An 84444-nucleotide genomic window follows, 5' to 3' on the forward strand; every position below is an offset into this window, starting at 1 on the left:
CACGGCGATGACTCTCGAACGCACCAGTTCTTAACCCAGGCCACGTAATATGCGATCGATATATTCAGCAAGCCCTACATAATTTCCAAGCCTTACCTAGCAAGCCTTCATGATAAATTTAAGTTAACGCCAGCACACTAAGTACGGAAGAGGCGAGAATCCATAAAATAAATTAGTGATAAAGTTTCCAGCATTCTCGCGCAATTTCCCAATCCTCCTGCGTGTGAATGACTAAAACTCTCGCCGCTGAATCCAGTGCCGCAATATCTTGATCGATCGGTGACTGTTGATTTTTATCCCCATCCAATTTCAACCCGATAAATCCAAAAGCTTCGCAAGCAGCAGCCCGCACAACAGCAGAATTTTCCCCAACTCCCGCCGTAAAAATTAAAGCATCCAACCCTCCCAAACTCGCCAGCATCGCCCCAATTCCCGCGCGCAAGCGGTGAATGTAAATATCCAAAGCAAGTTGAGCTCTCTCATTACCTTGGGCGATCGCATCTCCAATCTGCCGCATATCGCTAGACACCCCTGAAATCCCTTTTAAACCCGAATTTCGATTGAGAATACCATCAAGTTTCTCAGCAGTAAAATCGGATTGTTTTAACAGATGAATGAGAATGCCTGGATCGATCGAACCCGATCGACTTCCCATCATCAAACCTTCCACAGGCGTAAATCCCATCGTCGTGTCAACACTCCAGCCACCGCGAATGGCTGTCAAAGAACATCCGTTGCCCAAATGACAGCTAATCAACCGCAAGTCTGCCAAATCTTTACCCAGAATGTCGGCAGCCCTACGCGCGCAATATTGATGGCTAATCCCGTGAAAACCGTAGCGCCGAATCCCATTTTCCAGCCATTCATACGGGCCGGGATAAACAAAGGCTGCGGGCGGCAATTGTGCGTGAAAAGCTGTATCAAATACTGCTACTTGTGGCACATTTTCGAGGATCTTTTCAATCGCTTCGATACCTTCGAGGTTAACCGGATTGTGGACAGGGGCAAAAACAGATAAACGGGCGATCGCCTTTTTAACATCCGGCGAAATTAACGTACTTTGCTGATAATCTTCCCCGCCATGTACGACGCGGTGGCCGACAATATCAATCTCTTTTAAATCGTTAATTGTTTGAGTTCTTCCCCTCCCAAGACTCTCCAGCATTCGAGAAATAGCATCTTTGCGAGAGTCTGAGGAAAACTCCTCTTCAAGTTGATCGCCTTTTGCTGTTTTGACTTTCAACTCTGCTATACCCTGCTGGTGAGTCCAATCAATTTGAGCTGACCAGAGGGGGTCCAAAGGTCGATCGGGCAGGACATCGTTTAACTCGTAAAGACAGCTCTTTTGACTGCTAGAACCCGCATTTAACACCAGTATTTTCATGCTTTATTATGTCCTGTTGATTCGTTCTTTCGATCGCTAGGCGATTGAAATCGCGTTTTGTCAAACTTTCGTCCCAGCAGAGGGGGATTAAAAAATCTTGAGACTCAGGGAAAATTATTAAGAAAAATGTCGAAAAATTAACTGTTAATGCAATCTGTAGCTAACAGTTGCATTTTTTTGATATATCTTCTAGGCAGATTTTCATTTACTAAAGTTTAAGGAGCCGATCGATGTTTACACCAATTTTACTTGCCACTGTCGCCAGAACCGTAGAGTGGAACCCCACAATCGGTTTGATTATGATTCTTTGCAATATTTTAGCTATTGCGATCGGCAGATCGACCATCCAAAAGCCTCACACAGGCCCAGCCGCGCCCTCATCGGGTTTGGTCGGCGGCTTGAGTTTGGGTGCACTTGTGGGAAGTCTCTGCTTCGGTCATATTTTGGGAACGGGTACAATTTTAGGATTGTCTTACATCGGTGCGATTTAGTTTCACACTGTAGGGTGCGCCCCCGCACCTTACCCGCAATTTCAAGTACCAGGTAAATTGCGGAGAGTCTCATCCATGTACGATCGATCGCCCAAAACCTCCAGCAGCGGCCCACGCACGTCAAACTTAACAATACTGACAGAAGCTGCTAAAGCGCCAATGCGGTAGCGATAACGTCCCAAATCAATCCCCAACAGACTGCACAGAATAATTCTAATAGTCGCCTTGTGCGAGACAACCAAAACATTACCGCTCTTGTACTTTTCCTGGATTTCTGCGATAACTAAGGACGATCGGCTAGCAATTTCCACGGAAGTTTCGCCGCCATTCGTCGGTGCATTCCAAGCAGGTTCAGTCAGCCAGTTAATATAATCTTCTTCGTAGTCTTTTTTGACCTCTTCTACTGTTTTGCCTTCCCACTCACCGTACTTAATTTCCTTAAGTCCGTCGCGAAGCTGCATTTCAATTCCCACAGCATCGCACAAAGGTTTTGCAGTAGCAATTGTGCGTTTCATCGGACTGACATAAACAGCATTCCAAAGCAATTTTGCGTAAGCGGCGCCAAACTGTTCTGCCATTTGAGAACCTTCGGGCGTTAATTCTGGATCGATATGGCCGCAGAAACTGCCAGCCTTACTGTAAGTCGTTTCACCGTGTCGTACAAAGTAGATTTTTAAGCTCATGAGTTAATTGTGTGTGAATTTTACTATGTTAGCAAAAGAGTTTAAAAAACTCCTTCAAATCATCGAGAACAGGATGATTCCAATCCCAAATATCTTTTTTGCGTTCCATAACATAATCAAACCCAGACATAGTGCATTTTCGGCCAGCTTGTTGCTGTTCGTTATCTGAGCAAGTATCATACCTGAGATAGATGCTCACCCAGAATTTATCAAAACCTTTCTGGTTAATTTGCTGTCCCTGGCCTTCTATGCAAGTTTTCCAGCTATTCAAACAATCAGCATGAGGTGATTCTCTAGCCTTTATTGCCTTTAAAAGCGTTTCCAGTTCGCCTTTACCTCCAACATTTGTAAAGTAACAAGCCAATTTTGCATTTGTTCCATTATCGGCACAAATATCGATAAAGTGTTTAGTGCTTGACAAGCTTTCAGCTTCAAACACTTCTTTTATACATTTATCTACGAATTTCAGCCGTTCTTGCTCTGAACAATTATCAATATCGATAATAATTCCAATCTTTTCGATACCTTTTTTGTCAATGTTTGCTTCTAAAGCTTTAAAAGCTTTGATTAACTCTGTTTCGCTCAACCCTTCCAAACTTTTATAATCATCTATATAAATAGGTGATGCTACCTGGATATCGCAGTTGAGTTTCTTAACCATTGCCTGCATAAAAATCTTATCATTTTTACTTTCTACTATGACAATATTACTCACCTCTCACTCCTTCTTGATGCTCAATGGCATAACTAAGAGTTTCCAAATCGCGCCGAATTCCGATTATTTGATTTGTTTTGAGTTTCCTTGCTAGTTCAAAATATGCGCTGCTGCATTTCTGATTGGGTTCTAAACCAACATCAGCAAATGCTTGAAGCATCTCTAAACTGTGAGTTGTAGCAAAAATCTGCGTATCCAATTCAACCGCCAACCGAAATAAGAATCTCCAAAATTCCCGCTGACTTGTATAGTGTATACCATTTTCTATCTCATCGATTAGCAAGATTTTATGTTTGTTGTTGACCAGTTTAAGGATAATTTCTGCAACTCTGTTAATGGCATCTCCAAACAATGATAAAGGCAAACGCTTTTCACCTTTTCTTCTCAAGTAGAGCGTGGGTTCCCCAATCAAAAAACTCTCTACTGATTCTATTGAAGAGTCTAGAACTTGAAAAGCTTTCAAAACTTCCCTATATTTGTCATCCAAACGCGCGAGGTCAAATAGTTCCATAAGATCTGTCCCCGAAGACCTCATACAAGAGGGAATAAAAGGCGGTTCGTTAACATTAGGACGCTTCCCAAACCAGTATTGTCTTGATGAAGTAGCTATTACAACGGACTGAACACTTTCTTGATTATCTCGATTTGACTTAATATTTAGGACTAACAAATCATCTTTATCCTTCAAGAAGGACTCTCTTAATCTTTCTACATTTTGGTCATCGAAAATATTGTTCACATTTCCCGATTCATCTAAGCACATTTCTATTTTATGTATGACGTTACTCTCATCTTTTCCGTGAATTACTATAGCTGCGTCTTTGTTCTGGGAATAAAAAAAGTTTTCCCATCCCCTCTTAAATCTGGATTGTATTAATTCAATCGGTTCTATCGATTCAATCGGTTCTATCGGTTCTATAGATTCTAAGGATTCCCTTCTCAGCGTTTTTAATGCAAATATACTTCTACCGTCCGGATCTTTATAGAGAAAAATTGCTTCTAGCAAGGCTGTCTTGCCGGCATTGTTTTTACCGCCGATTAAATTTACTCTTTCAAAACCAGAAATTTTGATTTGCTCAAAGCACCTAAAATTTTGGATTTCTATTTCTTTAAGCATGACCAATCCCTTGTGGATATCTAAATCCTGAATTACGGCAGATTTATTCTCAAACAAATGGAATCCCGTAGGGACACGGCACTGCCGTGTCCTAATCCACGATCCTGTGCCGGACACGGCATTGCCGTGTCCCTACCCAGAATATCGCTAGCCCGGTGCACCCGATCGCACGGTTTGTTCTGCAGTCGCCCCCGGATCAGTCGTTTCCTGCGGCGGTTCCGGCGAAACCGGGCCCGCGTGCGGCCACTTCCAGTCGCGGATTTCCGGCATATCATCGCCGTGCTTGGTGATATACTGCGTGTGCTCGATCAGCTTGTCACGGATGGCTTGTTTGCCGTAAGCTGCTACAGAACTCAGTTTCGGAACGCGATCGAGTACATCTCCAACTAAATGGAATCGATCGAGGTCATTAACCACCACCATATCAAACGGCGTCGTAGTCGTACCCTCTTCCTTGTAACCCCGAACGTGAATATTCGAGTGATTCGTCCGGCGGTAAGCCAATCGGTGAATCAGCCAAGGATAGCCGTGAAAAGCAAAAATCACCGGCTTATCTTTCGTGAACAAAGCATCAAAATCCTTGTCAGACAAACCGTGAGGATGTTCTGTCGAAGGCTGAAGAGTCATCAAATCCACCACATTAACCACCCGCACTTTTAAATCCGGATAATCTCGGCGGAGAATGTCAACAGCAGCCAAAGTTTCCAGCGTCGGAACATCACCCGCGCAAGCCATCACCACATCCGGTTCGCCACCTTTATCATTGCTGGCCCACTCCCAAATACCGATGCCGGCGGTACAGTGTTTAATTGCAGCATCCATATCCAAATACTGCAATGCCGGCTGCTTCCCTGCAATAATCACGTTGACATAGTGGCGGCTGCGGAGACAGTGATCCGTTACAGACAGCAAAGTGTTCGCATCCGGCGGCAAATAAACCCGCACAACCTCCGCTTTCTTGTTAATTACGTGGTCGATAAAACCCGGGTCTTGGTGAGAAAAACCGTTGTGGTCTTGCCGCCAAACGTGAGAAGTTAGCAGGTAGTTGAGAGAGGCGATCGGTCGGCGCCAAGGAATATCGTTAGTAGTTTTCAACCACTTGGCGTGTTGGTTGAACATCGAATCGATAATGTGAATAAACGCTTCGTAACAAGAGAAAAAGCCGTGGCGTCCCGTCAGCAAATAGCCTTCCAGCCATCCCTGACATAGATGTTCGCTGAGGACTTCCATCACCCGGCCGTCGGGGGAGATGTGGTCGTCTTCGGGCAAAATTTCCCCCGCCCACACCCGGTTCGTCACTTCAAACACCGGATCGAGGCGGTTTGAGGCCGTCTCGTCAGGCCCGACAATGCGGAAATTCGCGTTTTCCTGATTCAGTGTCATCACCTCTCGCAGGAAGCGGCCGCAAACGCGGGTTGCTTCTCCCATTACAGTGCCCGGTTTTTGCACGTCAACGGCAAAGTCTTCAAATTCCGGCATTTTCAAGTCTCGCAGCAGCAGGCCGCCGTTAGCGTGGGGATTTGCCCCCATCCGTCGAGATCCCTTGGGTGCGAGTTCCGCCAATTCGGGAATTAACTTGCCATTTTCGTCGAAAAGTTCTTCCGGCTTGTAGCTTTTCATCCAATCTTCCAGGAGTTGGACGTGTCCCGGCTTAGAAGCCATTTCCGAAAGTGGAACTTGGTGCGATCGCCAATAATCCTCAGTTTTCTTACCGTCAACATCCTTCGGCCCCGTCCAGCCTTTGGGAGTTTTCATCACAATCATCGGCCACTGGGGACGGCCCGAATAGCCCTCCGTCCGGGCTTTTTCCTGAATCGCCTTAATTTCGCCGATCGCGGTATCGAGAGTTGCAGCCATCAACTGGTGCATGGTTTCCGGGTCTGAACCTTCCACCCAATAAGGTTTGTAGCCGTAACCTACCATCAAACTTTCCAATTCCTCTTGCGGAATGCGGGCCAACAGCGTTGGATTGGCAATTTTGTAGCCGTTCAAGTGCAGAATCGGCAACACGGCCCCGTCCCGAACCGGGTTGAGAAACTTGTTAGAGTGCCAGCTAGCAGCCAGCGGGCCGGTTTCCGCTTCCCCGTCGCCGACAACGGCCGCCACAATCAAATCGGGATTGTCGAAGGCCGCCCCGTAAGCGTGGACGAGGGCGTAGCCGAGTTCGCCGCCTTCGTGAATCGAACCGGGGGTTTCCGGGGCGACGTGGCTGGGGATACCGCCGGGAAAGGAGAACTGTTTGAACAGCCCTTTGATACCCTCTTCATCTTGGGAAATGTTCGAGTAATATTCGGTATAAGTGCCTTCGAGATAGGTGTTGGCGACCAAGCCCGGCCCGCCGTGTCCGGGGCCTGCGATGTAGATAGCGTTTAAGTCTTGGGCTTTGATCAGGCGGTTGAGGTGAACGTAGATGAAGTTGAGGCCTGGAGTGGTGCCCCAATGTCCGAGGAGTCTGGGTTTGACGTGTTCGAGTTTGAGTGGTTCTTTGAGTAGGGGGTTGTCGAGGAGATAGATTTGTCCGACGGATAGGTAGTTTGCCGCGCGCCAGTAGGCGTTCATTTTGTGTAGTTCTGAGTCTGAAAGCGGCTTTAATTGCGGAATCTCGGTTGTTCCTAGCATCATCGGCGATTGACTCCTGAGTTTTGGTTGTTTTGTAAAGTGCGATCGAGAAGTGCGATCGATATTAATTTGTTATTTGTGACATTTTGTCTTTAAACTCGATGTCTTCCACGCAAACTCTTGAATTCTAGCTCGTTTATGTTTACATTAAAGTTTAAATCAATGTTAATTTCTGGCTAAATCTCGCACAATTCTGAGGAAAAAAAGGCGTAAAATTGCGGGGTTCAAGGAATTCAGCAATAGAAAATAGGATTTACACAAAAGTTTTTGTAGGGTGTGCACTGCACACTGATCCGTAGTATATGTTGGGAGTGGTGGGATGTGTTGTGGAAGTCCAGAAAAGATATTTCTTAAGGTAGATGCCAGAATTAATTATAATAAATCCGAACTCAAATTTAGTTGAGGCAGGGCGATCGTCTGCTGACTCCTTTTCTGCTAAAGTTTTGTATGTTCGTCATATCAAAGTTCTCGTTAGTTTAGCTTGTGGACTTACTTAAATCATACTCATCTTGAATATTCTTGATTCGGAAACTAGCATTAAAGTTTTTCTTAAACTGACTTTGTAGCTGTTGTATACTTGTTGTCTGTTTTGGCACTCGTGTAGATACGACAAAACATAGCTTCTTAATCTTTTGGGGATTTTCCGAAAGTAATTTAATAGTTGATTCTATTTGTTTAACCGCCTGTGCAATATCGCTTCCTTTCAACTCTACATATATTTCTACTGCATCAGAAGGAATGAGTGCGTAGTCGCAACGCAAAGTCTCATTGTCACTAATAACGCAGCCATCAACCTTAATTTTTAATATTTCGTCTTGATTCGGGTTGAGGAACGTTATTTTACTTTTGTTTTCCTGCAAGACAATCTTGGTGTCCGATCTACGTTCCTCACACTCTGGAAGAATTTCTTTCATATACGATTCAAACTAAGTTGAGAAGTTGATCGAATTCAATAGCTAGTTCATCAGAAACAGAATCAATCACTCGCGCATCAATCAACCCAGTATCAGGACACACAATACTATTGCATTTTCCATCGCTCAAAACATAGGCTGAGAGATCGGAAACCTCTAAGGATTTGTATCTAGATACAATCTTTTCTAGTTGATGTTGTATATCTTCGCTGGACTCTTCATAAAGAAGCCCAGCCTGGAGCAGATTATTAAGTGCTGTCAGGACATAAGGACTATGGGTAGTTATAAAGAATTGAAGTTGCTCTTTGCGAGAATTAAAGACAGTAGCGATCAATTCAATAATATTACGCTGTGCACTTGGAAATAAATGCGCTTCCGGCTCCTCAATATACACTGTCTGACCGACAGGAGGGGAAGCTAGTAAAGGTAGTGCAGCTAGCATAATTGTCAGAGGCAATGTTTCCTGTTGACCGGAAGATGAGTTCGCAATACTAATACGTCTTCCATCTGCCACCTCCAGAAAATCTTTGCCTTTTTCCTGTATATGCTTACCACATAAAGACTGCTCTATTAGCCTGTTTATTTCCTCTAGTATATCTTTTGTATATTTATCTTCAGGAGCAATTTTATATTGTATACGCAAATTTTTTATCCCTTCGTATGTTGAGCCAAACGATCTTAGAAATGGATCTAAGGTATTATTGCTTGACATAATAGAAAAAATATTGCTCTGAATATTAGAGAAAAATGAGCGGCCAGCAGGAATAAAAAGCTGATTGAAGGCTGCCTCTCGACCAATGGACCTGCCTAAACTTTCTACTAAGTGATCTTTTAAAATTTTTTGGCTAAAAAGTGAACTATAAATAATATCAAAACTAGGAGCTATTTCCGAGCTTTTCTCTCTTCCTTTTTTTAGCAAATTGCGTAGGTCTGCCAATTCTTTCTTGAAAAAATCTGAATAGCTGAGGGAAATTCTACCTTTGGTATCCTGTTTTCTACTAACTTCTATAAAAACATTGGAAATTTCATACCTGATGAAAAAATCTTGTTTTCCCCAAGAATCAGGAGGAAAATATTCCTCAAACGTCTTGGAATAGTTTGAATCTAGATTGCGTTTTGTCTGCTCATTATTTACAACCGATAAAATTTCCCATACAAAGTTCTTAAAATAAAATAGAAGTTTAGCGCAAACACTTTTACCGCTGGCTTGAGGGCCAATAAGTATATTTATTCGCTTGATTTCAATCTCCAAATCCTTGATGCCAGCAAAGTTTCTAACTATTAATTTTTCAGCCATAATTGAAATCAAGTATGGTAAGGGATTGTATCATCTTAACATACCAATTTAATTTTTATGGTTAAAGTGGTCACTTTTGTGTTAATAAACCGAATTAGTCACCCTAGGAAAAACCTCAAACAACTCTGATTAATATCAAGATGGATTTCTACGATTTGTACCAATATACTTTTGGATTACCGCAGTTTTTTGGTGAAAGTCGATCGCCCATATCGCCTTTCTGGTCGCTGAGGAGATTTTAGACCAACGTGCGGTTATGGATAGGGAAAGGAATTACCGAAACCCTAAAATAATACCATTTTTACAAAGTTTGGCTAGAAAATAAGTGTTGAGTTTGTTTACATCGGCTCTCGATCGCACAGGTGCGGATCTGTGAGATTGTCGATATGCTGCGTTAGGGATTGTTCATGGCGGCGCACCCTACGACTACTTAGCCGATCACCACCAAGTAAACTCAAGCAACCTCAACCCGAAAATCACTGCATCGGTTTGATTGCTGGCTAGATGCCATCGCGCATATTTCCCGCTGAAAAAACCTAGGAGGCGACTAAAACAGGACACTGTGAAATCCGGCAAACATTGGACACAGTTGGCTGGTGGGTAACGACTCGCAGTTCGTGAGGATAGCGGGGACGCGGGTCATTTTCTAACCAGATGGGCGGTACCATCATCACTTCATAGTAAGCGATCGTATGCAAAACCCCTGGCTGGGACTTCAACTCTACTGTTAAGCCCGCTCTGTACTCAAATGCTTCTTCCCAGTCTAGGTTTCCATTCATATCCATATTCATATCCATATCGATCGCGCCTCTTAATCTTGTTTCTTTTGTCCATTGTAGAGCGGTACATAAAAGATTGGGTACTTTCTGTTGCTTATGATACAATTTTTAACCTTATATGTTCGATCCATGACAATTCAAAAGAGAGGAGCAATTGTCAATAAGTAAATAGGATGATTTTGCCGATGGGTAACAAGTAAGCTAAAAAGCTAGGCTTGACAAGAGTTGGAATTGATATGTCTCAAAAAAAATAGGGGCGGGCGAACCACGAAGACGCTGATGGCACAAAGGAAGAGAAGAGAATTTTAAAGACTTCAGTCCTTACTACCAACCTATTTTTGCCATGTTGTCTAGTGTTTTATAAATAAAGAAACCCGGTTTTTTTAATAAACCGGGTTTCTGGATGAGTAAAAACTAAACTAATTTCAGTTGGTTTTCTTCTTAGTCGCTGTCGCAGTCGCCGTCTTCTTAGCAGTAGTTTTCTTTGCTGTTGTCGCAGTTTCCGACTTTGCCGCAGTCGTTTTCTTCACGGCAGTCTCCGTCTTTTTAGCAGTCGTTTTCTTCGCCGCAGTCTTCTTCGTTGCAGTCTCAGACTTCGCCGCAGTCTTAGTTGACTTCTTCGACTTGCTGCTAGATTTTCCGCCGCCCGCTGCTTCCTTCGCTGCTAACAAATCCAGTGCTTTTTGTAAGGTGAAATTCTCCACAGATTCATCCTTAGCCAAAGAAGCATTGATATCGCCGTGTTTGACGTAGGGCCCATAACGGCCGTCGTAAACATTGATAAGTTCTCCCGATTCTGGATGGGCGCCCAATTCCTTCAAAGGTGTAGCTGTTTTGCTGCTGCCGCGGGCGGCTTTCGGCTGCGCCAACATTTCCAATGCCCGATCGAGCATTATAGTCAAAACATCATCAGGCGGTTTGATCGATCGATAATCTTTCCCCACCTTACCCTGGTCATGCACCACATAAGGCCCGTACATCCCCAAATTAGCTTGCACCTTCGCCCCCGTCTCCGGGTGAGTGCCCAACAAGCGGGGTAAAGTCAACAAACTCACCGCCATATCCAGCGTCACCTTATCCTTATCCGTCCCCTTCGGTAAAGAAGCCCGCTTCGGTTTCTTGTTCGTTTCCGAAATATCCCCTAACTGAACGTATGGCCCATAACTGCCAATCAGCACATAAATCGGTTCCCCGGTTTCCGGGTGAAGACCCAATTTTTCCGGGCCTTCCGTTTTTTGCTTTAACAGAAACTCCACTTGTTCCGGGTCTAAATCGGCCGGCGTCAAATCTTGGGGAATCGATGCTTTTACCAAGCCTTCTTCGCTTTCAGATTCCAGATATGCGCCGAATTTGCCGATGCACACTTTGGCGGATATATTCTCCAATACCACAGTTCGGGCAACTTTGGCATCGATTTGATTTTCCTGTTCTTTGACTTGAGTTGCCAGCCCAGTTTCCCCTCGATAAAACTTGTCCAAATACGGCAGCCATTTAGCTTCGCCGGTGGCAATTTCATCGAGGGTTTGTTCCATTCGGGAAGTAAAACCGGTGTCTACTAAATCGGGAAAATGTGTTTCCAATAAAGTCGTGACGGCGAAAGCGGTGAATGTGGGAATTAGGGCGTTAGCTATTAATTTCGCATATCCCCGATCGACAATTGTACCGATAATACTCGCGTAGGTACTCGGACGGCCCACACCTTCGCTTTCGAGCATTTTGACCAGAGAAGCTTCCGTGTAGCGGGCGGGAGGTTGAGTTTCGTGGCCAACTGCCCCTAAATCCTTACAATTAGGTTTATCCCCCACCTTCAGCGCCGGCAAAATCACCTCTTGGTCTTCCAACGCCGCATTCGGATCGTCGGAACCTTCCACGTATGCCCGCAAAAAGCCCGGAAAATCAATGCGTTTGCCGCTGGAACGGAAACCGGCATCTTCTACTTGAGTTTGTACCGTGACGTGAGTTTGGCGGGAATCGGCCATTTGAGAAGCCACAGTCCGCTTCCAAATCAAATCATAGAGGCGGAAATCAATCCCATCTAATCCCGTTTGCTGGGGAGTCCGAAAAGTGCTACCGGCGGGACGGATAGCTTCGTGGGCTTCCTGGGCACCTTTGCTTTTCGTCGTATATTTGCGCGGTTGGGGGCTGAGGTATTCGCTGCCGTAAAGTTCTTGCACGCAACTGCGCGCCGCTGCGATCGCCTGTTCGGATAAATGCACCGAATCCGTCCGCATATAGGTGATAAAACCGCGTTCGTACAGACTTTGGGCAATTCGCATGGTTTCCCGCGCACCCAGCCGCAGCTTGCGGTTAGCTTCCTGCTGCAAAGTCGAGGTCGTAAACGGCGGCGAGGGTTTGCGGGTGACTGGCCGTTCTTCGAGATTGGTGACAGTCCAAGGTTTGTTTTGAATGCGTGAGAGTAAGGCCCGCGCCTGTTCTTCGTTCAGCAAAAGTACGCGGCGGCCTGCGATAATTTGCCCGGTATTTTCATCAAAATCGCTGCCGTTTGCAACTTTTACATTGCCGACTGTCACGAGTTTGGCATCAAAGGAAATTTTGCCCTTTTCCAAAAGGGCTTTTAAATCCCAGTAACTACCTTGGCGGAAGGCGCGGCGTTCCCGTTCCCGGCGCACCAACAGGCGTACAGCGACTGACTGCACTCTACCGGCGGACAAACCCCAAGCAATTTTTTTCCACAGTAGCGGAGAGAGTGTGTAACCGACGAGTCTGTCGAGAATTCGGCGAGTTTCTTGGGCTTGTACTACTCGATTGTCGATATCCCGGCAGTGAGTTAAAGCGTCGCGGATAGCTTCGCGGGTGATTTCGTGAAACACCATCCGCTTGATGGGAACTTTGGGTTTGAGGATTTGCAGCAAATGCCAGGAAATGCTTTCGCCTTCCCGGTCTTCGTCAGTGGCTAGAATCAGTTCTGTGGCGTCTTTGAGGGCGTCTTTGAGTTCTTTAACAATTTTCTTTTTATCTTTCGGGATGACGTAGAGGGGTTCAAAGTCTGCTTCCACGTTTACGCCCAGTTGCGCCCATTTTTCTCCTTTAACGGCTTCTGGTATTTCTTCGGCGGAGGATGGTAGGTCGCGGACATGGCCCATCGATGCCTCTACACGGTAGGTGGAGGGCAGGAAGTTGCGGATGGTGCGGGCTTTGGTCGGAGATTCGACGATGACTAAGGTTGACATGGCATCTTTTAAATATGGATGGCAGCGCAGCTAGAGGGTCTAAGTTAGAGAGTGTAGGTTAGATGTCAAGACTTCTTTCAATTTTGGGCGATTATTTTCAAACTACCTTAATTTTTAAGTTATTGCCGATCGGGTGGCAGGTGACAAGCTGATGGGATTTTACTGCTTTCGGGGCAGAGGCTGCGAATCGCGTCTCTACAAGATGCACTGGATGATGACCTGACTCTAGCAGAATTGTCGGTAACTGGATGTTGAGACTGCCGGATGCCGGCTGATGGTTCCTCAATCTAGTTGTAACTTGAAGCTTGGGGAAGGTTGGGGCGATCGATTGCGCGATTTTAGATTTTAGATTTTAGATTTTAGATTGGGAAAGATTGACTGAGTAGAGGTTTGGGACTATCGATTGCGCGATTTTAGATTTTAGATTTTAGATTTTAGATTGGGAAAGATTGACTGAGTAGAGGTTTGATACTTTGGTACAGTACGCTATGCAGCATAAGCGTGGCGATCGCAAAAAAAGCAATCACAGAGGATTAAAATTAATTGAGCGATTGATTCTCTGAACAATGCTATGACATTTGAATTCGACCATCTTTTCATCCTTACTGATATTGGTGCTTCCGAAGCTAATGGTTTATCATCTTTCGGTTTAGTGGAGGGTGGATCTCGCATTCATCGCGGACAAGGTACAACCAATCGCTGTTTCTTTTTCCATAACGCAATGTTGGAATTGTTATGGATTCACGATCCAGAAGAGGCGAAGTCTGAACCAATTCATCTGACTCGTCTTTGGGAGCGATCGACAAATCGGAATAATGGTGCGTGTCCGTTTGGCATCTGTTTGCGTCCAGCCAAAGGTTCTGAGGACACAGTTGCATTTTCTAGTTGGGCATATCGTCCACCTTATTTACCTGAAACGATGAGTATCGCGGTGGGTACAAATAGTGAGGTTTTGACTGAGCCCATGCTTTTCCAAATTCCCTTTGGTAAACGTCCAGATCAATACTCTACTGATAAGTCACAGCCTTTGGAGCATGGTGTTGGTTGGCGCGAAATTACTCGCGTAGAATTAGTCAGTCCTGCTGCCAATAATCCGTCACCTGAACTTCAAGCAGTGCTTGAGACAAATCAGGTCAACTTACGGATAGGAACCGAGTATTTTGTGGAGCTTGGTTTTGATGGAGAAGTGCAGGGACAACAGGTAGATTTCCGACCGGGCTTGCCGCTTATTATCAGTTGGTAATCTAAAGCCGTAAAACAATTAATAATATGGCTTCAGTATCGAACGAGCTGCGATCGTTCGTACAGAACGCGGACTGACAAGTTCAAACAGATTAAAGGCAATTGAGAACTTTCCAGGTTTACTGAGTAAACTAGAGATATACTAACCCCCAATTTATTGAGGACTGGAAAATGGAGACAATTACTGACCTGCCGGGGTATCGCATAACAGAACAACTCTATGCAGGCTCTCGCACTCTAGTGTATCGGGGTGTTCGGGAGAGCGATCGCACTCCAGTCGTCATCAAACTGCTGCGAAACGAATACCCAAGCTTCAGCGAACTACTGCAATTCCGCAACCAATATACCATTGCCAAAAATCTCCACCTCCCCAGTATTGTTAAGCCACTCGATTTAGCGCCTTACAAAAACGCCTATGCTTTGATAATGGAGGACTGTGGAGGAGTTTCCCTCTGTAGTTATCTCAAGGCAGCAACCGATCAAAACCAACCCTGTAAATCTTTATCTTTAGAAAACTGTCTACACCTAGCCTTGCAACTAGCAGATATTCTCCACTCTCTCTACCAAAACCGAGTTATTCATAAAGATATCAAACCCGCCAATATCCTGATTCATCCCGAAACTAAACAAATTAAACTGATTGACTTTAGCATCGCCTCCCTGCTGCCGAGAGAAACCCAAGAAATCCATAATCCCAACATCCTTGAAGGAACCTTAGCTTATCTCTCCCCAGAACAGACAGGAAGAATGAATCGAGGTATTGACTATCGGAGTGACTTTTATTCCCTGGGTGTGACCTTCTATGAATTGTTGACAAGACAGTTACCCTTCGAGTCAGACGACCCTATGGAGTTAGTGCATTGTCATCTAGCCAAAGAGCCGATTCCGGTGTACGAAATCGCTCTCGACGTTCCCCTAATTTTATCCCAAATAGTCAGTAAATTGATGGCGAAGAATGCAGAAAATCGCTATCAGACTGCATTAGGACTTAAGCACGATTTAGAGATTTGTCTTGCTCAATTACAAAAAACAGGTAACATTGATATCTTTGCATTGGGAACGCGGGATATTACAGACCGTTTCCTCATCCCAGAAAAGCTCTACGGCAGAGAAATTGAAGTTGATAATTTATTAGCTGCTTTTGAAAGAGTCAGTAGGGGCAGCACGGAAATGATGCTGGTGGCAGGTTTTTCGGGCATTGGTAAAACGGCAGTCGTGAATGAAGTTCATAAACCGATAGTTCGTCAGCGCGGTTATTTTATTAAAGGCAAATACGACCAATTTCAGCGCAACATTCCTTTCAGTGCTTTTGTGCAAGCATTTCGAGATTTGATGGGGCAATTATTGAGCGAATCGGATGCTAAAATTGAGCAGTGGAAGACTAAAATCCTGGTAGCATTGGGCGACAACGGACAAGTTATTATTGAAGTCATTCCCGAACTAGAACGGATTATCGGACAACAACCCCCTGCTCCAGAATTATCAGGGATAGCTGCTCAAAATCTGTTCAATTTACTATTCCAAAAATTTATATCTGTCTTTACCACAAAAGAGCATCCCTTAGTGATGTTTCTGGATGACTTACAATGGGCGGATTCGGCATCTTTAAAATTGATGCAGTTGCTCATAGGTGAATCCCAGTCCAGTCACCTGCTACTAATTGGAGCGTATCGAGACAATGAAGTTTCCGCTGCCCATCCCTTGATGTTGACCCTAGATGAAGTCACTAAAACAGGGGCAACGGTCAATACCATCACACTTGCACCTCTGGCTCGAACCAGTTTGAATCAATTAGTAGCAGATACGCTGACTTGTTCTCCTAAATTAGCAGAACCGCTGACGGAATTGGTGTATCAGAAGACAAAAGGCAACCCATTTTTTGCGACGCAGTTTCTCAAGGCCTTGCATCAAGATGAATTGATTATTTTCGATATCAAAGCAGGCTATTGGCAGTGCGATATCAGCAAAATTACAGAAGCAGCCCTCACGGATGATGTGGTTGAATTCATGGCGCAGCAGTTACAGAAATTACCCGTGGAAACTCAGGAGGTTTTAAAATTAGCCGCTTGCATTGGCAATCAGTTCGATCTGACAACATTAGCAATTGTTTCCCAAATATCGGAGACTGAAACGGCAACGGCTTTATGGAAAACTTTACAGGAAAGTTTGGTTTTACCTCAGAGTGAGATTTATAAATTTTATGTAGGGGAAGAAGACAATATCGATCGAGCTACTACTCAAACGGTTGCCTATCGTTTTTTGCACGATCGCGTCCAGCAAGCTGCTTATTCTTTAATTGCCACAGACCAAAAACAGGCAACTCACCTGAAAATCGGGCAATTGTTGCTCCAAAATACTCCGATTCAAGAACGGGAAGAGCAGATTTTTGCCATTGTCAACCAATTGAATATAGGATTGGAGTTAATTTCTCAACCAGCGGAACTCGAAGAACTAGCGCGGTTGAACTTGATGGCAGGCCGGAAAGCCAAAGCATCCACAGCCTATGCCGCAGCCGTGAAATACCTAAGTACGGCGATGGATTTGCTCTCAGGCGAGAGCTGGCAAACTCAGTACGATTTGACTTTAGAAATCGTTGTGGAAGCGGCAGAGACCCAATATCTCAACACCAATTTCGGGGCCGCAAATACCTTAGTTGAAATGGTGTTGCAGCACGGGAAAACGCTGCTCCATCGTATCCCCGCTTATGAAATTAAGATCCTACTTCACATGGCGCAACACCAATTGAACGATGCCATTGATACGGGTTTGCACGCATTGGAACTACTGGGCTACCCAGTTAACCTGACCGAGCAGGAATTTTTAGTGGAATTGCCCGCTGTAGAATGCCTGGAAGACTACCCCACCATGACTGACCCCGCACAACTAGCAGCCATGCGGATTCTTAAAGTCAGCTTTGCTCCTGTTCTAGCAGGCAGACCGCAAATTCTGCTGCCAGTAATCGTCAGACAAGTGAAACTTTGTGTAGAAGGCGGTCACTCTCCTTTGGCATCAGCAACCTATGCTTGGTATGGCACGCTCTTATGCGGCCCTTTGGGCAACATTGATATCGGATATCAAGCAGGGCGGCTGGCACTGCAACTGCTCAAACACTTTGAAACCAGGGAACACAAAGTTGTTACCTATAATATGTTTTACACCTTCGTCCACCATTGGAAGGAGCCTTTACGAGAAAGTTTATCTCCTCTTGCCGAGGGGGTACAGATTGGTCTAGAAAGCGGGAATTACGAATATACAGGTTACTGCATCACCAACTATTGTTTCTACATATTCCTGGCGGGACAAAATCTAGAAACAGTTGAAAGCGAACACAAAAAATACCATGAATTGTTGCTGTATTTGAAATGTGAACACTCTATTTCTATATCACAAATTTGGTATCAATTATTGTTTAATTTGTTAGGAAAAGCAGTCAATCCGCTCAAGTTAATTGGTGAGAGATTTGACGAATCTACCATGTTATCGCAACTCCTAGAGCATAACGATCTCATTGCTCTGTTCCATGCTTTTTTAGCAAATACAATTCTGTTTTATTTGCTCGAAGACTTCGAGGAAGCAGTGGAGAGTGCAGCTAAGGCAGCTATTTACTATAACGTTGGGTCAGAAAATTTCGTCGCTTTGCACTTCTACCAATCCCTAGCACTGCTGGCGAACTACCCCAACGTCAGTTTGGAAGAGCGATCGCACTACCTAAGTCAGGTTGATGCCAATCAGGAAAAAATGCAGCTTTGGATGCAGCACGCTCCGATGAACTATGAGCATAAATATTATCTGGTGGCAGCGGAAAAACATCGAGTTTTCAATCAAAAAAAAGAAGCCCTAGAATTCTATGATCTCGCGATCGTAGGAGCCAAAGAAAACAAATACCTTCAAGAAGAAGCGATCGCCAACGAACTAGCTGCCAAGTTCTACCTGGACTGGGGCAAAGAAAAAGTAGCCGCCAGCTATATGCAGGAAGCATATTACTGTTATGCCCGTTGGGGAGCTAAAGCCAAGGTTCGACACTTAGAAGAAAGATATCCGCAGTTACTTCAAAGCATTGCGAAGCGAGAGACTGTATCTATAAACAGCACCCAGCCGATCACTTCAACCACAATGACCGATACAAGCATACTAGATTTGGCGACAGTGATGAAAGCCTCGCAAGTGCTTGCTGGGGAAATTGTTCTCAACAACTTACTAGCAAAATTACTAAAAATTGTCTTAGAAAATGCAGGCGCAAGTTCTGGCTTTCTCATCTTAGATAGAGGAAGTGAGCTGTGGATAGAAGCAGGGGGGACACTTGAGTCAGACCAAGTATTTGTGCCTCAACCTGTGTCGGTTCAAAACAGCTTATTAGTCCCACTTTCCATAATTAATTATGTTGCCAGAACTCAACAAGATGTCGTTCTGGATGACGCGCGTATATCTGAAAACTTTCTCAAGGATTCTTACATTAAATTGCATCAACCTAAGTCCGTTTTGTGTGCTACTATTCAAGGGCAAGGTCAACTTATCGGTCTTGTTTACTTAGAAAATAATTTAACTACAAGCGCGTTTACTCCCAACCGTTTGTCATTAGTCAGAATGTTGTGTTCCCTAGCGGCAATTTCTCTTAAAAATGCCCAACTCTATGACCAATTAGGGGAATACTCGCGAACGCTGGAACGTAAGGTTATAGAAAGAACCCAAGAATTGCAACAGGAAATGGCTATCAGAACGCAGGCAGAAATAGCGTTGGGCCAGTCTGAGGAAAAGTTTTCTAAAGCCTTTCGTTCCAGTCCTAACCCGATCGCGATCGCCAGGTTAGCAGATGGACGCTACATCGAAGTGAACGACAGTTTCCTCAGCACTTTTAGTTACTCTCGCGAACAGGTAATTGGTTTTACAGCAATTGAGTTGAATCTTTGGGTTAATTTAGAAGAACGTGACAGATACAGACAACTATTGCAAGAATCAGGAGTGCTTCGCAATCACGAATTAGATTGTCGTACTTCATCAGGCGAGGTGAGGAAGATGCTGGTATCATCAGATATTATTGAGCTAGGTGGAGAAGCGTGTATTCTCTTAGTCACTAACGACATCACCGAGCGTCAAAGGGTAGAAGAAGCGCTCAAAGAAAGCGAGGGGAAATATCGCGATTTAGTTGAAACATCGCAGGATATGATTTGGTCAGTTGATGCTGAAGGGCGTTATACCTTCGTCAACGCTGCTGTCAAACATATTTTTGGCTACTGCCCTGAAGAAATGATAGGGCGAAAATTCACTGATTTCAAACCACCTGAACAACTTCCCAAAGATAATGAGATATTCCAACGTATGCTGAAAGGAGAGTCCGTCTTTCAGTATGAAACTATACAATTAGCTAAAGACAGCAGACCTATCAATCTCCAGGCAAATGCAATTGTGCAGCAGGATTCCAAGGGAAATATTCTAGGGATAACTGGCACAGCAAGCGATATTACGGAAAGTAAAAAAGCAGAGGCAGCCTTACAACAAGCCAAAGAAGTAGCAGATGCGGCTAACAAGGCTAAAAGCGAATTTTTATCAAAAATGAGTCACGAACTGCGAACTCCCCTCAATGCAATTCTCGGCTTTACCCAAGTGCTGGGCCGCGACTCATCCCTTTCTCACATACAGCAGGAACAGATCGGCATCATTAGTCGCTCTGGCGAGCATTTGCTGACCCTGATTAATGATGTGCTGGAAATGTCCAAAATTGAGGCTGGTCAGATTACCTTAAATCCTACTAGCTTTGACCTGTATTATTTGCTTACTTCTCTCGAAGAAATGCTCAAACTCAAAGCAGATTCAAAAGGTTTAGCACTTAGTTTACACATCAATCCTAATATTCCTCAGTATGTAAAAACTGACGAAAGTAAATTGCGTCAAGTCTTGATTAATCTGCTAGGAAATGCGATAAAATTTACGACCAAGGGAATTGTGGCACTTCGGGTTGCAGCAATTAGTGCGACACACAAGTCGGCAACAGAGAACGAACCACGGACTATTACGTTTGAAGTGGAAGACACTGGCCACGGCATTGCTCCTACTGAGGTAGATTCTCTATTTGAGGCTTTTGTACAAACTGACGCGGGTCGGAAATCTCAAGAAGGAACCGGCTTGGGTTTACCCATCAGCCGACAATTCGTACAACTGATGGGAGGAGACATTACCGTCAGCAGTACCTTGAATCGAGGAACGATTTTTAGTTTTAATATCCAAATTAGCTCGCCTGACATGGCTGAAATTCAACCTCGACAATCAAGAAAACGGGTAATTGGTTTAGAACCCAACCAAACCCCATATCGCATCTTGGTAGTTGATGATAAATGGGAAAGTCGTTTGCTATTGGTTAATCTTCTCGAACCGCTTGGCTTGGAGGTGCGCGAAGCAGTAAATGGTGAAGAAGCTATTAGAATCTGGGAAACTTGGAAGCCTCACCTAATTTGGATGGATATGCAAATGCCTGTGATAGACGGGTATGAGGCCACCAGACAAATTAAAGCCAAGGTTCAAGAGGAGGCTACCCCGATTGTTGCGTTGACCGCTAGCGCTTTTGAGGAAGAGCGAGCCATTGTTTTAGCATCAGGCTGTGATGATTTTGTGAGCAAGCCTTTCCGAGAAGAAGTTATTTTTGCGAAAATGGCTGAACATTTAGGGGTACAGTATATTTATGAAGATTTACCGAACTTTACATTATCTCAGCTTGAGGGTCAAGACTTGAGTGTAAAAGCAGGGGAAACAACTGAAAATTTAAGGACAACTTTGGCGACACTCCCTGCGGAGTGGGTGACACAGTTACATCAAGCAGCTATCGATGCTGATGCAGAGCTAATTTTAAATTTGGTTGCCGCAATCCCTGAATCCGATCCTTCTTCGGCGCAGGTATTGACCGATTGGATTAATAACTTTCGTTTTGATAAAATTACGACCTTAACAGAAAAATTTATCCCATGAACAGCCAGCAATTAGACTCTCATGTTGCCAATCTTTTAGTGGTTGACGATACCCCCGACAACCTGCGTCTTTTATCCACTATGTTGAGCGACAAAGGATATAAAGTTCGGGGCGTAATAAACGGCGAAATGGCATTAAAAGCAGCACGTTCTACCCCACCCGATTTGATTTTGCTCGACATCACGATGCCCCAGATGAATGGCTACGAAGTTTGTGAACACCTAAAAGCGGATTGCAGAACTTCGGGTATTCCAGTTATTTTCTTGAGCGCCCTAGATCAAGTGTTGGATAAAGTCACAGCCTTTGCTGTTGGAGGAGTAGATTACATCACCAAGCCATTTCATTTAGAAGAAGTTTTAGCTCGTGTCGAAAATCAACTAACTCTTCAGCGTTTGCAAAAAAAATTGCACGAGCAAAATGCGCGATTGCAGGAGTCCGAGGCTAAGGAACGAGAGAAATCCCAACAACTAAAGCAGGCTCTACAACAGTTACAAAATGCACAAGCTCAACTCATCCAAAGTGAGAAAATGTCAAGTTTGGGGAATGTCGTAGCGGGGGTAGCTCACGAAATTAACAATCCGATTAGCTTCATTAAAGGGAACCTCTCTCCGGTAACGGAGTACACTCAAGATTTGCTGAAGCTGGTGCAACTCTACGCAGAAGATTTCCCCAATCCCACAGCAACTATCCAGGAACAACTGGAGGCGATGGATATCACTTTTGTGAGCAATGACTTGCCGAAGTTAATTGCTTCTATGAGAATAGGAGCTGACCGAATCGGAGAAATAGTGCAATCGCTGCGGAATTTTTCCCGACTTGATGAATCTGACTTGAAAGCGGTGGATATCCATGAAGGACTTGAGAGTACGCTGATGATTTTGCAGCATCGGCTGCAAGATGAAGCAGATCAAACGATAATTAAAGTGGTAAAAGAGTATGAGGATCTGCCCAAGATAGAATGCTACGCTGGGCGAATGAATCAGGTTTTTATAAACGTCCTGACTAATGCGATTGAGGCGTTGCAATCCCAAAAAAGTTGGGCAAATGATTTAGATAATAGCAGCCCAATCCCTACTATTACTATTTGCACGAAGTTACTCTCCGACTTTCAAGTGGGTATTTATATTACTGATAATGGACCGGGCATAACCGAAGAGGTTAAACCACGCATATTTGACCCCTTTTTTACAACGAAGGAAGTGGGCAAAGGAAAGGGTTTGGGGTTATCGATTAGCTATACTATTGTAGTGGGCGAGCACGGCGGGCAACTGCGTTGTCTTTCGGTACCGGCTCAAGGGGCGACATTAGCCATCGAAATTCCGGTTCACCCTCTAAAAAACGTTTTTATAAATAAAATTTGCCCGCCTTATAAGTCCCACTAAAATAAAAGTAGTCAAAAAGGGTTTAAAATTACGAATCGTGTTTATTTATGAGTCAGTTTCTTTGCAATTTTTACACAACTTTCTATTAATCACAAGTTAATACTCTTAGTCACAGAGTCGGCAACCTATTCCGGCAACGCTCCTTAAATTACCAACCGTCGCGGACTTGTTTTTTTCCGTAGCTTATGCACGCACTCTCAAACCCCAAATAATGATAAATTTCAACCCTCATTTTTTGTCGCCCAAAACCCTAGCAATTATTTGTGCAATTGCTACGTTTGTTGTCCTTGCTAGCAAAGTCTTTGCCACAACAATCAATTATGCACCGCCATTTAAAGAAACTAGCTTTTACAGTACGACGATATCTGCTAATAACGATTTAGCTGACATTTATTATCCTAAACCATCCGATATTAATTCCGGTAATTACTCTTTCCCCATTGTACTTTTATTGCAAGGTGCGCTTGTAGATAAATCATTTTATTCAGATTACGCTAGCCACGTGGCGCGGTACGGCTTTGTGGTAGTCGTTCCGAACCATTTGCGCCCTTCGCCCTTCAATCCCAGTTCACCCCCTAATTTGGCGCCGGAAACTTCGCAAATGGCGGCGGTTTTGTCGCAAATGGCGATCGAAAACACAAACCCCACATCTCCGATTGCGTCTGTTATCGATACGCAGCGCCTGGGTTTATTAGGTCATTCTTTTGGTGGTGCAGTGGGGTTATCAGTGATTGCTAACAAATGTCTCCCAGAATTGTATTTGTGTCAAGAGCCATTTACGCGCCCGAAAGAACTCTTAGCGGGTGCATTTTTTGGAGCTAACTTGCGGAATCCTATTGCTAATGAATTTGTACCCATCGCTAATGATGGCATTGCAGTGGCGTTGATTCAAGGCGATATCGATGGTGTCGCCCTGCCCGATCGAGCTCAAAGCACCTTTGACCAAATTCAAACACCACCCAAAGCTTTGATTACTGTTAGGGGTGCCAATCACTTCGGTATTACCAATGTTAATAACCCCGCTGGTGCGATGCCCGATCGCAATACTGCTACCTTAGAGCGAGCCGTGGGTATTGAAACGATCGCCCGTTGGAGCGCGCTATTTTTGCGGGCAAATATGCTTAAAGATCGATCGGCATTTGATTATATTTACTCTCAAGGTGAGGCCCTCGATCCGAATGCCCGTGTTACCACCGTTGCAGTTCCAAAACCATCTTCTAAGTAGCTCCACCTCAAAAAACGTAAGATAGATTAAAGCTCATATAGCACTACTAAATTAGTCGTAAATTTTTTACCCCACCCCAACTCTCCCCCAACCCGCGGGGAGGGACTAAGAAATTCACAAATGATGCGAGGATTGCTATAGCTCTCTGAATAATAAGCTTTGAAATCCCCTTTTACTTTACCTATAGATTTTAGTTCAAAAGATTTAATCTTATACCTTTGAATCGTTTTTGAGCAAATTTTTTGATTTTTTTTTACTCGATATCTGCCTTCTGAGCTTTTTCGTTAATCACAGGTTTTGGTTCCTTTAAGTTGGCTTTCATGCGATAGTGTACTTGCTTATGTAATGTTTGATATTTGACTGAGACTTGATAGTTCTCTTCTACCCATTGACCAATTTCTTTATAAGTCTTAAAATCACAGGACTCTTCACTTAATTTTTCTGATATTCCGGCTATTACCGCTGAAGGAATTACTCGGGGTCTACCAGTTGCTTGCCGTATTTCCAACAGTTCTGACAGACCTCCAGCAATATATTGTTTTAACCATCTATGTACAGTAATTCTATGTACACCTAGACGTTTAGCTACCTCTGTAAGGCTTTGACTCGCTCCTGTTTTTAACCAATAAAGTGCCTGAATTTTTTGTTTATTAGGTAGAGTTTGCTGCTCGGACAGAATTATTTTTAACTTGTCTGCTGTTAAATCTATTCTTTGTTTGTAGTTTACTTTCATAAAATATTTCTCAAAGTTTCAGCTTCATTGTAGCAGTTCTTTTTGGGAAATGATATTATTAACTAAATTTCCCTTTGCAGTAACGTCAGCCTGCCGCTTAAAGACTAGCAAAGTAATATCATCAAACACTTTCTGCTTACCGATATGTTGCCGTACATCTACAATCACCGCATCCTTAACTTCTGCAGCAGACTTGTGCCAATTTTGACTAATTACTTCACACAGTTGCTTAATTCCATACTGCTTTTTGCCGATGTTATAGGCTTCTGGAATGCCATCAGTATATAGCACCACGCCATCTCCAGGTTCTAGCTCAATCAGGATGTGACTGATGAAGTTTGCGATATCATCATCTAAAGCGATCGGGAAACCTAAATCCATCGTGTCGATGCGCTCAACCTCTCCATTTTTTCGCACCACTAGCGTTTCTTCATGCTGACCGCTGATGCTGATCCGTCCTTCGGAATAGTTCAAAATCGCCAGCGTCAGACTTTTCTCAGAATTCATGCGCTGCACGTTTTTGTAGAGGGTACGGTTGAGTACATCCAGGAATCGAACGGGGTCTAGTTCACGAATCTCTTGCAGGGTGCGAACTGAGGTTTGCGCCATCAGCATCAGAATGCCACTTTCCAGGCCATGTCCGGTGACATCACCGATCGCCAGTGTGACAACACCATTGATCTGTAGCACGTCGTAGTAGTCGCCTCCTACTTCATCGGCGGGTTCCATGTATCCGGCGATATCTAGTCCGTCAATTTCCAGTTCCTCAGAGTTGGGCAAAATCATTTGCTGGATGTGACGCGCCACATTCAATTCTGCACCTAAGCGGAGGTTGTCTACTTTGAGTTTTTCGTTGAGTGTAATGATTTCCTGATTAGCATTAGCGAGTTCTGCTGTTCGTTCTTTCACTTTGTCTTCGAGGGTTTCAAAGGATTCTTGGATTTGCCTCGCCATGCTGTTGAACGATCGCGCCAGCAGACCGATTTCGTCTGCCGATCGCATCTTCACACGCATATCTAAGTTACCCGCTGTAAACTGGGCAACGGCTTCGGTGAGGTAAATCACAGGCTTGGTCAATAGTTGTGCGATCGCCAAAGCGAGGATAGTTACAATTGTGGTGATGATTGCTAATAAAATAAGTGCATCGCGTATTTGTTTTTCTACAGGTGCTAGGGCAACGGCAATGGGCTGTGCGAAAAGAACTGACCAAGGTTTATATTTCAGGTGGGCGATCGCTAAGAGACTCAACTCATTATTACCCGTAGTTGCCAATCGTGTGGTTATATAGGGCTGTTTAGTGTCTAATGCTTGCTTGAGGTCGGGCAAATTGATTGCAAGTTCTTTGGTTAGAGTCTTAGGCAAACGCCCTTCGCGTTGCAGTTTCGCTACAACATAGGGTGACAAAGGCACAATCGATTTGAAAAGGAGTTCAGGTGTAGTGCTATGTGCCAGATGAATATAGTGCTCATCTAAAAGAACTGCTAACGATTTCGCACCTGCGCGTTCAGTTTCCCGAGTCACCAACTGCTGGACAGATGTGGCATTGTATGTCACCCGCAATACCCCCAATATATTGCCCTTCGCATCGCGAACAGGACTGCTAAAGAAGAACGTCACGAGGTTGGGAATTGTCGGCGATTTCCTAATACTAGAAACAAAAGATAGTTGAGTTTTGAGCGGTTCTTGGAAGTAATCTTGACCGGATTCATCTCGTCCAACATCCCGTGTATTGGTATCGAGTACATTCCGTCCCTTTAAGTTGAGCAAGGCATAGGAGATAATATTAAGCATATCTTTGCGACTGAGCCTGGTTAAGGTTTCAGTCGCTAACATCTCTTGGGGACTACCCTTTCGCCGTTCTGGAGGTAGGCCCAGATAGGCGGCAAAACCTGGTAAAATCGCTTCTACACGCACGGCATTGATATTCCCATCGATAAACCCATCTATTCTGTGAGCGGTTTCGTTAGCCGCCGCCGATAGGGCTTGTCGTGCGTTGTCGGTCAATGCCTTTTCAGTTGTCTGCTTGTTGATAAATGCTAACTGCAGCAACGGAATTAAAGCAACGAGGAGAAACGACACGATTAACTTTGTACGAATGCTTTTTACAAAATAGCGCTTCATGGTTTCAGACTAGGAGGGGGGGTTAAGAAAGAAGAATTGAACAAGGTTTCTAGATTGGGAAGGCGCGTCACATTGCCAGCACGAATAAAAAAGTCCGCATATTTTTTTGCGGTTTTGTAGATATAATTAGGACTGTCTGATTGAAAAAACTTTTGATTTTCTGCAAGGTCACTGAGGTCTATTCCCTCGAAAGAGATTGTATTGCTGGGAATATTTAACGCTTTGCTCACGATCGCGTTTCCTTCGGGAATATGTGCTTCCCAATATGACAAGGCTTGAAACCAGCCTCGCACAAAGGCGCGAATATCTTCCGGGCGATCGCGTATCGCCTCACCCCGAAACGAGATCAAATCCAAAATTAAGCCTGGGGTTTGTTTACTTGTAAACAGGATATGCGCCCCTAATTTTAATGATTCAGAAAGATGCGGTTCCCAAGTGTGCCCTGCTTGGATAGCATTGTTTTGTAAACGCTGGGGAACTTCTAAACCATCAACTTTAACCAGGCTAACATCATCGCTCGTCAGCTTAGAGATCTTCAACATCTCAGTAACGAAGACTTCGCTAAAGCCGCCTAGATTTGCACCAAGCTTTTTTCCTTTCAAGTTAAGAATTGTTTTAATGTTTGATTGCGCGACAACCACATCTGCACCTGTCGATTCATCCACAACCATCACAGCTTGGATATCAGGATTTGTGGCACTCAAGATCATAAAATCGCCCAAGGTTAATCCGATCCCATCATACTTCCCTGCACTGAAATCTGCTTGTTGAAATTGTAAGTAGTCTACATAGCTGAGTTCCACGTCTATCCCTTGCGCTTTGAAGAATCCTTTCTCTTGAGCAATGATGCCAGGTCTATGGCCAACAAAAGAGATAAAACTTACTTTCAGGGGAGGACGTTTTACTTTTAGAGATTCCGGAGAATGACAAGCAAGCAGCAGCCAGCAGGTAATAATAATAAAGATGCTTTTGAAAAAGGAGTGCTTCATGGTTTCAGACTAGGAGGGGGGGCTAAGAAAGAAGAATTGAACAAGGTTTCTAGATTGGGAAGGCGGATCACATTGCCAGCGCGAATAAAAAAGTCCGCATATTTTTGTGCGGTTTTGTAGATATAATTAGGACTCTCTGATTGAAAGAAGTTTTGATTTTCTGCAAAGTCAGTGAGGTCTATTCCCTCGAAAGAGATTGTCTTGCGGGGAATATTGAACGCTTTGCTCGCGATCTGGTTTCCTTCGGGAATATGTGCTTCCCAATAGGACAAGCCTTGAAAACAGCCTCGCACAAAGGCGCGAATATCTTCCGGGCGATCGCGTATCACCTCACCCCGAAACGCGATCAAATCCAAAATTAAGCCTGGAGTTTGTTTGCTTGTAAACAGGATATGCGCCCCTAATTTTAATGCTTCAGAAAGATGCGGTTCCCAAGTGTGTCCTGCTTGGATAGCATTGTTGTGTAAGCGATTGGGAACTTCTAAAGCCTCGACTTTAACCAGCCTAACATCATCGCTCGTCAGTTGAGAGGTTTTCAACATCTCAGTAACGAAAACCTCGCTAAAGCTGCCTAGATTTGCACCAAGCTTTTTTCCTTTCAAGTTAGAGATTGTTTTAATCTCCGATTGTGCGACAACCACATCTGCACCTGTCGATTCATCCAAAACCATCACAGCTTGGATATCAGGATTGGTGGCGCTCAATATCACCAAATCCCCCAAGGTCAATCCGATCCCGTCATACTTCCCTGCACTGAAATCCGCGTCTTGCAATTGTGAGTAGTCTACATACCTCAGTTCCACGTCTATCCCTTGCGCTTTGAAGAATCCTTTTTCTTGAGCAATGATCAGAGGTGTATAGCTAACAAAAGGGACAAAAGATACTTTTAGGGGAGGACGTTTTACTTTTAAAGGTTGCGAAGAATGACAAGCAAACAGCAGCCAACAGCTAATAATAAATATACAGATGTAATTGAGTAGTTTAGACATACTAGCTAGAGCATTCCTGGTGTAGAAAAGGCGACTGATATTTTCTGGAACCCGATCGACCTAAGTGCATCCTCCGCAATCGCCACTAAACTTGTTCCGGCGGCTATATCTAGAACAAGCTTGCCCGATCGTACTTTTGCCAATTTTAATAACCGACTTGCAGCCTGTTTGTGAAATTCATTCTCGTAGTCGGGGCGGTTGTTGAAGCCCTTGGAAGTCTGCCGTTTGTAGGCACTTAGCGAGTCAGTCATGCCAAATTACGGGTTTAACTTTCTACATTGTGGCAGTTATGGTCGATCGCGACGATAGCCGCAGGTGAGATCAGCCGGCAATCTCTACAATGCCAGCAAATGTAAGCAAAATCGCTACCGAGTATCCACTCCCCGGCAACAAACACCCGCTCAACTGGGATCGCGAAGCTGTAATCCGCTACAATCTGTGTTTGGTAAAGAATTTTTACAAGTTCACAGCCCATTACAGCCTTTGCGGCTTGTACTACCCAACCTGCCTGAAAATATGGATTTTGCTACTCTTGCTGCCCAGCTAAATGCTGGAACTATCTTGCCAGAGGGAATTGTCATCATCACCCTCTTGGTGGTTCTCGTCGGCGATTTAATCGTAGGCCGCAGTTCCTCGGGTTGGACTCCCTACGCTGCCGTTGCGGGTTTGCTGGCCGCCGTCGCTGCCTTGTGTTTGCAGTGGGATAACACGGATACCATCTCGTTTCTGGGCGGTTTTAACAGCGATGCCTTGAGTTTAGTGTTTCGCGGCATTATCGCTTTGACTGCGGCTGTCACTATTTTGATATCCGTCCGCTATGTACTGCAAACTGGTACTGCTTTAGCGGAATTTATCGGCATTTTACTAACCGCTACTTTAGGGGGAATGTTCCTCAGCGGTGCTGATGAATTGGTGATGATTTTTATTTCGTTGGAAACTCTGAGTATCTCGTCTTATTTGCTGACGGGTTACACAAAACGCGACCCGCGTTCCAATGAAGCTGCTTTGAAATATTTGTTAATTGGGGCCTCTTCTTCGGCGGTGTTTCTCTACGGGATTTCGCTGCTGTATGGGTTGTCGGGCGGCGAAACTAAGTTAAGTGCGATCGCGGCTAACCTTTCTACTGTGAATGAAGGTCAATCTCTCGGTTTGGTGATTGCTTTGGTTTTTGCGATCGCCGGAATCGCCTTCAAAATCTCTGCGGTTCCCTTCCACCAGTGGACTCCTGACGTTTACGAAGGTTCTCCTACACCCGTTGTTGCCTTTCTTTCTGTCGGTTCCAAAGCAGCAGGTTTTGCCCTAGCAATCCGCTTGTTAACAACTGCTTTCCCCGCACTTATCGAACAGTGGCACTTCGTGTTCACGGCCTTAGCTATTCTCAGCATGGTGTTGGGAAATGTGGTTGCCCTCGCCCAGACTAGCATGAAGCGGCTTTTGGCTTATTCGTCGATCGCCCAAGCCGGTTTTGTGATGCTGGGTTTGATTGCAGGAACAGAAGCCGGTTACTCCAGCATGATATTTTATCTGTTGGTTTACCTGTTTATGAACTTGGGTGCTTTCGCCTGCATCATCCTGTTCTCGCTGCGGACTGGAACCGACCAAATTAGCGAATACTCAGGTTTGTACCAAAAAGACCCGCTGTTAACTTTAGCCTTAAGTATTTGCCTGCTTTCTCTCGGGGGAATTCCGCCCCTGGCTGGATTTTTCGGCAAAATCTATCTGTTCTGGGCCGGCTGGCAAGCTGGACTTTACGGCTTAGTTATCCTGGGATTAATTACCAGTGTAGTTTCGATTTACTACTACATCCGCGTTGTCAAGATGATGGTAGTAAAAGAACCTCAAGAAATGTCAGACGCGGTAAAAAATTATCCCGAAGTTCGCTGGAACCTTCAGGGAATGCGGCCTTTGCAAGTCAGCGTTGTACTCACTTTGGTTGCAACAACATTGGCGGGAATTCTGTCTAACCCTTTGTTTAATTTGGCTAATGATGCTGTTACCAAAACTCCCATGTTGCAGTCGGCACTGAGTCATGTACAACCTGTTGTGGGTGCGAAAATAGAATCGAATTTGGTGTCTCGCCGGGATTAATTCTTCCTGGTTGTGAAATAGTGGAAAACGCCTGACTCTGTGAAGTTGGGCGTTTCTTTTTTGTTGTGATATACTGTTAATTATGATTTTTAACCGCAGATGTAGGCAGATTAATGCAGATAAAAGTTAGTACAGAGGCACCAATGTTAGTACAAACTAAGGAAAAGTTTTATACTCCAGATGAGTACCGGGAGTTAGAGGAAAATGCTGAGTTTAGAAATGAATACCGTGATGGAGAAATTGTAAAAATGACGGGTGGTAGTATTAATCACAGCCAGATAATCGGTAATATTTATGCGTTCTTAAAATCGGCTTTGCGGGGAAAGAATGCCAGACCATTTATGAGCGATTTGCGGTTGTGGATTCCTCGGTATCGACGCGGGACTTATCCAGATGTGATGGTAGTTGAAGGAGAATTAGTTTGCACAGAGGGACGGAAAGATGAAATACTCAATCCTGCGCTGATTGTGGAAGTGCTTTATAAGTCTACCAAGGATTTCGCTCGGGAGGATAAGTTTCGGTTTTATAGATCGATCCCTGAATTCCGTGAATATGTGTTAGTCAATCAATCTGAGTTTTTAGTGGCACAATATATTAAAACAGAATCAAATGAATGGTTGTTTCGGGAATATGAGGGAGAATCAGCAATAGTTTCCTTCGCTTCAGTGGAATTGCAAATGTCGATGCTCGATATTTATGAGCTGGTTGTATTTGAAAGCCAGGAAACGGAAGTGCAGCAGTAAAATTAATGCTAGGGGGTGATGCAATGTCTAGCTGGGTAACAGTAAAACAATAATAATTTGGTTGGTGGTGAGGACTTTAGTCTTCTAATTTTTATGAGGGAAGATATGGATAACTACCGAATTGTCGAAACTTTGACGGACAGCCAGGTTTCCGACTTGATGGATTTATACAAAAACGAGTTTTGGAGCAACAAGCGGAAGCGGGAAGATGTCCTGAAAATGCTGGCGGCGACTGATGTTATCATTGGTTTGGTCGATGAGAGCGATCGACTAATTGGCATTACTCGCGTCATTACCGATTTCGTATACAGAGCCATGATTTTTGATGTCATTATCAAGCCGACACACAGAAAGATGGGACTGGGTGCAAAGTTGATGGATGCAGTTTTAAATCATCCAGAATTGCAAACTGTCGAGAACTTTGCTCTTAACTGTTTGCCGAACATGATGCCGTTTTACGAGCGTTGGGGTTTCACGGATGATGTGGGCGAAATGAAGTTGATGCGGCGAACAACAGGCTGAACTTAGCTCCTTGAAAGCCCCAACTTTTCTCGAATTACATCTTCTTTGAAACCTACTAAAACAGCAGTTCCATCTTTAACGAAAAGAGGACGTTTCAACAGCATCGCATCCTTAGCAAAAGCCTCCACCCACTGTTCGCTAGTCCAATTTTTCTTGTCATCGCCCAAAGCCCGGTAAGATTGACCGGAAGTATTTCGCATGGGTTGAAAGCCCAAAGCAGCTACCCAGCTTTGAATTGTTTCGCGAGTCGGTGGCTGTTCTTTTGTGTTAATGAACTCGTAATTAACCTCGCTATCTTTGAGCCACTGGAAAGCTTTTTTGCAGGTGCCGCAGTTCGGGATTCCGTAAACTTGAATTGACATAATAATGATTGTTGATTGTTGACTGCTGGCTGCTGACTGCTGACTGTTGGCTAATAACAACTGACAACTGACAACTGACTAATGACTACTGACTAATCTAGCTTGTTGAACCCATTTTTGCACGCGATCGACTGAAGGAGTCAAGTCATTGCGCTGCATTGTCGCTACGTGCAGCCTTAAAACTTGTTGGTGTAATCTCTCCACGGGCATTTGAGCCAATTGAGCCGGCGAAGCAACGCCGGCGTGAAGTAACAGCCCGCAATACTGACACCCTACACTTGGAATTAGAGCCAAATTTGCCATCGCTACCCATTTATTAACAGATTGAATGTTAATGTGTAATTGGTTGGCTAGCAGCACTTTCGCCGCCTGCGTTTTCGTCATGCGAATTAGTTGTCCGGTTGTGGTGATGCTGCACTCTTCCAGTTGAGATTGGTTTTCCTTGCTCAATCCCGGTAAATGTCCGATCGGCCAGTCGCGTAGTTGCACAGAAGTTTGAGGAGCTTTATGAGAAATTTTCATGTTTTTTCAGTGAACTTTACTTATACTTTAAAGTCTCATATATCAAACAGTCAATAGAGGCGATCGCTCACGTCGGCCAATCAACAAAAACCAGACCCAGGAATTTGACTAATTGCGGGTGTTGTGATCTTTCTGCTAATTGCCTGCCAAGTAGCACCTTCAGCCTGTTTTCCTGCCTGTGGCTCAGGCTTACTGCTTAACCAAATCATCCCGGCGATGACGACAAAGACTATAAAAAACACAGCCTATAAATGCTAGCAAAAAAGAAGTTCTAGATGAGATTTTTCTCAAAAATGGCTGCCAACTTGGCAGTCAGAATTTTAGTGCTTTAATGCTGAGAATGAAAAAACTTGTGGCTGACTGCAAACCCAACTCAAAATTATAGGTTTTTACCCATGAAAATTACACAAGGTGATGATTTGTTAACTAATACTCTACACCAACGGCGCCAAAAACTGGCTAGTTTAATTAATTTTCCGGTAATTCTCTGGTCGGGGTGCAGAATTCCTCGCAATTATCCGGCACTTACTTATCCCTTTCGTGCCAGCAGTCACTTTCTATATTTTGCTGGTTTGCCCTTAGAAAATGCTGCCATTCGCTTAGAATCGGGCAAATTAGAACTGTTCTTAGATGACGCCCCTGCTAGCAGCACCCTTTGGCACGGAGAAATGCCAAAAAGAGCAGAAATTGCCGAACTAATTGGGGCTGATGCTGCTTTCCCAATGGCAGAATTGAAAGCGCGATCCTCTTCGAGGGCTCCGCTAACGACAAATGCAGCAACGATCGCCGTTCAGGATTCTTGGACTCAGTTGCAACAGTCTCAAATTCTTGATCGCCCTCTGGTACCGCCCAACTCGCCAACCGGAATCGACCTAGAATTAACTCAGGCGATCGTATCTCTGCGCCTGAGCCACGATGCAGGCAGTTTGGCCGAATTGCGTCAAGCTGCGGCTGTTACTGTAGAAGCTCACAAAGCGGGGATTGCTGCAACTCGAAATGCTCAAATTGAAGCAGGGGTGCGCGCTGCAATGGAAAGTGTCATCATCTCACAAAACATGACCTATGCCTATCCCAGTATAGTTACAGTACATGGGGAAGTTCTGCACAGTGAACATTATCACAATTCCCTACAAACCGGAGATTTGTTGTTAGCAGATGTTGGTGCGGAAACATCAACGGGATGGGCGGCTGATGTGACTCGCACTTGGCCGGTGTCTGGAAAGTTTTCAGCGACTCAAAGAGCGATTTATGATGTAGTTTTGGCAGCCCACGATGCTTGTATTGATAAAGTTAGTCCGGGGGTGGAATATCAAGACATTCACCTGTTAGCTGCTCGGATTATGGCGGAAGGATTAGTTGATTTAGGTATTTTGCGGGGCAATGTTGAGGATTTGGTAGAAATGGATGCTCACGCGCTATTTTTTGTACACGGTATCGGACATTTAATCGGTTTGGATGTTCACGATATGGAAGATTTAGGAGATTTGGCTGGCTATGAAGAAGGAAGAACGAGAAGCAGTCGGTTTGGGTTGGGGTTTTTGCGGCTGAATCGAGTTTTGCGTCCGGGAATGCTGGTATCGATCGAACCGGGATTTTATCAAGTTCCGGCCATCTTGAATAACCCAGAAAACCGCGCCAAATATCAAGGTTTCGTAAACTGGGACGAGTTGGAAAAATTTGCCGATGTGCGGGGGATACGCATAGAAGATGATATACTTGTCATCAATGAGGGTAGAGAACTATTGACAGGGAAATTGCCCACAAAAGCTCCGGAGATTGAGGAGTTAGTTGCGGTAAACACGTAAGTAGAGCCGAGTTCGATCGCACATACGCAGTTCCATCAGGTGTGAAAAAAGATAAAAATGAATAAAGGTTGGCCAAGAAATCTTTCGATATTAGTTAAAAAAGTGGTCTCGCAAGTCAGAAAATTCGCCGCACTAATACTTCCACGCATTGTTCGCAAACCTATATCCTCGCCGCCGCCGCCGATGCAAGCTGCACCTTTGCCCAGCAACGAAGAAGAGAGGCTAGAAGCACTTCACCGCTACAACATTCTCGATACAGAGGCCGAAGCAGCTTTTGATGACTTAACAGCTTTAGCATCCTATATTTGCGGCACTCCTATTGCTTTAGTAAGCTTAATAGATTCTAACCGACAGTGGTTTAAATCAAAAGTTGGTCTGGAAGCACCCCAAACTCCCAGAGAGTCAGCTTTTTGCGCCCACGCTATTTTAAATCCCAACGAATTGCTAGTTGTACCCAATGCTCTAGATGACGATCGCTTTGTCGGCAATCCGCTAGTGACTTCCGATCCCAATATTCGGTTTTATGCTGGAGCCCCGCTAGTAACTCCTGACGGTTATCCGATCGGCACTTTGTGCGCGATAGATACAGTTCCTCGTAATCTCAGCCCACAACAGCTAGAAGCGCTGCGGACTTTAGGGCGGCAAATTATTCACCAAATGGAGTTGCGAATAAATCTGACTAAATTAAAACGCGCACAGATCAGGAACCAACAAGTAGAAGCAAAACTCCGTTCTACAGACGAGCAAATTGTCAATTTTTTAGAAGGAATGAGCGATGCTTTTTTTGCTTTCGACACCCAGTGGCGATTTACTTACATCAATTATAAAGCAGCACAATTTTTGCAGCGATCCCCGGAAGAACTTTATGGGAAAAATTTTTGGGAAGAGTTTCCACACTTAGTGAATACTGAGTTTTATAAAGAATATCATGGAGCTGTAGCCAAACAAGTTGGAGTGGCTTTTGAACAATATTATCGTCCCTTAAAAGTGTGGGTGGAAGTCCGGGTTTTTCCTTCTCACGACGGCATTTCTGTGTTTTTTCACGACATAACCAAGCGCAGACAGATGGAAGCTGCACTCAAGAAAGAACAGAACAAAACTGAAAGGTTACTGCTAAATATTTTGCCCGAACCGATCGCCCACAGGTTGAAGTATAAACCGGGGGTAATTGCAGACAAGTTTGAAAAAGCAACAATTCTTTTTGCTGACTTGGTGAATTTTACCCAAATTTCTACTACCATGTCCGCCACTAAATTAGTATACTTATTGAATGAAATTTTCTCAGTTTTTGACCAACTGAGTGAGAAGCACGGCTTAGAAAAAATCAAGACGATCGGGGATGCTTACATGGTAGCAGCCGGTATTCCCATTGAACGTCCAGACCACGCAGAGGCGATCGCCGAAATGGCGCTGGATATGCTAGCAGCAATTAAGGAATTAAATGTGAAGCTAGACGCGAAATTTGACCTTCGCATCGGGATTAATAGCGGCCCGGTGGTAGCGGGGGTAATCGGCACTAAAAAATTCATTTACGATTTGTGGGGAAATGCCGTGAATACAGCTAGCCGCATGGAATCTCACGGCATAACAGGTCGCATTCAAGTCAGCCACTATACTTATGAGTTACTGCAGGATAAATATGAATTTGAAGATCGTGGCGAGATCGAGATTAAAGGTAAAGGCCAAATGCACACTTATTTCCTGATGGGGAGAAAAACAGCAAGCGATCTCAAAATTGCAGAGTAAATAAAACTAAGACTTGAAAGTACCTGATTGTTGAGGGAAACTCCGGAGGCGGCGATTAATCGCCTCTTCGGCGCGATCGCCCTGTGGCAAAACGGCTGCTGCAGATCAACCAAATAAGATTATGCTATAGACAGAGATATCCGAGCAATCCTAGGCGCGGTACTCGACGTTATAAAAATACTAAGTTGAAGTCGTCGGAGCCTTTAATAATGGTTCAATTTCATATTCAAACCGATAGCGATATTCCAGCATCCACCCAACTATTCAATCAAATCAGGTTTGCGATCGCCTCGCGACAATTTCCGCCCGGACACCGCTTGCCCAGCACCAGACAGCTAGCCATGCAGACGGGTTTGCACCGCAACACGATCAGCAAAGTATACCGCCAGCTCGAAAATACCGGACTCGTAGAAGCCCAAGCAGGATCGGGTATTTACGTCCGTGCTCAAGGCAACGAACACGGCAACAAACTCAAATCTCCGATCCTCGAAGAATATCCCCTTGCCAACAAAATAGTGCAAGGAAGTATCGATCAACTGCTGGGACAGGGCTGTACGCTCAACCAAGCGAGGGAATTATTTTTGGCCGAAATTGACTGGCGGCTCAGGTGCAGCGCCCGCGTGGTCGTCACAGCCCCCACAGAAGACATCGGCGTGGGTGAACTGATGGCGAAAGAACTCGAACAAGCTCTTCGCATTCCCATACAGTTAGTGCCGATGGAACAGCTAGGTACTTTTTTGGATCAAATTTCTTCGGGAACTGTGATCACGAGTCGATATTTTATCGGAGAAGCAGAATCGATTTCGGCACCGCGTTCGGTGCGAGTTATTCCCGTAGACATCTACGACTACAGCCAGGAAATCCAGTTAGTGGGGGGTTTGCCGAAAGATAGTTATTTAGGCCTCGTCAGCCTAAGTCCGGGAATGCTGCGATCGACCGAAGTCATCATCCACAGCCTCCGGGGAGAGGATTTGCTGGTAATGACGGCCTTGGTGTCAGACGAGTACAAGATTAACTCGATCGTGCGATCGGCCAGAACAATTTTTTGCGACCAACCGAGTTTTGCTACAGTAAAAGCTGCCATCAATGCGGCTAGAGAAGATATTATTCGTCCCCCGCAACTGATATGCTCCGAAAATTACATCGGCTCTAAGTCGATTAATTTACTCAAGCGCGAGTTGGGCTTGGGATGACGAAGGAAGAAGGAAGAAGGAAGAGGGAAGAAGGAAGAAGGAAGAAGGAAGAGGGAAGAAGGAAGAAGGAAGAAGGAAGAGGGAAGAAGGAAGAAGGAAGAACAACAATTCAACTTTTTTAAGTTACCAATCCCAATGCCCGAATCCCAATGCCCAATGCCCCATGCCCGAATCCCAAGGCCCAATGCCCAATGCCCAATGCCCAATTACCGATTACCAATTACCCATGAGGATTATTCATGACAATTGAAATCCAACCTTCAATTAATGTTAAAACCGCGATCGAAAGCCGCCGGGCCGCCCGCAGCTTCAAACCCGATCCGATTCCCCCAGCAATATTGGCAGAGATTTTGCGATTGGGAGTGCGATCGCCCTCCGGTTACAACTTGCAGCCTTGGCGGTTTATTGTACTTCAAGACCCAGCCAGCAAAGAAAAATTAAAAGCTTGCGCCTTCGATCAGCGCCAAGTGGTAGAAGCCCCAACAGTATTAATCTGTTGTGGCGATCGGCGCGCTGCGGGGCCCGAAAACACCGAAGCCGTCATCGAATTGGGCAAAGCCACAGGGGCAATGAATGACAATTTAGCCGGTTATATGCGACAAGCAATCCCGCAATTGTTCGAGAACCGTCCCTGCTTCGAGTCCCTAGAAACTTGGACAAACAGACATACAATGCTTGCAGTGGCTCACTTAATGATTGCAGCTAAAAGTTTTGGGGTTGACAGTTGTCCGATGGAAGGTTTTGTCAGCGCTAAGGTGAAAGAAGCCTTTCAAATTCCCGAAGAAGTAGATGTTTGCTGTTTGCTGCCGCTTGGTTATGCAGGGGAACCTTTCAAACAATATGCCGGACGTTTTGAGGTGACTCAAGTTTATTACAGCGAAAGTTATGGACAGGCATTGCAAATTGAGATTTGAGAGTTAAGATTTTGAGAGTTAAGATTTGAGAGCTGAGAGTTGAAGGAGTCGGTACAAGTTCAAACCAATCGGAAATACCGACAATTTCGCAATCCGAAATCTAAAATCTAAAATTTCAAGTGGTGATATCAGACAGAGGAAAAAATATGACAATAGCAACGCGACAAAGCAACGCACAAATTCTAGAAGTAAAATTGCAGCAACACTTGCAAGCAGCCGGATTTAAAAACTTACCGCTTTATATTAGTTGCGATTTTCGAGATGAATCTTTAACGGTTGTGGGAGAACACCCCCGCAGTTTAGTTCTCAAAGCCAAACCGACTTTTGCGGTGCTAGAAGCAGCAATTCTTGAAATAGAACCAGAATCTATTCAACAGATTGGACTTTGCCTGAAAATTACCGGGCAAAAACAGCCTTATGCTTTCCATTCTTTTACTATGCACAACCCTGTTTTGTCAAGACCCAAAACAGTGCAGTTGTTCAAAAAAACAGAGAATATCTCGCCAGCAGAAACCGGGATAGTCTTAACAGAAAATGCGACCCCGATGGGGGATGTAGAGGAGGAGATACCGTTAGAAACGGATGAGAAAGATGCGTGGGATGAAGAATATTTCCCCAATGTGTCTGAGAGTTCCAGCAATTCCGATCCGATCGCCTTTAGAGTAGCTGCAATCCCGGCAGATATTGGAGACAATCCCTTCAATCCGCTGGATATGGAAGCGGTAACAGTTACCCAAAAACCCAAGCATTCACCGTTTGCGATGCTGGCTGCTGCAGGAATCATCAGCATGGCGGCGCTAGTTTTGGCAGGCGGTTATTACCTGCTGAGCCGCCCCTGCGTCCTCGGAGGATGTCCTGCTTTAGCTAATGCCAAACAGTTGAGCGAGAATTCGACGAAGACGCTGAAAACGTCAAAAGTTGCCAACACCCCCCAAGAAGCGCAGCGACAGTTAAAACAGGCGATCGCCCTTTTAGAACCGATTCCCTCCTGGTCAATTCATCGCGGTGAAGCTCAAAGCGCTCTGGAAAGCTACCGTTCGCAAAATCAGAATTTAAACTCTGTGATCGATGCAGCGCGCCTCGCAAAGTCAGCAGCCCAGAAAACCCAAAATCCCCCTTATTCTGCCGATAACGGGCAGGAAGCGCAAGCTCTGTGGCAAAGTGCGATCGCCGAACTCGGAGAAATCCCCCCAGACAGCCCAGTTTATCCGTTTGCTCAGAGAAAGACAAAAGAATACGGGAAGAATGTAGCAACTGGAAATCGGCAGTTAAGTACAGAGAAAAAAGCCGAAAAAACGCTGCTCGCTGCCAAAAGTACAGCCCAAATAGCAGAAGCTCGCGAAGCAGTAGCTCACACAGCCGAGACTTGGACTCAAGTGCAATCAGGTTGGGAAGAAGCCCTCGAAACCCTATCAGCAATTCCCACGAGCACGACATCTTACCAACAAGCTAAACTGCTTGTTCCCAAATACGAAACCAAACTTTCAGACGCTCGCGAGCGCAAAAATGTCGAAGGAATTTCGGAAAATGCGTATACTCAAGCTGTGACTTTAGCAGCGGAAGCTCAAATTTTCGAGGGCAAAAACGCCTGGTTTAAAGCATCTGAATACTGGCGAAGAGCTTTGAGTTACGCGGAGCAAGTGCCTGCAGCAACTGCATATTCTCAGAAGGCCCAACCGCTGATCGCTTCCTACAAAACTTCCTTGCAGCAAGCAGAAGTAAGGTTGCAGGAAGAAAGAAACCTGCAAAAAGCCCGCACGGATTTAGATAGAACTTGCAAAGGCAACCCCAAGATTTGCGACTATACTGTTAGCAAAGGTTTGATTGCGGTGCAGATGACTCCAGGTTACGTGCAGAAACTGCAACAAACTTTTATCCAAGCAAACAACAACAATGCTGTGAAGACTCGCCAAGCTGTAGAAAAGCACGTTCAAACATTGCAAAAAGCTTTGGAGGCGATCGCCGAAAACGCCCAAATCCCGATGCAGGTGTACGATGGCGAAGGCAAGCGGATTGCGAGTCACGAACCGAAGTAGTTGTAGGGTGGGTGAGGGCGAAAAATCTGTCAGAGCGATCGAAATATTTACACTCACGCACCCCCAGCAATTTCATTCGCAGTCAATCCAGCTTGAAAAACTTGTTGCGTCTTCAAATTCAACTCTGGAAAAGCTGGCGACTCAATCCTATCATTTCCCCGAAACAAACTCACCTCATACTCGCCGTCAACCAACTGATAAATCGAAATAGTTGGTTGTTTGGGATTGCCAATAAACCTGCGGCCGCCCAAACCGAGATAATCCACAATCCAGTATTCAGGAATCCCGATTAGTTCGTATTCGCCTACTTTTTTGATGTAGTCATCTTGCCAATTCGTGTTAACTACTTCAATAACCAGCGGAATTGATGCACCTTGAGTCACAGTGGAGAACTTTTCCCAAAGAAGTTCTGATGCTAAATTTGGGCGATTTAAGATCAGAATATCGGGCGAATAAGCCGATTCGTTTTCTGGCGGCTTAACTAATGCTTGTTTTGGGATTAGGTACGGAAGGTTTAGCCTGACAAATTCAAGAGTTAATTTCGAGGCTAAGAAACCGATAACTTCTTCATGTTTTCCCGGTGGCTGGGCTATTTCAATAATCCCTCCCTTGTGCAGTTCGTAACGTCGGTTTTCGGGTTTCCATTCCGCAAATTTTTCAAAGGTTACTGGTTGAGTTGGAGTTTCAATCATGGCTATTTCTTCTTAGTTATGGCCGGGCCGGCGAGACGCCCAACCCTACTCCCCACAATAAAATTCAGTCTTTGTGGAACAGGCAAAATGCCTGTTCATAAAAATAGTGCCCAACGTAAGTTCCTACCTACATCATATTACCAATTATCAATGCCCAATTATCAATGCCCAATGATCAATGCCCAATTACCATTTTATCAATTGTGCATCTTGATTAAAAAACTTCCGGGACAATCCCTCAGTCAACAGCAGGGTTGCGATTAAAGTTGCTAGCGCTAAGACAAACATAATCAAAATTTGGTAAGATGCTGCATCAAGAGGACTGACACCGCTCAGCATTTGACCTGTCATCATTCCCGGTAATGTCACGATTCCTACGACGGTCATTGTGTTTAAAGTCGGGATTAATCCAGCTTTGATCGCATCTTTGCGGTATTGTTTTACTGCTTGCTGTGGCGTCGAACCTAAACTTAAATGGGTTTCTATTTCTAACTGGCTGCTATTAACTGTACTGACAAGTCTTTCGCCGGCGATCGCCCCGGAGTTCATGGCATTGCCCAAAATCATGCCCGCTAAAGGAATCAGGTATTGCGGTTCGTACCAAGGGTCAGGTTGCAAAATTAGCAAGTTTGTATAGGCGAGAGTCAAGGCCGTACTGATAAAAATTGAACCCCAAACTAAGGGCAGTAAGTTCTTGATTTTTTTGCTGATGCGGTTGCTGGCAACCATGCTAGCTGTTGTCAGCATGATTGCTAAAACTGCTAAAACCAGCCAAGGATTCTTCCCCTCCGGGTCAAATACGACTGCGAGCACGTACCCGACTAAGATTAGCTGGATCAGCGTGCGCCCCGCCGCGATCGCGATCGCCCCCTCCAGCCCCAATCCCTGCCACGCCGAAAGCCCGATCGCGATCGCCACCATCCCCAAAGCCCAACCCAAATCTGTAAAATCTAGCAGAATTAACACCGGCCCACCCTTTCGATAATGTGATTGTTTGCCTGTCCAAATATAAGATATTGCAATAAAGGTTTCTGAGAAACAGTTTTGCTGCAAGAATTTGCTTTGATAATGCTTGAAATTTATGGTGTGAAGAGTGAATAATGTTCCCCCCCTCGACTTAACCCGCCAATACGCGCAGATTGGCGACGAGATCACCGCTGCAGTGCAAAAAGTGCTTGCCTCTGGTGGCTATGTAGGCGGCCCGGCCGTGAAGAGTTTTGAACGAGAGTTCGCCGACTACATCGACGTTTCCGAGTGCGTTGGCTGCAACTCCGGCACCGATGCCCTGATTTTGGCTTTGCGTGCTCTCAAAATTGGCCCCGGCGATGAAGTCATTACCACTCCTTTTACCTTTTTTGCTTCGGCTGAGACAATTAGCGCCGTCGGTGCGACTCCAGTATTTGTCGATATTGACAGCGGGACTTTTAATCTGGATGTCGAGCTCCTCGAAGCGGCAATTACCGACAAAACCAAGGCAATTATGCCCGTCCACATCTTCGGCCAACCGGTAGACATGACTCGGCTGATGGAAATTGCGACTCGACACAATTTAGCCGTAATTGAAGATTGCGCCCAATCTGTCGGGGCCGAGTGGCAGTCTCGAAAAGTCGGCAGCATCGGCCATGTCGGCTGCTTCAGTTTTTATCCAACCAAAAACTTAGGCGCTTGCGGTGACGGTGGCGCGGTGACGACAAACGATCCAGCCCTCGCAGCTTCGATGCGAGTGCTCAAAGAACACGGACAGTCTTCTAGATATTTCTACGAAGAAATCGGGTACAACAGCCGTTTAGATGCCCTGCAAGCGGTGATTCTCAGCATTAAATTGCGGTATCTCGACAGTTGGAACGCCCAGCGACGTTCGATCGCGACACTTTACACCGAATTTCTCTCCCGCGTGCCCGGAGTTGCCGTCCCCAAAGAATTGCCGGAAGCAAAAGGAGTTTGGAATCAATACACGATCCGGCTGACAAGTCCAGAAGACGCGCAAAATCCCTCTGGCGATTTTCGAGATTGGATGCGGGCTCAGTTGCAGGAAGCTGGCATCGGTTCGATGGTTTACTATCCGTTACCTTTGCACCTGCAACCTGTTTACAAATCTTTGGCCTATCAAGCAGGTCAATTGCCAAAGGCTGAGCAAGTTTGTCGCGAAGTCTTGTCTTTGCCGATGTTCCCGGAACTGTCGAGGGATCAACAAGAGCGGACGATTTATGGTCTGAAAGATTGCTTGGCAAAGGCCGATCGCATCCGGTAGCTTTGGCGCGATGGCATCAGCGAGGGAAATGCAGGAGGAGAAAAGAATTGCAGGGTTGCAGTGCTGTGAGAATGTGCAGCGGTCAGGGAGAGCTGTTAAGTATTTTGACCGATCACTTGTACTTTTATGTACTATATTTAATGAAAAGAAACAAATTTAGGCTAGCAATCCGCCTCGAACGGGTGCATTTTCCGCTCGCCTAAACCTTGCAATGCGATCGGTCAATGATGAAGAAGGAAGAAGGAAGAGGGAAGAGGGAAGAACGAAGAAGGAAGAACGAAGAACGAAGAATAAATAATATTTGAACTTTCGACTTCCAATCCCCGATGCCCGATGCCTGATGCCTAATGCCCGATGCCCGATGGCCGATGCCCAATTCTCAATTTAACCTGTAATTTTCAGAAGATAAGAGGAAAATAAACGAGTGCCTCAGTATCAATTCACTCAGGCTAGACGCTACGATCCACAAGCGATCGCTCATTATTACCGCAACCGTCCTTGGAAAGCAATTTGGCGCGCAATTACCGTTATTTGGTCTTTTGCGGGCTTTGTGCTGGGGATGCTGTGGGACAGTTGGCAGCACGAAGTCGCAGCACACCAGCCGGAACGGGCCACCCACCTGCGACAAATACTCACTCGCTTGGGCCCCACTTTCATTAAAGTCGGCCAAGCCCTTTCTACCAGACCGGATTTGATCCGCAAAGACTTTCTCGAAGAATTGATCAAACTTCAGGATCAATTGCCGCCGTTTGACTCGGTGCGCGCTTTCGAGATTATTGAAGCGCAACTCGATCGCAAAATTAGCGAAACTTACAGCGAAATCTCCCCCGAACCTGTGGCCGCGGCAAGTCTTGGTCAAGTCTACCGAGCTCGCCTCCTCACCGGGGAAGCAGTAGCAGTCAAGGTTCAGCGACCGAATTTGCTGCCCGTCTTGAGCCTGGATCTTTACTTAATGCGCTGGGCGGCTGGATGGTTGGGCCCGTTGCTGCCGCTGAATCTCGGTCACGACCTTTGTTTAATAGTCGATGAATTCGGTATCAAATTGTTCGAGGAAATTGATTATATCAATGAAGGCCGCAACGCCGAGAAATTTGCTACAAATTTTGCCGACGACCCGACAGTAAAAGTTCCGAGCATTTACTGGCGTTATACTTCAAATTGCGTTCTCACTCTCGAATGGATTGAGGGCATCAAGCTGACAGATATAGAACGTGTTAAAGCCGCAGGTTTGGATACCGATAGTTTAATTGAAGTCGGAGTCCGCAGCGGTTTGCGGCAGTTGCTGGAACACGGATTTTTTCACGCTGACCCTCATCCGGGAAATCTGTTTGCCTTAGCGGACGGCCGCATGGCTTACATTGATTTTGGGATGATGGATCAGATGGAAGAAACAACTAAAGAAACTTTGGTTGATTCTGTCGTTCATTTGATCAACAAAGATTACTTAGAGTTAGCCAAGGATTTTGTCAAACTTGGCTTTTTGACACCAGATACAGATATTATGCCGATCGTCCCGGCGTTGGAATCTGTACTGGGTGATATCGTCGGCGAAAAGGTGTCAGATTTTAACTTCAAGACGATTACAGACCAGTTTTCGGAGTTGATGTACGATTATCCTTTCCGAGTGCCGGCGAAATTTGCCTTAATTATTCGCTCTCTGGTGACAGAAGAAGGTTTGGCCCTGACGCTGAATCCGAATTTCAAGATAGTCGAAGTGGCGTATCCTTATGTAGCGCGGCGTTTGTTGAACGGAGAATCTCCGGCACTGCGGCGGCGTCTGATTGAGGTATTATTCAAAGATGGCAAATTCCAGTGGAACAGGTTAGAGGACATGATCGCGATCGCCCGATCCGATCGCAGTTTCGACCTGCTACCGACAGCACAACTAGGCTTGCAATTTTTGCTGTCCGAGGAAGGGTCGTTTTTGAGACGGCAGCTAATGTTAGCTTTGATTGAGGACGATCGACTCCACACCGAAGAAGTTCGCAGCCTGTGGAACTTAGTCAAGGAAGATTTGCAGCCCAGTCGCCTGTTCAACGTTGCTCTAGGCGCTTTGACGGAGTTTTCCACAGCAGGGGCAGCCGCGCTAACTCGATTTTAATTAGAAGGAAGAAGGAAGAAGGAAGAGGGAAGAAGGAAGAAGGAAGAAAAATAATTCTACTCTTCCCCATTCCCCATTCCCCATTCCCCATTCTCAATAATTCCCAACTCCGAATTTCCAATTTCCAATTACCCCAATTAAGGAATTATTCGTGTATTATTTTCCAGAACCTCCCTATTTTTTAATGTCGGCTGGATTACTAGCAGGTATGGCCTCCGGCGTAGCATTTGAAGCAACTCTCAAACAATCCGTACAACAATGGTCTAAAAATCGTTCTACTCGCACCTTGGCTAACCTGCCAAGGCTGCAATTGGTCATACCTTTTCTAGGAATGGCTGGCGGTATTTGCGTATTTTTAGCTTCGGGAATGGAGATTTTTGGCTTCCCAAAACTACTTTGTTATGCCCTAGCTTTGCCACTGACGGTACTCACGGGCTGGCTAGTTTGGACTCAGCTAGGTAAGCTTTTGATCGAGTTAGAACGCGGAGGTTCCCAAGCGCTGGATTTAGATTCTTTTGAACAATGAAACTTAACTATCAACCTTTTTTGTGAAAAGCAAAGGGGTTGATAGTTATCTAGGATTATCCTATTTGATGCTTTTTGAACCGCAGAGAACGCAGAGGAAGAGAAAGAAGAAGATGACAACTTAGGCAATAATTTGTGTAAAATTTTTAAAATCTAAAATCTAAAATCTAAAATCTAAAATCTAAAATCTAAAATCTAATGAGTATTTTAATTGTTACGGGTGCGGCGGGATTTATTGGCTCTAACTTAGTAGAAACTCTTTTAAATCGAGGGGAGACGGTGATCGGTGTTGATGAGTTCAACGATTATTACGATCCGGATCTCAAGCGCAAAAATATTGCACGATTTGAAAAGTATCCGGGTTTTGAATTGGTGGAAGGCGATATTTTGTCTCTAAATTGGCGATCGCTTTTATCAGATGTTAAGGTAATATTTCATCAGGCGGCGCAAGCAGGAGTTCGTGCTAGTTGGGGCGAGGGTTTTCGCAGCTATACCGAACGCAATATTAACAGCACTCAAGTATTGTTAGAAGCGGCGAAAGATGCGCCAAAATTGCAAAAGTTTGTGTATGCTTCTTCTTCTTCCATTTACGGCAATGCTGAATCTTTTCCCACGAATGAAAACGCTTGTCCCCAGCCTGTTTCTCCCTACGGAATTACGAAATTAGCCGGTGAACGTTTGTGCGGGCTTTATTACAAAAATTTTGGCCTTCCGACTACTTCGCTGCGCTATTTTACCGTTTACGGGCCGAGACAGCGCCCTGATATGGCTTTTCACAAGTTTTTTAAGTCGATTTTGTTTGACGAGGCGATTTCAATTTTCGGCGACGGATTGCAAACGCGGGATTTTACGTTTATCAGCGATTGCGTTGCTGCGAATTTAGCGGCGGCTGAGGTTCCAGAAGCTGCGGGGGAAGTTTTTAATATTGGTGGGGGAAGTCGGGTAGTTTTGAAAGAAGTTATTGATACAATAGAGAGAATTGTCGATCGACCTATTCGGATAGATTTTACCGAAGCTGCTAGGGGAGACGCGCGGCACACTAGCGCGGATGTGTCTAAAGCCCAGAAAATCTTAGGTTATCAGCCGCAGGTTGCTTTAGAAGAAGGATTAAGGCGCGAATGGGAGTGGATTCAGTCTTTGTACAGTTAAATCCTATCTATCCCAGAAATTCCGCAACTTAAATTGAACATTGTTAACTTTTTGAATTCCCCAACTTTTGAGATTTCTCTGCAAGCGAACCAATAAATTTGGAGGTGTGAGTTTTGGCTGTGTTTCCGGCGAATTCAAATAGCGGTAGTGCAGAAATACCTCTCGGTAAGGAATCTCAACATCTTCGCCAGCACACAATCGAGTAAATTTTGCAGCCGAAATACTCATGTAATGCAAGTAAGTCAGCCGCCGCCCTTTATCGTATAGAACATAATCTATCACATCAAATTGAGAAGACCAATGATTGCCCGTTACCTGTGCAGGTTGATGATAAGCAAAGTTATAAAAAGAGATGCTGCTACGGGCGACTAAATAGTTAAACAAAGGTTGGTCAGTTCCCCGCAAAGACAAAATTTCTGCTTCGCCTGAAGTTAATTTATCTAAAAGTTGGCTTGAGTTATTCCGATTTAAAATGCCTTTTTTTGAAGCAAACCAACCCGCACAAAAAATATGAGATTGCAGGTGGTCAAGATTAAAAATTTCTGCCAATTTTTGGGAGGATAAATCAAATATATAATTAAGGTCTGATTTGTATTGAAAATCGTTGGCTACCCAATCAAATTCATCAAGTTTTTGATAGATGTAATCTAGAGAACCCATCAACAGAGTGTCGCAGTCAAAATAGACAAATTTGTCAAAAGGGCCGTCAAAACAGCAAAATTTTCGGTGCATTCCCAAACAGTGAACTGGTTGCCAACCTTTAGCCTGCCAAACTTTTTGAGCCTTGCAGTGAGATGTCCAAGCTTGAGTCGCAAAGTCTTCCCAAAAATCGATGGAGTCGGTATTTTCAAAGAGGGTTACATTGTGCAGGCGGCAAATGTGCGATCGCACTTTTTTCAAGTTATCATCGTAGGGAATGATGCAAACACGAATATCTTTTGCCCCATTGACTTCGAGACTGTTCAATAAAGCGACTAAGTGGTCGAAAACAACATCGTTTGCTAGTAGATAAATGCCATCAGTCATCGGATTTTAGATTTTAGATTGAAGAATTCAACTCGTTACTATGCTCGTCTGGAAACCAGTTAATTTATTAGTCCACGTGGACTTGGTTTGTCTGCTTGCGTTGCTAAAGATTTCAATCGCCGTGTGAATACAAACAATATTATTTATCCATGCCAATATCGAAATATTTTTTGCACTAAATTTGGTTTTTTATCGACCTCATTGAGATAACGATAATGTTTCCAAAGTTTCCAATAAGGACTACCGGATTTAATTGGTATCCCAGCCCAGTGAACATATTTTAACCTTTTGCCTTTGTCATAAAGAACATAATCTATTTCGTGAAAATGCTTGGAACCCGCCCAGCTTCCAGGTTCGCTTGGTGAAGCTTTAACAAGATTGCAGCGTTTGGGAATAAGCTTAAGAATGATATAATTTAGTAGAGGTTGGTCTGTGACATTTTGAGTAAAGTCAAAATATTCTCGATGCTGCGAACATTCTCGCAAAATTTCATACATTTGCGCTTCTGTAATAGTTCCTTTTCGGGAGGCCCAAAAACCGCTGTTGAATACATCTTGAAGCTGTGAGTCGGTAAAGATATTCTGTTCTTTTACAGCGGGTGAAAATACATTTCGCAGTTTTTCGCTGAGGTGGTGATAGTCGCAGCAAAAAAAGTCTACTTCTGACAGTTTGTTTAAGTTGTGTGCGATGTCTTCAAAGACGATGATATCGGTATCGATGTACAGAAATTCGTCAAGGGGGCCAAACCAGGCGGCGAGTTTTCGCATTTTGTTGGGGAGGGCTAAAAAGTTGCGATCGAACATTTGGCCAATTTCTCTGGTAAACTGTTCCACAAACTCCAGATTTGGGAACAATTGCACCCCGTGGAGACTGCTGAGTGCGGCTGCGACTTGCTGATAATTGTCGTCGAAGGGAATCAGAAAAATTGGTACTTGACAATTATACAGACGTATGCTGTTTAAAAGGGCGATGGCACTTTCGATCACTTTATCATTCGCAACAATATAAATACCGCGATTCATACATTTATCCTCAACCTTCTCCATACCCTTTTTAACAAATTCGGCGCAGAAACCTCAGTATAAGACTTTGGCGGTTCCCGAAAAACCGGCCGCTTTTCCGGTTCGCGGAGATAGCGGTAATGCAGAAACAAATCGCGATAGGGAAACTCAATATTTTCGCCGAGGCACAATGCTTTAGTAATACTTGGAGGAATGCCAATATAATGAATATAGGTGAGTCTATTACCCTTATCGTAGAGAATTTTATCTCGTTCTTCAAAATGTTTTGAAGTCACCGCCGACCCGGTTTTTTCGCTATCTGGCAAATGATAAGCAAAATTATAAATCGGAATCCCAGACCGCATAAACATATAGTTTAAAACAGGTTGATCGCCGGTTTTGTAAAGAATTTCCGATTCTCCTTCCTTGAGCTTAGACAATAACCACTCTATTTTTTCCTGGTCAAACAAACCTCGCTTTGAACCGTAAAATCCCGAACAAAATATTTCTGATTTAAGTTGCTGCTGTTCAAAAACATTAAAGAGTTTTTCTGATTGAATATTATAAACCTTATCTGGATGATAAAATTGAAAATCGTAGACGACACAATCATAATCATTCAACTTTTGAAAAACCCTGTCTAGTGAATTCATTAATAATGTATCAGCATCCATATAGACAAAATTATCAAAGGGGTTGTCAAAGGCACAAAAACGCCGATGTCCACCATAAATTCTGTACTTACGGTTTATACTTTGAGGACTTGCTGCTTGCATGAATTTGTCCCATCGCTGAATTGATGCGCTATCTTCATAAATAAAGACGTTGGGACGGTTGACGATTGCAGCTTTGATTTGCTCTATCTGCTCGTCGAAAGGATAAATACAGACAGGAATATTTGAGCCTAAGATAACTTCAATACTGTTGAGCAAGGCAATTAGTTGGTCGTAAACTGTATCGTTGGCTAGCGTGCAAATTCCATTCATATCTCTAGTCTCGCGAAGGCGGACTTTGTTTGTGTCGTTGCGGTTTCAACCGCCGAATCATTTAAAGGCTAAAAGGATAGAAAAGGGCGAGCCCGGGTGACTACAGCAGAGAACCGAAAACCGGAGACTACGCCAAATCCACAGCTACGCGAAAACCGATCTTCCTGCGGCGACCGCCCGCCGAAAGCCAGTTACGATCGGCACTGCGACAATTGACCGCATAGTTGTCCCAGGAACCGCCACGCAGCATACGGTATTCAGATGTGCCCGTTTCCCAGCAACTTCCGTCAGTTGGTGCGCCGTTATAGTTTTCGTGCCACCTATCGCTGCACCATTCCCAAACATTGCCGTGCATTTCGTACAGTCCAAAGGCATTGGGGGGAAATCTCCCGACATTGGTTGTTTCTTTGCGGGAAAGTCCTTTGGGAGCGTTTGCGTAGGGGTAGTATCCGTGATAATTTACTAAATCCGGGGTAATGTTTTCTCCAAAATGAAATTCGGTTGTGGTTTTCGCACGACAGGCGTATTCCCATTCTGCTTCACTCAGGAGGCGATATTTTTTCCCGTTTTTTTGCGAGACTTTGGCACAGAATTCGACGGCATCATCCCAGGATACATTTTCTACACAACGTTTTTCACCTTTGAAACCCGATGGGTTGTTTCCCATTACTGCTTCCCACTGTGCTTGGGTTATGGGGTATTTGCCTGCAAAAAAAGCCGGTACCGTGACTAGATGGTGCGGAGTTTCGTAATCATATCGTCCTTGTTCACTGTTAGGCGAACCCATCATAAATGTGCCTCCGGGAATATAAACCATTTCCAGCACAACTCCATTCCCTAAGTCTTCGGCGAAGAAGTGAGCATAATAACGGCAGCGACTGTTTTCTTTTCCTTTAGCATTTACTGTGATCGCATCAAAGTCAAAAGTAGGAAAATATTTTTGTAACTGCTTTTTTATATTTGCTTCATCTCTATCCTTCAGCACCAAAAAGGCTGCCAACTTCACCTGTCGCAATTCATCTTGCAGTGCCCCAAGGATCAAATCTAAACCAACATCTCCATATCTGATTGCTTCAGACAGTGCAGCAATTTTCACCTCGACAATCGGTGAAGCCAAACGACTCTTAACACCGGGAATCCCGCCTAAAACAGCCGCAGCTAATGGCACTTGAGATTCACCGCCCTTGACGGCATCGTATTGTCTGGGTTGATTTGGGTTTTCTGTCATTGCGCTATTTCCTAAGATACAAACTTAGACAGCCAATTGAGCAAGTTTAATTCATGGAGAATGATTTGTCGGGCTTCGGCAATTTTATCCCTCGCTTCATGCCAATAATCCGCAGTAGCCACAACCTCTTTAATAAATTCTACTCCTTTCTCATCCAAACTCGGCAGCCGCAGAAAACTCCCCGCCGGCAACAACTTATCCGCCGCCGAACCGCCGTAATAAATTGGCAAACACCAAGCTAACAAAGCATCCCAAAGCTTCTCGCTGACATACCAATCGTTTTCGGCATAATTTTCAATAGCTAAGTTGTAATAGTATGGTGCCACGGCGTGCCATTTATTGTTCACAGTCCCGTTCCCGCGCGCCCAAGTTGGCAAGTTTCGTCCGTAAAGATCAAAATCCAATTCTTGCGATCGCAGCAATTTGATAAAGTCTAATCGGTGTCGGTGATTGGCGCTGCGGCTAACACCTGAAGTAATCCAAGAACAGGATTTAGTTTTCGGCGGCGCAGGCATTTCATCGAGTTCTCGAAACGAGTTAGAGTGATACCAAATCGCGGGCATATAATCGGGTTTGGGTGCGAAGTCGTCGGGCCCGGAAACGTAACCGCAATAAAGTTTGGCTTGTTCGTAGTTGGCTTTGGTAATTTCAATAACTTCTGGTAAGGGTGGCTCCCGGATCAGGTAAATTATGCGTTCCTTGGGGACACCGCGCAATTTTTCGTGAATGTCGTTTTCTTGGTTGTGATGCCTGTAGTGACGTATTTTATCGACCCAAGATTGCTTTTTGGGCGGTTGAGGAAAGTCGAATTGATACATGAGTAAAAAGTCGGGTTCTGGGTGGTTTGCGAGCATTTGAATGTTGCCCCATTTGCCGAAATTTTGGGGGGTTTGTTGCCACAGCCAGTCGCTTTGGTTCATGCCTGGGTAGGTGGTGATTGTGCCGATGATTTTTGGGTTCATATCTAATAATAAATCGGGTTTTTGCGTGTGGGCGGGGCGGGTTTATGAGATTATTAATTTTAGGCGATGATTGTTGGTAAAATCCACCCTTACGGATTTTTAAATTATCGGATATCGCACTTGGTCATTTACATAACCCATAATTTGCTGTATCCTATTTTCCCACGAAAATTGCTTGACAAAATCCATTGTTTCTGCATAGCCTTCGCTTTTCCTCGGATATTTAGTTAAACAATCTCGAATACTTTGCGCGAACTGGTGCGGGTTATCCGGTTCGCACCAAGTTGCTGCTATATTTCCCGATTTAAATTCCATTAAAGATGCAATCTCCGTCGCTACAATCGGAGTTCCCGATGCCATGTAATCAAAGAATTTTAAAGGAGATGTGAATGTCGCGGCCTCTGTCAAACAGTGCGGGTGAGTCAAAACATCGGCTGCTTGCAGCAAGCTAGCCAGTTGATTTTGAGGGAGGTAGCCGAGAAATTTAATGTTGTTAACTTGCTTGGATTTGGCTAACTGCTGGTAGGCTGTTACTTGGGATGGATCACCGCCCGCGATCGCAAATTGAACTCGTGGCAACTCCAGGGCCACATCTACTAGCATATCGACACCTTTAAACGGGTAAAGTCCGCCTGCATAAACTGCTAAATGCTGTCTGTCATCTTCTAATAATTGCTGTCGCCAATTCTGGGCGGCTTCTGTTTGTCTGGCCAGAAACAAATGATTGAAACCGTTGTGCAGGGTAATTACTTTTTCCGGCGGCATCCGATTCAAAATCATGCTGTCTCGCACTGTATCGGCAACAGTTACAGCAATTTGAAATAGAGAATTGCGGACAATTTCTGATTCAAATTGCTTGTTTTCATGGTGGTGCTGTTCGTAGATAGCGGGAATTCCCTTTTTAACTGCTGCTTTGACAAAGTTCCAGTCGCGGGTGTGGACAAGTTGAGTCGATTTAAGCAGGTGAATCGGTAAATAGTATTTGGATACTATTGTACTCGAACTCGTCCACTTGCTGTCCCAACGGTCGATCGGCCACGGCATCGGTAAATCTGCTACTTTTAATTTATCTTGAATATTGTAAATTTGGGTAAGTTTGTCATCTGGTTTCCTGGGTTGAAAAGGAAAAAGCAAATCAACCGGATTCAAAGCACTCCAGTCTTTACGGAGGTATACCAAAACTGCTGGATAACCTAGGTTTGCTGCGGCATTGGCAGAGTGAGCAACTTGAACTAAGCTAGCTACATTGGGTTGCGGCAAGATATTTCTGGTAAAAAATACATAATATTTGGACATGGTAATTAGTAATTGGTAATTGTTGACTGGGCAGACTGTTGACTAATGACTACTGACTGCTGCCAACTGCCAACGGCCCACTGATTACTTTTTAACAGCCTGACGCTTAATAGTGTTTTCTATAAATTCTAAAGTAGTGAAAATATTAGCCGCAGAATGAAATGATTCTCGGATTAACTCGTCTCTTTCTTCGGGAGAGTCTACCATTTCATCTACTAGCATTTTGAGGTAAGCTATCATGGGAGTCAGGCGAGTGCGAATTTCGTAAGAACCTCTAATTAGAGCTTCATCGCGAGCGGTTTCTTCGGCAAATTGCACTGAATACAAGCGAGTGTAGTAACCTCCTTTTGCTAGCAATTCTTCGTGGGAACCCATTTCTACTACTTGTCCGCGATCGATCACGGCGATTTTGTTGGCTTTTTGGACTGTGGAGAGGCGGTGGGCGATGACTAAGGTTGTGCGATCGCAACTCAATTTCTCGATCGCCGCTTGCACGTACCTTTCCGAAACCGTATCCAGCGAACTCGTTGCCTCATCTAAAATTAAGATTTCCGGGTTTTGCAGCAGGGCTCTAGCAATTGAAATTCTCTGACGCTGCCCTCCCGATAAGATCACGCCCCGATCGCCAATTTGAGTCTCCAACCCATCCGGCAATAGTTGGATAAACTCGTAAGCATTCGCTCCCTTCGCCGCTTCCACAATTTCTTCCTCAGTCGCTTGGGGTCTAGCATAAGCAATATTTTCGCGCACTGAAGCATTAAATAAAAACGTATCTTGGCTAACAATACCCATCGCTTGTCTGAGACTTTTCAGATCAAATTCGCGCAAATCCCTGCCATCGATCGAGATATGACCTTCAGTAGGATCGTAAAATCTCGGCAGTAAATCTGCCAAAGTTGACTTGCCAGAACCCGAAGTTCCTACCAAAGCCAAAGTAGTGCCGTGAGGTAGAAATAAATCAATTCCTTGTAAAACTAAATTTTTGTGGTTAGGATAACTAAAAGATATTTTATTAAAATGAATTCCCGATTGCAAATGAGTGTAAGGCACAGAACCGTTCAGCATAAATGGCTTGTCCTCGCACCTCAAAAAATCATTAACCACTTCTACACTAGCAGACGTATTTGCAAATTGACTGCGCCCGCTATTCAACTGAGAAATTAAAGGAATCAGCCGAAAAAGTACCAATAAATAGGTTAATAAAATTGTAGAAATAGACTCTATCTGATTTGCAAATATTGTGCGACCTATAAATACAATCAAAATTATAACTATTAAATTAACAACTTCGTTAATTGGGGCGATCGCCGCATAATTTACCTGAGCCTGAAAATCCGCTTCTTCTCGCCTTTGAATTAAATGCTTGATCCGCTCATACTCCCTTTCCTCGTTCCCCGTTGACTTGACAAGCCGAATCCCAGTAATCGTTTCCAGCACCCTCACCGAATAATCTTTCGACATTTCAGAAAGCAGGTAGCCAAAATGCTTGGAACGGTTAATAATATATTGATTTGTCCAAGCAACTAACGACAGCAAAACTGTAGCTGTCACCGTCAGTTTCCACGAAAGAGAAAGCAGCAGACTCACAAACACCAAAACAGTGATGGAGGTAGTAAACATTGCGATCGCCGTACCAACTGCACTCGCAGTCCGACCAATCTCTCCGCCCAATCTATTAATCAAATCCCCCACTTTAGTTTTAGAGTAAAAATCTAGATCTACTTCTAACAACAACCGCAAACCTGCTTCTCGCAAATCAAAAGTCAGAGATCGCGTCAGAGAAGTAGCTACTAAAGTATTGATATAACTGGCAACATTTTTTAAAAAAATTGCTAAAACAATCGCCCCGGTCATCAACATTAAACGCTGATTTCCGGGCATTCCCTCAAAGGGATACATCAAAGTTTTAATTAGAGGTGGAGCACCACGCAACTCGATAGCTTCCTCTACAAAACTTAAAAGCACTGGTACAATCAGAGTAGTGCTGATACCGTTGAATAAAGCGCCAGAAAAGCCCAGCATCACAGTTAATAGAATCCTGCCGGGATATCGTCTGGCAAATTTTAGGAGTAGCTTATTGGCAGACATGAAGCATTCCCAGCTAAACAGTACGGCATCTCAAAATATTCTTTAATAACAGCCAGTTTTTCTTCCTCCCGCGAGTTGTTTTAAAATAACATTTACATACCTGCGATTATATCTGAAAGTATCGGTTTCATTGCTTGAATACTATATTTTTTAACACATATTTCCCGACCTTTCATTCCTTGTAAATTAGCCGCTGTCAAATTTTGAAATATCCATTGAATTTTTTGTGAAATTTGAGCGGGAGAACTCGGATCGACTAAATAACCCGTTCCCCCTAAAATGGCTGGAATATCCCCCACTCGCGTAGACAAAACAGGCTTAGCCATTGCCATGCCATCTGTCAGCTTGAGTGGAAACTGAGCCACGGCTGTGAGAGTTTCTCGCTGAGGAACAACGACAACATGAGCCGCCGCTACAACCGACGGCATCGTCTCGACGGGAAACCTTGGCAGTTTAACAATCCAACGTCCCCAGCGTTTCACAAGTTTATCATCATAATCATCATAAGGACTTCCGCCGACGATAACTAATTTTAAATCGGGTTCATTTAACTGTTCGAGGGCCATCAAAACATCCTCCACGCCTTTATGAGGTCGCGGTGCCCCCGGAAACATCAGAACTCTATACCCGGACAAGCCGTAACACTGTCTGCTCAATTCAGGATTGTATTTCGCAGGGTCGAACATTGCAGTATCCTTGCCATTAGGCAAATATATACCACCAAAACGCTGCTTTAAAAACTCTGTATCAACGGTGACTGCATCCGCACGGTGAATGAAACTTTCCATCCACTTGAGATAGAGCGGATTATCTGGTTCTCTCAATTGACCATTGTGTTTAAAAATATCTCGATAAAGTTGTTTAAAAGATGGACGGTATTTCCATTCATCTCCGCCGTACCAGCTCAGTTCCCAGTCGTCTATATCTAAAATTATAAAGTGGCGAGTCGCCAGTTTTTTTAGCAGTGATAACCCAAAGCTTGTAGGTTTAGGTTTGATTGCATAAATAATATCCCCATCTATTTTTTTCCAAAGTTTTTGAGCATCCATTAAAAACCCCGGATAATTTTTACCCGGTATTGCACGTACCGGGATGTCTCTGGGAGGATTAGCATACAATTCCTTGCCAAACTGAAATCCAACAACTTCTACATCACATTTAAGCTCTATTAAGACTTGAGCTAAGAGAAAAGCACGAATTGCCCCTCCTCCTGACAAATCGCTTACTACTAATGAAACTTTCACTGAGTATTTTGTTTAAAACATTTGTTTGATTTTCCTGCTTAACCGAGCTTTTGTCAAGGCGGTGGGGACTGACACGCTCCAGACCCAAAAAACCGGGTTTTTAACCACTAAAAATGGCCGCAACTAAGTATTTTGGTAAAAAAAACCAGTGAGGCATCCAGGACTATTATTCAAGCCAGCAATACTTATTCTAAATAAATTTTCGGATATGTTGAGGCTAATTTTTTTAAATAGTTGGCTGAATTTTGTTGTTTTTGATGCAGTTTTTCAACAAAGTTTAATTATTTTAAACGCCAGGGATTGTTAAGTTGATTTGGTAAAAATATTTTAGCCGTGCGATCGACTATTCTAGTAAAGAGCGATCGCGTCACGTTCTTCGCGTACTGAGGGCGGTAAGGATAAGTGCAGTGTATTACTTTAATGGGTTGGTCGATCGCATAAACATCTTTCCACTTATCCAAGTAGTTGTAAACCGGGGACAAAGTTGTCATTTTCGGTTTCACCGATTCAACAGCCGCCGCAAAAGCTCCCTGGTCTTTTAACTGTAGCACATTTTGATATGCAACTACCATCTCGAAATATTTCTTAAAGTTTGTGAACAATTCCTGAGTTTTACTGCTTTTCGTAAAAGCGATAAATCCGCTATTGTATTGAATGCTATTTTCATTTAGCGGCAACCCGACCGACTGCAAAGTTGACAGAATATCCTGCTTGACTCTTAATAAATTTGCTGCTTTAGCAATGGCAGGCTGCACGTCTTCTGTTACCAGCAAATCTACTTCATCAACATAGTCAAAAACTTCATATATTGGCGATAGCAAACAAATATCGCAGTCCAGATAAATAGTTTTCTCAAAAGGAGATTCTTGATACAAAGTCAGCTTAGCTTGTCGCGATGCTAAAACAGGATTTTCATGTTTCGGTGCGGCCTGCAATCTCACATTTCCGAACACCAAAAGTAAGGGATATAAAAATCGCGGGACTCTATCTATTAAAATAATAATTGGTTCGCGGTGAAACTTCCTGACTGAAGCTAGAAAATGTATGCAGTCTTGAAATGAGTACAATCCAATTAAAATGGTGATAAATCCTCTATCCATATCTTTCCTCTAACGATAGTAAAAATCGAAATTTAATAAGGCAATTAACTGTGTTTTTAATAACCGATAGAGGTATTGCCAATGCTCAAACTGCAATTTATCCCCAACTTTATCCCAAAAGGTTCTTACTTGATTTTTTTGCCAGTCCCAATGAGCAAAAGAATGCTCCATAATTTGAGCGAGTTCCTGCCACCCGTCATTACTAATATTCCACCCAACTTTAGCAGTTGCTAACCCAATGGGATTACCGTCTTTTGTTTTGACTTTTTGCACTTCAAAAAATCTTCCAATCTTTCCCCATTCTTGAATAAACTGAATTTCTTTCCCATTGTCTCTCGCAATTACGAACAAATTTTTTTGAACAAAACTTACCTTTTTTAAGGGTATTTCTAGCTTTTTTGCTAATTTATGAATTGCCTCTTTTCTCCCCGGCAATGATTGATTTGGTGGATGTTCTAGAATGGGAATAAACCCTTTACAAGTAATTCCTGACATCCATTCTCTCTCGGGTACTTTTCCTATGATTCTTGTATCTGCATCCACAAAGATTGTCACTCGGCAGAATTCTAAGGCTTTTTTTAGTGCAAATCGTTTATCATTATAACAATAATCTACACCTTCGCGACTTTTTTTAAAGGCGAAAACATTCGTCAAATTCTGAAAGTCATTTGGGTAGTCAGTACAAACAACTAGCATCGTCCCTAGAGAATGAGTTTCTAAGTCTGCTGCTAGTTGTTTGGCTAATTCGCGATACTTTTTCCCAAAAGCTAAGGTGCAAAAACAAAAATATTTCTGACTGTTTAACATTACTTTCGAGTCAATTTTTGCACTTGTTTTATTTGAGTTTATGCTAACTGTGACGCTTTTGATGCCACTGCCAAGCATGGGAGATAATATCCTTGATGTCTGGATATTCAGGAGACCAACCCAAGGTTTCGATCGCCTTTTTGCTGCTACCAACTAAAGCAGGAGGGTCGCCCGGACGCCGATCGCACTCAACAGCCTTAATCTCTTTTCCCGTCACTTGGCGAGCCGTTTCTATCACCTCTTTCACCGAAAACCCGCCGCCGTTGCCCAAATTAAAGAAATCAGATTTGCCACCATTGAGCAAATATTCTAATCCCAAAATGTGAGCCGAAGCCAAATCGTTAACGTGAATGTAATCCCGAATGCAAGTACCGTCAGGAGTATCGTAATCCGTGCCAAAAATCGCGATCGAATCTCGTTTCCCCAAAGCAGCGAACAACACCAGCGGAATCAAGTGAGTTTCGGGATTGTGATCTTCTCCTACCAACCCGTTCGGATCGGCCCCAGCCGCGTTAAAATAGCGAAAACAAACAGACTTGAAATCGTAGGCAGCGTCAAAATCAGACAAAATCCGTTCTACCATTAACTTAGTAGCACCGTAGGGATTGATCGGATTTTGCGGGTGGTCTTCTGTGAGCGGGATTTTCTGCGGTACGCCGTAAGTCGCGCAAGTAGAAGAAAACACCAATTTATTCACCCCAGCACCAATCATTGCTTCCAAAAGCGTAATAGTGCCGATGACATTGTTGCGGTAATATTTAGCTGGGTCGGTAACAGATTCGCCCACGTAAGCGTATGCAGAAAAGTGCATTACCGCAGCAATTTTGTGCTTAGCGAACAGGTTGTCGAGAAGAGTGCGATCGCTCGTATCGCCAACTACCAACTCGACCTGCAAAGCCCGATCTACTATATCTCTGTGACCGTAAACTAAATTATCCAAAATCACCACACCGTAACCGGCGTTTTTCAGCGCTAATACTGCGTGAGAGCCAATATATCCAGCTCCACCCGTCACCAAAATAGTTTGTTTTTCTGCACTCATTTTCTTCTGCCTGTTTTTGTAGCTGGGATTGCCAAGAGCCTTGTTAATTTGAGACTTGCACATCTGACCCTTTCACACTCGGCGTGAGCCGGAGGATTCAAGCGAAATATATAGGCTTTGGTGTACCCGACGGGACGATCGCACTCCTAAAAAAACGCTTGTTACACTCCAGATAGATGCTGACGGAGCAAGTCTTCTGTTCAGTCGATAAACTTGAGGCGACCAATTTGCAGATAATCAAATATCCGATTGATTTGATGTCGATCCTCTTCTGAAATCTTATCATCTGAGAGGATAGCAGAAGTCAAAACTAAATGTTCCCGGCGAGAGATTTTGCCAGACCCTACAATCCGATCGACCATTTGAGAAATTGTTAAGTTCGATTTGTTGTGAGATGTTCGCATTTATTCGATCGCTTTTATGTCACAATAGTTAAACGGGATTGCTGTTTTTTACCCAAAATCAAAAATCGTACGTACCACACTGTAACTAAATTTGCTCAACAGCAGAAATAAGGTATCAGAGTTTTACTTCCAAAGGTAGATGTGCGGATTTAAGAAGTCTGCCTTGAGCCTTTGGATAGCGTTCAGATTAATTTAATTATATAATATTTTTCCTAGAGAGGCAGTTTTCTATGCAGGTTTATCGGCTTCCCGTACTGTCGGACAATTACATTTTCTTGCTGCACGATCCCGATCGCCACACAGCAGCCGTCGTCGATCCAGCGCAAGCAGAGCCGGTCTTGCAGCAACTGATCTCGCTCGGAGCCGAATTAACAGCAATTTTCAACACGCACCACCACAGCGACCACGTAGGCGGCAACCAGCAACTGATCGATCGCTTTCCGCAAATTAAAGTTTACGGCGGCGCAGAAGACCGAGGCAGAATACCCGGACAGCAAGTGTTTTTACAAGCGGGCGATCGCGTTTCTTTCGCCAACAGAAGCGCGGAAATCTTCTTCGTACCCGGCCACACAAAAGCTCACATCGCCTACTATTTCCCCCCCAGCAATCCCAGCGAAACCGGCGAATTGTTCTGCGGCGACACCTTATTTGCCGGAGGCTGCGGCAGACTATTTGAAGGCACTCCCGCCCAAATGTTAGCCTCTCTGGGACAACTGCGAAACTTGCCCGACAATACAAGAGTTTGGTGCGCCCACGAATACACGCTGAAAAACCTGCAATTTGCCTTGAGTGTGGATGGCGACAATCCCGATCTGCAACAGCGCTGGGGCGAAGTCAAGGAAGCGCGCAGTCGATCGCAACCTACAATACCATCATCGATCGGCATCGAAAAAAGCACAAACCCATTTTTGCGCTGGGATTGTCCCAACCTCCAATCAGCCGCCAACACCCGCGATCCAGTGCAAACCTTCGCTCGATTGCGCGGCATGAAAGATCGGTTTTGACCGCAAGCATCCAGGATACAAGCCTCCGGATTCATCCGTCCAGATATAAAAAACCTGTATCCGATGAAACTTGCCCCCGGAATTTATCCGTGGGGTCAATGCTTCAATTCTTTAATCTAAAATCGATTGACCAGTACCAACAATAAATATCACAATATCGAGCCATAATTCATTGAAGCTGAGCTTCCCACTGTTTCGGTATTGATAGAAAGCGGATCACTTTAGTTGACATATCTTCAGTATCGTGGTTGTTCCATACTTGCTCGGATTTGAAACAGCCCGAAAATTGCCCGTAGCCTGTGCTGAATCTCGCAACTGGTTAAGACGTGGGATTCTACTCTAAAATAAATGGTTTAGCTCTAGATATTTCAGCAGGACGATCCACATCCCTCTTAGGTTTGAATTGTCACCCTGATTAAATCAAAAGTTCCTCTGGTTATTTCCCTATTATTGATGAGCGCGATTGGCTTGGTCAAAAGTAAAACGAGCGTTGTTAGAAACCGATGCAAAATCCACGCAATACTGAACTCCAACCGAAAATCGACCCCTCTGTTTCAACGGATTCTAACAAACCGCTCTACCCAGGCGCGCCTTCGCCAACAGATGTAGGGATGCTTCTGCAATTAGCAGATGGTAGCATTCAGGGGTGCAATTCTCACGCCCAGGAGCTGTTGGGGATGACAGCACAACAGATGCAGGGCTGCACTTCAATCAACAGTCTGCGGCAGACTGTGCGTGAAGATGGCTCGGATTTTCCCGGCGAGACTCATCCGGCGATGGTGGCGCTGCAAACCGGGCAACCATGCTCAAATGTCATCATGGGCTTTTATCAGCCACAGGGAAAATTGATTTGGTTGATGCTCAATTCTCAACCTTTATTTCAGGGAGATCGATCAACTCCCTATGCGGTAGTAACAACCTTCACGGAACTCGCTCAACAAAAGCCCGAACCAGTCACTCACGCGCCCGCGCAACAACTGTCAGACACCCTCGAAAGTATTTCGGACGGGTTCTTTGCTTTGGATCGAGACTGGCGATTTACCTACCTCAATTTGCAAGCGGCGCGGTGGCTGAATCGACTCCCGCAAGAGGTGATTGGCAACACTATTTGGGAAGAGTTTCCCGAAGCTGTGGGCAGTTTGTTCGAGCAAGAATATCGCCACGCCGCCACCTTCCAAGTTACGGTTAGTTTTGAATCTTTTTATCCACCGCTCAATGCTTGGTATGCGGTACGAGCCTATCCGATCGCATCGGGACTTGCCGTTTATTTTCAAGATGTCACCGAGCAGAAGGCGGCGAAGGCTGCTTTTATTAAACAAGCGCAAACGGTGCAGCAACAACTAGCAGAAATCGAGGCGATTTATGCTAGTGCGCCGATCGGACTTTGCTTCCTTGATACTGAGTTGCGGTTTGTCCGCCTCAACGATCGGCTAGCAGAAATTAACCGAGTTCCAGCCGCCGCCCACATCGGTAAAACATTGCGCGAAATCTTGCCCGAAATGGCAGATGATTTAGAGCCGCTTTACCGAGAAGTTATTGAAACTAAAGTTCCACTCCAACAGCTCGAAGTTCGCAGGACGAACTCAGCACAGCCGGGACTAGAACAGGATTGGCTGTTGAGTCTCTATCCACTGAGGGCCGAGGACGATCGCGTGCTGGGCGTGAATGTGACGGTGCATGAAATTACCGATCGCAAAGCTACCCAAAAAGAAATTCAACGGCTCAACCAAGAACTAGAGCGACGACTTAATGAACTGCAATCGATACTTGATGCTGTACCCGTTGGCATTACGATCGCTGACGATCCAGAGTGTAAAGTAATTCGCGCTAACCGATTTGCCCAGTCGATGTTGATAGTGCCGCCCGATACCAATGTTTCTGGAACCGGAGAGCAAGCCGCAGCCCTTCCGTTTAGACGATTCCGCAACGGAGAGGAAATTCCGGGAGAACTACTGCCAATGCAACTAGCTGCAGCTTCCGGCGTCGAAGTGCGAGATGTGGAAATTCAAATGGTGCGATCGGACGGGGCGGCCTTTGATTGGTTGGTGAATGCGGTGCCGTTATTTGACGAGCAGGGCGCAGTTCGTGGCTGTGTGGCGGCCTTTATGGATATTAGCGATCGCAAACAAGCTCTTGCTGCTTTGCACCGTTCCGAGGAACGCTATCGCACTTTGTTTGAGTCCCTAGACGAAGGTTTTTGCGTCATCGAAATGCTGTTTGACGAAAACGAAAAGCCGATCGATTACCGCTTTTTGGAAGTCAATCCTGCCTTTGTGAAACAAACCGGACTCGAACAAGCTGCGGGTAAAACGATGCGACAGCTCGTTCCAGATCACGAAAATTATTGGTTTGAGGTGTACGGCAAAGTCGCGCTCACGGGGGAACCCTTGCGCTTTGAGCACCGCTCGGAACCCATGAACCGCTGGTTTGATGTTTCGGCGTTCCGCACTCCTGAGCCGCACAGCCGCAAAGTCGCCATACTTTTCAAAGACATCAGCGATCGCAAACAGTCAGAGAATCTCCTGCGGCAACAGGAAGAACAACTGCGGCTGTTCGTCAAACATTCGCCTGCGGGGGTGGCGATGTTTGACCGCCAGATGCGGTATATGCTGGTGAGCGACCGCTGGCTATCAAGTTATGGGATCGGTGCTAAAAACATTGTGGGCCGATCGCACTACGACATATTTCCCAATTTGCCCGATCGTTTGAAACAAATCCACCAGCGCTGTCTGGCGGGATCAGTCGAAATCTGCCAAGAAGATCAGTTTCTCCGCCCTGATGGCTTAATCGACTGGGTGCGCTGGGAAATTCATCCTTGGCGAACCAACGCCAATGAGATTGGCGGCATCATGATTTTTTGCGAAATCATCACCGAGCGCAAAAACGCTGAACTCGCCGCGGGCGCGGCCTCCCAGCAAGTCAGCAATATTATAGAAAGTATTACCGATGCCTTTATGGCGATCGATGCACAATGGCGCTATACCTACGTTAATGCCACAGCAGAAAAACTGCTTTCTCGATCGAGAAACGACTTGCTAGGTCGATCGATTTGGGAGCTATTCCCCGCCGAGGGAGAATCGAATTCGATGCTATATCAAGAATTTCATCGAGTGGTTAACGAGCAAGTTTCTGCCAAGTTTGAAGAGTTTTCGCCTTCACTCCAAATGTATATAGAAGTGAGCGCCTATCCAGCGGCCGAAGGACTTACGGTTTATTGGAGCGATATTAGCGATCGCAAACGCACTGAAGAAGAACTGCGGCAAAAAAATGCGATTTTGAACGTAATTAACGAGTCAGCACCCACGCCAATTTTTGTCAAAAATCGAGAAGGACAGATTATTTATGCAAATCCAGCTACGCTGGAAATAATGGGCAGACCTGCTTCTGAAGTAATTGGTGGTCGCGATATCGATTTATACCCAGTAGTAGAACTTGCAGCCAGAGTCACGGAAAACGATCGGCGCATTATGGAATCTGGTCAAACAGAAGTCCTCGAAGAATCTCACGATGGCATTCGGACATTTCTGGTAATGAAAGCTCCCTACCGCAATCCGGCGGGAGAAGTCATCGGCTTGATTGGCATCTCCAGCGACATCACAAATCGCAAACAAGCAGAAGTCGCCATGCAAGAACAAACTAAGTTATTGCAAGTAATTATTGACAGCATAGGGGATGGTTTGATTTTGGCCAACCAACAAGGGGAGTTGGTATTGTTTAACCGAGCCGCCGTGGGGATATTCGGTCTGCTATCGAATGAAAAATCTCATGAGGAATGGTCGAGCACCTACGGGCTATTTATGACTGACAAAAAAACCCTCTTTCCCGACGCTGAACTACCTCTAGCCAAAGCAATCAAAGGTGAATATGTCAATGATGTAGAGGTATTTGTCCGCCGCGAAGATTCCCAAGGTCGCTGGATCAGTATCAGCGGTTATCCAGTAGTTGATGCTAGCAGCGAAATCAAAGGCGGAGTGATTGTCTGTCGGGATATCACAGAACGCAAACAAGCAGAAGCAGCGCTGCAAGAAAGCGAAGAACGATTCCGCAATATGGCTAACAACGCTCCTTTTATGGTATGGGTAACAGACTCCACAGGCTATTGCACTTTCCTGAGTGAAAGCTGGTATGAATTCACGGGTCAAACGGAGGAAACTGGTTTGGGATTCGGTTGGGTAAACGCGGCACATCCAGAAGACCGAGAACAGGTCAAACAAGCATTTTTGACCGCCAACGAACGCCAGGAACCTTACCGCGTAGAATTTCGCGTCGGGCGCAAGGATGGCGGATACTCTTGGGCGATCGATGCGGCTGCTCCCAGATTTTCCGAAAGCGGACAATTTGAGGGTTATATCGGCTCTGTTATCGACATTACAGACCGCAAACAAGTGGAAACCGAGCGCGATATGGTTCTGCAATTAGAACAAACTGCCCGCGCGGAAGCCGAGCGAGCTAACCGCATTAAAGACGAGTTTCTGGCGGTGCTTTCTCACGAGTTGCGATCGCCCCTGAATCCGATTTTAGGCTGGTCGCAACTGCTCGTCGGCGGCAAGTTGAGTGCAGCTAAAACCGCCAAGGCCTTTGAGACGATCGAGCGTAACGCCAGACTACAATCTCAATTAATCGAAGACTTGCTTGATGTGTCTCGGATTCTGCAAGGGAAACTTACATTGAATGTTGGTCCGGTGAATCTGGCAACCATTATTCCGTCTGCCGTGGAAACCGTGCAATTAGCAGCCGAAGCTAAAAAAATTCAAATCCAAATAATCTTAAATCCCGATGTCGGGCAAGTTGTCGGCGATACAAGTCGCTTGCAGCAAGTTGTGTGGAATTTGTTATCAAACGCGGTGAAATTCACGCCCGAAGGCGGCCGAGTTGAAGTTCGATTAGCGCAAATCGAAGGCAAAGCTCAAATTCAAGTCACGGACACGGGTAAAGGTATTCTTCCCGATTTCTTGCCTTATGTTTTCGACCATTTCCGACAAGAAGACGGCGCTACAACTCGCAAATTTGGCGGCTTGGGATTGGGATTGGCGATCGTCCGCCAACTGATCGAACTTCACGGGGGAACGGTGTTTGCAGAAAGCGCCGGAGAAGGTCAAGGAGCGACGTTTACGGTGAGATTACCGCTATTAAATGATGATTCTAGAAGGCAGGAGGAGGAAGAACCTCATGGGGCTGCTAGTCCCGATCTCTCATCCTTCCCGCTAGCTGGATTGAGAATTGTGGTGGTAGATGATGAACTCGACTCGCGAGATTTTGTCGCTTTCGTGCTTGAGGAAGCGGGTGCAGAGGTGATTTCCTTGTCATCTGCTGCTGAGGCGCTAGAGTCTATCGAACAAACTGCACCAGATTTGCTCATCAGCGACATCGGAATGCCGCAGATGGACGGATATATGTTGATAAATCGCATCCGCACTCAGCTTGCGCCTGAGTATCGGCAGTTGTTGGCGATCGCCTTAACGGCCTATGCTGGAGAAGCGAACGAGCGCCAAGTTTTGCAAGCCGGATTTGACAAACACTTAGCCAAGCCGATCGATCCGACCCTGTTAGTTGCTACTGTAGCGCGATCGATCGTCCAGCGCCTTGAAAATAAAGCCTGAGTGCTCTGTAAGACATGGCAATTTAGTGGATTTGGCTCATTACACCATCCGCGTTTGGCGTAATTTCAAACTGAATTTGCCCGTTAAAAATATTATCCCTGTTTTTTCCCTCGAACCTGGAATCTCAACATCCATCCGTTACATCCGTTACATAATCCGTTGCCGAACTTCCTTCTCCCTTGCGATCGCCCCTCAAACTTCGCTATTATAAAAAGTTGCAGTTAAAACCCCACAACCAACGATCATGGCCAAGCGCGTCCAATTAGTTTTAAATAAAGATGTCAGCAAACTCGGCAAAGCTGGCGACGTAGTAGAAGTAGCCCCCGGCTACGCCCGCAACTACCTAGTACCCCAAGGAATGGGATTTAGAGCCACTCCGGGCATTCTCAAGCAAGCAGAGCGCCGCCGTGAAGAAGAAAGAGTACGCCAGCTAGAGCTCAAGCAGCAAGCTGAAGTCCGCAAAACCGCCCTCCAATCGGCTGGGCCTTTCATCATCTCCAAGCAAGTTGGCGAAGCAGACGCGATTTTTGGTACAGTTACCAACCAAGAAGTAGCAGAACTGATTTTCAACTCTACCAGTCAAGAAGTCGATCGGCGCGGCATAACCCTACCCGAAATTCGCCAAACTGGTACATACAAAGCTGAAATCAAACTACACGCCGAAGTTACCGCCGAAGTTGATATTCAAGTTGTTCCGATGTAATTAAGAGTCATCAGTCATCAGTGATCAGTCATTAGTTGTTAGTCATTAGTAATTAGCTAACAACTAAGCACTGAGTACCGCTAACGAGGAAGTGAGTAACGCTAACTAAGGACGGAGGACTGCTAACTGGCAGATTTAAAACTGAAGACTAATCACTGGCAACTAATAACTATAGGATTTACGCAAAAAATAGTTTAATGCGCTATAGGTAGGAATAAGGTGCGCTCATAAGCACCCTACAGATAGAGTTGGTGCGTAAGTTCTAAACTAATGACTAATAACTAATGACCAATGACCAATGACTGAGAACTATTGACGAATGAGCGATTTGATGCCGACAAATATAGAGGCAGAAGAAGCAATTTTGGGCGGGATTTTAATTGACCCCGAAGCTATTTCCCGAATTGCCGAACTTCTGCGGCCGGAGTTTTTTGCCATCACCGCTCATCAAGTCATTTATCGATCGGCATTAGGGCTATTTTTACAGGGTCAACCTACCGATTTAATGACGGTAACAACTGCGCTAACCGACCGCAACCAGTTAGAGCAAGTAGGAGGACTAACTAAATTAGCACAATTAGTCGATCGCACAGTTTCCGCAGTCAACATCGACCAATATGCAGTTTTAGTTGAAGACAAATATCAGCGCCGCAAATTAATCGAAGCTGGCAACAACATAGTACAATTAGGTTACGAGACGGCAACACCACTAGAAACAGTCTTAGACCGCGCCGAACAAGAAATTTTCAGCATAACTCAAGAACGTCCCCAACAGGATTTAGTGTCGATCGGCGAAACATTAAACCAAACATTTCAAGACCTAGAAAATCGCAATGAAGGCCTCACACTTCCCGGTATTCCCTGCGGTTTCTATGACTTAGATGCTATGACAGGAGGCTTTCAGCGATCGGATTTAATCATCGTTGCGGCTAGGCCGGCGATGGGGAAGACGGCCTTTTGTACCAACATCGCCCACCACATCGCCGCTGGACAGCAAAAATTGCCCGTTGCCGTTTTCAGCTTAGAAATGTCGAAAGAACAGCTAGTGCAGCGTATCCTGTCCAGCGAAGCCAAAATAGAAAGTAACCGGTTGCGATCGGGTAGAATCAGTCAAAACGAATGGGAACCAATCAGTACAGCCATTGGCAATTTATCAGAACTACCACTATTTATTGACGATACTCCCAATATTACCGTCACAGAAATACGATCGAAAGTCCGCCGCCTCCAAGCAGAACAAGGCGGAACCCTAGGATTAGTCTTGCTAGATTACCTGCAATTAATGGAAGGTAGCAGCGACAACCGCGTGCAAGAACTATCTCGAATTACCCGAAGTCTTAAAGGTTTAGCCCGCGAACTCAACGTGCCGATTATTGCCTTATCTCAGTTGAGTCGGGGTGTGGAAGCGAGGACAAACAAGCGGCCCATGATGTCTGATTTACGCGAAAGCGGCTGCTTAACAGGTGATAGTTTGGTAATGCTAGCAGATACTGGTGTGCGCGTACCCATTCGTGAATTAGTAGGAAAATCGGGCTTCACAGTTTGGGCGCTCAATGAAGCCACCATGCAGTTAGAAAAAGCCGTTGTTAGCAATGCGTTTGCTACAGGTGTTAAGCCTCTACTACGACTGCAAACTCGTTTGGGACGAGCAATTAGAGCCACGGGCAATCATAAGTTCTTAACCATTCACGGCTGGCGACGATTGGACGAGTTAAAAATAGGCGATCGCATTGCCCTACCTAGATACGTATCAAGTTCCTTCATCCAATCGATGGACAATGCCGAAATAGCCTTGCTAGGACACATGATTGGAGACGGATGTACTCTACCTCGACACGTTATTCAATACACTACTCGAGAGGAAGATTTAGCGAATACAGTTGCAAATCTTGCAATAGAAGTCTTTGGAGAGCGAATCATACCTCGTATTTGTAAAGAACGTGATTGGTATCAAGTTTATCTTCCTGCTGCCTATCATCTCACACATAATGTGAGGAATCCTGTAACTGAATGGCTAGATGCTTTAGGTGTTTTTGGTCTGCGTTCGTACCAGAAATTTGTCCCTAATCAAATATTTGAGCAGCCTCAAGAAGCAATAGCTTTATTTTTACGCCATCTTTGGTGTACTGATGGTTGCATAAAAACAGGTAGGGGTAAATGTCATTACCCTAGTGTTTACTATGCTTCCAGTAGTGAAAAATTGGCAAGAGATGTTCAGTCACTGTTACTCAGACTTGGTATCAATGCCCGCTTATTTTTAAGCCCCCAGCTAGGGAAAGGGCGAGATCAACATCAAGTTTGGGTTACTGGAAGACCTGATTTAGATAAGTTTATTCAGTTGATTGGTGCAGTAGGTAACTACAAACAGCAAGCTCTGACAGAAATTGCAGAATACATTGAAATTCGTTCTAGCAATACTAATAGAGATGTCATACCCCGTGATGTGTGGAAAATGTATGCTGTTCCTGCTATGCAGCAATTTGGTTTAACTACACGCCAGATGCAAGCACAGCTTGGCAACTTATATTGTGGTACAACCCTTTACAAACACAATCTCGGTCGGGAACGAGCATTCAGATTAGCTACAATTGTTAAATCTGATGAACTTGCCATCTTATCTAAGAGCGATATTTACTGGGATGAAATCGCCTCAATAGAAGTTAATGGCGAAGCTGAGGTTTACGATTTAACCGTGCCTGCACTGCATAATTTTGTCGCTAATGACATCATAGTTCATAATAGTATCGAGCAAGACGCAGATTTAGTAATTATGCTCTACCGCGATGAATATTACAATCCTGATTCGCCCGATCGCGGAATTGCAGAAGTAATTATTACCAAACACAGAAACGGTCCCACAGGAATCATCAAACTATTATTTGACGCCCAATTTACCTGCTTCCGCAATCTGGCATCTCCGAAGCGATCGTAAATCAACCAGAGCATACACAAAAACCCGGTTTCTTAAAAAAAACCGGGTTTCTAAAGACCATAAAACTTTTACGTTTAATTAGGTTGAGCTACCTAGCCAGCGATTTTCAACAATTCCACATCAAAAATCAGCGTAGCATTAGGAGGAATCACCCCGCCCGCACCGCGAGCGCCGTAACCTAGTTCAGGGGGAATAATCAACTTGCGGCGGTCTCCAACTTTCATTGTACCGACACCTTCATCCCAACCCTTAATTACTTGACCCACGCCAATTTTGAACTGAAAAGGAGAATTGCGATCGCGAGAACTGTCAAACTTCGTGCCATCCTCCAAAGTTCCAGTGTAGTGCACGACAACCGTCTGCCCGGTTTTTGGAGTCGCCCCATTACCCTCTTTCAATTCAACATATTTCAGACCTGAATCTGTGGTGACAGTTTTCTCAGTATTATCAGTCATGTTATTGCCAGCGATAGTAGCTGGTACCTCCGGTAAAGTAGCATCAGCTACTAGCAAGCTATCTTCTTTCAAAGACGGCGCTGACAAATTCTCAATAGCAGTCTCGGGTAAAAGATTGTTCAATTCGGCGGCAACTGCTTGGGACCCAGAACCGCCCATTTGAGCGACTATCAAAAACACAAAGCAAACCAGCATTACCCCCAAGCTGACTAGAACTCCTCGCAAAATTAATCCTCCTAATACTTTTAACCGCGATATCTCAGATATCCAAGACATCTAGTACAAAAAAAACTACCAATTTTATCTGAATTTTTCCACCAAAAAATGGCAGGTTCCAGATAATTTTAAAGGCAAAAGTATGAAGTCAAAATGTTTGTAATTATACATAAGTGGCTTCTACATAAGTGCCTTTTTGAGCCTTCTGCCTTCGGGTGACAATCTTATCACAAGATAGTAGCGAACCGCGCGACCCGATCGAACTCAGCGCCAGTTACGGTTTTCTAAATCCCGCATCTGACGTTCGAGACGATCGAGCCTTCCCCGCAACTCATCCATTTCGGACTGTCGGGGGACTCCCATATCTTGGAGAATATTCCGCAATTGCCGCTGCAACTGCGTATCCCAATTGCCCTGTTCAGACTTGAGGTGTTCCGTCACGTCATCGACAAAGGTTTTGGCTTGCTCGGGATTGATTTTGCCATCTTTGACCCATTGCTCGCTAGCTTCCTGCAATTTCTCGGCTACCAGAGAGGTAGTACCAATGCCCAGCATTACCAGTTGTTTGAGTAAGTTGCTATTGTTATCCATAGATTTTTCCAGTTGTTTGCCTGTTCATTCCCGATCGGCTCAGGTCGCCTGCTGTCGCTGCGAAACCATCTGTAAACTTAAAGTTACATCAGCGCACATCTACCTTTCTATTTTGGAGCATTCAGCCGCCTGATGGGGAGTCGATCGCGCTAATCGGCGTTCGGAAAACCCGCTAATGAGCCTACCCACCACATTACCCCATCACCCTGCTGTCTATGCCTGATTGCCCCCGCTGTCACCAACCTGTAGACGCCCAAGCCCTCGCCTGTCCACACTGCAAAATCTCCCTCAAAGCTTTCGGTCATCCGGGTATCCCTCTTTATCGATCAAAACCCGAAGAATTTCTGTGTGCTACCTGTATTTATCACGAAGACGACACTTGCAACTACCCGCAGCGTCCCTTTGCCAAAGAATGCACGCTTTATCACGATCGAGCTGAGCCACTTGTGCCACAGACGAGCCGTTACATCAGCGGCGGCTGGCCGCAATCACTCAAAAATTGGTGTCAGCGCCATCTCGTTTGGTTAGCTTTATTAGGTTTAATTATTATTAGCATTGCTCTGTCGATTTAATCGGATTGTACAAAGCGTAGAATAGAGAGATATCTGTTAATCTGGGTTGCTCTATTATTCTCTAAATTATTCATGAGCTACGTATTCGGCATCGATGGCGGCGGCACTAAAACTATCTGCCTTTTAATGGATGACAACCACTTTGTTTTAGGACGGGGTGAAGCAGGGCCGTCTAATTATCAAACCCTGGGAATTGAGACAGCAAAACAATCCATCCAATTGGCGATCGAACGAGCAGTTCTGTCCGCTCAGGTCGAGGCTGTAGGCAATCTCAACATAGAAGCAATTGGTCTGGGACTAGCAGGCGTCGGGCGTCCCAAAGATCGTGAAATAGTGCAATTTGTAGTGCAGAACTTGCAGTTGACGAATACTTTACCAGTAACCCGCTCATTCCTGCCCAGGAATATAGTAATTTGCAGCGACTGCGCGATCGCACTTGCTGGCGGTACAGGTCATCCAGTGGGTATTGCCGTTATTTCAGGAACCGGTTCGATTGTTTTCGGGCAAAACCGTCAAGGGAAAACTAAACGAGTCGGCGGTTGGGGATATATTTTGGGCGATGAAGGCAGCGGATATAACATCGCCCTTCAGGGTTTGCAAGCTGCATTGAAGTTCTATGACGGACGCGAAGATTTTACTGTGCTTGCGGAAAAAATTCAAGAGCATTTAGGCCTCAATAACCTAGAAGAATTGGTAGAAGTCGTTTACGGGCGCGGTTGGGGAGTCAAAGAAATTGCAACTTTAGCGCCGATTGTCGATCAAGCAGCAGCAGAGGGCGATCGCGTCGCTGACGGCATTATCAATAATGCTGTGGCAGAATTAACCTATTCAACAAAAATAGCCATTTCAGCGCTATTTAACCAAACAGAAGAATTTGAAATTGTGATCGTAGGGGGTGTGTGGGGCGGGGAGGCAAATTTTCGGGGTCGGTTTGAAGCGGCCATAAGTGCGATCGCCCCAAAAGCTCAGGTAATTTCGCCCCGATACGAACCAGCTTTCGGTGCTGGATTGTTAGCTTTAAACGCTCTCAACAATTAATTGTTGACTGTTGACTGTTGACTGCTGACTTTTGACTATCTTCCTTATCTTCCCGATCGCCCCTATCTTGCCGATTTTCTCGATTTTTCCACATTTTCAACTTCTGGATTATCTACCTTATCTTCCCAACTTGTAGAATTACAGGCTGCCATAATCAAAACATCAGATGAATACGAAACGAGAAACAAATTTAGCAGTAGTGCGTTCCTAAGTAAACAAAAACAGCAGCAAGGAGACAATTTATATGATTACTTCTCAAAAATGGCGTTCAGCAACAGCAGCAATCCTCGCACTGGGCATTACAGTTGGAACTAGCGCGCCGCTAGTGGTAGCTACTCCCGCAGAAGCCCAACAACGAATTTCACAATTTGATAGCATCCGAATTCCGTCGGGCAGTGTCATTCCAGTTAGCTATGAAAAAGACAAAATAGTTGTCACCCGGGAAGAAACTGCACCCTTAACTTTAACAGTGGCGCGAGACATCCGCACAGATCAAGGAAGAGTATTAATCCCTGCCGGCAGCCAGATTGTCGGGGAACTACGACCTGTCAGAAGGGGCAATCAAATGGGTACTCAATTTGTTGCCAGAGAGTTAATTGTCAGCCGCCGCCAACGCTATCGGATTGACGGGAATTCTGGGATTATTACCCGAACCGAAAGAGTCCAAAAAGGTGCTGGCGCAGGTTCAGTAGGGCAAGGTGCAGCATTGGGTGCAGCAGCAGCAGCAGCACTAGCAGGCATTACCGGCGACAAAGCGATCGCGACTGAAGAAGTATTAGGAGGCGCTGGAATCGGCGCTTTAGCTGGAGTATTGTTAGGGCGACGCAGCGTTGACGTGATCGTGATTCGCCCGGAACAAGATTTGGCAGTGAGATTGCGATCGGACATCGTACTCCGCTAATATTGGAATCTTCCGATTAATTATTTGCAGTAAAACATTGTCGATCGCTAACTTGTGGGCTCCCGATAATTGGCTAGGCATACTATTAAGGTTGTGCCTAGCCATGTTTGTTGGCGGCATTATTGGATGGGAGCGCCAACTCCGGCACAAACCAGCGGGATTGAGAACTCATATGCTAGTTAGTATGGGTTCTGCACTGTTTGTTTTAATGCCGCTGGCAATGGGTAAAAATGAAAACGGAGGAGATGCTGTAGCGCGCGTAATTCAAGGCATTGCTGCCGGGATTGGGTTTTTGGGAGGTGGAGAAATCCTGCGGGAATCTCAGCAGGAAAGAGCCAAACCTGAAGTTCACGGGCTTACCTCTGCCGCCGCTATTTGGGTATCAGCAGCTTTAGGAACTGCGGCAGGATGCGGGTTGTGGCAACTGGCATTAATTGGCGCTTTAATGTCACTGTTTGTTCTGAGAGTAATTAAAAAGTTAGAGCCTCGGGCTCGTCGGAAATAGTCTCAGTGATTATATAATAATACCAATTATCCCAAATCTTGGAACAGTTATAAGTTTTTGGTTTGTTTCGTGAAAGACTGTATGCACCCTACAGCTACTGTTGCATGATTTTTTAGAATTAGTATAATGTATGGTAAAATAACCGTTATAATATTTTTAGTGAGCCTTCAGTCCGAGGGACTTTTATGAGGAATAAAGTCCTCATTACCAACAAATTTGATTGCGGTCGAGCCAAGTTACCTAATATTAGCTAAGCTGTTACGCATTTAAACCATTAACGCTCTAGGTCAGGTGCGTCACCTAGAACACTGACTATACATAGCAAACGCTTATTTACTGACGCACCCTACTATCTTTCCGGCCCGCACCACAAAATATATAATTCCCCTGTACTCAGAAATAATATAATTATCCTTAAATAGTTTCAGACTTCAGACTTCTGCTATAAAAAGTTAATCCCAAAAATGAAGTATCCCGCCCCAGCTTAAAGCTAAGGCGGGATTTTAGTCTAAGTGTCAGTTAGTTCTTTTTGTTTTGATGCCGGCGACGTGCGACCAGTGCGCCTAAACCTAAGCCCATACCTACCATTGTGATTGGTTCTGGAACTGCTACTGGTTCAGGCTCAGTTGCGGGTGATAGTGATGGCGCTGGTGCAGGCGCTGGCGCTGGTGCTGGTGCTGGTGATGGTGTTAGTGATATTGGCGCTGGCGCTGGGGCTGGTGCTGGCGCTGGCGCTGGTGCTGGCGCTGGCGCTGGTGATGGTGATGGTGTTAGTGATATTGGCGCTGGGGCTGGTGCTGGGGCTGGCGCTGGCGCTGGCGCTGGGGCTGGTGATGGTGCTGGTGCTGGTGCTGGTGCTGGTGCTGGCGCTGGTGCTGGTGCTGGCGCTGGTGCTGGCGCTGGCGCTGGCGCTGGTGCTGGGGCTGGTGCTGGGGCTGGCGCTGGCGCTGGGGCTGGTGCTGGCGCTGGTGCTGGTGACGATGCTATGACGGTACCTGCATTGCCAAGAGTCTTACTGCTAAGGCCTCGGTTGCCATTTAAGGAATCGCTAACGCTCATCATTCTGGTTCCGAATTGCGTTGAAGCAAACTTAGCTAAGGTTAGGCCTGTACCACTAATTTTAAACACACTTTTTTGATAATCATCACCCTTGCTGATACCTTGACTACCAATTTCAACACCAGCAGTAAAGTTAGCCTTCGTTCCTTGTAAGTCTGCACTAGGACTAAAAGAACCAAAACTGCCGCTGGTAGTTTGGTGAGTTATCGGGCCACCGCTAATTCCAGTGATGGAAGCATTAGTTACGCCACTAGGTAGGTTAAAGTAAACGCCGCGTAAGTCACCAGTACCACCTGTTTTGCCTGGTACTACTTCAACTGTAACATTGACTGTGCCAGCCGCAAGTCCAGTATCTGATAGGGTAATTTTAACTGTAGGATAATTTGAAGTGTTCGTATTAGTTACATCACTCAAGTTTACAGTTACGGTATCAGCTTTAACTTGTTGTAATGCGACTGGTAGAGAGATGAATGCGAGACACAGTGCTTTTAATAATGTAGTTTTCATTTATCGAAACTCCCTTTGTTGTTTGCCGAGTGACTTGAGATAAATTTGTTTGGAACCTTTTTTCATTCCACATTTTTACTGTAACAGTGGTACCAAAACTATGCAAGTACCTAAAGCTAATCTTTACAAGAGCAATATAAATGGGCAGGACTTGTCAAGTTTGTATAAACCCTGGTTCTAGCGAGCTCATACTCCTCATATAGGCATTCGTGACAAGTTAAGACTTAATTGCATTTTTCAATCAGTAATATTACTCAAAAAAACTGCTTTTTTAGGAGTGGAAAATTCACGATTTGAGAGGGATTAGGTATAATTATCACCTTTTAATCAGTAATATTACTCAAAAAAACTGCTTTTTTAGGAGTGGAAAATTCACGATTTGAGAAGGAGTAAGTATAAATATCACCCTCGGCATGATTCCTCGATCGCCCAAATCTCAGTTTTATGTCCAAAATCCGAGTAAATGTTGAGCATAATTGCTGATTGACAAATGCTTTCTTAGCTTAACTTGTTACCAATGCATATAGGAAAAACTAAGCTTGGCAACAAAGGTTTACAATTAAAGCCGTCCTATAAGGCGATGCACTGAGCGTAGCCGAAGTGACGGGGTTTTAAACCCAGTTTTCTGATAAGGTATGGTAAAATAACCGTTATAATGTTTTTAGTGAGCCTTCAGTCCGAGGGACTTTTATGAGGAATAAAGTCCTCATTACCAACAAATTTGATAGCGGTAGAGCTAAATTACATAACCTTAGCTGTTTCACAGCAAGTGTAGTTAATCAATTTTCATAAAATTGTTGGCAGTCATCCAAGCATTGTCTTTTAGGACTTCAATCCTCACTACAAACTTAAATAATTTTTTTAAGATGAGTTAATGTAAATTAACACACCTGGTTTTAAATCTACCCCAACTTTAGCTCTAAAGAGTAGAAACTTTAGGAGAGAATTCAATTATCATATAATTCTGTTTTCTGGCACAGGAGTTAAGATATATCCAGCCCGAAGACGGAATAAAGCGGATTAACTTTCTCCCGAAAAGTTGGGCAAATTGATCGATTCCAAAGACTCTTTTCGGACGCGACCCGCCATTGCAGCTAACTGCAAGCTCATAAAAGCATTCAGATCTTCCAAATCACACTTCGCTGAGGAAAAAGTTTTCTGCATTTCATTTTCCGCTTCCCAACTCAGAAATCCAGCCACCATAGCTTGTTTGACAACTTCACGAATCCGCATAATAGAAATGTTCCTTACTAATTTTTAATGTATCAAAAGCCAACTAATTACTAATAGGAAATTTCCTAGGGGGTCTCGCCCAAGGTTTCAAATTGTTTCAGCTCGCGAGACTCTTGTTTCACTCCTCCGGACATAGCTGCTAGTTGCAAAGTCATAAAAGCATTTAAGTCTTCTAAGTCATACTGAGTGTTAGTTAACATCCGCCGTAGTTGATTTTCCGCTTCAATAGTTAGATAACCTTGGGTCAGAGCTTGTTGGGCGAGGTCGCGAATGAGTACCATAACACTTCTGCGTTTTATTGGTTGAATAGCCTCAGTATCAACCGTTTAAATCAAGTCCGCAGTGACGGCTATGGCTCGATTTGTGTGACATTTTGAGAGGCCCGTCGTGACAGCCGGAGTCGCAGAGTGTGACTAAGTATTTGCACGGTTGTGACGGCGATCACGCGGGGGATGCCAGAGGAGGAGTCGGAGAGTGGGAAGTCGGAGAGTGTCCGGGTGTCTGGGTGGGGGAGTCGGAGAGTGTCCGAGTGGAGGAGTCGGAGAGGGGAAGCATTTTTCTTTTTCCCTGGGACTAATGACTAATGACTACTGCCTTCTACCTTCAGAAGACGCTCAACGTCTATAATCAGCAAGTTAAATATTTACGGCAAGACATATGGAACTAGCTCATAAAGATTTGCTACAACAAATAGCCCGACTATCGGAAACTTATGCTAATTTGGCCGATCGCCTGTCAATGGCAGCAAAACAACTGCAAGACTCCGGCCTTCCTCCCTCTGACAGCTTGCTGCAAGAAGTAGCCGCCTACAGCCGCAACTTTGCTGTAGTCCAAAAACAAGCTCTCGAAGCAAACAAATCCGCGATCGCGCCGGGGGAAATTGCTTCCCTCAAAGACATTCAAAACTTAGTCGAGACTGCCGCAGCTTCTGAAGGTAAAGCAGAAATTCGCGATGCAGCTTTGAAAGTGCTCGATCGAGTATTGGCGATCGCCCACCGCGAACAAAGCGACTTCGCACCCTTACAATCAGTTCATGCCAAAGCCCGCGAACTGCAGCGCGCGATTTCCGAATCCACCCCAACTCAACTGCATTCCGACGCCGAATCCTTAGTCAGCGGCAAACACCCAGTTTCAGCAGTGCTGGCCCTGGTGGAACAGCAAGACAAATTAGATGACGAACAGTGGGTAATTCTCGAAGAAACAGTCAGCGCCGCTTTTGGCAAACAAATAGCTGTAGCCATTTCCAGAGGCAAATTAACCATTGCTGAGATGGTAAAAGCCACACCTGCAAAAGTCGAACCCGCATTTAAAGCAGCGCCCGAACAAAAAATCAGCGCCGAACCTTTGCCAGAAGTGATTGTCATCCCGTCAGGAAATGTGGCACCGAAAAAAGTTACAGTTGCGCCACAGATCCAGATTTTGGAATCCCCCGCACCATCTGTCCCCATGCACGAGGTGATTATTGTTCCCAGCGTGGAAGTACCTAAGTCTCTTCAGACAACCGGTTCCGGGAACATTGTTTTTGGGGCACCTCGGGACATTCAACCAGCGGTGGCAGTAGAGGGCGGTTTGGGAATCAAAGTTTTGGTGCACATTCAGGGAATTGGCGATCGAACTTTCGGTGCTCAAGAATACGCGGGTACTAAAGCTCAAGGGCGCCGCATCGAAGGATTTCAAATTAGTATCGATCCCCCAATTCCCGCCTTAAATGTCGAGTACATGGCTCACGTCGAAGGTGTGGGGGATACTCCTTGGCTCAGCCAGGGAGAATTGGCCGGTTTTCGGGGTCAAGCGAAACGAATTGAAGGATTTGCGGTGCGGTTGAGCGGGCCGCAAGCTGATAAGTACGACGTATTTTATACCGCTCACATTCAGAATATCGGCGACACTGAGGTGTCCTCCAACGGCGAATATTGCGGTACTCGCGGCAAAGCTTTGAGAATAGAGGGCATCAAAGTTTGGATCGCGCAGTCTGCGAGTTCCCAAAAAGCGGCACCTGTGGGTTTAAAAGTGTTGGCGCACATTCAAGGAATTGGCGATCGAACTTTTAGCGATCGAGAATATGCAGGCACTAAAGCTCAAGGCCGCCGCGTCGAAGGATTTCAAATTAAAATAGAGCCTCCCGTTGCCGGTTTAAATTTGCAGTACATGGCTCACGTTGAAGGAGTTGGCGATACTGCTTGGATCTCGGAAGGAGAGTTAGCTGGATTCCGGGGTAAAGCGAAGCGCATTGAGGGATTTGCCGCGCGGCTGACTGGGCCGGGAGCTGATAAATACGATGTATTTTATACGGCTCACATCCAGAATGTAGGTGATACTCCTGTTACTGCTAACGGTCAATATTGCGGCACTCGCGGCAAAGGTTTGAGGGTTGAGGGGATGACGGTTTGGGTTGAGCCTAAAGGGTAAAAATTAAGAATGAATGGAAAATTTGCCCTTGCATTTTCCATTCATTGGAAACCGTTTTTTTAAACCCAAATATGCCATTGCTGCGAGGGTATAGGCAAAGGAAAAGCGCAAACAAAAAACGCCAGCATTGCATCTTCACCCTTCCAAAGCCGCCAAAAGACACAGCAACAAAGCCTCCGTCCACTCGACTACAGCACCGTAAGTATCGCCCGTGTGGCCACCCAAACGGTGGTTAAACCAGGCTCCGGCAAAAATTCCGATCGCACTTCCCCCCAAAGCCATCCCCACCGCCAACAGCCACCGATCGCCCTCCAAGACAACTTGCACCACGCTCAAACTCAGCAGCAACAGCACTCCGGGGATAAAATCAAAAGGAGAATAAATCGATTCCTTGTGAAAAGCTCCCTTACCCTCGGCCCGGAGATAGGGATAGCGGGCGATCGCCACCAGTTGGGCCCACCTTCCCCAACCGGCGACACCCATCAAAGCCAGCCACCGATAGTTATTCAAGTCCGAGAGAGCGGCAGTTTTCAGCAGCACGATCGCGATCGCAGCCATCGCCCCAAAGGCTCCTGTAACGCTGTCCCGCATGACTTCCAGCCGACGCACGGGGTCGGGGACAGCCAGCCCGTCTGCCGCGTCCATTGCCCCGTCTAGGTGCAGCCCGCCAGTCACGGCGATGCCCAAGACTACCACCAAAGCCGATCGAGTCAGAGCAGGCATTCCCAACAACTGCAACCCAACATCCCCCAGTCCCAGCATCCCCCCAATCAAAAGCCCGATCGCCGGTGCCAAGCGGGCAATGCCCCGAAACTCCAAAGTCCAAGACACCGGTACGGGTAAACAAGTATAAAAAGCGACTGCGGCTGCGATGGCAGCGCCTTGATTCCGGAAAAAGTCGATCGTAGAGCGAACCCATTTATCATGCACCATAAGATAGAAAATTTTTCATCTGGTATGCAGTTGTCAATCGATTAGCGTGTGCCAGAATTGGACTGTAACACCCTAGTTTTTTGGATCGAGCATTCCTCCTGTCGCCCGCTCTTTTCCTCGGAAAACCTCTGTCGGCAGCGATCCCAAAGCTCTCTATCTAAAATGACTAAACTCAAGATCCGCGTTTCCCTTCCCAAGAATTCTAGCTAACTCCCTGATTTTCAAGACGGGAAAATACTACAACAGAGGCTTTTACTACATGAGTCACGATCAATTGAATAACAGGGTAGTTGCTCCTTGTATCATCGATACCGGGATTGTCGTCAACAAACGCGATATCAAAAGATTGCTGTTTGATTTAGGACGTGTTCGCTACCTTCACATACAAGATGGCCAGATTTATAGCGAAGGGGAAGGTTATGTGCTCGAAGTCTTCGCCAACCCCGACCGTTCTACCCTGATTGCCAACCATGCGCTTTATTTGAACGTGTATAGTTTTGATTACCTGGAACTTAAACAGTCCCCGGTCGATGGTGCTTATTTTGACCTGATGCAAGACGGACGGCAGTTGCGGTTAATTCCCCTCTCCAATCCTTTGCAAGAGCAAGTCGCCCGGAATTTAAATGCTGCGGCTTTGGATGCGGTTGTCGATCAGGTACTCTCAGGCAACTGGGATCTCCAATTAGATGACGATGATTCCCCCTTTTAATCGTCAGTCAGCCGATTTTAGATTTTAGATTTTAGATTTACTTGCAGCGCCGTGAATCTGGGAGTTAGAACTAAGGTCTAAAATTTTTTGCCCTCCACGACGATTGTCGGAAACTTGTATCCGTTTTTGGGCGGGGTCATGAGTTTTTTGTCGCTATGTCATCAACAATAGGTTAGATAACAACGACTGCCCAGTAGCGGTTAACGATCGTCGGGGACTAATGACTCAAGACAACGCGAGATTTTCTTTTAAATGTCAGGCTAATTGCAGCCATACCCAAGCGCGTGCAGGGGTTTTTGCCACTCCCCACGGTGTTGTGGAAACGCCTAAATTTATGCCAGTAGGGACGCTAGCTAATGTCAAAACTTTGACACCGGCACATCTTGAGGCGGCGGGTGCTCAAATGGTTTTGGCAAATACTTATCACTTGCACTTGCAGCCGGGGGAAGCGATTGTCGCAGGCGCTGGCGGATTGCACAAATTTATGGCTTGGCCAGGCCCGATTCTAACTGATTCGGGAGGCTTTCAGGTGTTTAGCTTGAGCCAAATGCGGACTATTTCGGAGAATGGGGTGACTTTTCGAGCTCCCCGCGACGGCCGCATCATTAATTTGACGCCGGAAAAATCGATCGAAATTCAGAACGAGTTGGGCGCCGATGTGATTATGGCCTTCGACGAGTGTCCGCCTTACCCCGCTACGCGGGAAGAGGTGGAGGCGGCGACAAACCGCACTTACCGCTGGCTGCAACGCTGCATGCAAGCTCACTCGCGCCCGGAGCAAGCTTTGTTCGGCATCGTACAGGGGGGCGTTTTCCCCGATTTGCGATCGCGCGCGGCGAACCAGTTGGTAGACTTGGATTTGCCCGGTTATGCGATCGGTGGGGTTAGCGTCGGGGAATCGGGGGATTTAATCGCGGAGATTGTCAGAGTTACTGCGCCCCTGTTACCGGCAAATAAACCCCGTTATTTGATGGGGATTGGAACGTATCGAGAAATGGCGCTGGCTGTGGCAAGTGGCGTAGATATGTTTGACTGCGTGATTCCGACTCGGCTGGGCCGCCACGGGACGGCTTTTGTTCGCGGGGAACGCTGGAATTTGAAAAATGCTCGGTTTCGGGAGGATTTTGCTCCGCTGGATGAGTCTTGTCCTTGCTATACCTGCCAAAATTTCAGTCGGGCTTATTTGGCGCATTTGGCGCGCGCTAAGGAAGCACTCAGCTATACTTTGCTGGCGCTTCACAATGTGACGGAGTTGATTCGCTTTACTGGGAGGATGCGGGAGGCTATTTTGGCCGATCGATTTACTGAAGAGTTTGCCTACTGGCTGGCACCGAGAGTCGATCAATCATGATTGCCTTGGGTAAAGATATGCGACAATTATGAAAATTCTGTTGGATAGGTAGGTTGATTCATGGAAGCTGCATTACTCTTAGCAAAACTGCCCGAAGCTTATTCGATTTTTGAGCCTTTGGTTAATGTTTTGCCGGTCATTCCCGTATTTTTCTTGCTGCTGGCTTTTGTTTGGCAGGCGGCTGTCGGATTTAGATAAGTTTGATTTCCTCAAAAGCAGGGGCAATTTAAAAATTGCCCCTGCTTTTAGCTATTAAGTTTTGTTTCGTTGTTCTTTCTGCCTTCAGCTACCGCTGATCGCACTTTTAAATGCCGGTCTTTCTGAGATCCGCTTGATGTAATCTACAACGGCCGGATAAGCACTGAGGTCTAGTTGTAGCATCATCGGAATGTAGGCCAACATTGACCCGACTGCTGCGTCGGCTACGCCAAATTCATCGCCCATTAAAAACGGCTGTTTCTCGAAGATTTCATTTAACGGTTTTAACAACTTGGGAGTTTCGCGATCGCGACTTGCTTCTGTAAATATTCCCGGCCCCAGGGTGGCGTTAGCAAACATGACCCACTGCACCATTTGAGCTTGCTGCTCCAAATTATCGGGCATTTTACCATGTTTTTGAGCTAAATACAACAGAATTGCGCCGGATTCCCAAAGTTTGAAATCTCCGTCAACAATTGCCGGTACTTTGCCGATCGGGTTAATTTCGAGATACTCTGGCTGCAAGTGTGCTCCTGCTTGCATATCTAGCATGACGAATTCGTAGGGAACTTCTATTTCTTCTAGATACCACTTGACAATTGAGGCCCTGCTGCGGGCACCGCCGTAAAGTTTCAGCACGGATTTTTTATCCTTTAACACAATCTTATTATTGTAGCATTTGGTTATTTGTTATTGGAGGTACAGCCTCCGGGTATGTGTTCCCAGGCAGAGCCTGGTAACCCAGGGTAAACGCATCTAAATTAAGTTGACAAAAAATCATATTTGTGCCTGAGTTACTCTCTGAGAAAATCATGCTTAAAACTCTTAAATCTGATGCAATTAACCCAGTTAAAATCGAGCTTTAAG

Annotated in this window: 69 protein-coding genes; 32 read left to right on the plus strand and 37 right to left on the minus strand. The window is 45.2% G+C overall.

Annotation, left to right across the window (positions count from 1 at the left end):
- Positions 1-172 precede the first annotated feature (172 nt).
- The gene (locus QT994_RS13775) at positions 173-1384 is read right to left on the minus strand and encodes an acetate kinase (RefSeq protein WP_333175377.1); all 1212 of its coding nucleotides are present in this window, start codon (positions 1382-1384) and stop codon (positions 173-175) included.
- 230 nt (positions 1385-1614) lie between these two features.
- Here QT994_RS13775 and psaK point away from each other — a divergent pair, with 230 nt between their 5' ends.
- Positions 1615-1875 (plus strand): photosystem I reaction center subunit PsaK, encoded by a 261-nt coding sequence (psaK, locus tag QT994_RS13780; protein ID WP_333175379.1) that lies wholly within the window; start codon positions 1615-1617, stop codon positions 1873-1875.
- A 41-nt stretch (positions 1876-1916) separates the two neighbouring features.
- On the opposite strand, the gene QT994_RS13785 is transcribed toward psaK, so the two are convergent.
- From QT994_RS13785 to topA, 8 genes are all read right to left on the minus strand, one after another.
- Positions 1917-2558, minus strand: a complete 642-nt coding sequence (locus QT994_RS13785; protein WP_333175381.1) for a histidine phosphatase family protein — start codon at positions 2556-2558, stop codon at positions 1917-1919.
- Between the two features lie 28 nt (positions 2559-2586).
- Positions 2587-3273, minus strand: a complete 687-nt coding sequence (locus QT994_RS13790) for a DUF3226 domain-containing protein (RefSeq protein ID WP_333175382.1) — start codon at positions 3271-3273, stop codon at positions 2587-2589.
- Positions 3266-4447, minus strand: coding sequence for an AAA family ATPase (locus QT994_RS13795; protein WP_333175383.1), 1182 nt, complete (start codon positions 4445-4447; stop codon positions 3266-3268). Before QT994_RS13795 ends, QT994_RS13790 begins: the two co-directional genes overlap by 8 nt.
- 90 nt (positions 4448-4537) lie before the next feature.
- The gene (locus QT994_RS13800; RefSeq protein ID WP_333175386.1) at positions 4538-7012 is read right to left on the minus strand and encodes a phosphoketolase family protein; all 2475 of its coding nucleotides are present in this window, start codon (positions 7010-7012) and stop codon (positions 4538-4540) included.
- A gap of 473 nt (positions 7013-7485) precedes the next feature.
- Complete coding sequence (locus QT994_RS13805) at positions 7486-7923, minus strand: hypothetical protein (protein ID WP_333175389.1); 438 nt, start codon at positions 7921-7923, stop codon at positions 7486-7488.
- 7 nt (positions 7924-7930) lie between these two features.
- Positions 7931-9220 carry an ATP-binding protein gene (locus QT994_RS13810; protein WP_333175391.1) on the minus strand — a complete coding sequence of 430 codons (1290 nt, stop codon included), beginning with the start codon at positions 9218-9220 and terminating at the stop codon, positions 7931-7933.
- 536 nt (positions 9221-9756) lie between these two features.
- Positions 9757-9999 (minus strand): hypothetical protein, encoded by a 243-nt coding sequence (locus QT994_RS13815; RefSeq protein ID WP_333050767.1) that lies wholly within the window; start codon positions 9997-9999, stop codon positions 9757-9759.
- Positions 10000-10424: 425 nt separating this feature from the next.
- Complete coding sequence (gene topA / locus QT994_RS13820; protein ID WP_333175393.1) at positions 10425-13190, minus strand: type I DNA topoisomerase; 2766 nt, start codon at positions 13188-13190, stop codon at positions 10425-10427.
- Positions 13191-13761: 571 nt separating this feature from the next.
- Between topA and QT994_RS13825 the strand changes: the two genes are divergently transcribed.
- From QT994_RS13825 to QT994_RS13840, 4 genes are all read left to right on the plus strand, one after another.
- Positions 13762-14433 (plus strand): hypothetical protein, encoded by a 672-nt coding sequence (locus QT994_RS13825; protein WP_333175395.1) that lies wholly within the window; start codon positions 13762-13764, stop codon positions 14431-14433.
- A 170-nt stretch (positions 14434-14603) separates the two neighbouring features.
- Complete coding sequence (locus QT994_RS13830; RefSeq protein WP_333175397.1) at positions 14604-21389, plus strand: AAA family ATPase; 6786 nt, start codon at positions 14604-14606, stop codon at positions 21387-21389.
- The gene (locus tag QT994_RS13835; RefSeq protein ID WP_333175399.1) at positions 21386-22771 is read left to right on the plus strand and encodes a response regulator; all 1386 of its coding nucleotides are present in this window, start codon (positions 21386-21388) and stop codon (positions 22769-22771) included. The genes QT994_RS13830 and QT994_RS13835 overlap by 4 nt, the downstream gene beginning before the upstream one ends.
- A 211-nt stretch (positions 22772-22982) precedes the next feature.
- Positions 22983-23996 (plus strand): poly(ethylene terephthalate) hydrolase family protein, encoded by a 1014-nt coding sequence (locus QT994_RS13840; protein WP_333175400.1) that lies wholly within the window; start codon positions 22983-22985, stop codon positions 23994-23996.
- A gap of 253 nt (positions 23997-24249) precedes the next feature.
- Here QT994_RS13840 and QT994_RS13845 read toward each other — a convergent pair whose 3' ends face one another.
- From QT994_RS13845 to QT994_RS13865, 5 genes are read right to left on the minus strand one after another with little or no spacing between them, the layout of a single operon-like run.
- Positions 24250-24729 carry a helix-turn-helix domain-containing protein gene (locus tag QT994_RS13845; protein ID WP_333175402.1) on the minus strand — a complete coding sequence of 160 codons (480 nt, stop codon included), beginning with the start codon at positions 24727-24729 and terminating at the stop codon, positions 24250-24252.
- A gap of 24 nt (positions 24730-24753) precedes the next feature.
- Entirely contained in the window at positions 24754-26850 is a 2097-nt protein-coding gene (locus tag QT994_RS13850; protein WP_333175404.1) for a SpoIIE family protein phosphatase, read from the minus strand.
- Positions 26847-27839: an ABC transporter substrate-binding protein gene (locus QT994_RS13855; RefSeq protein ID WP_333175407.1), complete on the minus strand. Its 993-nt coding sequence runs from the start codon at positions 27837-27839 to the stop codon at positions 26847-26849. Before QT994_RS13855 ends, QT994_RS13850 begins: the two co-directional genes overlap by 4 nt.
- On the minus strand, positions 27836-28828 hold the full coding sequence (locus tag QT994_RS13860; RefSeq protein WP_333175409.1) for an ABC transporter substrate-binding protein: 993 nt from the start codon (positions 28826-28828) through the stop codon (positions 27836-27838). Before QT994_RS13860 ends, QT994_RS13855 begins: the two co-directional genes overlap by 4 nt.
- 5 nt (positions 28829-28833) lie before the next feature.
- The gene (locus QT994_RS13865; RefSeq protein WP_333175412.1) at positions 28834-29079 is read right to left on the minus strand and encodes a hypothetical protein; all 246 of its coding nucleotides are present in this window, start codon (positions 29077-29079) and stop codon (positions 28834-28836) included.
- 265 nt (positions 29080-29344) lie between these two features.
- Here QT994_RS13865 and QT994_RS13870 point away from each other — a divergent pair, with 265 nt between their 5' ends.
- The 3 genes from QT994_RS13870 to QT994_RS13880 all read left to right on the plus strand — a co-directional run bounded on the left by QT994_RS13870 (position 29345) and on the right by QT994_RS13880 (position 32181).
- Positions 29345-30916 (plus strand): NAD(P)H-quinone oxidoreductase subunit N, encoded by a 1572-nt coding sequence (locus QT994_RS13870; protein ID WP_333175496.1) that lies wholly within the window; start codon positions 29345-29347, stop codon positions 30914-30916.
- A 143-nt stretch (positions 30917-31059) separates the two neighbouring features.
- Positions 31060-31659, plus strand: coding sequence for a Uma2 family endonuclease (locus tag QT994_RS13875; RefSeq protein ID WP_333175414.1), 600 nt, complete (start codon positions 31060-31062; stop codon positions 31657-31659).
- 105 nt (positions 31660-31764) lie between these two features.
- Positions 31765-32181 (plus strand): GNAT family N-acetyltransferase, encoded by a 417-nt coding sequence (locus tag QT994_RS13880; protein ID WP_333175416.1) that lies wholly within the window; start codon positions 31765-31767, stop codon positions 32179-32181.
- A gap of 2 nt (positions 32182-32183) precedes the next feature.
- Here the strand turns inward: QT994_RS13880 and QT994_RS13885 are convergent, their stop codons facing one another.
- Entirely contained in the window at positions 32184-32543 is a 360-nt protein-coding gene (locus tag QT994_RS13885; protein WP_333175418.1) for a Spx/MgsR family RNA polymerase-binding regulatory protein, read from the minus strand.
- 78 nt (positions 32544-32621) lie between these two features.
- A complete protein-coding gene (locus tag QT994_RS13890) occupies positions 32622-33065 on the minus strand; it encodes a DUF4332 domain-containing protein (protein ID WP_333047948.1) in 444 nt (147 codons plus the stop codon).
- 395 nt (positions 33066-33460) lie between these two features.
- Between QT994_RS13890 and QT994_RS13895 the strand changes: the two genes are divergently transcribed.
- From QT994_RS13895 to QT994_RS13920, 6 genes are all read left to right on the plus strand, one after another.
- On the plus strand, positions 33461-34870 hold the full coding sequence (locus tag QT994_RS13895) for an aminopeptidase P family protein (RefSeq protein ID WP_333175420.1): 1410 nt from the start codon (positions 33461-33463) through the stop codon (positions 34868-34870).
- Positions 34871-35053: 183 nt separating this feature from the next.
- Positions 35054-36616, plus strand: coding sequence for an adenylate/guanylate cyclase domain-containing protein (locus QT994_RS13900; protein ID WP_445243908.1), 1563 nt, complete (start codon positions 35054-35056; stop codon positions 36614-36616).
- 209 nt (positions 36617-36825) lie between these two features.
- Complete coding sequence (locus QT994_RS13905; RefSeq protein ID WP_333047945.1) at positions 36826-37809, plus strand: GntR family transcriptional regulator; 984 nt, start codon at positions 36826-36828, stop codon at positions 37807-37809.
- Complete coding sequence (locus QT994_RS13910; RefSeq protein ID WP_333175425.1) at positions 37806-37931, plus strand: hypothetical protein; 126 nt, start codon at positions 37806-37808, stop codon at positions 37929-37931. The genes QT994_RS13905 and QT994_RS13910 overlap by 4 nt, the downstream gene beginning before the upstream one ends.
- A gap of 117 nt (positions 37932-38048) precedes the next feature.
- Positions 38049-38723 (plus strand): nitroreductase family protein, encoded by a 675-nt coding sequence (locus QT994_RS13915; protein ID WP_333175427.1) that lies wholly within the window; start codon positions 38049-38051, stop codon positions 38721-38723.
- A 146-nt stretch (positions 38724-38869) separates the two neighbouring features.
- Complete coding sequence (locus QT994_RS13920; RefSeq protein ID WP_333175429.1) at positions 38870-40759, plus strand: hypothetical protein; 1890 nt, start codon at positions 38870-38872, stop codon at positions 40757-40759.
- 53 nt (positions 40760-40812) lie between these two features.
- Here the strand turns inward: QT994_RS13920 and QT994_RS13925 are convergent, their stop codons facing one another.
- Both QT994_RS13925 and QT994_RS13930 read right to left on the minus strand, forming a co-directional pair.
- Complete coding sequence (locus QT994_RS13925; RefSeq protein ID WP_333175431.1) at positions 40813-41451, minus strand: Uma2 family endonuclease; 639 nt, start codon at positions 41449-41451, stop codon at positions 40813-40815.
- A 186-nt stretch (positions 41452-41637) separates the two neighbouring features.
- The gene (locus tag QT994_RS13930) at positions 41638-42417 is read right to left on the minus strand and encodes an ABC transporter permease (protein ID WP_333175433.1); all 780 of its coding nucleotides are present in this window, start codon (positions 42415-42417) and stop codon (positions 41638-41640) included.
- Positions 42418-42544: 127 nt separating this feature from the next.
- Here QT994_RS13930 and QT994_RS13935 point away from each other — a divergent pair, with 127 nt between their 5' ends.
- The 4 genes from QT994_RS13935 to QT994_RS13950 all read left to right on the plus strand — a co-directional run bounded on the left by QT994_RS13935 (position 42545) and on the right by QT994_RS13950 (position 47477).
- Positions 42545-43702 carry a DegT/DnrJ/EryC1/StrS family aminotransferase gene (locus tag QT994_RS13935; protein WP_333175435.1) on the plus strand — a complete coding sequence of 386 codons (1158 nt, stop codon included), beginning with the start codon at positions 42545-42547 and terminating at the stop codon, positions 43700-43702.
- 424 nt (positions 43703-44126) lie between these two features.
- Complete coding sequence (locus tag QT994_RS13940; protein WP_333175438.1) at positions 44127-45803, plus strand: AarF/ABC1/UbiB kinase family protein; 1677 nt, start codon at positions 44127-44129, stop codon at positions 45801-45803.
- Positions 45804-45954: 151 nt separating this feature from the next.
- Complete coding sequence (locus tag QT994_RS13945; RefSeq protein WP_333047934.1) at positions 45955-46329, plus strand: hypothetical protein; 375 nt, start codon at positions 45955-45957, stop codon at positions 46327-46329.
- 197 nt (positions 46330-46526) lie between these two features.
- Complete coding sequence (locus QT994_RS13950; protein WP_333175441.1) at positions 46527-47477, plus strand: NAD-dependent epimerase/dehydratase family protein; 951 nt, start codon at positions 46527-46529, stop codon at positions 47475-47477.
- Between the two features lie 3 nt (positions 47478-47480).
- Here the strand turns inward: QT994_RS13950 and QT994_RS13955 are convergent, their stop codons facing one another.
- From QT994_RS13955 to QT994_RS14010, 12 genes are all read right to left on the minus strand, one after another.
- Positions 47481-48503: an Npun_R2821/Npun_R2822 family protein gene (locus QT994_RS13955; protein ID WP_333175444.1), complete on the minus strand. Its 1023-nt coding sequence runs from the start codon at positions 48501-48503 to the stop codon at positions 47481-47483.
- 143 nt (positions 48504-48646) lie between these two features.
- Positions 48647-49525 (minus strand): Npun_R2821/Npun_R2822 family protein, encoded by an 879-nt coding sequence (locus QT994_RS13960; protein ID WP_333175446.1) that lies wholly within the window; start codon positions 49523-49525, stop codon positions 48647-48649.
- Positions 49522-50490, minus strand: coding sequence for an Npun_R2821/Npun_R2822 family protein (locus QT994_RS13965; protein WP_333175448.1), 969 nt, complete (start codon positions 50488-50490; stop codon positions 49522-49524). Before QT994_RS13965 ends, QT994_RS13960 begins: the two co-directional genes overlap by 4 nt.
- A 127-nt stretch (positions 50491-50617) precedes the next feature.
- Positions 50618-51718, minus strand: a complete 1101-nt coding sequence (locus tag QT994_RS13970; RefSeq protein ID WP_333175450.1) for a formylglycine-generating enzyme family protein — start codon at positions 51716-51718, stop codon at positions 50618-50620.
- Positions 51719-51729: 11 nt separating this feature from the next.
- A complete protein-coding gene (locus QT994_RS13975) occupies positions 51730-52680 on the minus strand; it encodes a glycosyltransferase family 10 domain-containing protein (protein ID WP_333175452.1) in 951 nt (316 codons plus the stop codon).
- 99 nt (positions 52681-52779) lie between these two features.
- Positions 52780-53976: a glycosyltransferase family 4 protein gene (locus QT994_RS13980; protein ID WP_333175454.1), complete on the minus strand. Its 1197-nt coding sequence runs from the start codon at positions 53974-53976 to the stop codon at positions 52780-52782.
- 84 nt (positions 53977-54060) lie between these two features.
- Positions 54061-56064: an ABC transporter ATP-binding protein gene (locus QT994_RS13985; RefSeq protein WP_333047925.1), complete on the minus strand. Its 2004-nt coding sequence runs from the start codon at positions 56062-56064 to the stop codon at positions 54061-54063.
- A 92-nt stretch (positions 56065-56156) separates the two neighbouring features.
- Entirely contained in the window at positions 56157-57308 is a 1152-nt protein-coding gene (locus QT994_RS13990) for a glycosyltransferase family 4 protein (RefSeq protein ID WP_333175456.1), read from the minus strand.
- Between the two features lie 281 nt (positions 57309-57589).
- A complete protein-coding gene (locus QT994_RS13995) occupies positions 57590-58408 on the minus strand; it encodes a hypothetical protein (RefSeq protein ID WP_333175459.1) in 819 nt (272 codons plus the stop codon).
- 9 nt (positions 58409-58417) lie between these two features.
- Positions 58418-59293: a hypothetical protein gene (locus QT994_RS14000; RefSeq protein ID WP_333175461.1), complete on the minus strand. Its 876-nt coding sequence runs from the start codon at positions 59291-59293 to the stop codon at positions 58418-58420.
- Positions 59259-60257 carry a UDP-glucose 4-epimerase GalE gene (galE, locus tag QT994_RS14005; RefSeq protein WP_333047921.1) on the minus strand — a complete coding sequence of 333 codons (999 nt, stop codon included), beginning with the start codon at positions 60255-60257 and terminating at the stop codon, positions 59259-59261. Before galE ends, QT994_RS14000 begins: the two co-directional genes overlap by 35 nt.
- Before the next feature lie 200 nt (positions 60258-60457).
- Positions 60458-60661: a hypothetical protein gene (locus QT994_RS14010; RefSeq protein ID WP_333175463.1), complete on the minus strand. Its 204-nt coding sequence runs from the start codon at positions 60659-60661 to the stop codon at positions 60458-60460.
- Positions 60662-60891: 230 nt separating this feature from the next.
- Between QT994_RS14010 and gloB the strand changes: the two genes are divergently transcribed.
- The 4 genes from gloB (at position 60892) to QT994_RS14030 (ending at position 70900) form a co-directional block, all read left to right on the plus strand.
- Complete coding sequence (gene gloB / locus QT994_RS14015) at positions 60892-61665, plus strand: hydroxyacylglutathione hydrolase (RefSeq protein WP_333175465.1); 774 nt, start codon at positions 60892-60894, stop codon at positions 61663-61665.
- A gap of 503 nt (positions 61666-62168) precedes the next feature.
- A complete protein-coding gene (locus tag QT994_RS14020) occupies positions 62169-67265 on the plus strand; it encodes a PAS domain-containing protein (protein WP_333175467.1) in 5097 nt (1698 codons plus the stop codon).
- Positions 67266-67509: 244 nt separating this feature from the next.
- Entirely contained in the window at positions 67510-67968 is a 459-nt protein-coding gene (rplI, locus tag QT994_RS14025) for a 50S ribosomal protein L9 (RefSeq protein ID WP_333128403.1), read from the plus strand.
- Positions 67969-68287: 319 nt separating this feature from the next.
- A complete protein-coding gene (locus QT994_RS14030) occupies positions 68288-70900 on the plus strand; it encodes a replicative DNA helicase (RefSeq protein WP_333175469.1) in 2613 nt (870 codons plus the stop codon).
- A gap of 92 nt (positions 70901-70992) precedes the next feature.
- On the opposite strand, the gene QT994_RS14035 is transcribed toward QT994_RS14030, so the two are convergent.
- Complete coding sequence (locus QT994_RS14035) at positions 70993-71580, minus strand: FKBP-type peptidyl-prolyl cis-trans isomerase (protein WP_333175499.1); 588 nt, start codon at positions 71578-71580, stop codon at positions 70993-70995.
- Positions 71581-71835: 255 nt separating this feature from the next.
- Positions 71836-72162, minus strand: coding sequence for a phasin family protein (locus QT994_RS14040; RefSeq protein WP_333047915.1), 327 nt, complete (start codon positions 72160-72162; stop codon positions 71836-71838).
- A gap of 215 nt (positions 72163-72377) precedes the next feature.
- Between QT994_RS14040 and QT994_RS14045 the strand changes: the two genes are divergently transcribed.
- From QT994_RS14045 to QT994_RS14060, 4 genes are all read left to right on the plus strand, one after another.
- Positions 72378-72734, plus strand: coding sequence for a zinc ribbon domain-containing protein (locus tag QT994_RS14045; protein ID WP_333047914.1), 357 nt, complete (start codon positions 72378-72380; stop codon positions 72732-72734).
- A 72-nt stretch (positions 72735-72806) separates the two neighbouring features.
- Entirely contained in the window at positions 72807-73772 is a 966-nt protein-coding gene (locus QT994_RS14050; protein WP_333175472.1) for a BadF/BadG/BcrA/BcrD ATPase family protein, read from the plus strand.
- Between the two features lie 244 nt (positions 73773-74016).
- Positions 74017-74673, plus strand: coding sequence for a hypothetical protein (locus QT994_RS14055; RefSeq protein WP_333047912.1), 657 nt, complete (start codon positions 74017-74019; stop codon positions 74671-74673).
- Positions 74674-74776: 103 nt separating this feature from the next.
- The gene (locus QT994_RS14060) at positions 74777-75178 is read left to right on the plus strand and encodes an MgtC/SapB family protein (RefSeq protein ID WP_333175476.1); all 402 of its coding nucleotides are present in this window, start codon (positions 74777-74779) and stop codon (positions 75176-75178) included.
- Positions 75179-75697: 519 nt separating this feature from the next.
- On the opposite strand, the gene QT994_RS27850 is transcribed toward QT994_RS14060, so the two are convergent.
- On the minus strand, positions 75698-75766 hold the full coding sequence (locus tag QT994_RS27850) for a hypothetical protein (protein ID WP_445243909.1): 69 nt from the start codon (positions 75764-75766) through the stop codon (positions 75698-75700).
- A gap of 5 nt (positions 75767-75771) precedes the next feature.
- Between QT994_RS27850 and QT994_RS14065 the strand changes: the two genes are divergently transcribed.
- On the plus strand, positions 75772-76167 hold the full coding sequence (locus tag QT994_RS14065) for a hypothetical protein (protein ID WP_333175478.1): 396 nt from the start codon (positions 75772-75774) through the stop codon (positions 76165-76167).
- A 1597-nt stretch (positions 76168-77764) separates the two neighbouring features.
- Here QT994_RS14065 and QT994_RS14070 read toward each other — a convergent pair.
- Positions 77765-77977 carry a hypothetical protein gene (locus QT994_RS14070; RefSeq protein WP_333175480.1) on the minus strand — a complete coding sequence of 71 codons (213 nt, stop codon included), beginning with the start codon at positions 77975-77977 and terminating at the stop codon, positions 77765-77767.
- 65 nt (positions 77978-78042) lie between these two features.
- Complete coding sequence (locus QT994_RS14075; protein WP_333175483.1) at positions 78043-78258, minus strand: hypothetical protein; 216 nt, start codon at positions 78256-78258, stop codon at positions 78043-78045.
- Positions 78259-78386: 128 nt separating this feature from the next.
- On the opposite strand from QT994_RS14075, the gene QT994_RS14080 reads away from it, so the two are divergent.
- Together QT994_RS14080 and QT994_RS14085 are read left to right on the plus strand one after the other, a co-directional pair.
- On the plus strand, positions 78387-78554 hold the full coding sequence (locus QT994_RS14080) for a hypothetical protein (RefSeq protein WP_333175485.1): 168 nt from the start codon (positions 78387-78389) through the stop codon (positions 78552-78554).
- An 80-nt stretch (positions 78555-78634) separates the two neighbouring features.
- Complete coding sequence (locus QT994_RS14085; protein ID WP_333175488.1) at positions 78635-80386, plus strand: hypothetical protein; 1752 nt, start codon at positions 78635-78637, stop codon at positions 80384-80386.
- 135 nt (positions 80387-80521) lie between these two features.
- On the opposite strand, the gene cobS is transcribed toward QT994_RS14085, so the two are convergent.
- Positions 80522-81319: an adenosylcobinamide-GDP ribazoletransferase gene (gene cobS, locus QT994_RS14090; protein ID WP_190732248.1), complete on the minus strand. Its 798-nt coding sequence runs from the start codon at positions 81317-81319 to the stop codon at positions 80522-80524.
- 259 nt (positions 81320-81578) lie between these two features.
- Here cobS and QT994_RS14095 point away from each other — a divergent pair, with 259 nt between their 5' ends.
- From QT994_RS14095 to QT994_RS14105, 3 genes are all read left to right on the plus strand, one after another.
- Positions 81579-82028 carry a hypothetical protein gene (locus QT994_RS14095; protein WP_333175491.1) on the plus strand — a complete coding sequence of 150 codons (450 nt, stop codon included), beginning with the start codon at positions 81579-81581 and terminating at the stop codon, positions 82026-82028.
- A gap of 220 nt (positions 82029-82248) precedes the next feature.
- The gene (gene tgt, locus QT994_RS14100; protein ID WP_333175493.1) at positions 82249-83379 is read left to right on the plus strand and encodes a tRNA guanosine(34) transglycosylase Tgt; all 1131 of its coding nucleotides are present in this window, start codon (positions 82249-82251) and stop codon (positions 83377-83379) included.
- 60 nt (positions 83380-83439) lie between these two features.
- Positions 83440-83577: a photosystem II reaction center protein K gene (locus QT994_RS14105; RefSeq protein WP_006634808.1), complete on the plus strand. Its 138-nt coding sequence runs from the start codon at positions 83440-83442 to the stop codon at positions 83575-83577.
- 84 nt (positions 83578-83661) lie between these two features.
- On the opposite strand, the gene QT994_RS14110 is transcribed toward QT994_RS14105, so the two are convergent.
- A complete protein-coding gene (locus QT994_RS14110) occupies positions 83662-84216 on the minus strand; it encodes a glutathione S-transferase family protein (protein ID WP_333175501.1) in 555 nt (184 codons plus the stop codon).
- Positions 84217-84444 lie beyond the last annotated feature (228 nt).

This window comes from Microcoleus sp. S13_B4, from assembly GCF_036700885.1.
In the GTDB taxonomy this organism is placed as follows: Bacteria; Cyanobacteriota; Cyanobacteriia; order Cyanobacteriales; family Microcoleaceae; genus Microcoleus.

What these genes read in the sequence shown, in the direction of transcription:
- QT994_RS13985 (WP_333047925.1), bottom strand. Translation starts at nt 56,064, where the DNA reads ATGTCTGCCAATAAGCTACTCCTAAAATTTGCCAGACGATATCCCGGC.
- QT994_RS13840 (WP_333175400.1), top strand. Translation starts at nt 22,983, where the DNA reads ATGATAAATTTCAACCCTCATTTTTTGTCGCCCAAAACCCTAGCAATT.
- galE (WP_333047921.1), bottom strand. Translation starts at nt 60,257, where the DNA reads ATGAGTGCAGAAAAACAAACTATTTTGGTGACGGGTGGAGCTGGATAT.
- QT994_RS14030 (WP_333175469.1), top strand. Translation starts at nt 68,288, where the DNA reads ATGAGCGATTTGATGCCGACAAATATAGAGGCAGAAGAAGCAATTTTG.
- psaK (WP_333175379.1), top strand. Translation starts at nt 1,615, where the DNA reads ATGTTTACACCAATTTTACTTGCCACTGTCGCCAGAACCGTAGAGTGG.
- QT994_RS13850 (WP_333175404.1), bottom strand. Translation starts at nt 26,850, where the DNA reads ATGAAGCGCTATTTTGTAAAAAGCATTCGTACAAAGTTAATCGTGTCG.
- QT994_RS13835 (WP_333175399.1), top strand. Translation starts at nt 21,386, where the DNA reads ATGAACAGCCAGCAATTAGACTCTCATGTTGCCAATCTTTTAGTGGTT.
- QT994_RS13950 (WP_333175441.1), top strand. Translation starts at nt 46,527, where the DNA reads ATGAGTATTTTAATTGTTACGGGTGCGGCGGGATTTATTGGCTCTAAC.
- tgt (WP_333175493.1), top strand. Translation starts at nt 82,249, where the DNA reads ATGACTCAAGACAACGCGAGATTTTCTTTTAAATGTCAGGCTAATTGC.
- QT994_RS13830 (WP_333175397.1), top strand. Translation starts at nt 14,604, where the DNA reads ATGGAGACAATTACTGACCTGCCGGGGTATCGCATAACAGAACAACTC.
- QT994_RS14095 (WP_333175491.1), top strand. Translation starts at nt 81,579, where the DNA reads ATGAGTCACGATCAATTGAATAACAGGGTAGTTGCTCCTTGTATCATC.
- QT994_RS14075 (WP_333175483.1), bottom strand. Translation starts at nt 78,258, where the DNA reads ATGGTACTCATTCGCGACCTCGCCCAACAAGCTCTGACCCAAGGTTAT.
- QT994_RS13865 (WP_333175412.1), bottom strand. Translation starts at nt 29,079, where the DNA reads ATGACTGACTCGCTAAGTGCCTACAAACGGCAGACTTCCAAGGGCTTC.
- QT994_RS14070 (WP_333175480.1), bottom strand. Translation starts at nt 77,977, where the DNA reads ATGCGGATTCGTGAAGTTGTCAAACAAGCTATGGTGGCTGGATTTCTG.
- QT994_RS13800 (WP_333175386.1), bottom strand. Translation starts at nt 7,012, where the DNA reads ATGATGCTAGGAACAACCGAGATTCCGCAATTAAAGCCGCTTTCAGAC.
- QT994_RS13870 (WP_333175496.1), top strand. Translation starts at nt 29,345, where the DNA reads ATGGATTTTGCTACTCTTGCTGCCCAGCTAAATGCTGGAACTATCTTG.
- QT994_RS14000 (WP_333175461.1), bottom strand. Translation starts at nt 59,293, where the DNA reads ATGCTTGGCAGTGGCATCAAAAGCGTCACAGTTAGCATAAACTCAAAT.
- QT994_RS13875 (WP_333175414.1), top strand. Translation starts at nt 31,060, where the DNA reads ATGTTAGTACAAACTAAGGAAAAGTTTTATACTCCAGATGAGTACCGG.
- QT994_RS13900 (WP_445243908.1), top strand. Translation starts at nt 35,054, where the DNA reads ATGCAAGCTGCACCTTTGCCCAGCAACGAAGAAGAGAGGCTAGAAGCA.
- QT994_RS13810 (WP_333175391.1), bottom strand. Translation starts at nt 9,220, where the DNA reads ATGGCTGAAAAATTAATAGTTAGAAACTTTGCTGGCATCAAGGATTTG.
- QT994_RS13860 (WP_333175409.1), bottom strand. Translation starts at nt 28,828, where the DNA reads ATGTCTAAACTACTCAATTACATCTGTATATTTATTATTAGCTGTTGG.
- cobS (WP_190732248.1), bottom strand. Translation starts at nt 81,319, where the DNA reads ATGGTGCATGATAAATGGGTTCGCTCTACGATCGACTTTTTCCGGAAT.
- QT994_RS13825 (WP_333175395.1), top strand. Translation starts at nt 13,762, where the DNA reads ATGACATTTGAATTCGACCATCTTTTCATCCTTACTGATATTGGTGCT.
- gloB (WP_333175465.1), top strand. Translation starts at nt 60,892, where the DNA reads ATGCAGGTTTATCGGCTTCCCGTACTGTCGGACAATTACATTTTCTTG.
- QT994_RS13955 (WP_333175444.1), bottom strand. Translation starts at nt 48,503, where the DNA reads ATGACTGATGGCATTTATCTACTAGCAAACGATGTTGTTTTCGACCAC.
- QT994_RS13885 (WP_333175418.1), bottom strand. Translation starts at nt 32,543, where the DNA reads ATGTCAATTCAAGTTTACGGAATCCCGAACTGCGGCACCTGCAAAAAA.
- QT994_RS14040 (WP_333047915.1), bottom strand. Translation starts at nt 72,162, where the DNA reads ATGGATAACAATAGCAACTTACTCAAACAACTGGTAATGCTGGGCATT.
- QT994_RS14020 (WP_333175467.1), top strand. Translation starts at nt 62,169, where the DNA reads ATGCAAAATCCACGCAATACTGAACTCCAACCGAAAATCGACCCCTCT.
- QT994_RS13925 (WP_333175431.1), bottom strand. Translation starts at nt 41,451, where the DNA reads ATGATTGAAACTCCAACTCAACCAGTAACCTTTGAAAAATTTGCGGAA.
- QT994_RS13785 (WP_333175381.1), bottom strand. Translation starts at nt 2,558, where the DNA reads ATGAGCTTAAAAATCTACTTTGTACGACACGGTGAAACGACTTACAGT.
- QT994_RS13980 (WP_333175454.1), bottom strand. Translation starts at nt 53,976, where the DNA reads ATGTCCAAATATTATGTATTTTTTACCAGAAATATCTTGCCGCAACCC.
- QT994_RS13855 (WP_333175407.1), bottom strand. Translation starts at nt 27,839, where the DNA reads ATGAAGCACTCCTTTTTCAAAAGCATCTTTATTATTATTACCTGCTGG.
- QT994_RS13895 (WP_333175420.1), top strand. Translation starts at nt 33,461, where the DNA reads ATGAAAATTACACAAGGTGATGATTTGTTAACTAATACTCTACACCAA.
- QT994_RS14055 (WP_333047912.1), top strand. Translation starts at nt 74,017, where the DNA reads ATGATTACTTCTCAAAAATGGCGTTCAGCAACAGCAGCAATCCTCGCA.
- QT994_RS13880 (WP_333175416.1), top strand. Translation starts at nt 31,765, where the DNA reads ATGGATAACTACCGAATTGTCGAAACTTTGACGGACAGCCAGGTTTCC.
- QT994_RS13805 (WP_333175389.1), bottom strand. Translation starts at nt 7,923, where the DNA reads ATGAAAGAAATTCTTCCAGAGTGTGAGGAACGTAGATCGGACACCAAG.
- QT994_RS13975 (WP_333175452.1), bottom strand. Translation starts at nt 52,680, where the DNA reads ATGAACCCAAAAATCATCGGCACAATCACCACCTACCCAGGCATGAAC.
- QT994_RS14010 (WP_333175463.1), bottom strand. Translation starts at nt 60,661, where the DNA reads ATGCGAACATCTCACAACAAATCGAACTTAACAATTTCTCAAATGGTC.
- QT994_RS13970 (WP_333175450.1), bottom strand. Translation starts at nt 51,718, where the DNA reads ATGACAGAAAACCCAAATCAACCCAGACAATACGATGCCGTCAAGGGC.
- QT994_RS14105 (WP_006634808.1), top strand. Translation starts at nt 83,440, where the DNA reads ATGGAAGCTGCATTACTCTTAGCAAAACTGCCCGAAGCTTATTCGATT.
- QT994_RS13960 (WP_333175446.1), bottom strand. Translation starts at nt 49,525, where the DNA reads ATGAATCGCGGTATTTATATTGTTGCGAATGATAAAGTGATCGAAAGT.
- QT994_RS14050 (WP_333175472.1), top strand. Translation starts at nt 72,807, where the DNA reads ATGAGCTACGTATTCGGCATCGATGGCGGCGGCACTAAAACTATCTGC.
- QT994_RS13775 (WP_333175377.1), bottom strand. Translation starts at nt 1,384, where the DNA reads ATGAAAATACTGGTGTTAAATGCGGGTTCTAGCAGTCAAAAGAGCTGT.
- QT994_RS13915 (WP_333175427.1), top strand. Translation starts at nt 38,049, where the DNA reads ATGACAATTGAAATCCAACCTTCAATTAATGTTAAAACCGCGATCGAA.
- rplI (WP_333128403.1), top strand. Translation starts at nt 67,510, where the DNA reads ATGGCCAAGCGCGTCCAATTAGTTTTAAATAAAGATGTCAGCAAACTC.
- QT994_RS14085 (WP_333175488.1), top strand. Translation starts at nt 78,635, where the DNA reads ATGGAACTAGCTCATAAAGATTTGCTACAACAAATAGCCCGACTATCG.
- QT994_RS14045 (WP_333047914.1), top strand. Translation starts at nt 72,378, where the DNA reads ATGCCTGATTGCCCCCGCTGTCACCAACCTGTAGACGCCCAAGCCCTC.
- QT994_RS13905 (WP_333047945.1), top strand. Translation starts at nt 36,826, where the DNA reads ATGGTTCAATTTCATATTCAAACCGATAGCGATATTCCAGCATCCACC.
- QT994_RS13815 (WP_333050767.1), bottom strand. Translation starts at nt 9,999, where the DNA reads ATGAATGGAAACCTAGACTGGGAAGAAGCATTTGAGTACAGAGCGGGC.
- topA (WP_333175393.1), bottom strand. Translation starts at nt 13,190, where the DNA reads ATGTCAACCTTAGTCATCGTCGAATCTCCGACCAAAGCCCGCACCATC.
- QT994_RS13890 (WP_333047948.1), bottom strand. Translation starts at nt 33,065, where the DNA reads ATGAAAATTTCTCATAAAGCTCCTCAAACTTCTGTGCAACTACGCGAC.
- QT994_RS13920 (WP_333175429.1), top strand. Translation starts at nt 38,870, where the DNA reads ATGACAATAGCAACGCGACAAAGCAACGCACAAATTCTAGAAGTAAAA.
- QT994_RS13845 (WP_333175402.1), bottom strand. Translation starts at nt 24,729, where the DNA reads ATGAAAGTAAACTACAAACAAAGAATAGATTTAACAGCAGACAAGTTA.
- QT994_RS13965 (WP_333175448.1), bottom strand. Translation starts at nt 50,490, where the DNA reads ATGAATGGAATTTGCACGCTAGCCAACGATACAGTTTACGACCAACTA.
- QT994_RS14060 (WP_333175476.1), top strand. Translation starts at nt 74,777, where the DNA reads ATGTTTGTTGGCGGCATTATTGGATGGGAGCGCCAACTCCGGCACAAA.
- QT994_RS13995 (WP_333175459.1), bottom strand. Translation starts at nt 58,408, where the DNA reads ATGGATAGAGGATTTATCACCATTTTAATTGGATTGTACTCATTTCAA.
- QT994_RS13910 (WP_333175425.1), top strand. Translation starts at nt 37,806, where the DNA reads ATGACGAAGGAAGAAGGAAGAAGGAAGAGGGAAGAAGGAAGAAGGAAG.